The sequence below is a fragment of the Streptomyces sp. NPDC050504 genome, assembly GCF_044458065.1.
Taxonomy (GTDB): Bacteria; Actinomycetota; Actinomycetes; order Streptomycetales; family Streptomycetaceae; genus Streptomyces.
In genome coordinates this window covers 1-115343 of the sequence record NZ_JBITHO010000004.1, presented here as the reverse complement: position 1 = coordinate 115343, position 115343 = coordinate 1, and the positions used below count along the sequence as shown (strand labels likewise).

The 115343-nt window shown below is 72.9% G+C and carries 97 protein-coding genes and 5 tRNA genes (1 of these 102 running past the window's edge); 66 read left to right on the top strand and 36 right to left on the bottom strand.

Features of this window, described 5'->3' with window-relative positions:
- On the top strand, positions 1 to 250 hold the final stretch of the coding sequence (locus ACIBNE_RS15865; protein WP_399271776.1) for a S1 family peptidase. Its footprint begins 815 nt before the window's first position; 250 of the gene's 1065 nt are visible here — the last part of the coding sequence; its start codon lies beyond the left edge, outside the window; the stop codon is at positions 248 to 250.
- Between the two features lie 16 nt (positions 251 to 266).
- Here ACIBNE_RS15865 and ACIBNE_RS15860 read toward each other — a convergent pair whose 3' ends face one another.
- The 6 genes from ACIBNE_RS15860 to ACIBNE_RS15835 form a co-directional block, all read right to left on the bottom strand.
- Entirely contained in the window at positions 267 to 1082 is an 816-nt protein-coding gene (locus ACIBNE_RS15860; RefSeq protein WP_399271774.1) for a DUF1206 domain-containing protein, read from the bottom strand.
- Between the two features lie 139 nt (positions 1083 to 1221).
- Entirely contained in the window at positions 1222 to 1926 is a 705-nt protein-coding gene (locus tag ACIBNE_RS15855) for a nitroreductase family protein (RefSeq protein ID WP_399271773.1), read from the bottom strand.
- A 69-nt stretch (positions 1927 to 1995) separates the two neighbouring features.
- A complete protein-coding gene (locus ACIBNE_RS15850) occupies positions 1996 to 3261 on the bottom strand; it encodes a lysophospholipid acyltransferase family protein (RefSeq protein ID WP_399271771.1) in 1266 nt (421 codons plus the stop codon).
- Positions 3258 to 4037 carry a phosphatidate cytidylyltransferase gene (locus ACIBNE_RS15845; RefSeq protein WP_399272923.1) on the bottom strand — a complete coding sequence of 260 codons (780 nt, stop codon included), beginning with the start codon at positions 4035 to 4037 and terminating at the stop codon, positions 3258 to 3260. Before ACIBNE_RS15845 ends, ACIBNE_RS15850 begins: the two co-directional genes overlap by 4 nt.
- 59 nt (positions 4038 to 4096) lie before the next feature.
- A complete protein-coding gene (locus ACIBNE_RS15840) occupies positions 4097 to 4771 on the bottom strand; it encodes a CDP-alcohol phosphatidyltransferase family protein (RefSeq protein ID WP_399271769.1) in 675 nt (224 codons plus the stop codon).
- Between the two features lie 161 nt (positions 4772 to 4932).
- Positions 4933 to 5943, bottom strand: coding sequence for a zinc-binding dehydrogenase (locus tag ACIBNE_RS15835; protein WP_399271767.1), 1011 nt, complete (start codon positions 5941 to 5943; stop codon positions 4933 to 4935).
- 121 nt (positions 5944 to 6064) lie between these two features.
- On the opposite strand from ACIBNE_RS15835, the gene ACIBNE_RS15830 reads away from it, so the two are divergent.
- Both ACIBNE_RS15830 and ACIBNE_RS15825 read left to right on the top strand, forming a co-directional pair.
- Positions 6065 to 6988, top strand: coding sequence for a LysR family transcriptional regulator (locus ACIBNE_RS15830; RefSeq protein ID WP_399271765.1), 924 nt, complete (start codon positions 6065 to 6067; stop codon positions 6986 to 6988).
- A 176-nt stretch (positions 6989 to 7164) separates the two neighbouring features.
- Entirely contained in the window at positions 7165 to 7299 is a 135-nt protein-coding gene (locus ACIBNE_RS15825) for a hypothetical protein (RefSeq protein WP_399271763.1), read from the top strand.
- Between the two features lie 49 nt (positions 7300 to 7348).
- Here the strand turns inward: ACIBNE_RS15825 and ACIBNE_RS15820 are convergent, their stop codons facing one another.
- Positions 7349 to 8935 (bottom strand): purple acid phosphatase family protein, encoded by a 1587-nt coding sequence (locus tag ACIBNE_RS15820; protein WP_399271761.1) that lies wholly within the window; start codon positions 8933 to 8935, stop codon positions 7349 to 7351.
- Positions 8936 to 9064: 129 nt separating this feature from the next.
- Here ACIBNE_RS15820 and ACIBNE_RS15815 point away from each other — a divergent pair, with 129 nt between their 5' ends.
- The 5 genes from ACIBNE_RS15815 (at position 9065) to ACIBNE_RS15795 (ending at position 15252) form a co-directional block, all read left to right on the top strand.
- Positions 9065 to 10105, top strand: a complete 1041-nt coding sequence (locus ACIBNE_RS15815; RefSeq protein WP_399271759.1) for a 3-isopropylmalate dehydrogenase — start codon at positions 9065 to 9067, stop codon at positions 10103 to 10105.
- A gap of 247 nt (positions 10106 to 10352) precedes the next feature.
- A complete protein-coding gene (locus ACIBNE_RS15810) occupies positions 10353 to 11441 on the top strand; it encodes a branched-chain amino acid aminotransferase (protein ID WP_399271757.1) in 1089 nt (362 codons plus the stop codon).
- Between the two features lie 382 nt (positions 11442 to 11823).
- Complete coding sequence (ureA, locus tag ACIBNE_RS15805; protein WP_399271756.1) at positions 11824 to 12519, top strand: urease subunit gamma; 696 nt, start codon at positions 11824 to 11826, stop codon at positions 12517 to 12519.
- Positions 12519 to 14198: an urease subunit alpha gene (locus ACIBNE_RS15800; protein ID WP_399271754.1), complete on the top strand. Its 1680-nt coding sequence runs from the start codon at positions 12519 to 12521 to the stop codon at positions 14196 to 14198. The genes ureA and ACIBNE_RS15800 overlap by 1 nt, the downstream gene beginning before the upstream one ends.
- Before the next feature lie 19 nt (positions 14199 to 14217).
- Positions 14218 to 15252 carry an agmatine/peptidylarginine deiminase gene (locus tag ACIBNE_RS15795; RefSeq protein WP_399271753.1) on the top strand — a complete coding sequence of 345 codons (1035 nt, stop codon included), beginning with the start codon at positions 14218 to 14220 and terminating at the stop codon, positions 15250 to 15252.
- A 63-nt stretch (positions 15253 to 15315) separates the two neighbouring features.
- Here ACIBNE_RS15795 and ACIBNE_RS15790 read toward each other — a convergent pair whose 3' ends face one another.
- On the bottom strand, positions 15316 to 15477 hold the full coding sequence (locus ACIBNE_RS15790) for an FXSXX-COOH protein (RefSeq protein WP_399271751.1): 162 nt from the start codon (positions 15475 to 15477) through the stop codon (positions 15316 to 15318).
- A gap of 339 nt (positions 15478 to 15816) precedes the next feature.
- Here ACIBNE_RS15790 and ACIBNE_RS15785 point away from each other — a divergent pair, with 339 nt between their 5' ends.
- Both ACIBNE_RS15785 and ACIBNE_RS15780 read left to right on the top strand, forming a co-directional pair.
- The gene (locus ACIBNE_RS15785; RefSeq protein WP_399271750.1) at positions 15817 to 16464 is read left to right on the top strand and encodes a TetR/AcrR family transcriptional regulator; all 648 of its coding nucleotides are present in this window, start codon (positions 15817 to 15819) and stop codon (positions 16462 to 16464) included.
- Between the two features lie 120 nt (positions 16465 to 16584).
- On the top strand, positions 16585 to 17898 hold the full coding sequence (locus ACIBNE_RS15780; protein WP_399271748.1) for an MFS transporter: 1314 nt from the start codon (positions 16585 to 16587) through the stop codon (positions 17896 to 17898).
- Positions 17899 to 17949: 51 nt separating this feature from the next.
- On the opposite strand, the gene cimA is transcribed toward ACIBNE_RS15780, so the two are convergent.
- Positions 17950 to 19560, bottom strand: coding sequence for a citramalate synthase (cimA, locus tag ACIBNE_RS15775; protein ID WP_399271746.1), 1611 nt, complete (start codon positions 19558 to 19560; stop codon positions 17950 to 17952).
- Between the two features lie 364 nt (positions 19561 to 19924).
- On the bottom strand, positions 19925 to 21112 hold the full coding sequence (argJ, locus tag ACIBNE_RS15770; protein ID WP_399271744.1) for a bifunctional glutamate N-acetyltransferase/amino-acid acetyltransferase ArgJ: 1188 nt from the start codon (positions 21110 to 21112) through the stop codon (positions 19925 to 19927).
- 157 nt (positions 21113 to 21269) lie between these two features.
- On the opposite strand from argJ, the gene ACIBNE_RS15765 reads away from it, so the two are divergent.
- The 9 genes from ACIBNE_RS15765 (at position 21270) to ACIBNE_RS15725 (ending at position 33026) form a co-directional block, all read left to right on the top strand.
- Positions 21270 to 23324 carry a hypothetical protein gene (locus tag ACIBNE_RS15765; RefSeq protein WP_399271742.1) on the top strand — a complete coding sequence of 685 codons (2055 nt, stop codon included), beginning with the start codon at positions 21270 to 21272 and terminating at the stop codon, positions 23322 to 23324.
- A gap of 243 nt (positions 23325 to 23567) precedes the next feature.
- Positions 23568 to 24542, top strand: coding sequence for a LacI family DNA-binding transcriptional regulator (locus ACIBNE_RS15760; RefSeq protein ID WP_399271740.1), 975 nt, complete (start codon positions 23568 to 23570; stop codon positions 24540 to 24542).
- Between the two features lie 227 nt (positions 24543 to 24769).
- A complete protein-coding gene (locus tag ACIBNE_RS15755; RefSeq protein WP_399271739.1) occupies positions 24770 to 26479 on the top strand; it encodes an ABC transporter substrate-binding protein in 1710 nt (569 codons plus the stop codon).
- 6 nt (positions 26480 to 26485) lie between these two features.
- Entirely contained in the window at positions 26486 to 27502 is a 1017-nt protein-coding gene (locus tag ACIBNE_RS15750) for an ABC transporter ATP-binding protein (RefSeq protein WP_399271738.1), read from the top strand.
- The gene (locus ACIBNE_RS15745; RefSeq protein WP_399271737.1) at positions 27499 to 28479 is read left to right on the top strand and encodes an ABC transporter permease; all 981 of its coding nucleotides are present in this window, start codon (positions 27499 to 27501) and stop codon (positions 28477 to 28479) included. Before ACIBNE_RS15750 ends, ACIBNE_RS15745 begins: the two co-directional genes overlap by 4 nt.
- A 5-nt stretch (positions 28480 to 28484) precedes the next feature.
- On the top strand, positions 28485 to 29447 hold the full coding sequence (locus ACIBNE_RS15740; RefSeq protein ID WP_399271736.1) for an ABC transporter permease: 963 nt from the start codon (positions 28485 to 28487) through the stop codon (positions 29445 to 29447).
- Positions 29444 to 30442, top strand: a complete 999-nt coding sequence (locus ACIBNE_RS15735; protein WP_399271735.1) for an ABC transporter ATP-binding protein — start codon at positions 29444 to 29446, stop codon at positions 30440 to 30442. The genes ACIBNE_RS15740 and ACIBNE_RS15735 overlap by 4 nt, the downstream gene beginning before the upstream one ends.
- 169 nt (positions 30443 to 30611) lie before the next feature.
- Complete coding sequence (locus tag ACIBNE_RS15730) at positions 30612 to 32003, top strand: GH1 family beta-glucosidase (protein WP_399271734.1); 1392 nt, start codon at positions 30612 to 30614, stop codon at positions 32001 to 32003.
- Between the two features lie 273 nt (positions 32004 to 32276).
- The gene (locus ACIBNE_RS15725; RefSeq protein ID WP_399271733.1) at positions 32277 to 33026 is read left to right on the top strand and encodes an alpha/beta fold hydrolase; all 750 of its coding nucleotides are present in this window, start codon (positions 32277 to 32279) and stop codon (positions 33024 to 33026) included.
- Positions 33027 to 33058: 32 nt separating this feature from the next.
- Here ACIBNE_RS15725 and ACIBNE_RS15720 read toward each other — a convergent pair whose 3' ends face one another.
- Together ACIBNE_RS15720 and ACIBNE_RS15715 are read right to left on the bottom strand one after the other, a co-directional pair.
- Positions 33059 to 33829, bottom strand: coding sequence for a hypothetical protein (locus ACIBNE_RS15720; protein ID WP_399271732.1), 771 nt, complete (start codon positions 33827 to 33829; stop codon positions 33059 to 33061).
- Positions 33813 to 35093 carry a hypothetical protein gene (locus tag ACIBNE_RS15715; protein ID WP_399271731.1) on the bottom strand — a complete coding sequence of 427 codons (1281 nt, stop codon included), beginning with the start codon at positions 35091 to 35093 and terminating at the stop codon, positions 33813 to 33815. The genes ACIBNE_RS15720 and ACIBNE_RS15715 overlap by 17 nt, the downstream gene beginning before the upstream one ends.
- 170 nt (positions 35094 to 35263) lie before the next feature.
- Here ACIBNE_RS15715 and ACIBNE_RS15710 point away from each other — a divergent pair, with 170 nt between their 5' ends.
- Positions 35264 to 35773, top strand: a complete 510-nt coding sequence (locus ACIBNE_RS15710) for a hypothetical protein (RefSeq protein WP_399271730.1) — start codon at positions 35264 to 35266, stop codon at positions 35771 to 35773.
- Between the two features lie 8 nt (positions 35774 to 35781).
- On the opposite strand, the gene eno is transcribed toward ACIBNE_RS15710, so the two are convergent.
- On the bottom strand, positions 35782 to 37080 hold the full coding sequence (gene eno / locus ACIBNE_RS15705) for a phosphopyruvate hydratase (protein WP_399271729.1): 1299 nt from the start codon (positions 37078 to 37080) through the stop codon (positions 35782 to 35784).
- Between the two features lie 229 nt (positions 37081 to 37309).
- On the opposite strand from eno, the gene ACIBNE_RS15700 reads away from it, so the two are divergent.
- Both ACIBNE_RS15700 and ACIBNE_RS15695 read left to right on the top strand, forming a co-directional pair.
- Positions 37310 to 37732: a MarR family winged helix-turn-helix transcriptional regulator gene (locus ACIBNE_RS15700; RefSeq protein ID WP_399271728.1), complete on the top strand. Its 423-nt coding sequence runs from the start codon at positions 37310 to 37312 to the stop codon at positions 37730 to 37732.
- An 81-nt stretch (positions 37733 to 37813) separates the two neighbouring features.
- Positions 37814 to 38599 carry a sporulation protein gene (locus ACIBNE_RS15695; RefSeq protein ID WP_399271727.1) on the top strand — a complete coding sequence of 262 codons (786 nt, stop codon included), beginning with the start codon at positions 37814 to 37816 and terminating at the stop codon, positions 38597 to 38599.
- 103 nt (positions 38600 to 38702) lie between these two features.
- On the opposite strand, the gene ACIBNE_RS15690 is transcribed toward ACIBNE_RS15695, so the two are convergent.
- From ACIBNE_RS15690 to ACIBNE_RS15680, 3 genes are all read right to left on the bottom strand, one after another.
- Complete coding sequence (locus tag ACIBNE_RS15690; RefSeq protein WP_399271726.1) at positions 38703 to 39929, bottom strand: glycoside hydrolase family 64 protein; 1227 nt, start codon at positions 39927 to 39929, stop codon at positions 38703 to 38705.
- Positions 39930 to 40162: 233 nt separating this feature from the next.
- The gene (locus tag ACIBNE_RS15685) at positions 40163 to 40780 is read right to left on the bottom strand and encodes a YceI family protein (protein WP_399271725.1); all 618 of its coding nucleotides are present in this window, start codon (positions 40778 to 40780) and stop codon (positions 40163 to 40165) included.
- A 91-nt stretch (positions 40781 to 40871) separates the two neighbouring features.
- A complete protein-coding gene (locus ACIBNE_RS15680) occupies positions 40872 to 43751 on the bottom strand; it encodes a hypothetical protein (RefSeq protein ID WP_399271724.1) in 2880 nt (959 codons plus the stop codon).
- Between the two features lie 295 nt (positions 43752 to 44046).
- On the opposite strand from ACIBNE_RS15680, the gene ACIBNE_RS15675 reads away from it, so the two are divergent.
- The 7 genes from ACIBNE_RS15675 to ACIBNE_RS15645 all read left to right on the top strand — a co-directional run bounded on the left by ACIBNE_RS15675 (position 44047) and on the right by ACIBNE_RS15645 (position 53633).
- Positions 44047 to 45312, top strand: a complete 1266-nt coding sequence (locus tag ACIBNE_RS15675) for a serine protease (protein WP_399271723.1) — start codon at positions 44047 to 44049, stop codon at positions 45310 to 45312.
- Positions 45313 to 45501: 189 nt separating this feature from the next.
- Positions 45502 to 47940: a tetratricopeptide repeat protein gene (locus ACIBNE_RS15670; RefSeq protein WP_399271722.1), complete on the top strand. Its 2439-nt coding sequence runs from the start codon at positions 45502 to 45504 to the stop codon at positions 47938 to 47940.
- A 49-nt stretch (positions 47941 to 47989) separates the two neighbouring features.
- On the top strand, positions 47990 to 49420 hold the full coding sequence (locus tag ACIBNE_RS15665) for a hypothetical protein (RefSeq protein ID WP_399271721.1): 1431 nt from the start codon (positions 47990 to 47992) through the stop codon (positions 49418 to 49420).
- Positions 49417 to 50388 (top strand): hypothetical protein, encoded by a 972-nt coding sequence (locus tag ACIBNE_RS15660; RefSeq protein WP_399271720.1) that lies wholly within the window; start codon positions 49417 to 49419, stop codon positions 50386 to 50388. Before ACIBNE_RS15665 ends, ACIBNE_RS15660 begins: the two co-directional genes overlap by 4 nt.
- On the top strand, positions 50385 to 51629 hold the full coding sequence (locus ACIBNE_RS15655) for an extracellular solute-binding protein (protein WP_399271719.1): 1245 nt from the start codon (positions 50385 to 50387) through the stop codon (positions 51627 to 51629). Before ACIBNE_RS15660 ends, ACIBNE_RS15655 begins: the two co-directional genes overlap by 4 nt.
- 165 nt (positions 51630 to 51794) lie before the next feature.
- Positions 51795 to 53393, top strand: a complete 1599-nt coding sequence (locus tag ACIBNE_RS15650) for an acyl-CoA carboxylase subunit beta (protein ID WP_399271718.1) — start codon at positions 51795 to 51797, stop codon at positions 53391 to 53393.
- A gap of 33 nt (positions 53394 to 53426) precedes the next feature.
- The gene (locus ACIBNE_RS15645; protein WP_399271717.1) at positions 53427 to 53633 is read left to right on the top strand and encodes an acyl-CoA carboxylase epsilon subunit; all 207 of its coding nucleotides are present in this window, start codon (positions 53427 to 53429) and stop codon (positions 53631 to 53633) included.
- A gap of 132 nt (positions 53634 to 53765) precedes the next feature.
- Here ACIBNE_RS15645 and ACIBNE_RS15640 read toward each other — a convergent pair whose 3' ends face one another.
- From ACIBNE_RS15640 to ACIBNE_RS15605, 8 genes are all read right to left on the bottom strand, one after another.
- Positions 53766 to 54347: an ATP/GTP-binding protein gene (locus tag ACIBNE_RS15640; RefSeq protein ID WP_103516628.1), complete on the bottom strand. Its 582-nt coding sequence runs from the start codon at positions 54345 to 54347 to the stop codon at positions 53766 to 53768.
- Positions 54328 to 54906, bottom strand: a complete 579-nt coding sequence (locus ACIBNE_RS15635) for a DUF742 domain-containing protein (protein ID WP_399271716.1) — start codon at positions 54904 to 54906, stop codon at positions 54328 to 54330. Before ACIBNE_RS15635 ends, ACIBNE_RS15640 begins: the two co-directional genes overlap by 20 nt.
- A 111-nt stretch (positions 54907 to 55017) precedes the next feature.
- Positions 55018 to 55431, bottom strand: coding sequence for a roadblock/LC7 domain-containing protein (locus ACIBNE_RS15630; RefSeq protein WP_067239279.1), 414 nt, complete (start codon positions 55429 to 55431; stop codon positions 55018 to 55020).
- 10 nt (positions 55432 to 55441) lie between these two features.
- On the bottom strand, positions 55442 to 58708 hold the full coding sequence (locus tag ACIBNE_RS15625; protein ID WP_399271715.1) for a nitrate- and nitrite sensing domain-containing protein: 3267 nt from the start codon (positions 58706 to 58708) through the stop codon (positions 55442 to 55444).
- Between the two features lie 340 nt (positions 58709 to 59048).
- The gene (locus ACIBNE_RS15620; protein ID WP_386886225.1) at positions 59049 to 59630 is read right to left on the bottom strand and encodes an ATP/GTP-binding protein; all 582 of its coding nucleotides are present in this window, start codon (positions 59628 to 59630) and stop codon (positions 59049 to 59051) included.
- A complete protein-coding gene (locus ACIBNE_RS15615) occupies positions 59611 to 60018 on the bottom strand; it encodes a DUF742 domain-containing protein (RefSeq protein WP_399271714.1) in 408 nt (135 codons plus the stop codon). The genes ACIBNE_RS15620 and ACIBNE_RS15615 overlap by 20 nt, the downstream gene beginning before the upstream one ends.
- Positions 60019 to 60149: 131 nt before the next feature.
- Positions 60150 to 60563 carry a roadblock/LC7 domain-containing protein gene (locus ACIBNE_RS15610; RefSeq protein WP_399272921.1) on the bottom strand — a complete coding sequence of 138 codons (414 nt, stop codon included), beginning with the start codon at positions 60561 to 60563 and terminating at the stop codon, positions 60150 to 60152.
- A gap of 9 nt (positions 60564 to 60572) precedes the next feature.
- A complete protein-coding gene (locus ACIBNE_RS15605) occupies positions 60573 to 64253 on the bottom strand; it encodes a nitrate- and nitrite sensing domain-containing protein (protein WP_399271713.1) in 3681 nt (1226 codons plus the stop codon).
- Positions 64254 to 64838: 585 nt separating this feature from the next.
- On the opposite strand from ACIBNE_RS15605, the gene ACIBNE_RS15600 reads away from it, so the two are divergent.
- The 9 genes from ACIBNE_RS15600 to ACIBNE_RS15560 all read left to right on the top strand — a co-directional run bounded on the left by ACIBNE_RS15600 (position 64839) and on the right by ACIBNE_RS15560 (position 68805).
- Entirely contained in the window at positions 64839 to 65024 is a 186-nt protein-coding gene (locus ACIBNE_RS15600) for a hypothetical protein (protein ID WP_399271712.1), read from the top strand.
- Between the two features lie 96 nt (positions 65025 to 65120).
- Complete coding sequence (locus tag ACIBNE_RS15595; RefSeq protein WP_399271711.1) at positions 65121 to 65906, top strand: fumarylacetoacetate hydrolase family protein; 786 nt, start codon at positions 65121 to 65123, stop codon at positions 65904 to 65906.
- Positions 65899 to 67377: a glutamate--tRNA ligase gene (gltX, locus tag ACIBNE_RS15590; protein WP_399271710.1), complete on the top strand. Its 1479-nt coding sequence runs from the start codon at positions 65899 to 65901 to the stop codon at positions 67375 to 67377. Before ACIBNE_RS15595 ends, gltX begins: the two co-directional genes overlap by 8 nt.
- Before the next feature lie 105 nt (positions 67378 to 67482).
- On the top strand, positions 67483 to 68211 hold the full coding sequence (locus tag ACIBNE_RS15585) for an HAD family hydrolase (RefSeq protein ID WP_399271709.1): 729 nt from the start codon (positions 67483 to 67485) through the stop codon (positions 68209 to 68211).
- A 93-nt stretch (positions 68212 to 68304) separates the two neighbouring features.
- Positions 68305 to 68376, top strand: a tRNA-Gln gene (locus ACIBNE_RS15580).
- 21 nt (positions 68377 to 68397) lie between these two features.
- Positions 68398 to 68470 (top strand) — tRNA-Glu (locus tag ACIBNE_RS15575).
- Positions 68471 to 68531: 61 nt separating this feature from the next.
- Positions 68532 to 68604, top strand: a tRNA-Glu gene (locus tag ACIBNE_RS15570).
- Positions 68605 to 68620: 16 nt separating this feature from the next.
- A tRNA-Gln gene (locus ACIBNE_RS15565) sits at positions 68621 to 68692 on the top strand.
- Positions 68693 to 68732: 40 nt separating this feature from the next.
- Positions 68733 to 68805: transfer RNA gene (locus tag ACIBNE_RS15560), tRNA-Glu, on the top strand.
- 169 nt (positions 68806 to 68974) lie between these two features.
- Here ACIBNE_RS15560 and ndgR read toward each other — a convergent pair.
- Positions 68975 to 69691 carry an IclR family transcriptional regulator NdgR gene (ndgR, locus tag ACIBNE_RS15555; RefSeq protein WP_399271708.1) on the bottom strand — a complete coding sequence of 239 codons (717 nt, stop codon included), beginning with the start codon at positions 69689 to 69691 and terminating at the stop codon, positions 68975 to 68977.
- 173 nt (positions 69692 to 69864) lie between these two features.
- Here ndgR and leuC point away from each other — a divergent pair, with 173 nt between their 5' ends.
- The 4 genes from leuC to ACIBNE_RS15535 all read left to right on the top strand — a co-directional run bounded on the left by leuC (position 69865) and on the right by ACIBNE_RS15535 (position 73056).
- Entirely contained in the window at positions 69865 to 71298 is a 1434-nt protein-coding gene (gene leuC, locus ACIBNE_RS15550) for a 3-isopropylmalate dehydratase large subunit (RefSeq protein WP_399271707.1), read from the top strand.
- Positions 71299 to 71304: 6 nt separating this feature from the next.
- The gene (gene leuD, locus ACIBNE_RS15545) at positions 71305 to 71898 is read left to right on the top strand and encodes a 3-isopropylmalate dehydratase small subunit (RefSeq protein WP_399271706.1); all 594 of its coding nucleotides are present in this window, start codon (positions 71305 to 71307) and stop codon (positions 71896 to 71898) included.
- Between the two features lie 104 nt (positions 71899 to 72002).
- Positions 72003 to 72230, top strand: coding sequence for a hypothetical protein (locus tag ACIBNE_RS15540; RefSeq protein WP_399271705.1), 228 nt, complete (start codon positions 72003 to 72005; stop codon positions 72228 to 72230).
- A gap of 142 nt (positions 72231 to 72372) precedes the next feature.
- Positions 72373 to 73056, top strand: coding sequence for an HU family DNA-binding protein (locus tag ACIBNE_RS15535; protein WP_399271704.1), 684 nt, complete (start codon positions 72373 to 72375; stop codon positions 73054 to 73056).
- Positions 73057 to 73138: 82 nt separating this feature from the next.
- Here ACIBNE_RS15535 and ACIBNE_RS15530 read toward each other — a convergent pair whose 3' ends face one another.
- Together ACIBNE_RS15530 and cofC are read right to left on the bottom strand one after the other, a co-directional pair.
- Positions 73139 to 73330, bottom strand: coding sequence for a hypothetical protein (locus ACIBNE_RS15530; protein ID WP_399271703.1), 192 nt, complete (start codon positions 73328 to 73330; stop codon positions 73139 to 73141).
- Positions 73331 to 73339: 9 nt separating this feature from the next.
- On the bottom strand, positions 73340 to 74002 hold the full coding sequence (gene cofC / locus ACIBNE_RS15525; protein ID WP_399271702.1) for a 2-phospho-L-lactate guanylyltransferase: 663 nt from the start codon (positions 74000 to 74002) through the stop codon (positions 73340 to 73342).
- 149 nt (positions 74003 to 74151) lie between these two features.
- On the opposite strand from cofC, the gene ACIBNE_RS15520 reads away from it, so the two are divergent.
- The 3 genes from ACIBNE_RS15520 to ACIBNE_RS15510 all read left to right on the top strand — a co-directional run bounded on the left by ACIBNE_RS15520 (position 74152) and on the right by ACIBNE_RS15510 (position 77147).
- Positions 74152 to 74904: a lysophospholipid acyltransferase family protein gene (locus tag ACIBNE_RS15520; protein WP_399271701.1), complete on the top strand. Its 753-nt coding sequence runs from the start codon at positions 74152 to 74154 to the stop codon at positions 74902 to 74904.
- Complete coding sequence (locus tag ACIBNE_RS15515) at positions 74901 to 75911, top strand: NAD(P)H-dependent glycerol-3-phosphate dehydrogenase (protein WP_399271700.1); 1011 nt, start codon at positions 74901 to 74903, stop codon at positions 75909 to 75911. The genes ACIBNE_RS15520 and ACIBNE_RS15515 overlap by 4 nt, the downstream gene beginning before the upstream one ends.
- Positions 75912 to 75992: 81 nt before the next feature.
- Entirely contained in the window at positions 75993 to 77147 is a 1155-nt protein-coding gene (locus ACIBNE_RS15510; protein ID WP_399271699.1) for a D-alanine--D-alanine ligase family protein, read from the top strand.
- Positions 77148 to 77177: 30 nt separating this feature from the next.
- On the opposite strand, the gene ACIBNE_RS15505 is transcribed toward ACIBNE_RS15510, so the two are convergent.
- Positions 77178 to 77663, bottom strand: coding sequence for a DUF3515 domain-containing protein (locus ACIBNE_RS15505; RefSeq protein WP_399271697.1), 486 nt, complete (start codon positions 77661 to 77663; stop codon positions 77178 to 77180).
- A gap of 19 nt (positions 77664 to 77682) precedes the next feature.
- Positions 77683 to 77916, bottom strand: coding sequence for an Lrp/AsnC family transcriptional regulator (locus ACIBNE_RS15500; protein WP_399271696.1), 234 nt, complete (start codon positions 77914 to 77916; stop codon positions 77683 to 77685).
- 206 nt (positions 77917 to 78122) lie between these two features.
- Here ACIBNE_RS15500 and ACIBNE_RS15495 point away from each other — a divergent pair, with 206 nt between their 5' ends.
- Positions 78123 to 79088: a thiamine-phosphate kinase gene (locus ACIBNE_RS15495; protein ID WP_399271695.1), complete on the top strand. Its 966-nt coding sequence runs from the start codon at positions 78123 to 78125 to the stop codon at positions 79086 to 79088.
- Between the two features lie 63 nt (positions 79089 to 79151).
- Positions 79152 to 79970 (top strand): bifunctional hydroxymethylpyrimidine kinase/phosphomethylpyrimidine kinase, encoded by an 819-nt coding sequence (gene thiD / locus ACIBNE_RS15490; RefSeq protein ID WP_399271694.1) that lies wholly within the window; start codon positions 79152 to 79154, stop codon positions 79968 to 79970.
- 106 nt (positions 79971 to 80076) lie between these two features.
- Here thiD and rpmB read toward each other — a convergent pair whose 3' ends face one another.
- Entirely contained in the window at positions 80077 to 80262 is a 186-nt protein-coding gene (rpmB, locus tag ACIBNE_RS15485) for a 50S ribosomal protein L28 (protein WP_003957616.1), read from the bottom strand.
- A 353-nt stretch (positions 80263 to 80615) separates the two neighbouring features.
- Between rpmB and ACIBNE_RS15480 the strand changes: the two genes are divergently transcribed.
- Positions 80616 to 82340 carry a DAK2 domain-containing protein gene (locus tag ACIBNE_RS15480; RefSeq protein WP_399271693.1) on the top strand — a complete coding sequence of 575 codons (1725 nt, stop codon included), beginning with the start codon at positions 80616 to 80618 and terminating at the stop codon, positions 82338 to 82340.
- A 71-nt stretch (positions 82341 to 82411) separates the two neighbouring features.
- On the opposite strand, the gene ACIBNE_RS15475 is transcribed toward ACIBNE_RS15480, so the two are convergent.
- Positions 82412 to 85330, bottom strand: a complete 2919-nt coding sequence (locus tag ACIBNE_RS15475; protein WP_399271692.1) for a tetratricopeptide repeat protein — start codon at positions 85328 to 85330, stop codon at positions 82412 to 82414.
- Positions 85327 to 87204 carry an HSP90 family protein gene (locus ACIBNE_RS15470; protein WP_399271691.1) on the bottom strand — a complete coding sequence of 626 codons (1878 nt, stop codon included), beginning with the start codon at positions 87202 to 87204 and terminating at the stop codon, positions 85327 to 85329. Before ACIBNE_RS15470 ends, ACIBNE_RS15475 begins: the two co-directional genes overlap by 4 nt.
- Positions 87205 to 87378: 174 nt before the next feature.
- Between ACIBNE_RS15470 and recG the strand changes: the two genes are divergently transcribed.
- The 8 genes from recG to mutM all read left to right on the top strand — a co-directional run bounded on the left by recG (position 87379) and on the right by mutM (position 95011).
- The gene (gene recG / locus ACIBNE_RS15465; RefSeq protein ID WP_399271690.1) at positions 87379 to 89580 is read left to right on the top strand and encodes an ATP-dependent DNA helicase RecG; all 2202 of its coding nucleotides are present in this window, start codon (positions 87379 to 87381) and stop codon (positions 89578 to 89580) included.
- Between the two features lie 138 nt (positions 89581 to 89718).
- Positions 89719 to 90303 carry a 16S rRNA (guanine(966)-N(2))-methyltransferase RsmD gene (gene rsmD / locus ACIBNE_RS15460; RefSeq protein ID WP_399271689.1) on the top strand — a complete coding sequence of 195 codons (585 nt, stop codon included), beginning with the start codon at positions 89719 to 89721 and terminating at the stop codon, positions 90301 to 90303.
- Between the two features lie 26 nt (positions 90304 to 90329).
- Positions 90330 to 90809 (top strand): pantetheine-phosphate adenylyltransferase, encoded by a 480-nt coding sequence (gene coaD / locus ACIBNE_RS15455; protein ID WP_399272919.1) that lies wholly within the window; start codon positions 90330 to 90332, stop codon positions 90807 to 90809.
- Between the two features lie 110 nt (positions 90810 to 90919).
- On the top strand, positions 90920 to 92092 hold the full coding sequence (locus ACIBNE_RS15450) for a cell division initiation protein (RefSeq protein ID WP_399271688.1): 1173 nt from the start codon (positions 90920 to 90922) through the stop codon (positions 92090 to 92092).
- 141 nt (positions 92093 to 92233) lie between these two features.
- The gene (locus ACIBNE_RS15445) at positions 92234 to 92878 is read left to right on the top strand and encodes a YceD family protein (RefSeq protein ID WP_399272917.1); all 645 of its coding nucleotides are present in this window, start codon (positions 92234 to 92236) and stop codon (positions 92876 to 92878) included.
- Positions 92879 to 92880: 2 nt separating this feature from the next.
- Positions 92881 to 93054: a 50S ribosomal protein L32 gene (gene rpmF, locus ACIBNE_RS15440; RefSeq protein ID WP_015036448.1), complete on the top strand. Its 174-nt coding sequence runs from the start codon at positions 92881 to 92883 to the stop codon at positions 93052 to 93054.
- A gap of 20 nt (positions 93055 to 93074) precedes the next feature.
- Positions 93075 to 93881 carry a ribonuclease III gene (gene rnc / locus ACIBNE_RS15435; RefSeq protein ID WP_399271687.1) on the top strand — a complete coding sequence of 269 codons (807 nt, stop codon included), beginning with the start codon at positions 93075 to 93077 and terminating at the stop codon, positions 93879 to 93881.
- 269 nt (positions 93882 to 94150) lie between these two features.
- Positions 94151 to 95011 (top strand): bifunctional DNA-formamidopyrimidine glycosylase/DNA-(apurinic or apyrimidinic site) lyase, encoded by an 861-nt coding sequence (gene mutM, locus ACIBNE_RS15430; protein WP_399271686.1) that lies wholly within the window; start codon positions 94151 to 94153, stop codon positions 95009 to 95011.
- A 23-nt stretch (positions 95012 to 95034) separates the two neighbouring features.
- Here mutM and ACIBNE_RS15425 read toward each other — a convergent pair whose 3' ends face one another.
- Positions 95035 to 95976: a CAP domain-containing protein gene (locus ACIBNE_RS15425; protein WP_399271685.1), complete on the bottom strand. Its 942-nt coding sequence runs from the start codon at positions 95974 to 95976 to the stop codon at positions 95035 to 95037.
- A gap of 135 nt (positions 95977 to 96111) precedes the next feature.
- Here ACIBNE_RS15425 and ACIBNE_RS15420 point away from each other — a divergent pair, with 135 nt between their 5' ends.
- The 4 genes from ACIBNE_RS15420 to ACIBNE_RS15405 all read left to right on the top strand — a co-directional run bounded on the left by ACIBNE_RS15420 (position 96112) and on the right by ACIBNE_RS15405 (position 102325).
- Positions 96112 to 96393 (top strand): acylphosphatase, encoded by a 282-nt coding sequence (locus ACIBNE_RS15420; protein ID WP_399271684.1) that lies wholly within the window; start codon positions 96112 to 96114, stop codon positions 96391 to 96393.
- A 413-nt stretch (positions 96394 to 96806) separates the two neighbouring features.
- Positions 96807 to 97022 (top strand): hypothetical protein, encoded by a 216-nt coding sequence (locus ACIBNE_RS15415; RefSeq protein ID WP_399271683.1) that lies wholly within the window; start codon positions 96807 to 96809, stop codon positions 97020 to 97022.
- A gap of 189 nt (positions 97023 to 97211) precedes the next feature.
- Positions 97212 to 100772: a chromosome segregation protein SMC gene (smc, locus tag ACIBNE_RS15410; protein ID WP_399271682.1), complete on the top strand. Its 3561-nt coding sequence runs from the start codon at positions 97212 to 97214 to the stop codon at positions 100770 to 100772.
- A gap of 128 nt (positions 100773 to 100900) precedes the next feature.
- Complete coding sequence (locus tag ACIBNE_RS15405) at positions 100901 to 102325, top strand: sugar porter family MFS transporter (protein ID WP_399271681.1); 1425 nt, start codon at positions 100901 to 100903, stop codon at positions 102323 to 102325.
- Between the two features lie 40 nt (positions 102326 to 102365).
- Here the strand turns inward: ACIBNE_RS15405 and ACIBNE_RS15400 are convergent, their stop codons facing one another.
- Together ACIBNE_RS15400 and ACIBNE_RS15395 are read right to left on the bottom strand one after the other, a co-directional pair.
- Positions 102366 to 103337 carry an LLM class flavin-dependent oxidoreductase gene (locus tag ACIBNE_RS15400; RefSeq protein ID WP_399271680.1) on the bottom strand — a complete coding sequence of 324 codons (972 nt, stop codon included), beginning with the start codon at positions 103335 to 103337 and terminating at the stop codon, positions 102366 to 102368.
- A gap of 80 nt (positions 103338 to 103417) precedes the next feature.
- On the bottom strand, positions 103418 to 104866 hold the full coding sequence (locus ACIBNE_RS15395; protein WP_399271679.1) for a cytosine permease: 1449 nt from the start codon (positions 104864 to 104866) through the stop codon (positions 103418 to 103420).
- Positions 104867 to 105088: 222 nt separating this feature from the next.
- On the opposite strand from ACIBNE_RS15395, the gene ftsY reads away from it, so the two are divergent.
- On the top strand, positions 105089 to 106315 hold the full coding sequence (ftsY, locus tag ACIBNE_RS15390) for a signal recognition particle-docking protein FtsY (protein ID WP_399271678.1): 1227 nt from the start codon (positions 105089 to 105091) through the stop codon (positions 106313 to 106315).
- A gap of 204 nt (positions 106316 to 106519) precedes the next feature.
- Here the strand turns inward: ftsY and ACIBNE_RS15385 are convergent, their stop codons facing one another.
- Positions 106520 to 107209, bottom strand: a complete 690-nt coding sequence (locus tag ACIBNE_RS15385) for a bifunctional DNA primase/polymerase (RefSeq protein ID WP_399271677.1) — start codon at positions 107207 to 107209, stop codon at positions 106520 to 106522.
- Positions 107210 to 107591: 382 nt separating this feature from the next.
- Here ACIBNE_RS15385 and ACIBNE_RS15380 point away from each other — a divergent pair, with 382 nt between their 5' ends.
- From ACIBNE_RS15380 to ffh, 5 genes are all read left to right on the top strand, one after another.
- Complete coding sequence (locus ACIBNE_RS15380) at positions 107592 to 109064, top strand: hypothetical protein (RefSeq protein WP_399271676.1); 1473 nt, start codon at positions 107592 to 107594, stop codon at positions 109062 to 109064.
- A gap of 237 nt (positions 109065 to 109301) precedes the next feature.
- Positions 109302 to 110642, top strand: coding sequence for an ammonium transporter (locus ACIBNE_RS15375; protein ID WP_399271675.1), 1341 nt, complete (start codon positions 109302 to 109304; stop codon positions 110640 to 110642).
- Positions 110639 to 110977, top strand: coding sequence for a P-II family nitrogen regulator (locus tag ACIBNE_RS15370; protein ID WP_399271674.1), 339 nt, complete (start codon positions 110639 to 110641; stop codon positions 110975 to 110977). The genes ACIBNE_RS15375 and ACIBNE_RS15370 overlap by 4 nt, the downstream gene beginning before the upstream one ends.
- Positions 110978 to 111006: 29 nt before the next feature.
- Positions 111007 to 113439, top strand: a complete 2433-nt coding sequence (locus tag ACIBNE_RS15365) for a [protein-PII] uridylyltransferase (RefSeq protein ID WP_399272916.1) — start codon at positions 111007 to 111009, stop codon at positions 113437 to 113439.
- A gap of 209 nt (positions 113440 to 113648) precedes the next feature.
- The gene (ffh, locus tag ACIBNE_RS15360; RefSeq protein WP_399271673.1) at positions 113649 to 115202 is read left to right on the top strand and encodes a signal recognition particle protein; all 1554 of its coding nucleotides are present in this window, start codon (positions 113649 to 113651) and stop codon (positions 115200 to 115202) included.
- Positions 115203 to 115343 lie beyond the last annotated feature (141 nt).

The window sequence follows — 115343 nt, the reverse complement described above, 5'->3', positions numbered from 1 at the left end:
GACCACCAAGGTCACCAGCGGCACGGTCTCCGCGGTCAACGTCACCGTGAACTACTCCGACGGCCCGGTCTACAACATGGTCCGCACGACCGCCTGTTCGGCCGGCGGCGACAGCGGCGGCGCGCACTTCGCCGGCACCGTCGCCCTCGGCATCCACTCCGGCTCGTCCGGCTGCTCGGGCACCAGCGGCTCGGCGATCCACCAGCCGGTGAAGGAGGCGCTGACGGCGTACGGGGTCACGGTCTACTAGCCCCGCCGGCGGCCCCTCACACCCGGCGCCAGCGCGCCATCACGAAGGAGAACAGCCCGAACAGGACGAGGCCCAGGGCCATGAGCGCGAGCAGCCAGGGCCCTGCGGGGGTGTCGGCGAACGCGCGCAGCGTGTCGTCGACGCCCTTGGCCTCGTCCGGCTCGTAGCGCACCGCGGCCCGCACGGCGAAGGTCCCGGCCGCCGCGAACAGCAGGCCGCGCGCGACACCGCCGCCGACGCCCGTCACGTCGGCCGCCCGCCGCACGCGCCGCGACATCTCGCCCAGCTTCAGGTGCTTGTGGTACTTGCGCAGCGCGGCCCGCCCGGCCGAGACCAGGCCGAAGCCGATCAGGGCGGCGCCCGCGGCGCCCACGATCCACTGCCCGCCGGGGAGTTCGAGCGCGCGGGCCGTGACGTCCCGCGACTTCTCGTCGCTGGAGCCACCGGCGGCGCCGCCCCCGCCCCCGCCCCCGCCCCGGTCCCCGGCCGCGAAGGCGAGGACCGAGTACGCGACGAAGCCGTAGAACACGGCCCGCCCCGCCTGGAGCAGCCGCTTGCCGGTCTCCGAGCCGAACACCGCCTCCGACAGCCGCCACAGGGCCATGCCGACCAGCCCGATGCCGAGCACCCAGAGCATCGCCGTGCCCAGCGGCTTCTCCGCGAGCTCGGCCAGCGCGCCGCTCCTGTCGGCCTCCTTGCCGTCGTCGCCGCCGAACGCGACGCGCAGGGCCAGCGCGCCGACGAGCACGTAGAGCACGCCCCGCGCCGCGAAGCCCCAGCGGGCTCCCGCTTCCAGTGTGGTGTTGCCCGCCTGGGCGGTGGTTGTCGTCACCCGACGGCGGGTGCCCGGCGCGGCGGCGCGGAAACCTCGGCGGGATCTCCGGAGGATTCCGCCGAGGCCCCTGAGGCCCCTGAGGCTCCGGGAGGCCCCTGAGGCGCCGGGGAAGTCCCTGCGCCGGGCGGCCCGTCCGTCAGACCTCGGTGAGGACCTGGTCCAGCGACTTGCGTACGAGGTCGGGGACCTCGCAGTCGTCGGCCGGATAGCCCACCGGGATCACCGCGAACGCCTTCTCGTTCTCCGGGCGGCCCAGCACCTCGCCCAGGAACCGCATCGGACTCGGCGTGTGCGTCAGCGCGTACAGGCCCGACAGGTGCAGCGCGCTCAGCAGCATGCCGACCGCGATGCCCACCGACTCGTCCACGTAGTAGTGCTTGCGCTTGGTGCCGTCCTCGCCCAGCCAGTACCGCTGCTGGAAGACCACGATCAGCGCGGGCGCGTCGGTCAGGTGCGTCTTGACGGCGTCCGTGCCCAGCGGGCGCAGCGCCGCCAGCCACTCCTCGCCGAGGCGCCCGTCGTAGCTGATCCGCTCCTCCTGTTCGGCGGCCTCGCGGATCGCGCGGCGCACGTCCGGGTCCTTGACCAGCACGAACGACCAGGGCTGCTGGTGGGCCCCGGAGGGTGCGGTGGCCGCGCAGGCGATCGCGTCGCGTATCGCCTCGTCCGGCACGGGGTCGGTCGAGAACTGCCGTACCGTACGCCGCTGCTCCAGCTGTGCGCGCAGCCGCGCCGCGCGCTCGACGGACTCCGCGGCGGGCATGCGCTCCGGGCGGTACGGGACGGGCTGGTAGGCGGCGCCGTGGGTGGGCGTCCACCGGTGTTCGACTGTGGATGACATGGTCAGAGTGTGCTGCCTCGCGCCCCGCCCGGTGGGCGATTCGCGGTCACGGGCCGAAAAAACCGGAACCTACGCCCAGCCCGCCACGATCAAGGAGAGGCCGATCGTGAAACCGCCGCCGAGCAGCGCCAAGTACAGCGGGTAGCGCCTGCGGTGACGGCGCATCAGCAGACCGAACGCGGCGAAGCCGAGCCCCACCGACAGGGTCCTGGCGCCGCGTGCCTTCGCCGCCTCGGCCAGCCACTCGCCCGTGCCGATCCCGGCGCGCCCCGCTTCGGAGCCGTACACCTTGAAGGGGATGCCGTTCCACGGCTGGTGGCGCACGGCCGCAGCCGACTCCACGGCCAGTTCGTGCCGCACCTCGGCGCGCATCCGGTCCGTGGTGAGCGGCGCGGGCAACCGCACCCCGGCAGAGGCGAGTTGGAGCGCGAACAGGCCCCCGACGAGGCTGCCGGCGAGCGCCGCGACGGAGAGCTTCGGCGCCGCCCTCGGCGCCGCGACGCACACGACCGCCAGCAGCAGCTCCGGCATCAGCGGCCAGCTCAGCGCCTCCGCGCAGGCCCACAGGAACGCCAGCGGCACGCCCAGGCGCGCGGTCGCGACGGCCGCCACGCGCCGCCTGACCCCGGAGTCGGGCAGCGTCTGCGCGGCCGTACGGGTGTGCAGCGCGGCCACCGCGTCGCGGGCCTCGTCCGGGCTCACCGACGGGGGCAGCGGGTCCCCGATCCGCACCCGTACCAGCGCCGAGCGGAGCTTGCCGTGCTTGGGCAGCAGCCGTTCGGTGCCCGCGATGCCCACCGGGACCACCGGCACCCCGGCCGACTGCGCCAGCAGCAGCGCGCCCCGGTGGAAGGAGCCCACCTCGCCGTCCTTGGCGCGCGTGCCCTCGGGGAACAGCACCACCGCGCGGCCCGCCCGCAGGTCGTCCGTCATGGCGAGCAGATCGGCCGTGCCGCCGCCCGTGCGGCGCACCGGGAAGCCCGCCGCGAGCCTGCGGCAGATCCGCTGCCGCCACGGCGAGGCGAACCAGTAGTCGGCCGCCGCCCCGATCGCGGGCCTGTGCCGGGCGTCGAGCGCGGCGAGCAGGGCCGCGGTGTCGGCGTGCGAGGAGTGGTTGGCGACCACCACGCAGCCGCCGCGCGGCAGCCTGCCGCGCCGCTCCATGCCGCCGGTCACGGTCAGCGTCGTCCACCACAGCGCGCGGCGCAGCGCGGCGGCGACCCGGGAGGGGCGGCGGCCGGAGGCGGTGCGGCGGGGCGCGGGGGAAGGACAAGGGGGAGAGGTAGGGGAAGGAGGGGGGACGGCAGGGGGGTTCGCGGGATCCACGGCGTTCACGGGGCCACCACCATCGCGAGCAGGAGGGCGATCAACAGGGAGTCGACGCGGTCAAGCAGACCGCCGAAGCCGGGCAGCCAACTGCCCGCGTCCTTCACGCCCGACTCCCGCTTCACCATCGATTCGAGCAGGTCGCCGAGGACGCAGCCGAGCAGTACGGCCGCCCACAGCGGAGCCGTCCAGGCACCGGCGGCGGCCAGTGCCGCGCCCGTCGCGAGCGCCGCGCCCAGCACGCCCGCCCAGGTCTTGTTCGGGGACAGCGGCGACAGCGGCCGGGCCAGCGGGCCGCGCCTGCCCAGCGCCGTACCGCCGCACCACGCGCCCACGTCGCCCAGCGCCACGGCCAGGCCGACCGCGACGGCGGTGTCGCCGAGCACCACCAGACCGGTCAGCGACACCGGGATCCACAGCAGTGCGAAGACCGTGCGCGCGGCGCGCGTCCAGCCGTCCTGGGCCGCGCCCGAGAGCAGCGCGGGCAGCGCGGCCAGCAGGAGCAGCAGCCCCGCCGCGCGCAGGTCGAGCCGGTCGGGGGCCTGCCAGGCGAGGAAGGGGAGCGCGAGGGCCGCGGCGCCCAGGACCGCGAGGTCGGCGCGCGGCAGCCGGGCCATCCTGGCGTACTCGCCCACCGCGACGGCGCCGAGCGCGGCGGCCAGCACGGCGGGGCCCGCGCCGCCCAGCCAGTAGGCGCCCAGGAAGAGCGGGGCCGACAGGGCCCAGGTGCGCCAGCGCTTGCGCAGCTCGGCGCGCATCGCGAGGCGGGCGGGGAGGGCGGCCATGACGACGCCGGTGACGCCGAGGGTGCCGCCGACGACGAGCGCGGCGCGCGCGACGGGGGTCACGGCCGGGTCCTCGCGGGGGAGGCGGTGGCCATGACGCGGGTCGCGTCCGCCCTGCCGCTGTCGTACGCGCCCAGCTCGCGCCACAGCCGTGCGCAGCGCAGCGCCGCCGTCAGCAGCGAGCCCGCCGCGACCACCCAGAGCAGCGGGACGAACCAGCCCGTGCCCGCGGCGACCACCGCCAGCAGGCAGCGCTCGGTCTTGCCGACCGGGCCGCCGTTGAGGCGCCGCGCGCCCGCCGCCGCGCCCGCCAGCGACACCCACGAGGGCAGCGTCGCCGCGAAGGCGGCGGTCGCCACCAGCCACAGCGGCGCCCACGGCAGGAAGCCCGCCAGCACCACCAAGTCGGCTCCCCTGTCCCCGAGTTCGTTGAGCAGCGAGCCGCGCCGGGTGGTGCGTCCGGTGTCCCGGGCGAGGGCGCCGTCGAGGTTGGCGAACGCGAGGCGCGCGGCCAGGAGGACGGCGACCGGGAGCGCGGTGAGGGCCGTCAGGCCCTCGGGGAGCGCACCCGGCAGCCAGGCGAGCGTCGCGGCCGCGGCCGCCGCGCAGAGCACGCCCGCGGCGGTGAGGGCGTCGGGGGACACCCGGTGGCGTACGAGGGCGGCGCGCAGGCCCGAGAGGCGCTCGGCGTACCAGGGCTTGAGGGCGTACAGGCCGCTCATGGGTGTGGGCATGGGCACCACTCTCGTTGTGGCGCCCGCCACAGGGATCGGGGCGGGTACTCAAATGGGGGCTGAGTACGTGTCACGGGGGAGGGGCGCGGGACGGGGGTGCGGTGCGGGACGGGGGTGTGGCGCGGGGGTGCGGTGCGGGACGGGGGTGTGGTGCGGGCTCGTCACCGCCCCTTCAGTTCCACCAGCATCTTCCCCACGTTCTCCCCCCGCAGCATCCCCAGGAACGCCGGCACCACCCCGTCCATCCCCTTCACCACCGTCGCGTCCGCGAAGACCGCCCCGCTCCTGAGGTGCGGCACCAGGAAGTCCTCGAACTCGCCCTGGAGCGCGGTGTGGTTGCGCACCATCACACCCTCCAGGCGCAGGCTCTTCTCCACCACGTCGAAGAGGTTCCGCGGCGCCGCCGGAGGGTTCGCGAGGTCGTTGTACTGGGCCACCGCGCCCACCCACGCGATCCGCCCGTGCTCGCGCAGCGCGGCGATCGCGCCCTCCAGGTGGTCGCCGCCCACGTTGTCGACGTACGCGTCGATGCCGTCGGGGGCGAGCGCCGCCAACTGCTCGGCGACCGGACCCGCGTGGTAGTCGAACGCCGCGTCGTAGCCCACGCTCTGCGTGAGGTGCTCGGCCTTCGCCGCGGAGCCCGTGCTCCCGATCAGCCGCCCCGCGCCCAGCAGCCGCGCGATCCGCGCCGCCGCCGTGCCGACCCCGCCCGCCGCCGCCGAGACGAACAGGTCGTCGCCGGGCTGGAGCCGCAGCGTCCTGGTGAGCGCCACGTACGCGGTCAGGCCCGTGCCGCCGAGGATCGAGAGGTACGCGGAGAGCGGCACGCCCTCGTGCCCGGGAAGCGGGCGGGTGCCGTGCTCGCCCGGGGTGACCAGGGCGTGGCTGCGCCAGCCGTGCCGGTGGTGCACGAGGTCGCCCTCCGCGAGGCCCGCCGCGCGGGACGCGACGACCCGGCCCACCGCCCGGCCCTCCAGCGGGGCGTGCAGCTCGTTGTCGGAGTCCATCAGCTCGCGGTGGTACGGGTCCACGGAGAGGTAGAGGTTCTCCACCAGGGCCTGGCCCGGGGCGGGGGAGGGGAGCGGGGCCTCGACGAGGGCGAAGTCGGACGGGACGGGGAAGCCGTCGGGACGGGCGGCCTGCTGGACGGTGATCATGCGCTGGTCGGTCATGGCAGGGACCGTACGGAGGAATGCGCGGGCCGGGCAGGGGGTTGGGCTCATGCGACCGCCCTTTCCATGAGCGGTCCTCATAGAGCCAGGTGAACGGGGTGGGGGAGAGATGAGCGGGGCGATGTCCGACGATCTGGGGCCGCACGAACTGCGCGTGCTCGTCGCGGTCGAGCGCGAGCGGAGCTTCTCGGCCGCGGGCGGGGCGCTCGGGATGACGCAGTCCGCGGTGTCCCACTCCGTACGCACCAGTGAGCGCAAGATCGGCGCGGTGCTCTTCGAGCGCGGGCGGCGGGGCGCGCGGCCCACTCCCGCGGGCGAGCGGGCCGTGGTGCACGCGCGCCGGGTGCTGCGGCTCCTCGACACCCTGCGCGCCGAGGCCCGCGCGGCGGCCGCGCCCGGCGGGACGGACGCCGTGCTCACCGGGCCGCTGCGCATCGCCGCCTTCCGCAGTGCCGCGCTCCATCTGCTGCCGCCCGTCCTGGAGCGGCTGGCCGCGCTGCACCCCGGCATCGAGCCCGAGGTGCGGATGGTGCGCGAGGTCGGCAGGGGCACGGCGGGCGAGGTCGCGGACGGGCGGGCGGACCTGGGGATCGCGACCGTCGGGACGGGCTCGCCCGTGCCGAAGGGGCTGGTCGGGGGCGTGCTGCTGCGCGAGGGGTACGCGCTGGTGCACCCGGCGGACCGGACGGACGCGCCGCGCTCGCTGCCGCTGGTGGACTGGGCGGAGAACTGCACCTCGTACACCAGGGACTGGTGGGCCGAGCAGGAGTGGATCCCGCGGGCGACCGTCACGGCCGAGGACGACGGAGCGGTGCTCTCGATGGTGAGCAGTGGTTTCGGCATGGCGATCATGCCCGAGCTGTCGCTGGTCGGAGCGCCGCTCTCGGTCCGGATCACCGATCTCGGACCGGCGCGGCCGACCCGGGACGTCGGCTACGTCACCACCCCCGAGCTGGCCGGGAGCCGCGCCGTGCGCGCCCTGATCAGGGAGCTGAGGGCGCAGGCGGGGAAGGTGGTTGTCTCAGATAGTAGGAAGTCCGACTAACTGTGGAGACAGACAGGCTTCCCTCACTTAGCTTTGTAGGAGCCGAACGTCTCGCTCGATCCAGCGAATGGCGGCCGCGCGCCGACGCCCTCCGTGCAGGTAACCCCCTGCGGCGTCTGCCCCCGCCACCTTCCGGCGCCTTCATGAGACACCGATCTCCAAGGAGTCGTACCCCCATGTCCGAGACGACTGTCGCCCCCCGCCGCGTCCGCCACACCGCCCGCGGCACCGAAGCCGACCGCAAGAACGCCGCCGCCGCGCTCCAGCGCGCGCTCGACCGCAGGGACAACGGCGGCGAGACCGGTCACTGACCGGCCCCGCCCCCGTCCCCCTGCTCCCTGTGGTTGTCCCCTAGGCTCGCTAGCCCCGCCGCACCTCGAAGTGGTCGATGCGCTCGCCGGTCTCGGCGAGCGCGGAGACCCGCAGCACCGGCCGCGCTCCGGCCTCCGCCTCCACGGCGAGGAAGGAGAAGCCGGTGTAGCGGACCCGGGACCACTCCACGGTGTCCGGGTCGGGCAGCCGCAGCTTCGTCCAGTGGAACGTCACGATGTGGTCGTGGTCGTGGACGTTGCCCTCGTAGCTGTCCTTGACGCCGAGCCCGAAGCCGTACAGGTCCTTGCCCGCGCCGCCCGCCGTGACGTAGACGATCCCGTCGCGCCGCGGATCGGTGGACGCGCCGACGGGCACGGGCCTGCCGACGGCGCCGTTCAGGATCGCGTCGGTCCGCTCGTACACGTGGTTGTGGCCGTTGATCACCAGGTCCACCTGGTGCTTGGCGAACAGCGGCACCCACGCGTCGCGCACGCCGCCGTCCGAGGCGTGCGTGGAGGTGGAGTAGGCGCAGTGGTGGAAGAAGACCACCACGAAGTCGATTTCCGGGCGGGCCCGCAGCTCGCCCAGGCGCCGGTCCAGCCACGCGGTCTGCGCGCCGCCCGTGTAGCCCTTGTTGGCGGGGATCTCGTAGCTGACGTCGTTGGCGTCCAGTGCCACGACGCCGACGTTGCCGTACGTGAAGGAGTAGACGCCCGGCGCGTTCACCGGGTCGGGGCCGTTGTCGGGGAGCGAGAAGCGCGCCGACTGGCCGCCGTAGCCGTTCGGCGAGTACCACGCCTCCATGTCGTGGTTGCCCGTCGTCACCATCCACGGCACCCGCGCCGCCACCGACTCGGTCTGGGCCAGGAACTGGTCCCAGACGCGCGCGTCGTAGGTGTCCGACTCCTTGCCCTGGCCGCTGGAGTCCGCGTAGCAGATGTCGCCCGCGTGCAGGTGGAAGGAGGGGTTCTGGCCCAGGATCAGCTGGTCGTTGGCGAGCGCGTGGTAGCTCACGCCCTGGTCGCCGAAGGCCGTGAAGACGAACTTCTCGGGCACGGCAGGCGCCGTGCGGAACGAGCCGACCGTCGCCAGGCGCTCGGGCGACGCCGGGTCGAAGCCGTCGTGGCCCACCCCGTAGTAGTACGTCGTGCCGGGCCGCAGCCCGTCGAGCCCGGCGTGCAGGTAGTACTGGTCGACGGCGGGCAGCTTGCGCGACAGCGGGGGCGTGTGCAGCGCGCGCACCTCGGCGGGGACCTTCCGGCCCAGCTCCCACGGCTTGAGGCCGACGCGCAGGTACGGCCGCTTGACCGCGAACGGCACCTGCCAGGAGATCCGCATCTGGGTCTTCGGATCGGCGCCGAACGCCAGGTGCCGCCCGAACGGCGCCACCAGCGAGCCGTCCACCTTCGCGGTGACGGAGGAGGCGAGCAGCGCGGGGGACGTGGGCGGCGCGGGGGACGCCTGGGCGGCGGCCGGGGCGGCGACCGCCAGGGCGGAGGCGCCCGCGGCGGCGGCACCGCCGCTCAGCACGCGGCGGCGCGACAGCCGGGACCGCAGGTACTCGTGCTGCTCGGGCATGCTCATGCGGCGGGCGAGGCGCTCGGGGATGCCGACCCGTGGGGTGTCGTCAGTCATGGAACGCAACTTGCCAGTAACTTACGACTTTCGGCCGTACGTGCGGTGAACGGGGCGCGACGCCTGGTCGCAGGTCCACATGGTGGACGTCATGTGTCATGAATTGGGACGCGGAGTTAGGGTGCCGACATGTCTCGCAGCATCAATCTCGCAGTCATTCCCGGTGACGGCATCGGCCCGGAGGTCGTCGCCCAGGGCCTCAAGGTTCTCTCCGCCGTCCTCCCGCAGGATGTGAAGCTGGAGACCAGGGAGTACGACTTCGGCGCCAAGCGCTACCACGCGACCGGTGACACCCTCACCGACGCCGACGCCGAAGAGCTCAAGGAGCACGACGCGATCCTGCTCGGCGCCATCGGCGACCCCACGGTCCCCTCCGGCGTCCTGGAGCGCGGCTTCCTGCTCAAGCTCCGCTTCCTCTTCGACCACCACGTCAACCTGCGTCCCTCGAAGCTGCTCCCCGGCGTCGCGACGCCGCTCGCGGGCCAGCCCGAGATCGACTTCGTGGTCGTCCGCGAGGGCACCGAGGGCCCGTACACCGGCAACGGCGGCACCATCCGCAAGGGCACCCCGCACGAGGTCGCCACCGAGGTCTCCGTGAACACCGCCTTCGGCGTGGAGCGCGTGGTCCGCGACGCGTTCGCCCGCGCCCAGGCCCGCCCGCGCAAGAAGCTCACCCTGGTCCACAAGAACAACGTCCTGGCCTACGCGGGACACCTGTGGACCGAGGTCTTCAACCGGGTGGCCGGCGAGTTCCCCGAGGTCACCACCGACTACGTGCACGTCGACGCGGCCACCATCTACCTGGTCACCGACCCGGCCAGGTTCGACGTCATCGTCACCGACAACCTCTTCGGCGACATCATCACCGACCTCGCCGCCGCCGTCTCCGGCGGAATCGGCGTCGCGGCATCGGGCAACATCAACCCGAGCCGCGACTTCCCCTCGATGTTCGAGCCGGTCCACGGCTCCGCGCCGGACATCGCGGGCCAGGGCAAGGCCGACCCCTCGGCCACCGTCCTCTCCGTCGCCCTGCTGCTGCGCCACCTCGGCTACGAGGCCGAGGCCGTGCGCATCGAGGACGCCGTCTCCGCGGACCTCGCGGAGCGCGGCGCGGCTCCCCGTAGCACCGAGGAGATCGGCGACGCGCTCGCCGTACGAGTAGCGAGCTGACCCGGCGGTCGCATCGCACGCACGAAGCCGCCGGGTCGCATCCGCACCCGGCGGCTTCACCTTTGCGGTCTCCGGGTGCCACCATCGAGCCCAGGACCGCAATCACGCCCGTTTCGTACAGTGTCTCCCACGCGCGATAATCGAACGTGGGACCGCACCCACGCCATGCGGGAAAGCTCGGACGTCCAAGCAAGTGACTGGGCGTGAGCGCGGTCCGTCACACACAACCGGTGAAGGACACGCAGACATGACGACGCCCACGATCGAGCTCAAGCCCACTTCCACGCCGCTGTCCGACGCGGAGCGCGAGGTGATGATGGTCAACCCCGGGTTCGGCCGCCGCTTCACCGACCACATGGTGACGATCAAGTGGACCGAGGGGCTCGGCTGGCACGACGCCGAGCTCGTGCCGTACGGCCCGCTGACCCTCGACCCGGCGAACATGACGCTGCACTACGCGCAGGAGATCTTCGAGGGCCTCAAGGCGTACCGCCGCCCCGACGGCTCGGTCGCGACCTTCCGCCCCGAGGCGAACGCGCTGCGCTTCCAGAAGTCCGCGCACCGCCTCGCCATGCCCGAGATGCCCGTCGAGCTCTTCATCGCCGCGTGCGACGCGCTGGTCCAGCAGGACAAGGCGTGGGTTCCGGCGCACGGCGGCGAGGAGTCGCTCTACCTGCGCCCCTTCATGATCGCCACGGAGAACGGGCTGGGCGTGCGGCCCGCGAACGAGTACCTCTTCGTGGTCATCGCCTCGCCCGCGGGCGCGTACTTCTCCGGTGGCGTCAAGCCCGTCTCCGTCTGGCTCTCCGAGAACTACGTCCGCGCCGTGCCCGGCGGCATGGGCTACGCCAAGACCGGCGGCAACTACGCGGCCTCGCTCCTCGCGCAGGCCGAGGCGGCCGAGAAGGGCTGCGACCAGGTGGTCTGGCTCGACGCGCTGGAGCACAAGTGGGTCGAGGAGATGGGCGGGATGAACCTGTACTTCGTGTACGGGGACCGCATCGTCACCCCCGAGCTGACCGGGTCGCTGCTGGCCGGCGTCACCCGTGACTCGCTGCTGACCGTCGCGCGGGACCTCGGGTACAGCTCCGAGGAGGGGCGCGTCTCCACCGAGCAGTGGCGCCGCGACACCGAGAGCGGCGAGCTGACCGAGGTCTTCGCGTGCGGCACGGCCGCGGTGATCACGCCGGTCGGGTTCGTGAAGTCCGCGGGCGGGGAGTGGACGCAGGGCGGCGGGGAGCCGGGCGAGGTCACGATGAAGCTGCGCCGGGCGCTGCTCGACATCCAGACCGGGGCCGCGGAGGACGTCCACGGCTGGATGCACGAGCTGGGCTAGGCCCGGGGCCGGTCTCCGCTTCTGCGAGAGCCCGCTTCCGGTGCGCACGCGCACCGGAAGCGGGCTCTTCGCGTACGGGGGACGGGGTGACGGCCCCCCGGGCGCCGTTTTTCGCCTGCGGCGGGCCGGTCCCCTACCCCCGCCCCTTCCCGAAACCCTGCCGGTGGCTGGGTGGTGCCTTGTGGCGAGCCCGCTCGGGGTGGGTGGGTTTGTTGCTCGTGTGCCCCACTCTCGCGCAGTTCCCCGCGCCCCTGAAGGGGCGCGGGGAACCGGCGTCGCTGCTTGAGCAGCGATCTAATTTGATGACCTTACTAGGCCGCACCACCTTGCATTCCTACGCACTCCATTTAGAGTAGCGTTCAAACAAGGAGGTACGTACCCCGTGCGACTCACCCCCACCGAGCGCGACCGCCTGCTCCTCTTCGGCGCAGCCGAACTCGCGCGGGCCCGCAAGCGCCGCGGCCTGCGGCTCAACGTCCCCGAGGCGACCGCCCTCGTCGCGGACGCCGTCTGCGAGGCCGCCAGGGACGGGCTGCGGCTCGCCGAGGCGATCGAGGCGGGCCGCTCCGTGCTCGGCCCGGACGACGTCCTCCCCGGCGTCGCCGACCTCGTCCGCGAGGTCCACGTGGAGGCCGTCTTCGACGACGGCTCCCGCCTCGCGGTCGTGAGCGACCCGATCGGCGGCACCGAGGGGCCGGACGCCCCCGGCGCGCTGCTGCCGGGCCCGGGGTACCCGGAGACCGAACCGGCCGTGACGGTCGCCGTCCACAACACGGCCACCGTCCCCGTCTCCGTCACCTCCCACTTCCACTTCTTCGAGGCCAACCCCCGCCTGGACTTCGACCGCTCCGCCGCGTACGGCATGCGCCTCGCGATCCCCGCGGGCGCCTCCCTGCGCTTCGGCCCAGGCGAGCGCGGCGACGCCCCGCTCGTCCCCATCGGCGGCGACCGCGTCGCCATCGGGTTCGCCGGGCTCGTCGACGGGCCCCTCGACGCGCCGGGCCAGAAGGGCCGCGCCCTGGAGCGCGCCGCCGCCTGCGGCTACCTCGGGGCCGTGCGCGGGAAGGAGGGCGCGTGATGGATCCGTACCAGTACGCCGCCTCCTACGGCCCCCGCGCGGGCGACCGCGTCCGCCTCGGCGACTCAGGCCTGACCGTGCGCGTCGAGTCCGACGCGCAGCTCCCCGGCGACGAGTTCCTCGCGGGCTTCGGCAAGACCGCCCGCGACGGCCTGCACCTGAAGGCCGCCGCCGTCCGCGAGACCTGCGACGTCGTCATCAGCAACGTACTGGTGATCGACGCCGTGCAAGGGATCAGGAAGGTGTCCGTCGGGATCAGGGAAGGGCGCATCGCGGGCATCGGCCGCGCGGGCAACCCCGACACCCTCGACGGCGTGGACGTTGTCGTCGGTACGGGCACCTCGATCGTCTCCGGCGAGGGGCTCATCGCCACCGCGGGCGCCGTCGACACCCACGTGCACCTGCTCTCGCCGCGCATCATGGAAGCGTCCCTCGCCTCCGGCGTCACCACCATCATCGGGCAGGAGTTCGGGCCCGTCTGGGGCGTCGGGGTCAACTCGCCCTGGGCGCTGCGCCACGCCTTCAACGCCTTCGACGCGTGGCCGGTCAACATCGGCTTCCTGGCGCGCGGCTCGTCCTCCGATCCGGCCCCGCTGGTGGAGGCGCTGGCCGAGGGCGGGGCCTGCGGGTTCAAGGTGCACGAGGACATGGGCGCGCACACCCGCGCCCTGGACACCGCGCTGCGCGTCGCCGACGAGCACGACGTGCAAGTCGCCCTGCACAGCGACGGGTTGAACGAGTGCCTGTCGGTGGAGGACACCCTGCGCGTCCTGGAGGGGCGTACCATCCACGCCTTCCACATCGAGGGCTGCGGCGGCGGGCACGTGCCCAACGTGCTGAAGATGGCGGGCGTGCCGAACGTCATCGGCTCCTCCACCAACCCCACCCTGCCCTTCGGCCGGGACGCGCTCGCCGAGCACTACGGGATGATCGTCTCCGTCCACGACCTGAAGACCGACCTGCCGGGCGACGCCGCCATGGCCCGCGACCGCATCCGCGCCGGGACGATGGGCGCCGAGGACGTGCTGCACGACCTGGGCGCGATCGGGATCACCTCGTCCGACGCGCAGGGCATGGGCCGGGCCGGGGAGACCGTGCGCCGGACCTTCCAGCTCGCGGGCAAGATGAAGGCGGAGCGCGGCGAGGCGGGGTACGAGGGCGAGGACGACAACGCGCGCGTCCTGCGCTACATCGCCAAGCTGACCATCAACCCCGCCATCGCACACGGCCTCGCCCACGAGGTCGGCTCCATCGAGAGCGGCAAGCTCGCCGACATCGTGCTCTGGCGGCCCGACTCCTTCGGCGCGAAGCCGCAGCTCGTCCTGAAGGCGGGCTTCCCCGCGTACGGGGTGACCGGCGACCCCAACGCCGCGACCGACACCTGCCAGCCCCTCGTGCTCGGGCCGCTGTTCGGCGCGCACGGCGCGGCCGCCGCCGACCTGTCCGTGGCGTTCGTCGCGGCGGCGGCGCTCGGCGGGGGCGACGACACGATGCCGACCCGCCGCCGCAGGGTCGCCGTACGGCACACCCGCGGCATCGGCCCCGCCGACCTGCACTTCAACTCCCGTACGGGACAGGTCGACGTGGACGGTCGCACCGGCCTGGTCACCCTCGACGGGGAGCCGCTGCGCTCGGAGCCCGTCGACTCCGTCCCCCTCAACCGCCTCTACTTCCTCTAGGACTCCGGGAACCCCCACGATGAGCACCTTCCGCATGCCCCCCGAGTGGGCCCCGCACGCACGCACCTGGATGGCCTGGCCGGGCCTCAACCCCACCTTCGCCGACGCCGCCGAACTGGCGCGGGCCCGCGAGGCGTGGGCCGCCGTGGCGCACGCCGTGCGCCGCCACGAGCCGGTCACGATGGTCGTCGCCCCCGGCGACGCCGCGTCCGCGCGCGCCCTGCTCGGCCCGGACGTCGACCTGGTCGAGCAGCCGCTGGACGACGCGTGGATGCGGGACATCGGCCCCACCTTCGTGACCGACGAGCGCGGCCGGCTCGCCGCCGTGGACTGGGTGTTCAACGGCTGGGGCGCCCGCAGCTGGGCCCGCTGGGAGCGCGACGCGCTCGTCGCCCGGAAGGTCGCGGCGCTCGCCGACGTCCCCGTGCACCCCTCGCCGCTGGTCAACGAGGGCGGCGGCATCCACGTCGACGGCGAGGGCACCGTCCTGCTCACCGAGACCGTCCAGCTCGGCCCCGAGCGCAACCCCGGCTGGACCCGCGCGCAGGCCGAGGCGGAGATCCACGCGAAGCTCGGCACCACCAAGGCGGTCTGGCTGCCGCGCGGCCTCACCGGCGACCACGCGCCCGACGGCTACGGCACCCTCGGCCACGTCGACATCGTCGCCTCCTTCGCCGCGCCCGGCGTGGTCCTCGCCCACAGCCAGCCCGACCCCGACCACCCCGACCACGCCGTGTGCCGGGAGCTGATCGCCCTGCTCCGCGCCCAGACCGACGCCAAGGGCCGCCCCCTGGAGGTCATCGAGGTCAAGGCCCCCACGGTGACCCGCGACGAGCACGGCGCCTGGGTCGACTACTCGTACATCAACCACTACCTCTGCAACGGCGGCGTGGTCCTCTGCGCCTTCGACGACCCCAGGGACGAGGAGGCGGCGGCCCTGTTCCGCGAGGTCTTCCCGGACCGCGAGGTCACCCTGGTCGACGCGCGCGAGATCTTCGCGGGCGGGGGCGGCATCCACTGCATCACCCAGCAGCAGCCGGCGGCGGGCGCCTAGGGGCGCCGACGTGCGGGTGAAGAGCCGCTCCGCGCGGCAGGATCGCAGCGCGTTCGCGTGGGGCTACAGGGCGGAGTTGAAGGTCGACGCGCGCGTGCGCGCGACGGAATCCGTGGGCAGTACCCGGGCGAGGCGTCGCTTCGCCTCCGGGCTGGTCGTGTCCAGGGCGGCCAGCGGCGTACGGCCCTGGCGGGGAGTGGCGGCCGACGCCGCAGTCGTGGTCATGCCGCCAGTATGGGGGCGGGACCCGCGATGCACCGGGGCGATCGGAGTTCCTGATCGGGGCCCCGCCCGCCGGGCGCTGTCCCCGCGAGGGGGTCCGGCAGACGGGCCCGAGTGCGCCGCAGCCAGCGAGCACGGATGGGACACGGGCAGTGTGGCAGGAGGGTCTGACAGCGGGCCCGACGCGACGAAGGGCCCCCCGCCCGAGGCCGGGAATCCGGCCGACCTCCACGCCTCGCGGTACGCACCCGTCGTGCACCTGGGCCGCGCTTCCCCGCAGCCCGCAGCCCGCGGCGTGTGCCCGGGGGCGCCCCGCCCCCGGGGCTGTCGTACCGTCCCGGTATGAGTTCCGCAGCCCCCGGCACCCCGTCACCCGGCCCGCCCGGTCCTTCCCGCGCGCCCCGCCGCCGCAACAACGCGGCGCCGCCCCGTGAGGTCGTGCTCGGGGCCGCCATGGACGCCATCGCCGAGCACGGCCTGGAGAAGCTGACGATGGCCGGGCTCGGGCGGCAGGTCGGGATGTCCAGCGGGCACCTCCTCTACTACTTCCGTTCCAAGGACGAACTGCTGCTCCAGACCCTGGAGTGGAGCGAGGAGCGCATCGGTGTCGCGCGCCGCACCGCGCTCGCGCGCCGGGCCCCCGTGCGGCGACGGCTCGACGCCTACGTCGAGCTGTACGTCCCCCGGGGCCCCCGCGACCCGCAGTGGACGCTCTGGCTCGAACTGTGGAACAGGGCGCACGGCTTCGACGACGGCGCCCGCGACCGGCTGCTGGCGATCGAGCTCGCCTGGCACCGCGACCTGGTCGCGCTGCTGGTGGAGGGCGGTGTCGGCGGGGCCGACCCGGACCGGCTCGCGACGCGCGTGCGGGCGCTGCTCGACGGCTTCAGCACGCACGTGGCGATCGGGCTGCCGGGCGCGGAGCGGGACGAAGTGCTGCGCAGGGTGGGGGAGTTCCTCGACGAGACGTTCGAGGGCGCGGGGGGCTGAGGGCCTGCGGGCGCCAGCACGTTCCGCAGCCGCGCGGGAACGCAACGTACGCAAGTAGGCCCGATCGTTGCCCCGCGCGGTCTTGTCGCCCCACCGCCCCTTCCGGCACGGTTCGACTCCATGGGACGAGAGCACTGGAAGAAAATCTGGGTCGGTTCGGCCGGCAACATGGTCGAGTGGTTCGACTGGTTCGTGTACGCCACGTTCGCGGTGTACTTCGCGGACTCCTTCTTCCCCAAGGGCAACGACACCGCCAACCTCATGAACACCATGGGGATCTTCGCGGTCGGTTTCTTCATGCGGCCCGTCGGCGGCTGGCTGCTCGGCCGCATCGGCGACCGCAAGGGCCGCAAGGCGGCGCTCACCACGACCGTCACCCTGATGTCCGCGTCGGCCGTGCTGATCGCCGTCGCCCCCACCTACGAGGTCGCCGGGTACGGCGGCGTCGCCGTCCTCATGGTCGCCCGCCTCCTCCAGGGCCTGTCCGTCGGCGGCGAGTACGCGGCCAGCGCGACCTACCTCACCGAGGCGTCCGCCCCCGGCAAGCGCGGCTTCGCCTCCTCCTTCCAGTACGTGTCGATGACGGCGGGCCAGCTCTGCGGCCTCGGCCTGCTGATCCTGCTCCAGCGCACGATGTCGGAGTCCGCGCTGCACGACTGGGGCTGGCGCATCCCCTTCGTCATCGGCGCGCTCGGCGCCGCCATCGTCTTCTACCTGCGCCGCAACATGCTGGAGACGGAGGTGTACGACGAGTCGGGCGCCGCCCAGGACGAGGACCGGGGCACCCTCAAGGCGCTGTGGGGCCACAGGCGCGAGGCGTTCCTCGTCATCGCGCTCACCATGGGCGGCACGGTCGCCTACTACACGTACACCACCTATCTGACGAAGTTCCTCTCCAAGAGCGCGGGCATGGAGAAGCAGACCGCGACGCTCGTCTCGTTCTGCGCGCTCTTCGTCTTCATGTGCCTCCAGCCGCTGGCCGGAGCGCTCTCCGACCGGATCGGGCGGCGGCCGCTGCTGATCACCTTCGCGGTGGGGTCGACCTTCCTCACCGTGCCGATCATGACGATGCTCAAGGGGGCGGACACCTTCTGGAAGGCGTTCGGCCTCGCGCTGCTCGCGCTGGTCGTCGTCACCGGCTACACCTCGATCAACGCCTGCGTGAAGGCGGAGCTGTTCCCGACGGGCGTGCGCGCGCTGGGCGTCGCCTTCCCGTACGCCATCGCCAACGCGCTGTTCGGCGGCACGGCGGAGTACGTGGCGCTGTGGTTCAAGAAGGCGGGCCACGAGTCGGGGTTCTACTGGTACGTCGCGGGGTGCGCGGCGGTGTCGCTGATCGTCTACCTCACGATGCGCGAGACGCGCGACATCGACCTGGGGCGGGTCGGGAAGAAGGCGGCGGCGTCGCCGGAGAAGGCCGCCAGCACGGTGTGACGGCGGCACGAAGGGGGGCGGGCCCGGTCGAGGGCCCGCCCCCGTGCCCCGCTACTCCGTGGGCTCGACGCCCGCGCGCAGCAGCCCGTACGTGTAGGCGTCCTCCAGGGCCTGCCAGGACGCGGCGATCACGTTCTCGCCCACCCCCACGGTCGACCACTCCCGCTCCCCGTCCCCGGTGGTGATCAGCACCCGGGTCGTCGACTCCGTGCCGTGCCGCCCCTCCAGGATCCGGACCTTGTAGTCGACCAGCTCCAACTTCGCGAGCTGCGGATACATCTGCTCCAGGGCCACCCTGATCGCCCGGTCCAGCGCGTTCACCGGGCCGTTGCCCTCCGCCGTGGCGACGATCCGCTCGCCCTTGGCCCAGAGCTTCACGGTCGCCTCGTTCGCGTGGATGCCGTCGGGCCGGTCCTCGACGATCGCCCGCCAGGACTCCGTACGGAAGTACTTCCGCGCCCGACCCGCCGCCTCCGCGCGCAGCAGCAGCTCGAAGGAGGCGTCGGCGGCCTCGTACGTGTAGCCGCGCAGCTCCCGCTCCTTGACGCGCTCCACGACCCGCCCGACCAGTTCGCGGTCGCCGCCGAGGTCGACGCCCAGCTCCTGGCTCTTGAGCTCGATGGAGGCGCGCCCGGCCATGTCGGAGACCAGCATCCGGATGCGGTTGCCGACCAGACCGGGGTCGATGTGCTGGTACAGGTCCGGGTCGACCTTGATCGCGGAGGCGTGCAGCCCCGCCTTGTGGGCGAACGCGGACACGCCGACGTACGGCTGGTGGGTGGAGGGCGTCAGGTTGACGACCTCCGCGACGGCGTGCGAGATCCGGGTCATCTCGGCGAGCGCGCCCGGCGGCAGCACCCGGCGGTCGTACTTGAGCTCCAGCGCGGCGACGACCGGGAAGAGGTTGGCGTTGCCGACGCGCTCGCCGTAGCCGTTGGCGGTGCACTGCACGTGCGTGGCGCCCGCGTCGACGGCGGCCAGCGTGTTGGCGACCGCGCAGCCGGTGTCGTCCTGGGCGTGGATGCCGAGCCGCGCCCCGGTGTCGGCGAGCACCGTGGCGACCACGGCCTGGACCTGCGCGGGGAGCATGCCGCCGTTGGTGTCGCAGAGGACGACCACGTCCGCGCCCGCCTCGGACGCGGCGCGCACGACGGCCTTGGCGTACTCGGGGTTGGCCTTGTAGCCGTCGAAGAAGTGCTCGCAGTCGACGAAGACGCGGCGGCCCCGGGAGACGAGGTACGAGACGGTGTCGCGGACCATCTCGACGTTCTCGTCGAGGGTGGTGCGCAGGGCCAGCTCGACGTGCCGGTCGTGGGACTTGGCGACGAGCGTGATCACCGGGGCGCCGGACTCCAGCAGGGCGTTGACCTGCGGGTCCTCGGAGGCCTTGCCGCCCGCGCGGCGGGTCGCGCCGAACGCGACGAGCTGGGCGTGCTTGAAGTCGATCTCGGCCTTGGCGCGGGCGAAGAACTCGGTGTCGCGGGGGTTGGCGCCCGGCCAGCCGCCCTCGATGAAGCCCACGCCGAAGTCGTCCAGGTGCCGGGCGATGGTCAGCTTGTCGGCGACCGTCAGGTTGATGCCCTCGCGCTGCGCGCCGTCGCGCAGCGTGGTGTCGAAGACGTGGAAGCCGTCATCGACGCGGAAACTGTCGTCTGTGGTCATCCTGCTGAACTCCTGTCGGGTTCGTGGCTCCGGAAGGACTGGCTCCACTTGCCCCCATCTTCGCGTGCGCTCCGGTTTCCGCCGGGGTGGGGCCGGAAAACGAAAAAACCCCTCGCGGGTGCGAGAGGTCTGCGCGCGGGTCTGGGGCACGGTGGTCGACTCCGTACGTGGTGGTACGGGCGATCACTGCGGACCGGCGCGCCTGCTGCCGATAATCATGGCGAACGTAAGCACGGCAGAAGTCTGGCACAGCCCGGCGCGGACGCCGGGGGGCGTCTCAGGATGCGGTCGGCGGGGGTGCGGGGGCGGGCTGCGGGACTGCGGGGGCACGGGGCGGGGGTGCGGCCCCGCACCCCCGCCCGGTTCACGTGGTGTACTCCGCGTTCACCTTCACGTACCCCGCCGACAGGTCGCAGCCGTACACCGTCGCGCTCGCGCCGCCCGTGCCCAGCGTCACTCCGATGTGGACCTCGGGGCGGCGCATCGTCGCCGTGAGGCGGTCGAGGACGTCGTGGTCCGCCTCGCGCGGGTACACCTCGATGTCCCCGAACCGCACCGTGACGTCCTCCGGTCTGATCTCCAGGTCCTCGGGGCGCTCGGTGTTCTTGCCGATCGCCATCACCACCCGCCCCCAGTTCGGGTCGGCGCCGTGCACCGCCGTCTTGACCAGCGGCGAGTTCAGGACGCTCTTCGCGATGCGCTTGGCCTGGCCGTGGTCGCGGGCCCCGGACGCCGTGACGCGCAGCAGCTTCGTCGCGCCCTCGCCGTCCCGCGCGAGCTGGAGGGTCAGGTCCAGGCAGAGGTCCGCGAGCGCCGCCGCGAACTCCGCGCGGTCGACCGGGCCCGCCGCGCCGTTGGCGAGCAGCGCGACCGAGTCGGACGTGGAGGTGTCCGTGTCGACGCTCAGGCAGTTGAACGTGCGGTCGACGGCCGAGCGCAGCGCGGCGTCCGCGTCGGAAGGGGCGAGGGCCGCGTCGGTCACCACGTACGCGAGCATCGTCGCCATGTTGGGCTCCAGCATGCCGACGCCCTTGGCGACGCCCACGATCCGGGCCGGTCCGACCTTGCGCACGGCGGTCTTGGGGCGGGTGTCGGTGGTCATCATCGCGCGGGCCGCGTCCAGCGGGCCGGCGGTGAACGCGGCGGCCGTGACGCCGTCGAGGTGGGCACGTACGGTGTCCATGGGGAGCGGGCGCCCGATGACGCCGGTCGAGCCGATCATCACCTCCTCCCGCGGGACGCCGAGGACCGCGGCGACCTTCGCGACGACCTCGGCGGCGTTCTCCTCGCCCGTGCGTCCGGTGGCGACGTTGGCGTTCTGGGCGAGGGTGACGACCGCGCGCAGCGAGCGCCCCGCCGCGTGGGCGCGGCTCAGCACGACGGCGGGCCCGGCGAACAGGCTCCGGGTGAACATCGCGGCGCTGACGGCGGGCCGGTCGGACGCGATGACGGAGATGTCGTCACCGCCGGGCTCGCGCAGACCGCCGTGACCGGTGTAGGCGCGGAAGCCGGTGGGCCAGGCGAGATCAGCGGCTGCATGAGTATGCTTCATATCGCATATGTTTACGGTTCATTGGGTGCGGTGTCCAGGAAATTCTCGGGCTCGCGACGCGTGTCGGCCGCACAATGGGCGCTTCCGTCGAGTCGGGGGAGGGGTGGGGAGCGCCGTGCCGTCGTTGTCGCTGTCGCTGTCACGGAGGATCGACGCCGTGCCCTGGAGCACGCTGACGCACGCGTACGGGAACGCGGCCGACGTGCCGGGCGCGCTGCGCGCCCTCGCGCACCCCGAAGGCGCGACCGACGAGGAACTGGCCGAGATCCTCGGCGAGTTGGACATGGCGATCTACCACCAGGGCGGCTGCGTCTACTCGGCGGGCGCCGCCGCTGTGCCCTTCCTGATCGAACTGGCCGCCGCGCCCGGCACCGCGCACCGCGCCGACCTCGCCGAGATCATCGGCCAATTCGCCTGCCTCCACAACGAGATGGCCGAGCCCTGGCGCTCCGACGGGAACGCCCGCGCCTGCCGGGCCGCCCTCGTCGCGGGGCACGACACGCTGCTCGCGCTCGTCGCGGACGAGGACCCCGCCGTACGGGCCCAGGCGGGCGGATTCCTCTGGGACTACGCCCGCTGGGCGCCGCGCGCCGACGAGGCGGTCGCCGCGCTCGTCGCCCGCGACGCCGACGAGGACGACCTCGCCCTGCGCACGGCGCTGCGCGCGCAAGGCGCCCGGACGGCGGTCGAGGCCCGGGACGCGGGCGCGGCTTCGGCGCCCGTGCTGCTCGCCGGGGTGCGCGCGCTCCTGGACGCCACCGGGCCCGCCCTGGAGTTCGCCCGGCTCGGCGCGCTGCGGCTGATCGACCCGGAGGCCGCGCCCTGGTGCGCGCTGCTCGGCGTCGCGCTCGCCCCCGTCACGCCGCGCGCCGCGTACCGCGCGTGGCGCGAGGACGGGGCCCGGCTCGGCACGGAGCTGGCCGCGCTGTGCGGCGACGACGACCCCGAGGCGCAGTACGGCATCGTCCGCGTGCTCCTCGCCGACCACCGGGCGCCCCTGCGCACCGGCGCGCTGCGCGCGGCGGGCGACGTACTGCTGCACAGGCGCTCGGCGGCGCACGTGCTTGGCCCGCTGCTCGTGGCGGCCCTCGACGATCCCGAGCCGGTGCACCGCGCCATGGCGGCCGACCTGCTGGCAGCCGTGAACTGGACCGGTCCGGACGGGGATTCGGCCTTCGCGGACCGGCTCGCCGTCCTGCTCGGCGAGGGCGGTGACCGCGCCGCACAGGCCGCCTGGGCGCTCGCCCGCCGGGGTGATTCCAGAGCCGTACCTCTCCTGCTCCGCGCCCTCGGAGAGGGGGAGTGCGCCACCGGGTTCGGGCCGTCCTCGTACTACGGCGGATCGTTCTACTGGTTCCAGCCGCCACCGCTGCGCGAAGCGCTGGTCGCCTGCGCCGCGCACCACCCGGCGCCGCTCGTGCCCGCCCTGCGCGCCGCGCTCGCCACGGCGGCCGACCTGCCGCGCGTCCACCTCCTGTGCGAAGCCCTCGCCGCCTGCGGCCCGGCCGCCGCCGACGCGCTGCCCGAACTGACGCCGCTGCTCGCCACCGCCCACCGCCGCCCCGCGCTCGACGTGATCGAGGCCCTGGGGCCGGCCGCCGCGTCCTGCGCGCCCGCGCTCGACGCCGCGTACGACGCGCTCGTCGCGGAAGGCGACCGGCTCGGCGCGCTCGCCGCCGCACGGGCGAGGTGCGCCGTGACGGGCGAGGCCGCGCCGCTGCTCGCGGCGGTGGACGCCGTGCCGCTGCCGGAGCCCGGCGCCCGCCCGGCCGGGTCCGCGCCCGCTCGGCCCGGCGCGTCCACGGTCTTCGGAGCCGTCGCCGCCGCGCTCGCCCCGCTCGGCCCCGAGGCGGCGGACCGCGTCGCGGCTTGCGCCGACTGGCTGCGCGCCCACGAGGAGTGGTGGCCCACCCACGAGGCGATAGCCGTCGCGGCGGCGCACCGGCGCGTCACGGGCGACGCCGACCTGGCCCGCCGCGTCGTCGCCCGGGTGCTGGAGCGCGGCGCCGCACACTCCTACAGCCCGGTCCAACTCGCCGCGCTCCGCCTCGCCGTGGCGTTGGGCGAGGACGCCCGCCCGCTGGCGCCGCTGCTGCGGGCGTGCGCGGAGGCGGACGTGCGCCTCACGGGCGGCGGCGGGTGGCGCGGCATCGCCGAGGACGAGGAGGCGCGACGGCTGGCCGCCGCCGCGCTCGCCGCGCTCGCCGGGTGACCGGACTCCGAGGCGAGAGTGAACTGCGGATGGGAAGTCCCGTCAAGACTTGACGCGTTCAAAGACTGAACGCACAACCGTGGGAGCGTGCCCACCCGTTGGGATCGTTCGAATCTCGACGTGAACTCTTGACGGCAAACAAGCGCGGCGGTTAACTCACCGCCCAACGCCGGTACCGGTTCCGGAACCGGTACCGAGAGCGCTCTCAAGATCTTCGCACCCGGCCGGCCGAGAGGTCCCACCATGCGCGTCACCATTGCCGACGTCGCCCGCGAGGCGGGCGTGAGCAAGACCACCGTCTCCAGGGTGCTGAACACCAAGGGCGAGGTGGACGGCAGCACGGCCGCCCGCGTTCGTGAAGTGATCGCAAGCCTCGGCTACGTACCCAGTTCGGGCGCGGTCGGTCTGGCCCGCGGCTCCAGCCGCACCATCGGCATGCTGGTGCCCTCGCTGACCTGGCCGTGGATGGGCGAGGTGCTCCAGGGCGTCGTGGACACCGTGGAGGCCGCGGGCTACGGCCTGCTGCTCTTCACCTGCAACCGGGGCGCCGAGTCCGTGGAGCGCTTCACCGGCCAGGTCTCGGCCCGCGCCTTCGACGGACTGCTCGTCGTCGAACCCGAGAACACCCTGGAGACCATCACCGCGCTGCACCGCAAGGGCCTGCCGGTCGTCCTGATCGACGACCGGGGCCACCACCCCGAGTTCCCCTCCGTCGTGACCACCAACCGCGAGGGAGGCGCGTCCGCGGCCCGCCACCTGCTGGCCGCGGGGCGCACCAGGCCCCTGATCGTCACCGGGATCCGCCACTTCGGCTGCGTGCGCGAGCGGCTGGAGGGGTTCCGGGAGGTGTTCCCCACGGACCTCGTGCACGACGGGGACTTCACCGAGCGGGCGGGGCGCGAGGCCGTCGAGCGGTCGATCGCGGCCGGCACCCCGTTCGACTCGGTCTTCGCGCACAACGACCTCAGCGCGGCGGGCGCGGTGCGCGCGCTGCGCGCGGCGGGGCGGCGGGTGCCGGAGGACGTCGCGGTCGTCGGCTTCGACGACATCCCGCTGGCCCGGCACACCGAGCCGCCGCTCACCACCGTGCGGCAGCCGATGCGCGCGATGGGGGAGGCGGCGGCGGGGATGCTGCTCGGGCACCTGGGGGGCGGGCCGGTTCCGGCCGCGCCCGTGGTGCTTCCCACGGAGCTGGTCGTACGGGAGTCCGCGCCGTAGTTCCTCCCGGGGCGGGACGGGGCGGGGCGGGTCCCGTCGCCTGTGCGGGCCCTCCCTCCCCGGTCGTTCGTCGCCTGCGGCGCGCGCCCCGCTCCCGCGCAGTTCCCCGCGCCACCGAAGGGGCGCCCCGCTGAACGGGCCCGTTCGGCACGGGCCGCCCGGGGGCGCGGGCGGCCCACCGCTCAGCCGCAGTTCACATCCGCCACCACCCGACTCCTGGAGCCCTCATGCCCACGCACCCGCAGTCACCGCGGCCGGTCGCCGCGAAACCGTACTCCCCAAAGCTCCGGGTCCTCGCCGCCGCGCTCGCGGTGGGCGCCCTCGCCGTCGGGTGCTCCGACGCCAATTCCGACGCCAACCGCTCCAAGGGCCGCGCCGCCGGCGTCCTGACCCTCGGCAAGCCGGACGGGCCGCAGACCAACAACAGCAACCCGTTCCTGAACACCTCCGCGGGCGCGGTCCACGGCTACCGCTACATGATCTACGAGCCGCTGGCCATGACGAACATGATCAGGCCGACCGACAAGGCCGACCCCTGGCTCGCCACCGACTGGAAGTGGGAGGCCAACTTCACCAGGGTGACCTTCACGCTCGACGCCCGCGCCAAGTGGCAGGACGGCAAGCCGCTGACCGCGGACGACGTCGCGTACACCTTCGAGCTGCTGAAGAAGCACCCCGCGCTCAACGGCAACGGCATCCCCTTCGACGGGATAGCCGTCCGGGGCGAGCGGGTGGTGCTCACCTTCAAGGAGTCCCAGTTCGTCAACCAGAACAAGATCATCCAGACGTTCGTCGTGCCCAAGCACATCTGGCAGGGCGTCAAGGATCCCGCGACCTGGCCCAACCGCAACCCGGTCGGCTCGGGCCCGTACAAGATCAAGACCTTCACCCCGGCGACCGTCACCCTCACCGCCACGCCCGCCTACTGGAAGGGCGAGACGCAGGTCAAGGAGCTGCGCTACACCAGCTACAACGACAACAGCGCCCAGACCACCGCGCTGGCGAGCGGCAGGACCGAGTGGTCGTTCGTGTTCATGCCCAACTACAAGCAGCTCTTCATCGCGAAGGACCCCGAGAACCACAAGCTGTGGTTCCCCTCCGGACTCGGCATCCACGGCCTGTGGTTCAACACCACCCGCGGCCCCCTCGGCAACCCCGCCCTGCGCAGGGCCATCGCGATGGTCGTCGACCGCAAGGCCATCCACGTCCAGGCCGAGGCCACCCTCTATCCGGAGATCACCAACCCGACCGGCATCCCGCTGCCCGCCGGAGAGCCCTTCCTCGCGCCCGAGTTCAAGAACGCCACCACGGCGCCCGACGTCGAGGGCGCCAAGAAGGTGCTCAAGGACGCCGGGTTCACGCTGGAGGGCGGCACGCTCAAGGACCCCGGAGGCAAGCCGGTCAAGCTCACCTTCACCGACCCGGCGGGCTGGAACGACTACATCACCACGCTGTCGATCATCAAGGACAACATCAAGCCCCTCGGCATCGAGGCGCGGGTCAAGACGCAGACCGCCGAAGCCTGGGGCGCCGACCTGGCCAACGGCGACTTCGACGCCACGCTGCGCTGGACCAACAGCGGCGCCACCCCCTACGACCTCTACCAGAACGTCATGGACGGCGCGCTCCTCCAGCCGATCGGCACGAACGCCCCGCTCGGCAACTTCGGCCGCTTCGACAGCCCCGAGGCGACGAAGCTGCTGAAGCGGTACGCGAACGCCACCGACGACGCGACCCGTACGGCCGCCATGAACGGCCTCCAGAAGATCATGGTCGAGCAGGCGCCGATGGTGCCCACCGCCGCCGCCCCCATTGGCGCCGAGTACTCCACCAAGAACTGGACCGGCTGGCCCACCGAGGCCGACCCGTACGCCCCGCCGCAGCACACCCAGCCGACCTCGCTGGAGATCGTGCTCCGCCTGAAGCCCGCGAAGTGACCGGCCATGACTGAACCGGTCACCACCGAAACCGTCCTCGAAGCGCGCGGCGTCACCAAGCACTTCCCCGTCCGCCGCACCGGCCGCGACCTCGCCACCCGCACCCGCCGCACCGTCCACGCCGTCGACGACGTCTCCCTGGAGCTGCGGCGCGGCACCGTCACCGCGCTGGTCGGCGAGTCCGGCTCCGGCAAGTCGACCGTCGCCCGCCTCCTCGCCCAGCTCCACCCCCTCACCTCCGGCGAGATACGGCTCCACGGGGCACCGGCCGAGGCGGGCCGGGGCCGCGCCTTCCGGGCGTACGTCAAACAGGTCCAACTGATCCTCCAGGACCCCTTCGCGTCCCTGAACCCCGTCCACACCGTCCGCTACCACCTCACCCGCTCCCTGAAGATCCACGGCAGGGGCGCCACCGAGGAGAACCTGCACGCACTGCTCGAACGGGTCCAGCTCACCCCGCCGGAGAGCTACGCCGACAAGTTCCCGCACGAGCTCTCCGGCGGCCAGCGCCAGCGCGTCGCCATCGCCCGCGCGCTCGGCGCCGACCCGCAGGTCCTCCTCGCCGACGAGCCGGTCTCGATGCTCGACGTGTCGATCCGCCTCGGCGTGCTCAACCTGCTCAAGGACCTCAAGGAGCGGCTGCGCCTGGCGGTCCTCTACATCACCCACGACATCGCCTCCGCCCGCTACTTCGCGGACACCACGCTGGTGATGTACGCGGGCCGGATCGTCGAGGGCGGCGACAGCGAGACCGTCACCCAGCGCCCCGCCCACCCCTACACCCAGCTCCTCATCGCCTCGGCCCCCGACCCCGACCGGGTCGCGGACCCGGGCGCGGCGGACGAGGCGGACGGCGGCGAACCGCCCTCGCTGATCTCCCCGCCACCCGGCTGCCGCTTCCACCCCCGCTGCCCCAGGGCCATGGAGCGCTGCCGCACCGAACTCCCGCCGCGCTTCGACCTCGCGGCCGGACAGTGGGCGGCCTGCTGGCTGTACGCGGAGGAAGGGACGGGCCCGCGGTGAAGTACGTGCTCCAGCGCCTCCTCTTCTACGCCTTCACCGCCTGGGCGGCCGTCACCATCAACTTCCTCATCCCGAGGATGATGCCGGGCGACCCGGTCCAGGCCCTGATCGCCCGCTTCCAGGGACAGTTGGACACCACAGCCGTCGACTCGCTCAAGGCCCTCTTCGGCCTCGACGAGAACCGCTCGCTCTGGCAGCAGTACACCGACTACTGGTCCCACCTCATCGACGGCGACCTCGGCCTGTCCTTCACCTTCTTCCCGACCCCGGTCGGCGAGGTGATCGCGCAGTCCCTGCCGTGGACCCTGGCCCTCGTCGGCATCACCACCCTGATCAGCTTCCTGCTCGGCACCGGCATCGGCGTGTACAGCGGCTGGCGGCGCGGCTCCTGGCTCGACGGGCTGCTGCCCGTGACCACGTTCATCTCCGCCATCCCGTACTTCTGGCTCGGCCTCATCGCCATCGCGCTCTTCGCGGTGAAGTGGCCGCTGTTCCCGGCGGCCGGGGGCTACGACAGCTCGCTCGTCCCCGCCTTCGACGTGCCGTTCGTCTCCAGCGCGCTCTACCACGGGGTGCTGCCCGGCGTGACGATCGTGCTCAGCGCGATCGCCGGCTGGATCCTCGGCATGCGCAACATGATGGTGACGGTCTCGTCCGAGGACTACGTGACCGTCGCGCACGCCAAGGGACTCTCCGAGCGGCGCGTGATGTTCTCCTACGCCGCGCGCAACGCCGTGCTCCCCAACATCTCGGGATTCGCGCTCTCGCTCGGCTTCATCGTCGGCGGCACGCTGCTGGTCGAGATGGTCTTCTCCTACCCCGGCATCGGCTACCAGCTGTTCCAGGCGGTCGGCGCCAAGGACTACCCGCTCATGCAGGGCGTCTTCCTGATCATCACGCTCTCCGTGCTCGCCGCGAACCTGCTCGCCGACATGGTGTACGTCCTGCTTGACCCCCGTACCAGGAAGGAGGGCTGAGCGCGATGCGGCTGAGATTCCTGCGCGGCGGCAAGACCCTCACGGGACTGGCGATCCTCGCGTTCTTCGTCCTGCTGGCCGTGATCGGGCCGTGGATCGCCCCGTACGACCCGGACGGGATGAGCGACGAGATCCTCCGGCCGCCGTCCGCCGACCACTGGTTCGGCACCACGCAGACCGGCCAGGACGTGCTCTCGCAGATCCTCGTGGGGACGCGGGGCGTGCTGGTGGTCGGCTTCGTCGCGGGCTTCTTCGCGACGGTGCTCTCCGTGCTGGTCGGGGTGAGCGCCGGGTACCTCGGCGGGCTCGCCGACGAGGTGCTGTCCGCGCTGTCCAACGTCTTCCTGGTCATCCCGGGACTCCCGCTGATCATCATCATCGCGAGCTTCGTCTCCGACACGGGGGACCTGCTGATCGCGGCGGTGATCGCGCTGACGTCCTGGGCGTGGGGAGCGCGGGTGCTGCGCGCCCAGACGCTGTCGCTGCGCCGCCGCGACTACGTGGAGGCGGCGCGCGCGACGGGCGAGCCGACCTGGCGGATCGTCGTCTGCGAGATCCTGCCCAACCTGACGGCGGTCATCGCGTCCGGCTTCGTCGGCACGGTCGTCTTCGCGGTGCTCTCCGAGATCACCCTCGCCTTCATCGGCGTCGCCGACATCTCCGACTGGAACTGGGGCACCGTCCTGTTCTGGGCCCAGTCCAACCAGGCGCTCGCCCAGGGCGCGTGGTGGTGGTTCGTCCCGGCCGGCCTGTGCATCGCGCTGCTCGGCACCGCCCTCGCGCTGATCAACTTCGGCATCGACGAGTTCGTGAACCCCCGGCTGCGGACCTCGCGGGGCGGGGCGGCGGGGAAGGGGAGAGGGAAGGGGAAGGGGAAGGAGAAGGAGAAGGTGCGGATGAAGGTCGGTTTCACGCCCGTGGTGCGTACGGAAACCGTGGTGCGTACGGAGAAGGAGCCCGCCCCGTGACCGGACCGGTCCTCACCATCGAGTCCCTGAACGTCCACTACGGTACGGGCGCGGGCGCCGCGCACGCGCTGCGCGACGTCGACCTGACCCTGCGCCGGGGCGAAGTCCTCGGCCTCGCGGGGGAGTCGGGGTCGGGCAAGTCCACGCTCGCGTACGCCGTGACGCGCCTGCTGGCCCCGCCGGGGGTGATCACGGGCGGGGAGGTCCACTACCACCCGCGCGGCGGCGCGCCCGCGCTGGACCTGCTGGCCATGACCCCGGCCGAGCTGCGGGCCTTCCGCTGGCAGGAGCTGTCGATCGTGTTCCAGGGGGCGATGAACTCGCTCAACCCGGTGCACACCGTGCACAGCCAGCTCGACGACGTGCTCAAGGCGCACCGCCCCGGCACGGCGCGCGCGGCGCGGCGGGCGCGGGCGGCGGAACTGCTGACCCTGGTCGGCATCTCGGCCGACCGGCTCGGCAGCCATCCGCACCAGCTGTCCGGCGGGATGCGGCAGCGCGTGATGATCGCGATGGCGCTCGCGCTGGAGCCCGAGGTCGTCATCATGGACGAGCCGACGACGGCGCTCGACGTGGTCATGCAGCGCCAGATCCTCCGTCAACTGGTGCGGCTGCGGCGGGAGTTGTCGTTCTCCGTCATCTTCATCACGCATGACGTCTCGCTGCTCGTGGAGTTCTCCGACCGGATCGCGATCATGTACGGCGGGCGGATCGTGGAGGAGGCCGGGGCGGCGGAGATCTACCGGGATCCGAAGCACCCCTACAGCGAGGGGCTGCTGCGCTCGTTCCCCGCGCTGCGCGGCGAGCGCCGCGAGTTGGCGGGGATCCCGGGGGCGCCTCCGCACCTGGCCGCGATGCCGCCGGGGTGCGCGTTCCACGTGCGGTGCGGGAAGGCGCTGGCCCCCTGCGGGGAGCGGGTGCCGGAGCTGGGTTCCCCGGTGGGGGAGGGGGCCCGGCGGGTCGCCTGCTGGCTGCACGCGGAGGCGGCGGTGTAGCGCGGGTGCGGGGTGCCCGTGGCGGGCCCGCCGGGGGCGGGCGGGTGCGCGCGGCATCCGCCCCGCCACCGGGCCGCATCCGCCCACCCGCACCCGCCGCCCCACCCACCCCCTCGCCCTCGCCCGCGCCCTCGTCCCGACCGTCCGAACAAGAAGGAGCCCCGCCCCCGTGAACCTCGTCCCTCGTCCCGTCCCCCACCTGCCCCGCTCCTTCCGCTGGGGCGTCGCCACCGCCGCGTACCAGATCGAGGGCGCGGCCGCCGAAGACGGCCGCACCCCCTCGATCTGGGACACGTACTCCCACACCCCCGGCAACACCGCGGGCGGTGACACCGGAGACACCGCCTGCGACCACTACCACCGCATGCCGGAGGACGTCGCCCTCATCAAGGGCCTCGGCGTCGACACGTACCGCTTCTCCCTCTCCTGGTCCCGCCTCCAGCCCCACGGACGGGGCCCGGCCAACCCCAAGGGCGTCGCCTTCTACGACCGCCTCGTCGACGAACTCCTCGCGAGCGGCGTCACGCCCTGGGTGACCCTCTACCACTGGGACCTCCCGCAGGAGCTGGAGGACGCGGGCGGCTGGCCCGCCCGCGACACCGCGTACCGCTTCGCGGACTACGCGGCCCTCGCCCACGACGCCCTCGGCGACCGCGTCGCCCACTGGACCACCCTCAACGAGCCCTGGTGCTCGGCGATGCTCGGCTACGCGTACGGCGACCAGGCCCCCGGCCGCCGCGACTTCCCCGCCGCGGTCCGCGCCGTGCACCACCTCCTCCTCGGCCACGGCCTCGCGGCCGAGCGCGTCAGGGAGGCCGCCCACACCCGGGACCACCCCCTCGAACTCGGCATCACCCTCAACCTGGGCACCGCCACCCCCGAGCACGACACCCCCGAGGACCGCGACGCCTGCCGCCGCGCCGACGGGCTCGGCCGCCGCGTCTACCTCGACCCGCTGGTCAAGGGCGTCTACCCGCAGGACGTCGTCGCCGACCTCGCCGCCCATCACGGCGCCGAACTCCCCGTCCGGGACGGCGACCTGGAGACCATCTCCGCCCCGCTCGACGTCCTGGGCGTCAACTTCTACCGGGGCACCCTCTTCTCCGGCCGCACCGAGGACGGCGCCCTCCAGGACGAGCGGGGGCGCCCCGTCACCCGCGCCGTCGAGCGCGACCTGCCCCGTACCGCCATGGACTGGGAGATCACTCCCACCGCGCTCACCGACCTGCTCCTCTCCCTCCAGAAGGAGTACGGGGTTCCGACCGTCATCACCGAGAACGGCGCCGCGTTCGAGGACACCGTCGGGGCCGACGGCGAGGTGCACGACGCCGACCGCACCGCCTACCTCGCCGACCACATCGACGCCGTCGCCGAGGCCCGCGCCCAAGGGGCCGACGTCCGGGGGTACTTCGCCTGGTCGCTGCTGGACAACTTCGAGTGGTCCTACGGTTACGCCAAGCGCTTCGGCATCGTCCGCGTCGACTACGACACCCAGCTGCGCACCCTCAAGGACAGCGCCAAGTGGTACCGCGACACCATCCGGCTCACCCGGGAGGCGTGACACCAGGGAGGCACGATCCCGCCGTGCGCCCCCGCCCTCGCCTCCGCCCCCGCCCCCGCCCCCGCCTCCGCGCAGGGCATCCCCGACGTCGCCGCTGCGTTCGAGCGGGGGCCCGTCCACGTCGGCCCCCGCGCCGCGGCCCAGCTCCCCGCCGTCTATCCGGCCGACAGGGCGGCTTCTGACCTCCGGCCGCTGTGGAAAATACCCGGCGCCCCCTGCCCCCGCCGGGTACCCTCGTGCCTCCGTCGAGCTTGATCAACAGGGGGACAGACCGTGCGCAGTGCCGTGGTGACGCCCGAGGGCGATGCGATGCGTTGGGTGGAACTGCCGGGGGACGGGCCCGCCAGGGTGTACGTGCACGGGCTCGGCGCGACCGCCCCCGCGTACTACGCCGCGAGCGCGGTGCACCCGCTGCTGGCCGGGCGGCGCTCCCTCCTGGTCGACCTGCTCGGGCACGGCCACAGCGACCGGCCGACGCACTTCGACTACACGATGGAGTCCCACGCGGACGCGCTCGCCGAGGTGCTGCGGGCGGCAGGGGTGACGGGCGCGGAGCTGGTCGCGCACAGCATGGGCGGGGCGGTGGCGATCCTTCTGGCCGTGCGCCACCCGGAGCTGGTCTCGCGTCTGGTGCTGGTCGACGCCACCCTCGACCCGGTCGAGCCCGCGCCCGGCGGAAGCGCCGCGGGGATCGCGTGGTACTCGGAGGAGGAGTTCCTGGCCGGGGGCTGGGAGCGGGTGCGCGAAGCGGTGGGGGCGCACTGGTGGGCGACGATGCGACTGGCGGGCCGCGAGGCGCTGCACCGCAGCGCGGTGCACCGGGTGCGCGGGACCGAGCCCGCGCTGCGGGAACAGCTGGCCCGCCTCGACGTCCCGAGGACGTTCCTCTTCCCGGAGGAGGACGGGCCGCTCCCCGGCGCGGCGGAGCTCGAAGCGGCGGGCGTGCGGGTCGTGGCGGTGCCCGACTGCGGGCACAACATCATGCTCGACAACCCGGACGCCTTCGCGGCGGCGGTGGCCTGAGGACCCGCGCCCGGGGGGCCGGGAGCGGGCCCTCAGACGGGCGGCAGCAGATCGCTCCCGCTGACGGTGTACGTCAGCGGGGGATAGCCGAAGTCCGTCTCGTGGTTCTCGCGGCGCCGCAGCCGGTAGAACTCCCGCCGCTGCTCCTCGTCGGCCGTCACGAGCCGCGCCCCCTGCGGGAGGTGCGGCTGCCCGTCGCGGAACCGGACGAGGGTCTTCGACGTACGGAAGGTCACGCCCAGCCATTCGTCGTCGGCCGCCCGCCCCGCCGCGTCCAGCACGATCTTGTGCCTGAGCAGCCGGTTCGACGCGACGGAGAACACGACGAAGCCGTGGTGGGCGAGCGGGACCTCGTACGTCCCGCCGTCCGCCCCCTTCGATTCGACGACCAGCTTCCGCGGCGCACCCGCCCCGGCGTTCCGGTAGCAGGAGAAGACCGCGATGTACGAGTCGGCGGCCAGGTCGAGGGCCTGGTCGCTGTGGCCGCCCATGGTGGCGTAGGCGTTCGTGTAGCGCTCGGCGAGGGCGTTGTTGAAGCCGACCGGGAGCGCCGCGCGTTCCCTGACCTGCCGCGCGAGGCGCTCGTGCACCGCCCCGAAACGCTGCGCCGGGCAGCCGTACTGGGTGGTGGTGCGCACGAGGGGCACGCCGCCCGCCTCGTCGACCCTGGTGAGCACGGCGCCCCTGCGGCCCTTGCCCACGTCCTCCCAGCGGATCGACGCGGACAGTTCCGCGAAGACGTTCTCCTCGGCGGGCAGGTCGTACGGGAGGACCAGGTCCGCGATCCTAGGCGCGGGGAGCAACGTAGTCCCCCTGGTTCATGCTGAAGGGGAACGCGTCGCCGTAGTCGACGAAGGACGAGGTCCTGTTCTCCTCGGCGTACAGCCTGCGCAGCTCGTCCATCCCGGCCGGGGTGGGCGGTTCCAGCTCCACCAGGCCTTCGGCCCGCTTGAGGAACGTGCTGCCGTTCTTGTGGACGGCTTCGGCGCTCGAACAGCGCACCACGTATCCCAGCCGGGTCGGGAGCAGCCCGGCGTCCAGCCCCGAGGGCCGGATCTCGTGCGTGTACAGGCGGTTGGTGGACAGCGGCACGAAGAGCACGGAGCCGGGGTGGAGGGTCAGGGTGAACTGCGCGGGCAGCGCGGTCCCGTCGGTCTCCGCGGCCGGATCCTTGAGGCGGAAGCGGAGCGAGGTCAGCGCGCTGACCCCGTTCACGCCGTGGTCGAAGCCGTCGTCGGCCAGGGGACGCAGCCGGTCGAGCCCGTCGTAGAAGGTGCAGAAGGCCATGATGCCGTCCGCGGGCATGTCCTTGGTCTTGTCGGCGTGGGACGAGATCCTGGCCTTGGACTGCTTGCGCTCCGCCGTGGCGAGGGTGTTGTGGTAGATCTGCGCGAGCACGTGGTTCAGCGGCGCGTGGTCCCGGAACACGGCGGCGGCCTCGCGGTTCAGGGCGTCGACGACGTGCGTGTCGGTCGGGCGGAAGCCCTCGGTCGGCCCCGAGAGGTTCGTGGAGCAGCGGAGCAGGCGGAAGTGCAGCTCGTCGCCGTCGCGCGTGACGGGCGTCAGGTAGATGCCGCTGCGGTGGGCCGTGCCCGGCTTGGTGGACTCCGTCAGGGACTGGAACTCGTGCTCCGCGCGGATCCGCCCGAAGTGGTCGGCGCCGGGCTCGAAGAAGCGGGGGTAGTAGACCCCGACGCCGTGCGCGCGGAGGGGGACCCGGCCGATGCCTACGGTGGTCCAGGGCCCGTCGCCGTCCTCGCGGTGGCCGTGCGACAGCTCGCGCACGACGAACACCCGCTCCGCCGTGCGCAGTCGGCCTCCGTCGACCGCGGACGCGTCGCCGCACAGGTAGACGGTCTTGCCCGCGAGGCCGGACGGGTCCGGGGCGAGGTCGTCCGGGGTGACCACGGACCCGAAGAAGTCCCTGACCAGGCCGGCGCCCCGCGCGGTGTCGCGCACCGAAGAAGGCGCGACCAGGACGTTGTCCGCGTCCTCGATGCGGGCCTCCTTGTCCTCGATGCGGGCCTCCTTCGGCTCCGCCGCGTGCTTCGGCTCTGTCGTGTGCATCGGAAGACGCCCGTCGTTCGTGGATCTCGGTGGACTGCCCGCAGTGGACCGCCCGAAACCGTGGACATGCTATCCACGCCCCCCTGGTGGCTCCCGGTTCCCTGGGGCACCATCGTGCGTGCACCGCCTGCCACCCCCCACGTGTGCCCCACACCCCGCAGGAGGCCACCATGAGAATCCGTTCCGCACTCGGCACCCTCACCCTGCTCGCCGCCACCCTCCTTGCCCCCGGCTTCGGCGTCCTCACCGCCGCGTCCGACGCGCAGGCCGCCACCAGGATCAGCCATGCGACCGCGACCTCGATGTTCCGCTCCTCCGGCATCACCTGGTCCTCGTCCGGTGGCTGTTCGGACCGCAACCGGCCGACCTGCACGTCGTTCGAGCAGCTGAACCTCGACACGGCGAAGGGCGCGCAGACCCTCAAGAGCGCCACCGGCTGCGCGCTCAACATCACGGGCGGCACCGAGACCGGCCACGCCGGCGGCACGTACTCCCACTGGAACGGCTACAAGCTCGACTTCGGCAAGAGCACCTGCGTCACCAACTACGTCAAGAACACCTTCACCTACATCGGCCCGCGCGGGGACGGCGCGCCCCAGTGGCGCTCCGGCTCCGGGAACGTGTACGCGGACGAGGGCAACCACTGGGACGTCACCTACTACAACTGCGGCGGCTGCTAGGGCCCGCCCTACGCCCGGCGCAGCGCCGAGCGGCCCGCGTAGCGCGCGTGGTCGCCCAACTCCTCCTCGATGCGGATCAGTTGGTTGTACTTCGCCGTGCGGTCGGAGCGGGAGAGCGAGCCGGTCTTGATCTGGCCGCAGCCGGTCGCCACCGCGAGGTCCGCGATCGTGGTGTCCTCCGTCTCGCCCGAGCGGTGCGAGACGACGGCGGTCCAGCCCGCCCGGTGGGCGGTGGCCACCGTGGCCAGCGCCTCGGTCAGGGTCCCGATCTGGTTGACCTTGACCAGGACCGAGTTGCCGATGCCGGTGCGGATCCCCTCGCGCAGCCGCGCCTCGTCGGTGCAGAACACGTCGTCGCCGGTGAGCTGGCAGCGGTCCCCGACCCGGGCGGTGAGCTCCCGCCAGCCGTCCGGGTCGTCCTCCGCCATGGGGTCCTCGACGGAGACGATCGGGTAGGCGTCGATGAGCCCGGCCAGGTAGTCGGCGTGCTCGGACGGGGTGCGGCGCACCCCCTCGCCCGCGTAGTCGTACACCCCGTCGCGGAAGAACTCCGACGACGCCGGGTCCATGACCAGGCCGATGTCCGGGCCGGGGCGGTAGCCGGCCCGCTCGACGGCGGCCGTCACGAAGTCGAGCGCCTCCTCGGCGGTGCGCAGCGCGGGCGCGAAGCCGCCCTCGTCGCCGACGCCGGTGGAGTGCCCGGCGGCCAGCAGGTCGCGGCGCAGGGTGTGGAAGACCTCGCTGCCCATGCGTACGGCCTCGGCGAAGGTGTCCGCGCCCACCGGCGCGATCATGAACTCCTGGAAGTCCAGCGGATTGTCGGCGTGGGCGCCGCCGTTGACGATGTTCATCATCGGCAGCGGCAGGAGGCGGGCGCCCGCGCCGCCGAGGTAGCGGTAGAGGGGCTGGCGGTGGGCCGCCGCGGCGGCCTTCGCGGCGGCGAGGGAGACGCCGAGCACCGCGTTGGCGCCGAGCCGGGACTTGGCCGCCGTGCCGTCGAGCGCGATCAGCGCGGCGTCGAGCCCCGCCTGGTCCGTCGCGTCCCGGCCGCGCACGGCCGCCGCGATCTCCCCGTTGACGTGCGCCACCGCGCGGTCCACGCCCCTGCCGTGCCAGCGCGCGGGGTCGCCGTCGCGCAGCTCCACGGCTTCCCCGGCGCCCGTGGAGGCGCCGGAGGGGACGGCCGCGCGGCCCGCGGACCCGTCCGTCAGGACGACGTCGACCTCCACCGTGGGGTTGCCCCGGCTGTCGATGATCCGGCGGGCGGTCACGGTCTCGATGGCGGGTGCGGCCACCTGTACGGACATGGGAGTTCCTTCCCGTGGTCGGGTGCCGGGCCCCGGCTGCGACAGCGCTGGCGCTGAGCCCGACGCGATGGAACAGTACAGCAATGCTGCTTAGTTTTGCTGTTCAGTTTCGCTGAACAGCATTGCTGTGCGAACCGTCGCGACCGGGGCGCGCGCCGCCCGCGGCCATCGCGCACGTCGCCCGCACGTCGCCCGCACGACCCCGCTGACCAGCGGGGTAAAGTGCCCTATGCCCACCCCGGAAGCCGCCGCCATCGCCGTCGAACTGCGCACCGCGATGGGCAAGCTCACCCGACGCGTCAAGCACGAGGACCGCATCCCGCTGGGCCAGGCCGCCGTCCTCGGCACGCTCGACCGCAACGGCGCCATGACCACCAGCGACCTCGCCGCCGACCAGCGGGTGCGTCCCCAGTCGATGGCCAGGTCGGTGGGGCTGCTCATGGAGCAGGACCTGGTCACCCGCAGGGCGCACCCCACGGACGGCCGCAAGTCGCTGGTCGAGCTGTCGGAGGCGGGCCGGGTCGCGCTCGAAGCGGAGCGCGGCCGCAGGGCCGGTTGGCTCGCGCGGGCCATCGAGGTCGAACTCACCGACGAGGAAAGGGCGTTGCTGGCGCGGAGCGCCGCCCTGCTGGAGCGGCTGGCCGCGCACTAGCCCCTCCGGGGACGCCTCCGGAACCGCCCCGCTGACCAGTGGCTATGCTGCGCCCCAGATGTTTCGGGGAGGGGACACGCCATGGTTTTCCGCAAGCTGTTCGGGTGGGGGAAGAACGACGCCGCCGATCAGGATCCGCCGGAGATCGACACGCAGATCTCCACGGTGACCCTGCTGCCCGGCCGTGAGGTCGAGGGGGAGATCCTCCTCAAGGGCGGCGGCGCGGGCCTCAAGGTGAACCACCTCAAGCTGGAGGTCGTCGCCAAGGCGCTCACCTACGACGGCGGCTCCAGGGAGCGCTACGTGGACCGGCTGAGCGCCCGCCGCAGCAGCCTGGAGGTCGCGGCGGGCGCCGAGGAGCGGATCGCGTTCAGCGGGAGCCTGCCCTGGGAGTGCCCGGTCACGGAGCTCGCCGGCCGGGCGCTCGGCGTCGACGTGTCGCTGACCACCAAGCTCGACTGGGAGTCGGACTCCCCGGTCAGGGACCTGGACTTCCTGCACATCGCGGCCCCGCCGCTGTACGAGGCGGTGCTGGACGAGTTCGCGCAGGAGGGGTACTTCGTCGACGGGTCGCAGATCGTCGACTCGTACATTCCCGACGCAGAGGCCCGCAGGAGCCTGCACCAGATCTTCTTCCTCGGCGACCCCGCGCGCGGCCCGGAACAGTTCGGGGAGCTCGAAGTGGTCTTCCACCAGAACGTGCTCGGCGCGACGGTCCACGTCCGCCGCGCCGCCCGCGCCGAGCACTCGTGGTCGAACAAGCCCCCGACCCGGGTCTTCCAGGCCGCGCACCACGAGGTGGGCGAGGCCGACTTCGGCGAGCGGGTCCGCGCGACGCTCACCGCGATCACGCTCATGGGGCGCTGAGGCACGGGCCCCGGGAGGCGAAGGGTCCCGGGAAGGCGCGGGGGCGAAGGGCCCAGGGAAGGCCCGGGGCGCAGGCCCCCGGGGAGGGGCCGGGCGCAGGCCCTTACGCCCCGACGGTGACCGTGAAGCGCCGCGGGTTGCCGTCGTGGGCGGCGCCCGAGACGTCGGGCTGGCCGTCGGGGCGCACGTCGTCGTACGGGAAGGCGTACCCGATGGGCGAGTTGGCGTGCACCACGCGCGACCAGTGGTTGGTGACCGCGTCCCGGTAGTAGTCGGCGGTCGTGGTGCCGTTCGGCTGCGAGGGGTGGCTCAGCAGGATCGAGCGGTTGAACCCGGCCGCGAGCCGCGCCAGGATCGCCTTCTTGTCGTCGCTGTCCCCGGGGTTGTTGGCGAAGGGCCCGTGGTTGCAGGTGAAGACGTCCTTCGAGGCCGGTTTGGTGAAGGCGTGGCCCCCGGTGAACGTCAGGACGTCGCCCGAGACCCGTCCCGTGCGCACGCCCCGGCCGCCCTGGAGGTCGATCCGCAGGTCCGTCGTCCGGTACTTGGCCCACACCGCGTCGACGTACGGGGCGAAGTAGGAGCGGAACGGCATCTGGTCGGGGCGGTCGAAGTACGGGGCCATGAGCTGCGTCGGGGAGACGACGCGCAGCACCCTGCCGTCGCCGCCCCGGGTGACCAGCCGGTCCCAGGGCTGGCCGTCGCGCGCGGCCTGCGCGGTGAGGTCGCCGGCGATCCGGTCCACGGCGCCGTTCGGCAGCGGCGCCACGGTGTGCGTGCCGTCGCCGGTCAGGGTCAGGCCGATGGGGAGCGCGGTCACCAGGTCGACGTAACTGATGTTGGCGTACAGCTGCTGCGGGTTGAAGGTGAACTCGCAGAACGACCAGGTGCGGTGGTAGTTGGGGTCGGTCGGGGTGGCGAAGGCGGGCTCGACCAGGGCGGGGCCCGGGTTCAGGAAGAAGTCCAGGCGTCCGTCGCGCACGAAGTAGACCCGGGCGCCGAACATCTGGGGCAGCGTCAGCACGCGGGGCGCCGATCCCGGGCCGCCCAGGGGTATCGCGCAGTCCACCGGGAGCGGGGTCATCGGGGCCGCGGGGGAGTCGGGGCGGTAGACGCCGCCGTCGGGGCGCAGCAGGAGCCAGCGGCCCGTGCCCTGCTCGTGCCCGGTGACGTAGGCGTGCACGGTGCCGGGCAACGACCTGTTGGCCAGGGCCAGTTCACAGGTCGCGGGGGCGGCGGACGCGGTACGGGCGGTGGCGGGCGGGGCGGCCAGCGCGGCGGCGGCCGCGGCCGTGCCCGAGAGGAAGAGGCGTCGCGGGATCGAGGGAGTCACGGGAAGCTCCTGGGGTGTGTGGGGGTTCACCTCACCTTCCCGGGGGCCGTGAACACCGTCAAGACGTGTGGCTGAGAGCGCTCTCAAGAGGCTCACATCTTCACAACTCGAAGACGGGCGGGCGAAGTCGGGCCGTGCCGGGTGCCCCACGGCAAGCGCCCGCCCCGCGCCGCGGGGGACGGCGGGGACGGGCGCGTTCTTGGCGCCCCGGTGTCCGGGGCGGGCGCGGGCGGTCAGCCCTGCTTGATCGCCGAGATGTCGAAGGTGAGCTTGATCTTGTCGCTGACCAGCACGCCGCCGGTCTCCAGCGCCGCGTTCCAGGTCAGGCCCCAGTCGGAGCGCAGGATCTCGGTGCGGCCCTCGAAGCCGACGCGGTCGTTGCCGAACGGGTCCTGCGCGGAGCCGGTGAACTCCAGGTCGATGGCGACCTCGCGGGTGACGTCCTTGATCGTGAGGTCTCCCGTGATGCGGAAGTCCTCGCCGCCCAGGAACTCCGCGCCCGTGGTGCGGAACGTCATCAGCGGGAACTGCTCGGCGTCGAAGAAGTCGCCGCTCTTCAGGTGGCCGTCGCGGTCGGCGCTGCCGGTGTCGACGCTGTCCATCCTGATGTCGAGCGTGGCGGTCGAGCGCGAGACGTCCTCGCCGTCGAGGTGGAGCGCGCCCTCGTAGGAGGTGAAGGCGCCGCGCACGTTCGTGACCATCGCGTGGCGGGCGGTGAAGCCGAGCCGGGAGTGGGCCGCGTCGATCGCGTAGTCGCCGGTCAGGGCGGCCAGCGCGGGGGCCAGTGCGGGGGTGGTGGTCGTGGCGGCGGCGGCCTGCGGCTGCTGCGACTTGCGGGTGAACAGAGCCATGGCTCCTCCTCGGTGCGGTGTGCGTTGAAGTCGGGGTTGTTTAACCTTCAACGAGATTTACTGTAGACCTATCTCGTTCAAAGTTCAACCTTTACGGTCCCGGCGTGGCCGGCCCCTCGACCGCGGGCGGCGTCGGAGCCGGTTCCTGGCCCGTCGGCGTGCGCAGCAGCCCCGACGTGGCCGCCCCCGCGAGGATCGTCGCCGCGGCCGTCGCCACCGCGACGGCCACCGCCGTCGCGGGCGCGCCCAGCGCCGCGACGCTGCGCAGGTTGCGCACGGCGGCCCACGGCAGCCGCGCGGCCACCGCGGTGCGCCGCTCCCACCACAGCCCGAGCAGCAGCCCGAACGCCGTCACCTCGCCGACCCGCAGCAGCAGCGCCACCGCGATCCGCCCGTCGCCCGCCGCCTGCGGGAAGAACACCAGCAGCACCTCGGGCAGCACGACCGCGCCCATCAGCGCGGCCGCCTTGCCGAGCGGCGCCCGGCCCGGCAGCAGCGGATAGAAGTACCCGTAGACGAATCCGTACGCCGCCCAGCGCAGCGCGTGCCGCACCAGGTCCAGGATCTGCACGGTGGCCAGCGACGGCAGCCAGGACCGCAGCACCGACACGTCGTACAGCACCATCGGCAGCGACAGCACCAGCGCGGCGTACGTCCCCGACAGCCCGTTGTGCCACGGCCGGTAGCCGCAGTCCGTGCCGAGCGCCCGCTGCTCGTCGGTGCACGCCCCGTCCGGCCCGCGCGGCGTCCGGTACCCGCCGAGGGCGCGCCACCGCTCGTCGAACCCGGCCACCGTCAGGTCGCCCGCCGCGATCTGCCCCGCGGCCGTCCGGCTCACCGCCTCCTTCGCGCGGTGCAGCAACTGCCGGCGCGCGAAGCGGCCGAGCCGCCTGGCGTGGGTGCGCCGGTCCACCGTCAGCTCGGCCAGGTTCCCGGTGCGCCGCGCGGGCAGCAGCAGCGCCCCGAACGTCACCGTCGTCAGCGCGGCCAGCAGTACGAAGTACCAGGTCGGAGCCGTGAACACGACGACGATCGGCTCCACGAGGAAGACCAGCGCGGCCAGTGCGACGGGCGGCATCCGCCGGTCGCCCAGCGCGGCGGCCCGCTGCCCGCGCCGGTGCAGCAGCACGCCCGCCGCGCCCAGGGCCGCGGTCGCCGCGATCGTCGCGCCGATCACCCCGTACGCGAGGAGGGAGCGCGGGGTCCCGCCCTCCTCGTGGAACGCGGCCCCGGGGAACAGGTCCCAGGTCGGCCAGGCGTCCCCGGACGCCCCGAGCCGCACCTCCGCCCACCGGGGGTAGCCGGAGGCCAGCCACGGCACCGGCAGGTACAGCAGCGCGGCCGCCACCGCCCCGACGCAGGCCCAGCACCAGCGCAGGGGCTCCGACCGGAAGAGCCCCACCCCCGTGAGCACCAGCGGCGCCAGCCACAGCAGCCCGGCGGGCAGCGCGGCGAAGGCCGCGCGCGGCGCGTCGTAGGGGGCGTACGACTCCAGCAGGAGCGTGCCGAGCACGGCCGACAGGTAGAGCAGCCCGCCCAGCAGCCAGGCCGGGGCCAGGTCGCGGCGGCCGAGCAGCCACGGCACCGCGCAGGCCGCCGCCGAGCCGATCAGCAGCGCGCAGGGCACCCGCCAGACGCCGTCGAGCGTCGGCGCGCTGTTCGCCCGGTGCAGCGAGAGCCACAACAGCGGTACCGCGGCGACCGTCAGCAGCACCACGGTGAGCAGCACCACGGCGGCCCGCTCGCGCCAGACCCGGGGCAGCGAGGTGTTCCTGCCCAGCGTCGTGGCCAGCGCGAAGGGCAGCACGAAGGCGACCAGCGGGCCGAGCAGCGCGCGGTACGGGGAGTCGCCCACGCCCGACGGCAGCGCCCCGATCGGCGGGCTGAACGCCACGGCCGCCGCCACCAGCACCGCGATGCCCAGGCCCACCCTGGTCCCGACGGACGGCAGGGGCGCGGCGGCCAGCCGCTCGGCCGCGTACCTGCGGGCCGCCACGACCGTGCCCGCCATGCCCAGGGCGACGGCGGCCAGGACGAGCACGGTGGTGTGCAGCGTGGCGTCGCCGGGGATCGTACGGGGCTCGGCCGCGGCCGACCTGTTCGCGGCCGAGGCCGTCCCGCGCGCGGCGGCCCCGGTCGCCGCGCAGGTCAGGGCGGCCTCGGGCACCCGGTAGTCGAAGGCGAGCGCGGCGGTCCTGGTGCCCACCGAGCGCAGGGAGCCCCCGGCCTCGGCGCGGGCGGCGAACCCGGGACCGCAGGACAGGGCCAGGCTCCAGGAGGTGCCGCGCCACAGCGCGGCGGGTGCCCGTCCCGGGGACGCGGGCCGCAGGTCGAACGTGACGAAGGGGGCGCACAGCCGCAGCCCGCAGGAGGACTCGGTCACGAACCGCAGGGTGACCGCGCCGCCCTTCGGGGCGCCGAAGAACGGCCCCGACGTGCTCGTCTCCAGGCCGGGGCGGAACGTCTCCCAGGGCCGCGACGGCATCCCGGACGCGATGAACAGCGCCTCGTTCGCCGTGAGCCGCTCCGCGCTCCCGGAGCCGCCGCGCACGCGCCGCCACAGCCGGTCGGTGGTCCGCAGCGTGACCGTGTGGGTGATCCGGGTGCGCAGCGTCCTGTCGCGCAGGGTCACCGAGAACGCCGACGACGTGCGGCGGGGCGGGTGCGCGGAGGTGAGGAGGGCGGCGTCCGGCCCCAGGGAGCCGGGGTCCACCTCGTGCGCCCAGGGCGGGGTGCCCCCGACCCCGGTGGCGGCGGTGTCCGTCGGCGCGACGGACTCGTGGAGCGTCACCGCCGACGCCCCCACCAGCAGGAGCAGGAGCGCGACGAGGCAGGCGCGGATCCACCCGCGGGCACGGCCGGTCCCACCGGCCCCGGGCGTTCCCCCGGGAGTCCCACCGGCCCCGGGCGTCCCGCCCGCCCCGCCGTCACCCGTGGCCCCGGCACCGTCTCCGTACGCGAAGTCCCCCATGACGCCCCCGACCGTCACCGTAGCGCCGGGCCTGGACTTCCGGAACGGCGTTGCGGGACTGCCGAATCCCAACCCCGGTACGGGTGTTGACCGTGGTGCGCGCGGGGCCGCCGAACGCACGGGAGCGTGCGGTTCCGGGCGTCCGTGGGGGCGTGCGGGGCGCGCGCGGGAAGCATCAGGCGCCCCATGACGCACTGACGGTGCGACAGGGGGCGGCGTATGCTGGAGAGTTATGTGGGACGGCTTGGGGGAGTCCGTCAACTCACCTGTTGACAGGGTGAGTTGGAGACTGAGGGTGCGCCGCGACGGGCCGCTCGGCGACATCGAGGGGGCGGGCATCCTCCTCTCGCCGGAGTTCGCGCTCACCGCGGCCCACGTCGTCGGCGACCCGGACCACGCGGTCTGGCTGGACTTCCCCGAGGTCCGCGCCCCCGACGGCGCCCCCGCGGTCCCCGGCGTCGCGGCCACCGTCGCCCCCGGCGGCTGGTTCCCGGCCGCCCACGACCCCGCCGACGGCGACGTCGCCGTGCTGCGCCTCGCGGGCCCGCGCCACCAGGGCACCCCCGCCCCGCTCAGCCGCCGCGTGCCCGAGCCCGAGGACGCCCTGCGCATCGGCGGCTACCCGGTCGAGCAGGACGACGGCATGTGGGTGCGGGCCACCCAGAGCGGCCCGCACGGCCAGCTCTACCAGCTCGACCCACGGGCCCAACGCGAGGTCGTCCGCCCCGGCTTCAGCGGCGGCGCCGTCCTCAACCTCGCGACCGAGCGGGTCGTCGGCATGGTGCTGCGCCGCTACGCCGACGACGAGCACGACCGGCCCGCAGAGGAGCGCGCCTACCTCTCGTACATGATCCCGGTCCGCAGGATCGTGCAGATCTCGCCGACCGTACGGCGGCTGTACGCGCTGACCCAGGGCGAGCTGGGGGAGTACGGGCGGAGCCTCGACCACTGGTTCGACCGCGTCCACGAGCACGGCGGCGAGCCCGCCGTGCGCATCACGCCCGTCGTGCGGGACGGCGGTCACGCCGCCGTGCTCGGCCAGCGGCTGCACCGCGCCGACCTCGTCCTCGACGCGGCGGGCGCCGCGACCCGCGACCTCGCCGACCGCATCGCCCGCGCGGGGCCGTGCCGCGACCCGGACGCGCCCGTCGTGGTGGTCATCGGCGTCGACGAGGCCGCCGACCCGCCCTCGCTGATCCGGCTGCTCGGACAGTGCGCGCTGCGCGGGGCGCGGCTGCTGCTGGTGATCCGCGAGCGGGTGGGGCCCGTGTGGGAGCGGCTGGTGGTGGAGCTGCGGCTGCCGTCGGTGGTCGCGCACTGCGGGGACCTGCTGGTACGGCTCCGGAGGGCGGAGGCCGAGCACGACCGGCGGTGGAAGGGCGGCTCGCTCGCGGGCAAGCCGCACATCGAGCCGGTGGCGGTGGCGCGCTACACGGAGTACGCGAGGCTCGCGTCGCTCCCCGACCCGTTCCGCCAGTTGCGCGCGGCGGACTCGCTGGCGGCGCGGCTGCGCGAGGACCTCACGCACGTGGAGGCCCGCTGTGGGCAGTCGTCCCGCTAGGGGCGGAACGGGCGGGCGCGGCGGAGCCCGCACCCGCGGCGGCCGTTCCCCACGGGCGCGCCAGGCGCCGCGCCCCGGCGACCGTTCCCCACGGCCGCGCCAGGCGCCGCGCCCCGCACGGGAGAGGTGGCGCGCCCGCCGCCGACCGCTTCAGGAGAAGACGACCGCTTCGGGGCGAGGGGAGGCGCCATGACCGACCCGCCACCCGGCGCGCGCCGCGCCTGCCCGCACCTCCGGTTCTCCGGCGCGCCCTGCCGCGGCGTCCTCACCGCCACCGGGCACTGCGACGCCTGCGGGCGCGCCGCCACCGACCGCACCGCGTCCACCGCCCTCTCGCCCGGCCCCGAGCAGCTCCTCCAACTCCCCGAACTGCCGGGCACGGAGCCCACGTTGCTGCCACCGGGCCACCCCCTCCCGTTCGGCAAGCGGTGCGGCGCCCCCGGCTGCGGGCGGCGCATCGGGCCGCCGCTCGTGCTCGGCCCCGTACCCCTGGAAGGGCACTGCCCCTCCTGCGGCGCCCGCTACTCCTTCGTGCCGCCGCTGCGCGAACACCTCGTGCTGGGCGGCCAGTACCGGGTGCGCGGCACCCTCGCGCACGGCGGACAGGGCTGGGTGCACCTCGCGGACGACACCCACCTCGACAACACCCCCGTCGCCGTCAAGGGCCTCCTCAACCGCCACGACGCCGGGCTCCAGCGCCTCGCCCGCGAGGAGCGCCGCTACCTCATCGCCATCAACCACCCCGGCACCGTCCGGATCCTCGACTACATCCACCACCAGCACCCCAAGGACCCGCCCGACCGCCCCACCGCGTACATCGTCATGGAGTACGTCAGCGGCTCCACGCTCGACGAGATCGTCACCAGGACCCGGGCGGGCGAGCGGCCGCTGGGGGTGCCGCTCGACATCGAGCACGTCCTCACGTACGGCTGCCTCGTCCTCGAAGCCCTCGCACACCTGCACTCCATGGGCCTGGTCCACGGCGACATGAAGCCGTCCAACGTCATCCACCACCGCGACCGCATCAAGATCATCGACCTGGGCGGGGTCCGCAGGGACGGCGAGCGCGAGCCCGGCATGGTCACCACCCCCGGCTACGCCGCCCCCGAGTCCGCCGCCACGGGCCCCACCGTCGCCCACGACCTGCACGCGGTCGGCCGCACCCTCCAGCAGCTCGCGCGCTACGCCCGCACCAACGGCGTCCCGCCCCAGGGCCTCGACTCGCTGCGCCGCGCGCTGGAACGGGCCACCCACCGCTGGCCCGGCCGCCGCTTCGGCACCGCCGACGAGATGGCCGGCCAACTGCGCGGCGTGCTCCGCGAGATCAGGGCCCTGCGCGGCAAGCACGACCAGCCCGAACCCTCCGCCCACTTCACCCGGTCCACCGTGCTCACCGGCGGCAACGCCGGGGCCGTGCCCGACTTCCGGCACTGGCTGCGCCGCCCGGTCCCCTCTCGCCGCGAGCCCCGCGAGTCCCCGCCGCTGGACCTCGGCGCCCCCACGGCCCGCGCCGTCGCCCTCGGCCTGCCCGTCCCCGTCCCGCACCCCGCCGACCCCGAGGCGTCCCGCTTCGGCCTCACCAGCTACGACCCCGACCTGCCGCTGCGCCAACCGGACGGCGAGCCGTCCGCCGAGGTCGGCCTGCACAACCTCCGCCGCCTGCTGCGCCAGTCCTCCCCGCTCGCCCGCGCCGACGCCGCTGCCGAACTGGCCGGGGCCGCCCGCATCCTGGGCGTCCCGGTCGACCTGCGCTGGCGCCTCTCCTGGCACCAGGGGCTGCTGCGCCTGGTCCGCGCCGACGACGCCCGCAGGGCGCGCGGCCCGGACGGGCCCGAGGAGCGCGGCCACCTCGCGGCGGCCCGGCGCAGCTTCGCCGCCGTGCACCACGCGCTGCCGGGCGACTACGCCGCCAAACTCGCCCTCGGCTACTGCCAGGAGCGCCTGGGCGCCGCGCGCCCCACCGCCGACGAGCTGTACGAGGCGGTCCGCGCCCGCAACCCCTCGCACGGCACCGCCGCCTTCGCGCTGGCCCGCACCGCCCTCGCGCGCGGCGACCGCGAGCGCGCCCTGCGCGTGCTCGAAGAGGTCCCCGAGGAATCCCGCGACCACCGCGCCGCCCGCATCGCCGCCATCCGCATCCAGGCCGCGCGGCTCGCGCCGGGACCCGGAGGGCTGCCGGGCCCCGACGGGCTCCTCGCCGCGCTGCGCACCTTCGTCAGGGCGGTCGGCGACCCCCGGCTGCACCTCGCGGGCGAGACCGGCGAACGCCTCCGCACCGAACTGTGCGAATGGGCCCTGGACATCGTGTGCCGCGCGCCCGACCACCCCGCGACCGAACAGTCCCTCACGCTCCTCGCCCACACCCGCGCCCTCGTCTACGACCGGGGCCACACCCGGCCCGCGGGGGAGCCGACGGCCGACCGCAGGGCCCGCCGCCCGGGGCGCCCTGCCACGGGCGCGCGGTCCCTGCTGCGCCGCCTGGTCCCCGACGAACCCCTCACCCCCGAGCGCAGGGCCCGCTTCCTGCTGGAGGAGGCATACCGAGACCTGGCCGCCTTCTGCGCGCCCGAGGGCCGCGAGCGGCTGGCCGACCTGGCGCAGTCCGTCCGCCCAGGGACCCGCTTCTGACGCGCCGCGGCCCGTACCGCCGCACCGCCCGACCCGCTGGAGCCGCCCCATGCAGTTCACGCTCTCCGTCGACGCCGACGCGACCCGCGTCCCCGCCCAGGGCAAGCAGCGCGTCGACGCGGTCGTACGGGTCGACGCGCGGCCGCTGCCCGGCGAGCCGCCGCCCGACCCCGCGGGCATCGGCATCCTCATCGCCGTCGACTTCGCCCCCGGCCGCCGGGACATCACCCGCGAGACCGCGACGGCCGCGGTCTCCGCCGTCCCCGACGGCGCCTCCTTCGCGCTGCTCGGCGGCGGCGAACGCCCCGTCACCGGCTACCCGTTCAGCGGCGGCTGGGCGGTCGCCGACCGCTCCACGCGCGGCCTCGCCGCCTTCGAGGCGGGCAGGCTGATGCCGCTGAACGCCCCTGCGGGCGCGACCAGTTACGCCACCTGGCTCGCGCTGGCCCGGCGGATGTTCGCCCGGCTCGGCCCGGCCGTCCCGGTGCGCCACCTCCTGATGATCACCGACGGCGTGGGCTCGGGGGCCGACCGCGTCGACCGCGAACTCGCCGCCTGCCACGGCAGGTTCGGCTGCGACGTGCTGGGCGTCGGCGACCGCTGGGACCCCCGCGCCCTGCTGCGCATCGCCGCCCGGCTGCACGGCAGGGCCGCCGCGCTCCCGCTCGACCACGACGGCCCGGCGGCCGCCGCCACCCGCGCGCTCGCCCCCGTCCTGGCCCGGCTGACCGCCGCCCGCAGCCCCGCCCTCGAACTGGGGCTGACCCTGCGCAGGGGCGTGCGGTTCGAGAGCCTCGCGGAGGTGTCGCCCGCCCGCCGCACCCTCCACCCCCGCCGCACCGCCCCCCGGCAGCTCCGCTTCCACACCCAGATGTGGGCCGCCGAGACCCGCTCCTACCTCCTCTCCCTGACCGCCGACCCCGAGGGCGACCCCCTGGAGACCCCGCTCCAGCTCGCCGCCGTGACCGCGACCGCCCCCGCCGCCCCCGAGGCGGCCCCCGCCCCCGGCACCACCCCCGGCACCGCGCCCGCCGCCGTCACCGCCCGCTGGAGCTGGAGCGCGCCGCCCGCGACCGGCGCCGCCGAAGCGGGCCGGAGCGTGGTCTTCCACCTCTCGTACAACGGCATGCTCGACGCGTACGGCGAAGGCTGCATCGCGCTCGTCGCCGACCGCCGCGACCTGGCGACGCGCCGCTTCGCCGTCGCCACCCGCCTCGCCCACCAGCTCGGCGACCTGGAGACCCTCGCCAAGCTCCGCGAGATCGTCGAGATCGAGGACGCCCCGCGCGGCCTCGTCCGCATCCGCGCCTCGGTCAACCACGCCGTCGTCCACGCGGGCCGCCTCAGCTCCGGCACCGGACCCGCCCCGCTGCCGGGACCCGAGCCGCCGCCCGGCGGCTCTGCCGCGCGCTGCCCCGACTGCGGGGCCGACCTTGCGGCCAAGGCCCGCTTCTGCGTCCGCTGCGGGCGGCGGCGATGAGGCGCGCCGCACCGCTCTCGACGCGCCGCAGGATCATCCGGCACCTCGTGGCGGCCGGCGTCTCCTCGCTGGTGGCGCTGAGCGCGCTGGTCCTCTCGTACGCCGGGATCCACCAGCAGGCCGAACGCATGCGCACGACGCTCGCGCCCAGCGTCCAGGGCGTCGCGTCCACCCGGGTCTCGCTCTACCAGAGCTGGAACGAGGCGCGCAGGGGCGAGCTCGACGGGGTGGGGTACCGCAGCCCGCTGCTGGTGGCCGAGCAGACGCTCGCCGACGTGCGCGGACGCCAGATCGCGGGCGCCCAGGGCCGCAGCGGCCTGGAGAGCGTCAACGGCATCCGCAACACCTACAAGAGCGCCCTGGACGACGCGCACGGCCGCTTCGCCGACAACCCCGGCATGCGGACGGTCGCCATGGACGACGCCGAGGACTCGCTCTTCCGCCGGGGCGAAGGGGTCTTCCCGCGCCTGGACGAGGTCCAGCGCGAACAGCTGGAGACCGTGGACCGCGAGGTCGACGGCGGCCCGTCGCGCAGGGCGGGCTGGCTGCTCGCCGAACTGTCCCTGCTCTTCCTGGCCGCCGTGCTGCTCTCGGCGCACCTGATGCTGCGCCGCCGCTGCGGGCGCCGCCACAACGTCCCGCTGTCCGCGGCGCTCCTGCTGACCGCCCTGCTCGCGGCCTTCCCGCTGTACTGGGACCGCGAGACGTACGACGCGCTCGACGCGGCCCGCGACCGGCTGCACGCCATGGACGCCGAGGTCACGAAGGCCAGGACGGACATCGGCCTGGCCACGGCCCGCGTCACCGTCGTGAACACCTCGCGGGACGTCCTCACCGAGATCGACTCCACCGGCGGCAGGGCGGCGCTCGCGGGCTGGATCGCCCTGGCCGCCGCGCTCACCGTGGCGCTCCCCGCGGGAGCGCTCGGCTTCCGCCTCTGGCGCGACTACGAAGGAGGCGTACGGTGACGGGCCGACCGCTGCGGGCCGTGGCCCGGCTGCTCCTGCCGCTCCTGCTGCTCCCCGCGGCGGCCTGCACGGCCGTGCCCTTCGCCGACGAGCCGCGCCCGGTGACCGTGCTGGGCCCGTGGACCGACGCGCAGGCCGACGCGTTCGAGGACCTGCTCGCCGAGTCCGGCGTCCGCTTCGACTACCAGGGCACGGCCGCCCAGCGCGAGGTGCTGCTCTCCCAGGTCGACGCGGGCGCCGCACCCGACCTGGTGGTGCTCCCCAGCCCCGGCGAGCTCTCGGAGTACGCGGGCCAGGGCAGGCTGGAACGGCTGACCGGGCTGTACGACCCCGAGGCGTACGGCGCCCCCTGGACGGCCGGGCAGGACCACCCGTACTGGCTCCCGGTCAAGGTGGACGTCAAGAGCCTGGTCTGGCGCCGCGAGCGGACCCCGGAGCCGCACGCGCCCGTCGACGCCGGGCAGTGGTGCGTCGGGATGCGCGACCCGGGGGCGTCCGGCTGGCCGGGCAGCGACTGGATCGAGGACATCCTGCTCCAGCAGTCGGGCCCCGAGGCGTACGCGAAGTGGGCCGCGGGCGACATCCCGTGGACGAGGGGGCCCGCCGCACGGGCCTGGCGCACCTGGCGCGCGTACCTGCGGGGCGAGGCGGCGGCCGAGGCCCTGCGCCAGGACTACCGGGGCGCTCCGGGGGAGAACGGACTGCTCTTCGCGGGGCGCGGCGAGCCGTCCTGCACGCTGGAGCACCAGGGCTCCTTCGCCCGCGCCCTGTACGACGAGCGCGCGGACGAGGCGGTGCCGGGCGACTCGGCGCCCGTGCTGCCCGGCGGCCCCTACGCGCTGCGGGGCCGCGAGGTCTCCGGGGACTTCGCCGCGCTCTTCCGGCGCACCCCGCAGTCCGAACGGCTGCTGGCCTTCCTGCTGTCGAAGAAGGGCCAGGAGAGCTGGCCCGACCGGGTGCCGGTGCTCTCCGCCCGGAAGGACGTGAGCGGCGGCCACGAGCCGGGCACGGTCTCGGCCGGGCTGCTCGGCCGGCTGCGCGACACCGGCGTGCCGCTCTGCCTGGACGCGTCGGACGTGATGCTGCCCACGATGCGGGACGCCTTCCACGAGAAGGTGCTGCTCCAGCTCTCGCTGCCGGACCGGGACCCCGACGAGGTGCTGGGGAGACTGGAGGAACTCCGGCTGAGCCTGGGCCGCCAGGGGCAGCGGACCGTGCGCCACGAGCAGGTGTGCAGCTAGTCGGCTCCACGGCGACCTGTTGGAACTCTACAAAGGGAGCCCGAGTGTCGCTGGCACTTGGGCTGCACGGGCGGAACGATCTGTCCGGGGCTACCAGGAAAACCGCCCAGAGACTGTACGGAACCAACGGCCGGTTTTCCTTGGTCGGTTTCGTAGGGTCGACATATGACCGTTGTGGACGAGACCCAGGGTGACGAGACTCAGGGCGGGCCGAGTGACACGCGTGGCCGCGTGGCCGAGCTGCACGCGCTGCGAGAGCAGGCGCGACGCGGGCCGAGCGAGCGCGCGACCGAGGCCCAGCACGCCAAGGGCAAGCTGACGGCCCGCGAGCGCATCGAGCTGCTTCTGGACCCGGGTTCGTTCAAGGAGGTCGAGCAGCTGCGGCGGCACCGGGCGACCGGGTTCGGCCTGGAGGCGAAGAAGCCGTACACCGACGGTGTCATCACCGGTTGGGGCACGGTCGAGGGCCGTACGGTCTTCGTCTACGCGCACGACTTCCGGATCTTCGGCGGTGCGCTGGGCGAGGCCCACGCCACGAAGATCCACAAGATCATGGACATGGCGATCGCGGCGGGTGCGCCGCTGGTGTCGTTGAACGACGGCGCGGGGGCCCGTATCCAGGAGGGCGTCTCGGCGCTGGCCGGGTACGGCGGGATCTTCCAGCGCAACACCAGGGCTTCCGGTGTGATCCCGCAGATCAGCGTGATGCTCGGCCCGTGCGCGGGCGGCGCGGCCTACAGCCCCGCGCTGACGGACTTCGTGTTCATGGTCCGCGAGACCTCGCAGATGTTCATCACGGGCCCGGACGTCGTCAAGGCCGTGACCGGCGAGGAGATCACCCAGAACGGGCTGGGCGGCGCGGACGTGCACGCCGAGACCTCGGGCGTCGCGCACTTCGCGTACGACGACGAGGAGACCTGCATCGCCGAGGTCCGCTACCTCATCGCGATGCTGCCCTCCAACAACCGCGAGAACCCCCCGGTCGTCCACTCCGACGACCCGGCCGACCGCCGCTCGGAGGTGCTGCTCGACCTGGTCCCGGCCGACGGCAACCGCCCGTACGACATGCGCAAGGTCATCGAGGAGCTCGTCGACGACGGCGACCACCTGGAGGTCCACGAGCGCTGGGCCACCAACATCATCTGCGCCCTGGCCAGGCTCGACGGCCAGGTCGTCGGCATCGTGGCCAACCAGCCGCAGTCGCTCGCGGGCGTCCTGGACATCGAGGCGTCCGAGAAGGCTGCCCGTTTCGTCCAAATGTGCGATGCTTTCAATATCCCGATCGTGACGCTCCTCGACGTCCCCGGCTTCCTGCCGGGCGTCGACCAGGAGCACGGCGGGATCATCAGGCACGGCGCGAAGCTGCTGTACGCGTACTGCAACGCGACGGTGCCGCGGATCTCGCTGATCCTGCGCAAGGCGTACGGCGGCGCGTACATCGTCATGGACTCGCAGTCCATCGGCGCCGACCTCACCTACGCCTGGCCGACCAACGAGATCGCGGTCATGGGCGCCGAGGGCGCCGCCAACGTGATCTTCCGCAAGCAGATCGCGGAGGCCGAGGACCCCGAGGCGATGCGCGCGCGCATGGTCAAGGAGTACAAGGCCGAGCTGATGCACCCGTACTACGCGGCCGAGCGCGGCCTGGTCGACGACGTGATCGACCCCGCGGAGACCCGCGAGGTGCTGATCTCCTCGCTGGCGATGCTCCGCAACAAGCACGCGGACCTGCCCGCCCGCAAGCACGGCAACCCCCCGCAGTAACCCTGCGACGAGACGTTCGGAGACGACACACAGATGAGCATTCCCGCCGATACCGCTTCCCTGCTGCGCGTCGAGAAGGGCCACGCCGAGCCCGAGGAGGTCGCGGCGATCGCCGCGATCCTGCTGGCGCGTGCGGCGGCCCGCCCCGAGGTCCCCGGCCACCGCGGCCGCACGGCGGCCGGCTGGCGCCGCCTGGAGCGCCAGTCGGGCTTCCGCCCGTCGCACAGCTGGCAGGGCTGAGGAATTCCGTAGCAGTACGCCGAAGGGCCCGCACACCGAAGTGTGCGGGCCCTTCCGCGTACCGGACGGAGAGTCCCGCGCCCCAAGAAGGGGCGCGGGGCCGCGCGAGAGTGGGGCACAGGCCGGGGCCGACTACCTCAGTCGGGCCATCAGGGCGTGCTCGACGAGCGTGATGAGCGCGCTCTTGGCGTCCGCGCGGTGGCGCGCGTCCGTCGTCAGGATCGGCGTGTCGGGTCCGATCTGGAGCGCCTCGCGCACCTCGTCGGGGGTGTAGGGCTGGTGTCCGTCGAAGCCGTTGAGGGCGATGACGAACGGCAGCCCGCTGTTCTCGAAGTAGTCCACAGCCGGGAAGCAGTCGGCGAGCCTCCGGGTGTCGACGAGCACCACGGCGCCGATGGCGCCGCGTACGAGGTCGTCCCACATGAACCAGAAGCGGTCCTGTCCGGGTGTACCGAAGAGGTACAGGATCAGGTCCTGGTCCAGGGTGATGCGACCGAAGTCCATGGCGACGGTGGTGGTGGTCTTGTCGCCGGTGTGGGTGAGGTCGTCGATGCCGGCGGACGCCGACGTCATGACGGCCTCGGTGCGCAGCGGGTTGATCTCCGAGACGGCTCCGACGAACGTGGTCTTGCCCACGCCGAAGCCACCCGCCACCACGATCTTCGCGCTGGTGGTGGAGCGGGCGGTTCCGCCGCTAGAGCTTGCGAAGTCCACTGAGCACCCTTTCGAGCAGTGTCACGTCTGGCTGGCCGCCGGCGGCTTCGTCGCCGCCGGGCTGGTGGATGGCGACTAGTCCGGCCTCGGCCAGGTCGGCTACGAGGATCCGGGCGACGCCGAGGGGGATGGAGAGCAGGGCCGAGATCTCGGCGATCGACTTGATCTCGAAGCACAGCCGGCAGATCCGCTGGTGCTCGGGCAACTGCCCTTGCAGCTGGGACGGATCGGCCGTCGTGCTGACCAGTGCCTCGATGGCGAGCTGGTAGCGCGGCCGGGTACGACCGCCGGTCATGGCGTAGGGCCGCACCAGCGGGTTGTGGTTCCCCATCGGGGGCTGCGCCTGCGCCGACGCGGGCGGCGGCACCCGGTGGGGCTGCTGCTGACGGGGCTGCTGGTACGGCTGGTGCGGTTGCTGGTACGGCTGTTGGGGCTGGTACGGGGGATTCGTACCGTGTCTGCTGGGTGTGGAGGGGAAGTTGTAGCGATTCTGCCCGTGCTGTTCACCCGGATATTGCCGCGGACTCTCGTATGGGTGTCCGCCTGGGGGTGTTGTCACGTTTCCTCCTCCGACTGCCGGTCGCCCGTCCCGTTGGGGCCGCGCCACCGCACCTTATGGTGCGGTGGCGAGAAACGCACTGTCTCTCTGTTGGTTGAGCGTGGTTAACGGCTAGTTGAGGAGACTGCCCTGGAGTTCCGCGCGCAGGTCCGGGGTGAGGACCGTGCCCGCGCGGTCGACCAGGAGGGCCATCTCGTAGCCGATGAGGCCGATGTCCGCCTCCGGGTGGGCCAGTACGGCCAGCGACGATCCGTCGGAGATGGACATGATGAAGAGGAAGCCGCGCTCCATCTCCACCACCGTCTGGTTGACGGCGCCGCCTTCGAAGATCCGGGACGCCCCCGCGGTCAGCGAGGTCAGTCCCGAGGCCACGGCCGCGAGCTGGTCGGCCCGGTCCCGCGGGAACCCTTCGGACATCGCCAGCAGGAGTCCGTCGGCGGAGACCACCACCGTGTGGGACACCCCGGGGGTGTTGTCCACGAAGTTGGTGATCAACCAGTTCAGATTCTGCGCCGCCTGGCTCATCGGGCTCACACTAACGCTCCTGGTCGTAGGTATTACTGGGGTCTGAACCCGCGCTGCGTCCCTGCTGGATGCCGCGGCGGAGGTTGCTCAGCCGGCCGCGCACGTCCTCGGGGGCACGGGAGACCTGGGGGCCGCCCTGCGGGGTCTGCTCGGCGGAACCCTCGACCAGATTGGCCTTGGGCACCCGTCGGGGAAGACCGGACGAGGTCACCCCGCCCGCCTTCGGCTCCTTGAGTCGTTCGGCCCGCTGCCAGCGCTCGTCGTTCTGTGAGCGCCAGTCGTCGGAACCCGCCCCGTCCGCCGACCCGCCCTGTTCGGGCTGAGGCTCTGGCTCCGGCTGCTGCCAGGGCTGCTGACTCCCGCGCCGCGGGAGACCCGCGTCGGTGAGGTCGTGGCCGTTGTTCGGGGTGGAATCCGGACGGTCGAAGCCTACGCGGTCTCCGGCGTTCGCGGGAGCGCCCTGGGCCGATTCCGGTTCCTGCTCGCTCGGTTGTTCGTACGTCGTCGGGTAGCCGGTCCGATCGGTCCACTCGGCCTGCTGGGCGAGGGGATCGAACGGGGCGTCGAAACCGGCCGCGGCCTGTTCGGGAGTCTGATGGGCAGGTTCCGGATAGCCGTTGTTCGGCTGATATTCGCCGTACTGGCCGTAACCCTGCCCGTAACCGTCCTGACCCGGACCGTAACCGTCCTGAGCGGGCTCGTAGCCGCCCTGACCGGGCTCGTAGCCCGTCTGGGGGGCGTACTGCTGCTCGTACTCCGGCTGTACGTACCCCTGGTCGAGCTGCGGGTCGTACTGCGGCGGCTGCTGGGCCTGCTGCTGTACGTCCTGCGCCTGCATCTGCTGGGGCTCGTGCGCCTGCTGGGGGAGGGCCTGCTGCTGCTCGTCGCGGAACAGCGGCCGCTCGTCCTGCGCGTGCTGGGCCTCCAGCGCCTCGATCGCGGCCCGCTGGTTCTCCCGCAGCCTGGCGCGGCCCATCGGGTCCATGCGGCTCGACGCGGGCGAATCGACGTCGGCGGCGCCGGCGCCCGCCGCGGCGTAGCGCGAGTCGTCGAAGCCCAGCTCGGCCGCGGTGCGCAGCGGGGCGGCACCGAAGTCCTGCTCCTGCTGCTCCGGGATGATCGAGGAGACCGTGAAGGAGTCGTCGACGGGGGCCTCGCCACCGCCGCCGTGGGTGATCGCGTCGGGGAGCATGACCAGCGACGTGGTGCCCGCCTGCTCGCCCGAGGGGCGGAGCTGGACGCGGATGCCGTGCCGGTCGGAGAGGCGGCCGACCACGAAGAGGCCCATGCGCTGGGACACCGCGGCGTCCACGGTCGGCGGGTTGGCCAGCTTGTGGTTGATGTCCGCGAAGTCCTCGGCGGTGAGGCCGATGCCCTTGTCGTGGATCTCGACCATCACGCGGCCGTCCGGAAGCCGGGTCGCGGTGACCCGGACCTTGGTCTGCGGGGAGGAGAACGTGGTGGCGTTCTCCAGCAGCTCGGCGAGCAGGTGCACGAGGTCGGTCACGGCCTGGCCGTGGATCTCGGTCTCGGGGACCCCGCTCAGTTCGATGCGCTCGTAGCTCTCCACCTCGGACGAGGCGGCGCGCAGCACGTCCACCAGCGGCACCGGCTGGTTCCAGCGGCGGCCGGGCTCCTCGCCCGCGAGGACCAGGAGGTTCTCGCCGTTGCGGCGCATGCGGGTCGCGAGGTGGTCCAGCCGGAAGAGGTTCTCCAGCTGGTCCGGGTCGGCCTCGTTGTTCTCCAGGTCGGTGATGAGGGTCAGCTGGCCCTCGATCAGCGACTGGTTGCGGCGCGAGAGGTTGGTGAAGATCGCGTTGACGTTGCCCCGCAGCATGGCCTGCTCGGCGGCGAGCCGGACGGCCTCGCGGTGCACCTGGTCGAAGGCGCGGGCGATCTCGCCGATCTCGTCCCTGGAGGAGATGGCGATCGGCTCGACGTGGGTGTCGACGCGGCCCGGCTCCGTGCGCGAGAGCTGGTCGACCAGCATCGGCAGGCGCTGCTCGGCGATGCCGAAGGCGGCGGTGCGCAGGCGGCGCATCGAGCGGCTCATGTGGCGGGCCATGAGACCGGCGAGGATCAGCGAGGCGAGCACGGCGCCGACGACGACGGCACCGGTGAGGATCGCGTCGTTCTTGGCGTCGGAGGAGATCTGGGAGGCCTCCTTCACCGCCCGGTCCACGAGGTCGTCCTCGATCTCGCTGTAGCCCTCGAACTGGAGGGTCGAGGTGGCCAGCCAGGTGCCGGCGGTGACGCCCGACGACTTCAGCCCGCGCAGTTCCTCCGGGGACTTGGCGTTGCTGATCGCCGTCGTCATCATCGAGACGACGTTCTGCTCCGCGCCCTTGGTCGCGTCGATCTTCCCGGCGTCGGTGTCGCCGCTCCGCTTGGCCTCCTCCAGCGTCTTGGCGCCCTCGGCGGCCTTGCGCTTCATGACCTCCTGGAACATGCGGGCGTCCTCCTCGGTGCCCGCGGCGGCGTACTCGCTGAAGGCGATGCCCTCCAGGTAGTTGTACGCGGCGAACGCCCGCACCTGCGCGGAGAACGTCTTCTCGTCCTCGCTCGGGCGCACCAGCAGGTGCGTGCCGATGGAGCGCTGGAGGGAGTGGGCGGCCTTGGCCAGCTCGACGGCGTAGACCATGCGGCCGTAACTGGTGATGTTGCCGGTGCCGAGGCCGAGCTCGTTGGAGAACGCCATCAGCGCGTGCTGGACGGCGACGTACTCCTGCTCCGTCTGTACGGGGTCCTTGGCGGCGGTGTAGGCGGTGGTGCGGGTGGCTTCGAGCTTCGGCTCGGCCTCGCGGACGAGGGCGAGGCGGCGCAGCATGCCCTTCTCCTGGGGCATGTCCCGCACGGCCGCGTCGAACTTGTCGGCCGCCGCGTCGGTGGTGTCGCGGGCCTTCTGTACGGCGGGGTCCTTGCGCTGGTTCGACAGCAGGGGCCTGGCCGTGAGGTCGCGCTCGTTGAGCAGCGCCTGGCCGTACTCGGACGCGGCGCGCACGATCCGCGCGGTCTTCTCGGCGTCCTGGGCCTCGCGCCAGGTGTCGATGGAGCCCTTGACCTGGAAGCCGCCCATGACGAGGGCGACCCCCACGGGTATGAGGAGGATCGCGTTGAGCTTGACGGGCACGCGCCAGTTGCGCGGCGACAGCTTGCTGGAGCTGCCGCCCGCGGGCCGGGGGCCCGGCGGGTTCGCAGGCGATGCCGCTGTCCGCGACGGCGGGGTGAAGTTACCCCGTGACTGCTGCGCCGCGGAGCTCGTCTTGCTTCGCCTCACTCGACCAACAACCTCTCGGCGTCGGCACCTACGTTGTGCCGGTGTTTCGTTCAGGGCCGTACTACTCGGAAGTTCAGGGAATTCCAGCATGCAGGGCGGCCCGGCTCCAAACACTGGAGAGAAGCCGGTGGGAGTGGCGAACACCTCGGATAAACCGGGCATAAAGAGCGAGCCCCGTCAAAAGGCGGGGCTCATGTGAGCGTAGCGGCACCAGTTGTATGCGTCGTGTGTCCGAGACGGGGCAATTCTCTGTCGAAACGTTATGAACCCCGGGGCGGGCCGTGTCCAACGACACAGCCCGCTCCCGTGAGTGCCTATGACAACTTCCGTACGGCCCCGATTACTTGAGTCGGGCCATCAGGGCGTGCTCGACGAGCGTGATGAGCGCGCTCTTGGCGTCCGCGCGGTGGCGGGCGTCGGTGGTGAGGATCGGGGTGTCGGGTCCGATCTGGAGCGCCTCGCGCACCTCGTCGGGGGTGTAGGGCTGGTGTCCGTCGAAGCCGTTGAGGGCGATGACGAACGGCAGTCCGCTGTTCTCGAAGTAGTCGACCGCGGGGAAGCAGTCGGCGAGCCTCCGGGTGTCGACGAGCACCACGGCGCCGATGGCGCCGCGTACGAGGTCGTCCCACATGAACCAGAAGCGGTCCTGTCCGGGTGTACCGAAGAGGTACAGGATCAGGTCCTGGTCCAGGGTGATGCGACCGAAGTCCATGGCGACGGTGGTGGTGGTCTTGTCGCCGGTGTGGGTGAGGTCGTCGATGCCGGCGGACGCCGACGTCATGACGGCCTCGGTGCGCAGCGGGTTGATCTCCGAGACGGCTCCGACGAACGTGGTCTTGCCCACGCCGAAGCCACCCGCCACCACGATCTTCGCGCTGGTGGTGGAGCGGGCGGTTCCGCCGCTAGAGCTTGCGAAGTCCACTGAGCACCCTTTCGAGCAGTGTCACGTCCGGCGCGCCGCCGGTCTCTCCGTTGCCCGGCTGGTGGATCGCCACCATGCCGGCCTCCGCCAGGTCGGCGACCAGAATGCGGGCCACCCCGAGCGGCATCGACAGCAGGGCCGAGACCTCCGCGACCGACTTCACCTCGCGGCACAGGTGGCAGATCCGCTGGTGCTCGGGGAGCAGGCTCGACAGGTGCGCGGGGTCTGCCGTCGTGCTGACCAGCGCCTCGATGGCGAGCTGGTAGCGCGGCCGGGTCCGGCCACCGGTCATGGCGTACGGGCGGACCAGCGGCTGGTCGCCTTCGCCGTCGTACGACGCGTCGTGCAACGCGCCGTAATGATCGGGCGAGGCGGGCGGCGGGGTCATAAATCCTCCGGGCGTGACAGCAGGTTCTCGGCTTGCCGTCTGAGGTGGCCGGTGGGGGGGATCTGAGGGCGGCCGGACGGGGCGGTGGGCTGAGGGCGGATGTGCGGGGTACGGCAGTACGGCACAGCCCGCTAGTGCAGCAGGCTGCCCTGGAGTTCCGCGCGCAGGTCCGGGGTGAGGACCGTGCCCGCGCGGTCGACCAGGAGGGCCATCTCGTACCCGACGAGGCCGATGTCCGCCTCCGGGTGCGCGAGTACGGCCAGCGACGATCCGTCGGAGATGGACATGATGAAGAGGAAGCCGCGCTCCATCTCCACCACCGTCTGGTTGACGGCGCCGCCTTCGAAGATCCGGGACGCCCCCGCGGTCAGCGAGGTCAGTCCCGAGGCCACGGCCGCGAGCTGGTCGGCCCGGTCCCGCGGAAAGCCTTCCGACATGGCGAGGAGCAGCCCGTCGGCGGAGACCACCACCGTGTGGGACACCCCGGGGGTGTTGTCCACGAAGTTGGTGATCAACCAGTTCAGATTCTGCGCCGCCTGGCTCATCGGACTCAACTAACGCTCCTGCTGGTGAGTGGGGCCGGGACCGAAGCTTCCGGTCTCGGAGTTCGCCGGGCCGTTGTTGGCCTGACGGCCCTGCTGGATGCCCCGACGGAGGTTGGTCAGCCGGCCGCGCACGTCGTCGGGCGCACGCGAGACCTGAGGACCGCTCTGATGGGACTGCTGCTGTGCCGTACCCGCCACCAGGTTGGCGCGCGGCACGCGGCGCGGCAGACCTGAGGTGGTCACACCGCCTGCCGCGGGCTTCTTGGCACGCTCGGCCTGGCGGACGAGTTCGTCGTTGGGCGAGGTCCGCCAGCTGCCGGTGGTGGCCGCGGGGGTGGCGCCGGTGTTGCCGAGCGCGTCCTGCTGACCGCGCTGGGGGAGCGGCGGCGCGGAGCGCTCGGGCTGCTGGGGCTGGTGCGGCACGCCGGGAGCCTGCTGCTCCTGCGCACCGTGGAACCAGTTGGTCTCCAGGGTGTCGTACAGCGGCGTGCGGCCGTCGCCGGGGCTCTGCGCGGGCGGCAGTGCCTCCGGCTGGTGCGGCTGGCCGAGCTGGTGCTGCGGCTGCTGGTGCTGCGGCGGCTGCGGGAACGGCTGCTGCTGTACGTGCTGGCGCGGCGCGGCGGCCGGTCCGAGCCCCTGGGCCTGGGCCGGGGTCTGCGGCTGCTGCTGGTGGGCCTGCGGCTGCTGGTGCTGCGGCGGCAGCGGCGCGTCGAAGTCCGGGCGCGGGAACTCGGCGGTGGCGGTGGGCTCCTGCGGGCCGGGCACCTCCGGGCGCTGGAACTGGCCGGTCTGCTGCGGCAGCTGCGCCGGGTCCACGGGACCGCGCACGTCGGCGCGCTCGAACTGGCCGGTCTGCGTCACGGGCGACGGCGGCACGGGGCCGCGCACGTCCGGGCGCTCGAACCGGCCCGAGGTCTCTGCCTCTTCGTGGCCGCGCGGCTGGTCCGCGCCCCAGCTCGTCCCCGGGCGCTGGGCCAGGGGCTGCTGGTTCTGCGGGTCCTGCGGGTCCTGCGGGTTCTGGCCGAACTGCGGGTTCTGGCCCGGCTGCGGGATCTGCGGCTGGGGAAGCTGCGGGTTGCCCTGGCGCTGCGGGTGCTGCGGTGCGGGGTTGCCGCCGGGCAGCTGGGCGCGCGGTCCGCCGGGCGGGGGCAGCTGGCCGCCGCCCTGGCCGGGCCTGCCGCCCTGCAGGGAGCCGGGGAAGCCCTCCTGCTGGGCACGCGCGGCCTGGTGCTGGTTGCGCGTGCTCATGCCGCTGAGGCCGCTGGTGCGCGGCTGGGCCTGGCGCGGGCCGGTGTTGCCGAAGGCGTCGGCGCCCTGTCCCGTGCGCTGCCCCGCGTTCCGCGCGGGCAGCGCGCCGCGGTTGCCGGACCCCGTGGGGAGCTGTCCGCCCTGGCCCGCGGGACCGCCCGCGCCCCCAGGGCGCTGGCCGTCCGCGCCGCCGGGAGCACCGGGCAGGCGCCCGGCGGGCGCCCCGCCGGGCTGGCCGGCACCGGGCTTGCCCTGCGGCTGCTTGCCGCCCTGGGCGACGTCGACGGGCAGCATGACGAGCGCGGTCGTGCCGCCGGAGTCGGACGGGCGCAGCTGGATGCGGATGCCGTGTCGCAGGGACAGGCGGCCGACCACGAACAGGCCCATGCGGCGGGAGACGGAGACGTCCACGGTGGGCGGCGCGGCCAGCCGCTCGTTGATCGCGGCCAGGTCCTCGGGGGAGAGGCCGATGCCGGTGTCGTGGATCTCGACGAGCACGCGGCCGTCGGGCAGCGCGTGACCGGTGACGCGGACCTTGGTCTGCGGCGAGGAGAACGAGGTGGCGTTCTCCAGCAGCTCGGCGAGGAGGTGCACGAGGTCGTTGACGACGCGGCCGGCGACCTCGGTCGCGGGCACGGCGGCCAGTTCGATGCGCTCGTACTGCTCCACCTCGGACGCGGCGGCGCGGAGCACGTCGACCAGCGGGACCGGGCGGGTCCAGCGGCGGCCGGGCTCTTCACCGGCGAGGACGAGGAGGTTCTCGCCGTTCCGGCGCATGCGGGTCGCGAGGTGGTCGAGCTTGAAGAGCGAGGAGAGCTGGTCCGGGTCGGCCTCGCGGGACTCCAGCTCGGAGATGAGCGAGAGCTGGCGCTGGATGAGGCCCTGGGAGCGGCGCGAGAGGTTGGTGAACATCGCGTTGACGTTGCCCCGGAGGAGGGCCTGCTCGGCGGCGAGGCGGACGGCCTCGCGGTGCACGTCGTCGAAGGCCGCGGCCACCTTGCCGATCTCGTCGCGGGAGTGCACGCCGACCGACTCCACGGAGGTGTCGACGTCCTGCGGGTCGGTCTCGGAGAGCTGCTTGACGAGCTCGGGGAGGCGGTCCTGGGCGACCCGGGTCGCGGTGTCCTGGAGGCGGCGCAGCGAGCGGATCATGGACCGGGCCACGACGAAGGCGCCGACGAGCGAGACGCCGAGGACGAGGAGGATGAGCGCACCGTTGAGCAGTGCGGTCTGCTCGGACTCGTTGCGCAGCTTGCGAGCGGTCTCCTCCATGTCGCTGAGGAGGTCCGACTCGATGGTCTTCATCGTCTTGATCTTGGTGGAGGACTGGTCGTCCCAGTCCTTCCAGGTGCGCAGCTCCAGCTTGGAGATCCCGTCGGCGCTGTAGAGCGCCGCCCGGATGTAGTTGTCCGCGCTCTTGGCCTCGGGGTTGCCGTGCTCCAGCGGGAGCAGCAGCTCGTTGGGGTCCTTCCCGGAGCCCGCGTAGATGCTCTGGAAGGAGGTGAGGTCGGCCTTCTCCTTGCGGAGCGCCGAGACGGCGTAGAGGCGGTCGTTCTCGCTGAGCTGGGCCTTGCGGCCGGCCTTCTTGTCCGGAGGCAGGGCGCCGGCGATGATCGCGCGCTGGATCGACGCGTACTCCTTGGCCCTGGAGAAGGTCGCCAGGGCGCGGGTGCGCTGGATCATCTGGGGGTTGCTGGTGGCCTGCGCCATGTCCTGGGACAGGCTGAGCAGCGAGCTGATCAGGCGGTTGTACTGCTCGACCGTCTGCGAGGTGCTCTGCTTGTCGGCGTAGGCGGTCTTGCGGATCTCGGTGAGGTCGCGCAGCTGGGCCGCGATCTGGCTCACGTTGGCGCGGATGCCGTCCAGCGAATGGCGGTCGTCCTCGTCGTCGACGGTCTTGGTCGCGTTGAGGAAGGCGATGACGCTCGCGTTGGTGTCGTTGCGCGGCGTCGCGACCTTGTAGTCGGTGTCATGCACGTTGTTGGAGAGCGGACCCGCCGTGGAGTCGCGCTCGTTCTGCAGCGCCTCGGCCAGCAGGGTCGCCTGCTGGGTCATCCTGGTCAGCAGCTGCATGTTGTCCAGCTGCTCCATGTCCTTCAAGGACTCGTTGATCCGCAGGCCGCCGAGGGTGGTCGCGGCGACCACGGGCAGGGCCAGCAGGGAGACCAGCCTGGTGCTGATGCGCCAGTTGCGCAGGGCTATTCGCGAGCCCACGTTGACGGGGTCCTTCGACCGGGGGGCGGTCTTGGACTCGGCGGCGGGGGCCTCGGCGGTCTGGGGGCCGGGAGCCTGGGGACTGGGGGTCGTCCCGCGGTCCCGGGACTCTCCGGCGGAGGCCGGGCCCTGGTTCTGGGTGTGCTGGGGCGAGGAGCCGCGGTCGGTCCCGCCGTGCGGCTCCTGTTCCGCCGCAGCGCTGCCATCCCTCTTGAAACGTCCCTGCACTAGCGTCGCAACCTCTGGACCAGGCGCCCCTCCCGCGCGTGCGGTCGAGGCGGTGTCGGCGTTGTCGGGACGCCGGAGGCGCCCCTTGGTGGTCGTCAGTGACGGGCGCTCTTCCCCCTCGGTTGCGCCGCCACTCGGCGCGGTGATGCGCCCCTGCGCGCCGGTCCTTCCGAACCTGCGGCGGTGCGTGGAATTCCAGCACAGTGCTGGATCTCCAACAAGGCCCGTCGGGCGCGTCGCAACAGGTGTGACCTGGTGTGATCGTGGAGTTACGGGATGTGGAGCGCGCTGTGGTGCAAATCCGGCATTCCGGTGCGGCGCACCCGGGTGCGGGGGGTGTCCCAGTCGACATGATCAGGGGCGGAATGGTGGGTTCAATAGCGCAATGTCCGTTTCAGTGACAGGTGTTCACTGTCTCGAATGCACCCTTTGTCCACTCGCTCGTGAGCAAACTCACATGATGATCGCCGTCTCCATCGGACTTTCCCCGGGAATCGGATGTTTAGCCTGGCGCTTTACAGGGATGGCGAATCCGACAACCGGCGGCCGCACCGCGGCGCCCACACGACAGGGGCCCAAGGGCACATGAAGACCTCCACGATCACCAACACGGCCAACCCCCGCCGCACCACGCTGGCCCACCTCGGCAGCGCCGCCGAGCTGGCCGCCCCCGAGCTCCCGCAGCACCGCGCGGAGCTGCCCAACGTGACCGCGAACCCGCGCCGCACCATCCTCATGGAAGCCCCGGTCCAGCCGCAGCCCGCCGCCTGAGAGCCGCCGCCCGAGCCGCCGGGCGCCCCTCACCCGCGTTAGCCTGGAGCGATCAGTCTCCAGCCAGCAAGCAGCAGTGAGGGGCGGCAGCATCCCGTGCGCATCGCCAGGTTCTCCATCGACGGCAATGTCGCCTTCGGAGCGGTCGAGGGCGACAGCCCCGACAGCCTCGTCCTCGACATCATCAAGGGCATTCCCTACACGGACTACGAACTCTCCGGCACCAAGGTCCCGCTGAGCAAGGTCCGCCTCCTGCCGCCGGTGCTCCCCAACAAGGTCGTGGCCATCGGCCGCAACTACGCGGAGCACGCGGCCGAGCTGGGCAACGAGGTCCCGGAGTTCCCGGTCGCCTTCTTCAAGCCCACCACTTCCGTGATCGGCTCGGGCGACGCCATCGAGTACCCCTCCTTCTCCGCCGAGGTGCACCACGAGGCCGAGCTGGCCGTGGTCATCGGCCGCATGTGCCGCGACGTCCCGCGCGAGCGCGTCAAGGACGTGGTCTTCGGCTTCACCTGCGCCAACGACGTCACCGCGCGCGACGCGCAGAAGCGCGAGAAGCAGTGGGCCCGCGCCAAGGGCTTCGACACCTCCTGCCCGCTCGGCCCCTGGGTGGAGACCGGCATCGACCTGGCGACGGCACAGGACCTCACGGTCCAGTGCACGGTCAACGGCGAACAGCGCCAGCTGGGTCGTACGAGCGACATGATCCGCTCCATCGAGGACCTGGTCGTCCACATCACCGAGGCCATGACGCTGCTCCCGGGCGACGTCATCCTCACCGGCACCCCCGCCGGGGTCGGCCCCCTCAACGTCGGCGACGAGGTCGCCGTCACCATCGAAGGCATCGGCACTCTCACCAACAAGGTGATCAAGCGTGGCTAACGCGACTCCCGTACGCGTCCGTTTCTGTCCCTCCCCGACCGGCAACCCCCACGTGGGCCTGGTCCGCACCGCCCTCTTCAACTGGGCGTACGCCCGCCACAACGGCGGCACGTTCGTCTTCCGCATCGAGGACACCGACGCGGCCCGCGACTCCGAGGAGTCGTACGAGCAGCTGCTCGACGCGATGCGCTGGCTCGGCTTCACCTGGGACGAGGGCCCCGAGGTCGGCGGCCCGCACGCCCCGTACCGCCAGTCCCAGCGGATGGACGTCTACCGGGACGTCGCGGACAAGCTCCTCGCGGGCGGCTACGCGTACCCCTGCTACTGCACCGCCGAAGAGCTCGACGTCCGCCGCGAGGCCGCCCGCGCCGCCGGGAAGCCCTCGGGCTACGACGGCCAGTGCCGCGACCTGAGCGACGAGCGGAAGGCGGCGTACGAGGCCGAGGGCCGCGCCTCCATCGTCCGCTTCCGGATGCCCGACGAGGCCACCACCTTCAACGACCTGGTGCGCGGCGAGATCACCGTCCAGGCGGAGAACGTCACCGACTACGGCATCGTGCGCGCCAACGGCGCCCCGCTGTACACGCTGGTCAACCCGGTCGACGACGCCCTGATGGAGATCACCCACGTCCTGCGCGGCGAGGACCTGCTCTCCTCCACCCCCCGCCAGATCGCGCTCTACAAGGCGCTGATCGAGCTGGGCGTGGCCAAGGCGGTCCCGGAGTTCGGCCACCTGCCGTACGTGATGGGCGAGGGCAACAAGAAGCTCTCCAAGCGCGACCCGCAGGCGTCCCTCAACCTGTACCGCGAGCGCGGCTTCCTCCCCGAGGGCCTGCTGAACTACCTCTCGCTCCTGGGCTGGTCCTTCTCGGCCGACCAGGACATCTTCTCGATCGAGCAGATGGTGGAGAAGTTCGACCTCGCGGACGTCAACGCCAACCCGGCGCGCTTCGACCTCAAGAAGGCCGAGTCCATCAACGCGGACCACATCCGCATGCTGGACGTGAAGGCGTTCGCCGCGGCCTGCGAGCCCTGGCTGAAGGCCCCGCACGCCAACTGGGCGCCCGAGGACTTCGACGCCGCCGCGTGGGAGGCCATCGCCCCGCACGCCCAGACGCGCCTGACCGTCCTCTCGGACATCACGGCCAACGTCGACTTCCTGTTCCTCAAGGAGCCGGTCGAGGACGAGGCGTCCTGGACCAAGGCGATGAAGGGCGAGCCCGTCGCCCTGCTCACCACCGCCCGCGCCAAGCTCGACGCCGCCGACTGGAACGACCCCGAGTCGCTCAAGAACGCGGTGCTCGCGGCGGGCGAGGAGCACGGCCTCAAGCTCGGCAAGGCCCAGGCCCCGGTCCGCGTCGCGGTCACCGGCCGCACGGTCGGCCTGCCGCTCTTCGAGTCGCTCCAGATCCTGGGCAAGGACAAGTCCCTGGCCCGCATCGACGCGGCGCTCGCGAAGCTCGCCGCGTAGGCGTTGCCCGTACGTCCCCGGAGGGGCGGCCGCCACCCGGCGACCGCCCCTCCGGCGTCCGGCCCTCCGGAGTCCGGCCCCGGTGGCGCGGGTACGTTCGCTGTCATGGCGACCGATGAGATCCACGCCGTCCTCTGGGACATCGACGACACCCTCTTCGACTACACGAGCGCCGACCGCGCCGGGATGCGCGAACACCTGAAGACCGAGGGCCTGCCCGACGGGATCGACACCGTCGAGCAGGCCCTCGTCCGTTGGCGGGAGATCACCGAGCACCACTGGGCCCGGCACTCCGCGGGCGAGGCCGACTTCCAGGGGCAGCGGCGCGACCGCGTCAGGGACTTCACGGGGCGGCTCCTGAGCGACGCGGAGGCCGACGAGTGGTTCGACCGCCACGTCGTCCACTACGAGGCCGCCTGGAAGCTCTTCGCGGACACCGTGCCCGTCCTGGACGCCCTCGCCGCCGACTACCGCCACGCGGTCCTCTCCAACTCCGCCCTGAGCGTCCAGGACCGCAAGCTGCGCGCGCTGGGCGTGCGCGACCGCTTCGAGGCCGTCCTGTGCGCCGTCGACCTGGGCGTCTCCAAGCCCCACGCCGCCGCGTTCCACGCCGCCTGCGACGCCCTGGGGCTGCCCCCCGAGCGGGTCGCGTACGTCGGTGACCACCCGGACATCGACACGGTCGGCGCCGTCGCGGCGGGGCTCAAGGGCATCTGGCTGGACCGCCGCGGTCGCGGCGGCCGGCCCGAGCTGCTGCGCATCACGGAGCTCTCCCAGCTCCCCGGGTTGCTGCGCGGGCATACCCGTTTTGGAGCCCAGGACACCTTCGGGTAATGTTCTTCCTGCGCCGAGGGGAGCGGGAAGAAAAGCCCGAAACCAAAAGCGCAAAACCGAACAAGATCCTTCTGGCGGAGGGTCGAGTTTTGGTGGCCTATGGTGTAATTGGCAGCACGACTGATTCTGGTTCAGTTAGTCTAGGTTCGAGTCCTGGTAGGCCAGCTCGCAGAGCTCATCTGCAACGCCCCCGTTGTGTAGCGGCCTAGCACGCCGCCCTCTCAAGGCGGTAGCGCCGGTTCGAATCCGGTCGGGGGTACAGATCCTTCCCGCGGGATCACCTGGGTCGCACCCGGTGAACTCGATGCAGGATCGCTAGGGCCCCCGTTGTGTAGCGGCCTAGCACGCCGCCCTCTCAAGGCGGTAGCGCCGGTTCGAATCCGGTCGGGGGTACTGGTCTAAACCACCATGGCCTATGGTGTAATTGGCAACACTACGGTTTCTGGTACCGTCATTCTAGGTTCGAGTCCTGGTAGGCCAGCTCGCAGAGCTCATCTGCAACCGCGGATCTGATCCGCAAGGCCCCCGTTGTGTAGCGGCCTAGCACGCCGCCCTCTCAAGGCGGTAGCGCCGGTTCGAATCCGGTCGGGGGTACGTGAAGAAGAAGGCCCCTCGCGAAAGCGAGGGGCCTTCTCGCGTGTCCGGCGGACGGTCCAACGGCCGTACCGCTCAAGGGAGTTCCGCATACACCACGGGCCGGTCGCTGCGGCGTTGGAGCGACCGGCCCGGGGCGGTGGAAGGGGAGTGGGGTGGGGGAGGAGCGTCAGCTCGCGCGGCGCAGCGCCTCGCTGAGGCGGCCCGCGGCGTCGATGACCGCCTGGGCGTGCATCCGGCCCGGGTGGCGCGTCAGGCGCTCGATCGGTCCGGAGACCGAGACGGCGGCGACCACCCGGTTGGACGGGCCGCGCACCGGCGCCGAGACGGACGCGACGCCCGGCTCGCGCTCGCCGATCGACTGGGCCCAGCCCCGGCGCCGTACGCCCGACAGGGCCGTCGCCGTGAAACGGGCGCCCTGGAGGCCCCGGTGCAGCCGCTCCGGCTCCTCCCAGGCCATGAGGATCTGCGCGGACGAACCTGCCTTCATCGTGAGCGTCGAGCCGACCGGTACCGTGTCCCGAAGTCCGGACAGCCGTTCCGCCGCGGCGACGCAGATGCGCATGTCACCCTGGCGGCGGTAGAGCTGGGCGCTCTCGCCCGTCACGTCGCGCAGGTGCGTCAGGACCGGGCCCGCCGTCGCCAGCAGGCGGTCCTCGCCGGCCGCGGCCGACAGTTCGGAGAGCCGGGGGCCGAGAATGAACCGGCCCTGCATGTCCCGCGCCACCATGCGGTGGTGTTCGAGGGCCACGGCGAGACGATGTGCCGTGGGTCGTGCGAGCCCGGTGGCCGCGACCAACCCGGCGAGGGTGGCCGGACCGGACTCCAGGGCGCCCAGGACAAGGGCTGCCTTGTCGAGAACGCCTACGCCGCTAGAGTTGTCCATGCAACGATACTCCCGTCTCACTCTGTGAAACGCAAGTTCAATTTCCCCGGGAAGTTGTCAACCTGTACGGACGGTCGCCCGGCGGCCGGACGCCACCGCCCGGTACGGGGGTCTGACGGAGGCGCACCGAATCTCTAGATGGGTCGGCGACGCCGCCGACCGGAGGGACAGCGATGGGTAGGACACTCGCGGAGAAAGTCTGGGACGACCATGTCGTCAGGCGCGCCGAGGGCGAGCCGGACCTTCTCTTCATCGATCTGCACCTGCTGCACGAGGTCACCAGCCCGCAGGCCTTCGACGGACTGCGCCAGAACGGCCGCACGGTCCGGCGGCTCGACCTCACCATCGCCACCGAGGACCACAACACCCCGACCCTCGACATCGACAAGCCCATCGCCGACCCGGTGTCCCGCGCCCAGTTGGAGACCCTGCGCAAGAACTGCGCGGAGTTCGGCGTACGGCTCCACCCGCTCGGCGACGTCGAGCAGGGCGTCGTCCACGTGGTGGGACCGCAGCTGGGACTGACCCAGCCCGGCACCACGGTCGTCTGCGGCGACAGCCACACCTCCACCCACGGCGCCTTCGGCGCGCTGGCGTTCGGCATCGGCACCTCCCAGGTCGAGCACGTGCTGGCCACCCAGACGCTGCCGATGGCCCGCCCCAGGACCATGGCCATCACGATCGAGGGCGAACTGCCCGACGGCGTCACCGCCAAGGACCTGATCCTCGCCATCATCGCGAAGATCGGCACCGGCGGCGGCCAGGGCTACGTCCTGGAGTACCGCGGCTCCGCCATCGAGAAGCTCTCGATGGAGGCCCGGATGACCATCTGCAACATGTCCATCGAGGCGGGCGCGAGGGCCGGGATGATCGCCCCCGACCGGACCACCTTCGACTACCTGAAGGGCCGCGCCCACGCCCCCGAGGGCGCCGACTGGGACGCCGCCGTCGCGTACTGGGAGACCCTGCGCACCGACGACGACGCGGTCTTCGACGCCGAGGTCGTCATCGAGGCCGCCGAGCTGGCGCCGTTCGTGACCTGGGGCACCAACCCCGGCCAGGGAGCGCCGCTTTCCGCGAGCGTCCCCGACCCCGCTTCGTACGAAGACGCTTCGGAGCGCCTCGCCGCCGAAAAGGCGCTGGAGTACATGGGGTTGACCGCGGGCCAGCCGCTGCGCGACATCCGGGTCGACACGGTCTTCGTGGGCTCCTGCACCAACGGCCGCATCGAGGACCTGCGGGGCGCCGCCGACCTGCTGCGGGGCCGCAAGGTCGCCGACGGCGTGCGCATGCTGGTCGTCCCCGGCTCCGTCCGGGTCGCCCTCCAGGCCGTCGAGGAGGGCCTGGACAAGGTCTTCACCGAGGCCGGCGCCGAATGGCGGCACGCGGGCTGCTCCATGTGCCTGGGCATGAACCCCGACCAGCTGGCGCCCGGCGAGCGCTCGGCCTCCACCTCCAACCGGAACTTCGAGGGCCGGCAGGGCAAGGGGGGCCGCACCCACCTGGTGTCGCCCCAGGTCGCCGCCGCCACCGCGGTACTGGGCCACCTGGCGTCCCCGGCCGACCTGTCCGACGCCCCCGACGTCCGTACGCCCGCTGGAGTCTGATCAGCCATGGAAGCATTCACCGCGCACACCGGCCGGGCCGTCCCGCTGCGCCGCAGCAACGTCGACACCGACCAGATCATCCCCGCCCACTGGCTCAAGAAGGTGACCAGGGACGGCTTCGAGGACGGGCTCTTCGAGGCCTGGCGCAAGGACCCGGAGTTCGTGCTGAACCGCCCCGAGCGCCAGGGCGCGTCGGTGCTGGTCGCGGGCCCCGACTTCGGTACGGGCTCCTCCCGCGAGCACGCCGTCTGGGCGCTCCAGAACTACGGCTTCAAGACCGTGCTCTCCGCCAGGTTCGCCGACATCTTCCGTGGAAACTCACTGAAGAACGGTCTGTTGACCGTCGTGCTCGACCAGAAGGTGATCGACGCCCTCTGGGAGCTGACGGAAGCCGACCCGACGGCCGAAATCACCGTTGACTTGGAGCGCCGCCAGGTGCTCGCGGAGGGCATCACCGCGGACTTCGAGCTGGACGAGAACGCCCGCTGGAGGCTGTTGAACGGCCTCGACGACATCAGTCTCACCCTTCAGAACGAAGCGGAGATCGCTTCTTACGAGGCGTCGAGGCCCACTTTCAAGCCACGTACAATTGACGCCTGAGCAGCGCTTTTCCGTGACTGCGCCCCCTGCCGTGAGGTAGGGGGCGCAGTGGCTTGTTGGGGCCCCGTTGGGCGACAACTCGCCCCAGATGGCACAATCGGTGCATGGAAGGCGACAACCAACTGGGTCTCTACGAGGAACTCGCCGACCGACTGAAGGAAGCGCACGCCGTGGTGCGTGAACTGCAAGTCCCGGAAGGCGTACGGATGGCGCTGTCCCGGAAGCTGTTGGTCGTCACGGCCGCGGCGAAGCACGATCTATCGGATGCGGCAAGGCGTCTGAACCGGTTGATGAAGGACCTCGATGAGGGTCGATTCCCCGAAGGAGACTGACGCCCGGAACTCCGCAATGCCCCACTTCGTTGCGGCAGTAGGGTGATTAGCCCGTTTCGTGTTTGATTTGCGGTATATATCTGCCTAACGTGCGAAAAAGCTTGAACACTTTCGTTCTGGCAATGTCTCCGAAGGGGAAGACGTGAACAAGGCGCAGCTCGTAGAAACCATCGCCGACAAGCTCGGTGGCCGTCAGCAGGCGGCCGACGCCGTCGACGCCGTCCTGGACGCCATCGTCCGCGCGGTCGTCGCGGGGGACCGGGTCTCGGTCACCGGCTTCGGTTCGTTCGAGAAGGTCGACCGCCCCGCGCGGTACGCCCGCAACCCCCAGACGGGAGAGCGCGTCCGGGTCAAGAAGACCTCGGTGCCCCGCTTCCGTGCCGGTCAGGGCTTCAAGGACCTGGTCAGCGGCTCGAAGAAGCTCCCGAAGAACGACGTGGCCGTCAAGAAGGCCCCGAAGGGCAGCCTCACCGGTGGCGCCTCCGCGACCGTGAAGAAGGCCGCCGCCAAGAAGGCGACGACCGCGAAGAAGGCGGCCGCCAAGAAGACCACCGCGGCAGCGAAGAAGACCACCGCCGCGAAGAAGACCACGACGGCCAAGAAGGCCACGACGGCGGCGAAGAAGACCACCACCGCCGCTGCCGCCAAGAAGGCGACGACCGCGAAGAAGGCGGCGCCGGCCAAGAAGGCGACGACCACCGCCGCGAAGAAGGTGACGGCCAAGAAGACCGCGCCCGCGAAGAAGGCGACGGCCAAGAAGGCGCCCGCCAAGAAGACGACGGCGCGCAAGACCACCGCGAAGAAGACGACCGCCAGGAAGAAGTAACGGCGCCGTTCAGCGGTACGGCAAGGCCACGCACCGGGCCGGGCCTCCCCCCAGGGGGATGCCCGGCCCGCGGCGCGTGGTCTCAGAACGTCTGGAGCGTCACCAGGGTGATGCGGGCGTCGTCCCGCTCGATGCGGACCCGTTGCCCCGGACGCAGCAGCCGCAGGCCGCCGGCGTCGAACGCCGCGGCGTCGAAGTCCACCGGGGTGCCGTCGTCGAGCAGCACGCTGCCGCTGCGGGTCTCGGAGTCGTAGGTGTACGCGGTCGCCTGCATGGCCGAAGCCTAACCGCCCGGTCTCGCCACCTGCCGCAGCGCCGCGGTGTGCGGGCCCACTCCCAGGGCCAGGGCCACCCGCAGGTCCTCCCAGGTGTCCACGTCCTGGCGCACGGACAGCGCCTCCCGCGGCCCGTCGGGGAGGATTTCCACCGCCCCCGACGCCAGGTGCCGATCCCGCGAACGGCCGCCGAATGCCGGAGCCAATTCCACGCCAGGCGCCGCCGACAGGAATGTAGTACCGATTTCGGCCGCGTCCCGGAGAAAAGCCCGACGGAATTGGGCGGCGATATCAAACACCCGCGCCAATTCCCCCGGACGCAGCGCGGGCAGATCCGCGTTCAGCGCCGCTACCGCCGCGTCCGGCCGCACCGCCCGCACCGCCCGCGCCCCGTGCGCCAGCGCCGCGTTGAGTCCCGCGCCCGGCGCGTCCGGCACGACGCGGGCGCCCGCCGCCGTCAACGCCGCCCCCGCCGCGGGGTCGTCGGTGACGACGACCACATCGCGCACCGCCGCACAGCGCACCGCCGCGGCCACCGTGTCCTGCGCGAACGCCAGGGCCAGGCGGGGGCGCAGCGGGTCGTCGGGGGCGGCCAGCCTGCTCTTGGCCAGTGCGAGCGGCTTCAGGGGGACGATCAGGGACCAGAGGTCGGCGCTCGGGGCGGTGTTCATCGAGGGATATTCTCGCTCGCCCGTACGAGAGTCCGTACGAGAGCCCGGAGGGCCGGGCTCCAGAGCGGGGCGTACGGTGTTCTCGACAGAGCAGGGGCCTGGGGCGACACTTGACCGTCAGTAGCCAGGCCGCAGAGGAAGGTGTCCGAGTGTCCCGCCGCAGAATCGGCTTCTGGTACCGCCTGGCGGCGGTCATCGCAAAACCGCCACTGGTGGTGCTGTTCAAGCGGGACTGGCGAGGAATGGAACACATTCCGGCCGAGGGCGGATTCATCACCGCGGTCAACCACAACTCGTACCTGGACCCGCTCTCCTACGGGCACTTCCAGTACAACACCGGCCGGGTGCCCCGCTTCCTGGCCAAGGCGGGGGTCTTCAGGACGCCCGGCGTCGGGGCGATCCTGCGCGGCACGGGCCAGATCCCGGTCTACCGCGAGTCCACCAACGCGCTGGACGCGTTCCGCGCCGCCGTCGAGGCCGTCGAACGCGGCGAGTGCGTCGCCTTCTACCCCGAGGGGACCCTCACCCGCGACCCCGACGTCTGGCCGATGGCGGGCAAGACGGGCGCCGCGCGCGTCGCGCTCATGACCAGGGCACCGGTCGTCCCGGTCGCCCAGTGGGGCGCCCACGAGGCCATGCCGCCCTACGCCAAGGAGAAGAAGGTCCGCCTCTTCCCCCGCAAGACCCTGCGGGTCCAGGCCGGTCCGCCGGTCGACCTCAGTCGGTTCTACGACAAGGAACCCACCCCCGAACTGCTCCGGGAGGCGACCGAGGTCATCATGGCCGGGATCACCGAGCAGCTGGCCCTGTTGCGCGGCGAGACGCCGCCCTCCGAGCCGTACGACCACCGCAAGGCCCGTGCAGAACAGCGGCGCAAGGCCGCAGGAGAGGGACCCAAGTGAGCCGTGCCGTCAAAGCAGCAGTGTTCGGCACCGGCTCCTGGGGCACCGCCTTCGGCACGGTGCTCGCGGACGCGGGCTGCGAGGTGACCCTCTGGGGCCGCAGGCCCGAGCTGGCCGAGGCCGTCAACACCACCCGGACGAACCCCGACTACCTCCCGGGCATCGAGCTGCCCGCGGGGCTGCGCGCCACCACCGACCCCGCCGAGGCCGCGGACGGCGCCGACTTCACCGTCCTGGCCGTGCCCTCCCAGACCCTGCGCGGCAACCTCGCCGCCTGGACCCCGCTGCTCGCCCCCGGCACCGTCCTCGTCTCCCTGATGAAGGGCGTCGAACTGGGCACGGCCAAGCGGATGAGCGAGGTCGTCGCGGAGGTCGCCGGAGTCGGGGACGAGCGGGTCGCCGTCGTCACCGGGCCCAACCTCGCCAAGGAGATCGCCCAGCGCAGGCCGGCCGCGGCCGTGGTGGCGTGTGCCGACGAGACGGTCGCCCAGCGGCTCCAGGCCGCCTGCCACACCCCGTACTTCCGCCCGTACACCAACACCGACGTCGTCGGCTGCGAGCTGGGCGGCGCCGTCAAGAACGTCATCGGCCTCGCCGTCGGCATCGCGGACGGCATGGGCCTGGGCGACAACGCCAAGGGCTCGCTCATCACCCGCGGCCTCGCCGAGACCACCCGCCTCGGCCTCGCCATGGGCGCCGACCCGCTGACGTTCTCCGGACTCGCGGGCCTGGGCGACCTGGTGGCGACCTGTTCGTCGCCGCTCTCGCGCAACCACACCTTCGGCACCAACCTCGGCAGGGGCATGACCCTCCAGGAGACCATCGCGGTCACCAAGCAGACCGCCGAGGGCGTCAAGTCCTGTGAATCCGTACTGGACCTGGCGCGCAGGCACGGCGTCGACATGCCCATCACGGAGACCGTCGTGGGCATCGTCCACGAGGGCAAGCCGCCGATGGTCGCGCTCAAGGAGCTGATGTCGCGCAGCGCCAAGCCGGAACGGCGCTGAGGCGGCGCCGCCGGGGGAACGGGGCGCACGGGGCCGGCGGGCACTGAATGTTCGAGTGGCAGCGGGTAGTCTCGACGCGATATGAGCACCGAGAACCTCCTCCAGAGCCCTGAGCAGCCGCGCAAGCCGCGCGTCGCCGTCGTCTTCGGCGGACGCAGCTCCGAGCACGGCATCTCCGTCGTCACCGCGGGTGCCGTGCTGTCCGCCATCGACCGTTCCACGTACGACGTGCTGCCGATCGGCATCACAGCGGACGGCCGTTGGGCGCTGACCGCCGACGACCCGGCCCGGATGGCCATCACGGACCGGAAGATGCCGGAAGTGGCGCAGCTCGCCGAGTCCACCGAGGGCGGCGTCGTCCTCTCGGTCGAGCCGGGCAACCGCGAGGTCGTCTACACCGAGCCGGGCTCGGTGCCCAAGGCGCTGGGCGAGGTCGACGTCGTCTTCCCGATGCTGCACGGCCCGTACGGCGAGGACGGCACCCTCCAGGGCCTGCTGGACCTCGCGGGCGTCCCGTACGTCGGCTCCGGCGTCCTGGCCTCGGCGGTCGGCCAGGACAAGGAGTACATGAAGCGCGTCTTCATCTCCTACGGCCTGCCCGTCGGCCCGTACGAGGTGATCCGCCCGCGCGAGTGGGACAACGACCCGGCGGCCGCCCGCAAGAAGATCGTGGACTTCGCGGGCGAGCACGGCTGGCCGCTCTTCGTGAAGCCCGCGCGCGGCGGCTCCTCGATGGGCATCACCAAGGTCAACGACCTCTCCGGGCTGGACGGGGCGATCGAGGAGGCCAGGCGCCACGACCCGAAGATCCTCGTCGAGTCGCTGCTGCGCGGCCGCGAGATCGAGTGCGGGGTCCTGGAGTTCGAGGACGGGCCGCGCGCGAGCGTGCCCGCCGAGATCCCGCCCGTCACGGCCCACGAGTTCTACGACTTCGAGGCGAAGTACATCGACTCGGCGTCCGGGATCGTGCCCGCCCCGCTGACGGCCGAGGAGACCGCCGAGGTCCAGCGCCTCGCGGTCCAGGCGTTCGACGCGGTCTCCTGCGAGGGCCTGGTCCGCGCGGACTTCTTCCTCACCGACGACGGCGAGTTCGTCATCAACGAGATCAACACGATGCCCGGGTTCACGCCCATCTCCATGTACCCGCGCATGTGGCAGGAGAGCGGCGTCTCCTACCCGGAGCTGGTGGACCGGCTCATCCAGGCGGCCCTGCGCCGCTCCACGGGCCTGCGCTAGCCGTCCCGAACGGCCCGGGGGCGCCGCGGTTCAGTCCGCGACGCCCTCGGGGACCGTCTTCTTCACCGGCGCGGCGAACTCCGTCAGCAGCCCCGCGCCGTGCTCCCGCGCGTGCTCCGCGTCCAGCGTGACCTCGACGTACGCGAGCCGCAGCCCGGTCGTGAACCGGTAGCCGCCGTCCTCCAGCTCCTCCACCAGCCAGGCCACCCCGTCGACGGACATCCCGTCCTCGCCGGGATCGGTCATCTTGGCGGGCCTGGGCACCCCGCAGCGCAGTACGATCGCGGAGTCCCCCCATGCGGCGGTCAGCGTCGACTCCGGTTCGGGGTCGCGCCGTTCGCCGCCCGCCACGTCCTTCGGCAACTCCCGGTCCAGGGAGTCGCAGAGCGCGGCGGTCTTCTTCGACGGGGTGGGAACCGTGATCGTCGCGGCTGCGTCCGTGGAGGAGCAGCCTGCCGCGAAGAGCAGCAGGAGCGCGGCGGACGGGCCGAGAAGCCGGTGGCGGAAGGAAGGCACCGGCCCAGCGTAGACGGGGCTACAGATGGACCACGGGGCAGGTAAGGGTGCGGGTGATCCCGTCCACCTGCTGCACGCGGGCGACCACCATGCGGCCCAGCTCGTCGACGGTGTCCGCCTGCGCGCGGACGATCACGTCATAGGGTCCTGTCACGTCCTCGGCCTGAATGACCCCCGGGATCTTGGAGATGAGCTCGGCGACGGTCGACGCCTTTCCCACTTCGGTCTGGATGAGGATGTACGCCTGTACCACGGAACCTCCAGGGCGGCCACGAGGATCTTGTGGGGGGAAGAAGGGACGCCACCGTATCGCGTCGCCACGGGCCGCGGGGAGAGTTGCGCGACCCGGGGCGCCCGCGGCGACGCGCCCGGCAAACAGAAGTTGACGTACGTACTGACGGTACCTAGAGCAGTGATGGCTCGCGACCGCAAGCGCACTGGGGCAGAAGGGGCACACCGATGAAGGGCACTGTGGGCGAGTTGGGGGAGTTCGGGCTCATCAGGGAGCTCACCTCCCGGCTCACCTCCACTCCGGCCGTACGCCTGGGACCCGGCGACGACGCCGCGGTCGTGGCCGCCCCCGACCGCCGGGTCGTGGCGAGCACCGACATCCTCCTGGAGGGCCGCCACTTCCGCCGCGACTGGTCCACCGCCTACGACGTCGGGCGCAAGGCCGCCGCGCAGAACCTCGCGGACATCGCCGCGATGGGGGCCGTGCCGACCGCGCTGCTGCTCGGCCTGGTCGTGCCCGGCGACCTGCCGGTGACCTGGCCCACCGAGCTGATGGACGGCATCCGCGACGAGTGCCAGGTCGCGGGCGCCGCCGTGGTCGGCGGGGACGTGGTCCGCGGCGACACCATCACCGTCTCCATCACCGCGCTCGGCGACCTGCGCAACCACGACCCGGTGACCCGCTCGGGCGCGCAGCCGGGCGACGTCGTCGCGTACACCGGCTGGCTCGGCTGGTCCGCCGCCGGGTACGCGGTCCTCTCGCGCGGCTTCCGCTCCCCGCGCGCCTTCGTCGAGGCGCACCGCCGCCCCGAGCCGCCGTACCACGCGGGCCCCGCGGCCGCCGGGCTCGGCGCGACCGCCATGTGCGACGTCAGCGACGGGCTCGTGGCCGACCTCGGGCACATCGCGGAGGCCAGCAAGGTCCGCATCGACCTGCGCTCCGGGCTGATCGACATCCCGTCCCAGATGAGCGACATCGGGCAGGCGGTCGGCGTCGACCCGATCCAGTGGGTGCTGACGGGCGGCGAGGACCACGCGATCGTCGCGACCTTCCCGCAGGACGTGAAGCTGCCCGCCCGCTGGAAGGTGATCGGCGAGGTGCTCAACCCGTCCGCGCTGCCGCAGGTGACGGTGGACGGGGCGCCGTGGACGAAGAAGAGCGGCTGGGACCACTTCGGCGAGATCGAGGACTGAGCCGGTCCGCGGGGGACGGGGGACGGGGGCGGGGTCCGCACGGCGTACGGCTAGATTCGCCGCATGCACATACCACCGCGCGTGCTCACCGTCGCCGGGTCCGACTCCGGCGGCGGCGCGGGCATCCAGGCCGACCTCAAGACCATGCTGGCGCTCGGCGCGCACGGCATGAGCGTGCTCACCGCCGTGACCGCGCAGAACTCGCTGGGCGTCCAGGGCGCCTGGGAACTGCCGGTGGAGGCCGTCAGGGCCCAGTACCGCAGCGTCGTCGACGACATCGGAGTCCAGGCGGTGAAGACCGGCATGCTGGCGTCGGCGCCGCTCGTGGAGGCCGTCGCCGAACTGCTCGCGGGCACGGACGCCCCGGTCGTCGTCGACCCGGTCGGGGTCTCCAAGCACGGCGACGCGCTGCTCGCCGCGGAGGCACTGGATTCCGTACGGCAGCGGCTGCTGCCCGTCGCGACCGTCGCGACCCCGAACCTGGACGAGGTGGCGCAGCTCACAGGCGTACGGGTGGAGAGCGAGGCCGACATGCGGCGCGCGGCGGCCGCCGTGCTGGCGTTCGGGCCGCGCTGGGTGGTGATCAAGGGCGGTCATCTGGCGGGGTCGGGCTCGGCCGAGGCCGTTGACCTGCTCACCGACGGGGACCGCGAGCAGTGGCTGCGCGCCCCGCGCCTCGACAACCGGCACACCCACGGCACGGGCTGCACCCTGGCGTCCGCCATCGCGTCGGGCCTCGCCAAGGGGCTCGACGTGCCGGAGGCCGTGGCGGCGGCGAAGGAGTACGTGACCGGGGCGATCGCCGCGGGGTTCCCGCTGGGATCCGGGATCGGCCCGGTGGACCACGCCTGGCGGGTGCGCGACCGGAGTGACCGGCCCTGAGGGCCTGATTCCGACCGCGCGCGGGCATGGCGAAAGGCCGGTCCACCGAGGTGGACCGGCCTTCAAGGCAACCGCAGGGGCTGCGCTACGACGAACCTCGTCGGCGTTAGCGCGAGACCTTGCCGGCCTTGATGCACGAGGTGCAGACGTTGAGCCGCTTCGGCGTCCGACCGACCACGGCACGCACGCGCTGGATGTTCGGGTTCCAGCGACGGGACGTACGGCGGTGCGAGTGCGAAATGTTGTTGCCGAAGCCCGGCCCCTTGCCGCAGACGTCGCAGTTGGCAGCCACGGGTCACTCCAAAGACTTCAGATTTACAGTGAATTCCGGCGCGCCGGAATCAGGAGACTGAAGGTGGCTTGCCGGGGGAATGGCCCGACTTTCGCCGGGCAACCGAAGCAGCATACAACGCCTGCTCCGATAGAACGAAACTACCATGGCTCGCCGGTCCTCCGCCCCGGCCCCCCAGGTCGGCGGCCCTCCCTCGTGCTGCCGCTGGGCTGGGACTACCCTGCGGATCCGGTCGGCGGACCGCGCCGGCTTCCCGCTCCGTACCCGTCCGGTACCCGTCCCGTATCCGCTCCGTTCACGCCCCGAGTCACGTCCCGAATCACGCCCCGAGTCACGTCCCGAGGAGGACCCAGGTGACGCAGCCCTCCGCTGCCGAGACAGCCGCCGTAGCGGTACGGAACTGGTGCGCGCTGGCCCTGGAGGCACTGGGCCGCGAGCGGGCGGAGATCGACGCGATCAACGTCTATCCGGTGGCGGACGGGGACACGGGGACGAACCTCTACCTGACCGTGGAGTCGGCCGCACAGGCGGTCGAGGCGGTCTTCACCGCGTACGAGACGGGTTCCACGGCGCCCGATCCGGCGGACGCGGTGCGGGCGATGGCGCACGGCGCGCTGATCGGCGCGCGCGGGAACTCCGGGACGATCCTGGCGCAGTTCCTGCGCGGGGCGGCGGGGGTGCTGGCGGAACGCGGTCCGGGTGCCGAGGGGTGGCGGGCGGGCGGGGTGCTCGGGGCCGCGTTGCGCAGGGGCGCGGACCTGGCGCGCGAGGCCGTCGCGCACCCCGTCGAGGGGACGGTGCTGACGGTCGCCGAGGCGGCGGCGGTCGCGGCGGTCGCGGTCTCGGACGGTGCTTCGAGCGGCTCTCCCGACGGTTCTTCGGACGGTTCGACGGACGGTGCTTCGAGCGGCGGGAACGTGACGGAGGTCGCACGGGCGGCGTACGAGGGGGCGCGCAGGGCCCTGGAGGAGACCCCGGGCCAGCTGGACGTGCTGGGGCGCGCGGGGGTCGTGGACGCGGGCGGGCGGGGCCTGGTGGTGGTGCTGGGCGCGCTCGTGGAGGCGGTGGGCGGCGAGGCGGTGGCCGTGCGGCGGTACGGGAGGCCGGGGAGCACGGCGGAGCACGCGGCCGAGGGGTGCGGCGACGGGCACGGCCCCGGGCCCGAGGACGGGTACGAAGGGCCGGCCTTCGAGGTGATCTACCTCCTGGAGGCGGACGACGCGGCGGTGGCCCGGCTGCGCGCCCGGCTGGACGCGCTCGGGGACTCCCTGGTGGTGGTCGGCGGCGACGGGCTGTGGAACGTCCACGTGCACGTCGACGACGCGGGGGCGGCGGTCGAGGCGGGCGTTGAGGCGGGCCGCCCGTACCGCATCCGCATCACGCACTTCGCCTCGTCGGGCCAGGCCGTCCCGGAGCGGGTCCAGCGGGCGGTCGTCGCGGTCGTCCCGGGGGAGGGGCTCGCCGGGCTGTGCGCGGACGCGGGCGCGACGACGGTGCTCGCGCGGCCGGGGGAGCCGCACGCGAGCGGCGAACTGGTGGACGCGATCCGGCGGGCGCACGCGCGCGAGGTGGTCCTCCTGCCGAACTCCGCCGACCTGCGGCACACCGCGGCCGCGGCGGCCGAACAGGCGCGCACGGAGGGCGTACGGGTCGCCCTGATCCCGACCCGGGCGGCCGTCCAGGGCATCGCGGCGCTGGCCGTCCACGAGCCGGAGCGGCGGTTCGACGAGGACGTGGTCGCGATGACGGCCGCTGCGGGCGCCACGCGCTACGCCGAACTGGCGGTCGCCGAGCGGCAGTCGTGGACGACCGCGGGAATCTGCCAGGCGGGCGACGTGCTGGGGCTGATCGACGGGGACGTGGCGGTGATCGGCGAGGACCTGGCGGCGACGGCGAGGACGGTCCTGGACCGGATGCTCTCGGCGGGCGGCGAGCTGGTGACGCTGGTGCTGGGGGAGGGGGCGCCCGAGGGGCTGGGGGAGACCCTGGAAGGCCACGTGCGGGAGGCGTACCTGGCGGTCGACACGGTGAGCTACGCGGGCGGGGGACGGGTCCCCCTCTCGGTGGGCGTCGAGTAGGCCCCTGCCGTAGGGTGCGCGCCGCCCACCGGCCCGCCCCCGCCCCCTGCCGCCCCGCCTGCCCCCGCCCCCTACTCCTGCCCCTCCGCGTGCTCCAGGATCGACTCCGCCTCCGCGACCCGCTCCCGCGCCCCCTCGTCCGTACGGCCCGAGTACACCTCCCTGACCCTCCGCGCCCGAGCGGCCGCCGCCGCGCCCCGGCCCAGCTCCGCCTCCAGCCACGCGGCCATGAGCTCCGCGCCCGTGCGCGGGTCGAGGAAGTCGGCGCCCGCCGCGCCGTACCCGGCGACCGCCCTCTCCGCGTACCCGAGGGCCGTCTCGCGGTCACCGCTCTCGGCGACCAGCTCCGCGCTCTGGCGGTGGGTGTCCGCCAGCTCGGCGAGCCACTCGGCGGCCGCCCCGCCCGCCCCGCCGTCCGACGGGGCGAGCATCACCTCGCACTCCCGCGCCGCCGAGGCCATGAACGCGACCGCGTCCGCCGCACGCTCCTCGCGCAGGGCGATCCACGCCCGCACGCGCAGCGTCCGCACCACCGCGCGCACGTCGCCGAGCGAGCGCCACAGCTCGCCGGCCCGCTCGTACGCCCGCTCCGCCTGCGCGTGCAGCTCCGCGCGGAACAGCGCCTCGCCCGCGAGGTTCGCGAGCACCGCGTGGTCCCGCTGCTCGGGCCACGCGCTCGCCAGCTCCGCGCCCCGCAGCCAGTGCTCCGCCGCCGCCCTCGGCTCGCCCAGGGCGGTCAGGGCGTCGCCCAGCCACCACAGCGTCTGCACGACCGTGCCGTCGCCGTGCCCCTCGACCGTGAGGTCGGGCAGCACCGCCTCCAGCACGGCCGCCGCCTCCGCGCTCCGGCCCAGCCGCAGCAGGTGGCCGCCCAGCTGGTGCCTGGCGTACGCCCCGAGGCCCGCGCTCTCGCCCGCCTCGTCGGCCCAGTGCGCGCCCTCCAGCGCGTGCTCGGACGCCTCGGCGAACTCGCCCGCGCCCGCGAGCAGCTCCGCCACCTGGAGGTGCAGCCGGGCCCGACCGCGCGCGCCCGCGCGCCCCGCGCCGTGCTCCAGGGCCGAGCGCGCGGCCCGCAGCGCCGTGTCGAGGTCGCCGAGGTGCCGCGCGGCCCCGGCGAGCCGCATCCACGGCTCCACCGCGAACCACGGCAGCCCCGCCGCCTCGTAGACCTCGGCCGACCGCGCGTACAGCTCCACCGCGCCGGTCACGTCCTCGCCGTACGCGGCGACGTCGCCCAGCGCCGTGTACGCCTCCGCGACGCGCGCCGCCACCCGTTCCTCGTCGCGGCGCGGTTCGGCCAGGGCAAGCACCTCGCGCGCCGCGCGCCCGACCTCGGCCACCGCCTCGTCGGACTCGCCGAACCGCTCGGCGAGGATGCGCACCCGGCACAGCAGCGCGCCCGAGGCCTGCCGGGTCGTCGCCCCGCCCGCCGCGTGCAGGGCGAGCGCGCGGGCGCACGGCTCCTCGACGGCCGCGAGCGCCTCCTCGTACCGCCCGTCGAGCGCCAGCGCGTACGCGCCGCGCGCGCGTGCCGCCGCAGCCTCGCCGAGGTCGCCCGCCTCCTCGTACAGCGCGGCGGCCGACGCGAACAGGGCGACCGAGCGGGCCGGTTCGGTGGCGCCCGCCATCGCCCGGTGGTCCTCGATCTCCGCGCGGTCCCGCACCGACAGTTCGGTCCCCGAGCGCTCCGCCTCGTCGGCGGCGGCGGCCCAGGTCCGGCCCGCGTCCGGGTGCTGGGCAGCCGAGAGCCGCCTGGCTTCGGCGAGCAGCCCGGCGAGGTCGGGGGCCCCGGCGCCAGGGGTTTCGGGCACCGGCACGGCGCTGTCGCGGGGCGCCGCGTCCTCCCGTACGGGCGTGCCGGAAGCCGTCGCGGGGGCGAGCCGCGCCGCCCGTACCCCCAGCGGCAGCCGCTCGGCCAGCGGCCGCCGGTCCAACTGCGTCCGCACCGCCGTGCTCACCGCGTCCGTGCCGTTGCGCGCGTCGAAGCGGCCCGCGAGCGCCAGCGCCCGCTCGCGCGCGTGCCCGGCCAGCGCGCGGGCCGTCCAGCGGCCGTCGGCGGGGCCCGGCACGTCCTGTTCGCCGTGGCCGATGGCGGTCAGCCGGTCCATCAGGAGCGCGGTGACCGCGAGGAAGTCCAGCAGGCTGTCCGGGTCGCCGCTGTCGGTGAAGTACGAGGGACGGTCGGCCAGGATCTCAAGGGCGCGCGGTTCGTTGCCGGTCAGCGCGCAGAACTCCACGTGCCGCGCGACGGAGGACCGCATGCTCTCCATCTCGCGGACCATGCGGTACCCGCGCAGGTGGTTGGCGCGGGCCTCGCCCGTCCTGCCGAGCCGCACCAGCGGCAGCAGTGACGACGCCAGCACGGCGTGCGGCTCGTGGGCGCAGGTGTGCTCGCCCGCGAGGACCGGCTGCCAGGTCTCCAGGGCGCGCTCGTCGTCCCCCAGCTCCCGGTGCCAGCTGCCCTGTCCGTGCAGCTCGCAGGCGTGGCAGTCGCTCATCCTGTCCCGGTCGGCGGCCAGCCACGCGGCGAACGCGCGTTCGGCCCGCGTCCGGTCGCCGACGTGCCGGGCGACCCGGAACTCGCTCTGCCGCACGGCCCGTTCGGAGTGGCCCGCGATGCGGTACCTGTGCTCCATCTCGCCCAGCCACTTCTCGATCGAGGCGAGCGGGATGTGCGGCTGGTCGAGCATGCCGCTGGAGACCCACTTGAAGATCCAGTGCAGGGAGTGCGCCTCGTGGGCGTCGAAGTCCCCGGGCCGCTCGTCCCAGATGCGCAGCAGCCGCGCGAAGGGGACGAGCATCTTGTCCTTCTCGGAGCTGTAGTTGTAGACCTGCACCTGGTGGCCCAGTGCCTCGACGAGGGCCAGCGGCTCCCGGATCCGTTCGGCCTCGGCGAGCAGCAGCTCGGCGCGGGCGTTGCGCGCGGGGCCCTCGGGCCGGGCGTGGTTCTCCCGCAGCGCCTCGCGGAGCGCGTCGAAGGTCATCGTCATGCCCGGTCGTCCCCCTGCTGGTCGTTCTCGTCGTTCCGGTCGTTCTCGTCGCGCCTGCCGGCGGGGTGTTCCCGGTCGTGCGTGGCCCACTCCAGGAGGCCGCCGAACGCCCGGTTGAGCAGCGCCGTGTCGGCGGGCCGCAGCGGCCGCTGGGCCATCAGCAGCGCCTGCCCGTACAGCGACTCGACCGCCGTGCCCGCCAGCTCCCGGTCGGCGATGCCGCTGATCCGGCGGACCAGCGGATTGAGGTGGTTGAGCACCAGCCGGGCGCGCGGCGCGGTGCCGCGCAGCGACCCGAGGATGCCCGCCCACAGGTCGTCCGCCTGCTCCTCGGCCTCCGCACGGGCCCGTTCGTGGCGGGCCGAGCGGTCGTCGAGGTGCAGCGCGGGCACGGTCAGCGGGTGGAAGGAGCGCAGGGACACGTCGCAGTCGAGCGGATCCAGCGTGGCACGCGCCACTGACAGGAAGCCCGCCAGCACAAGCTCGTCCGCCGGGTCCACCGCGTCCAGGTGCGCGGTCACCGTGTCGGCGTCCAGCTCCGCGACGGACGCCCCGGGCCGCACCAGCGGCAGCCGCTCGACCAGCTCGGCGTCGTACGTGTAGCCGCCGTTGACGACCCCGATGCCCTGCGCGGACGCGATCGGCGCGACCTGCCGGAACTCCTCGACGGTACGGGTGAAGTGCACGACCGGGTGGCGGCGGGCGAACTCGTCCAGGGACAGCCGCCCGTCCGTCGTCTCGAACGGCAGCCACGGCAGCATCGTGCGCAGCATCTCCGCGTCGTGCCGCGCCAGCGACTTCACCCCCAGGTGGTGCACGGAGAGGAACTGCCCCAGCCGCTCCGGATCGCCGGTCGCGAGCCCCGTGAGCCAGTCCCTGATCCGCTCGCCCAGCGCCTCCCGCACGGCGGCCAGGGTCTCGTCCGCGTACAGCGCCTCGCGCGAAGCGGTGGGCCGCAGGCTGTCCGTGTCGATCACGCAGCGCACGAAGAACGCCCATTCGGGCAGCAGGTCGTCCGCCCGGTCCGTCAGCAGCATCCCCTTCAGGTGCACCCGGTGTCCGGCGCGCTGCGCGGGGGAGACCGCCGACGGCAGCACGTGCGCGACCCCGCGGACGCCCGCCGCGGGCAGGTCCAGCTCGATCGAGTCGAGCGGCGAGAACCCGAACTGCTCGTGACAGTGCCCCGCGAGCGCCACCCGCCGGGCGGCCGGGCTCGGATGCGGCCGGTCCCAGGGCGCGGGCAGATCGGTGACCGGCTGTTCGCCGACCCGCACGTCGTACGGCAGCAGCGAGCCGAAGTCCCTGGCCAGCGCCAGCACCCGGTCCTGCGCCAGCCACTCGGCGCTGCCCGGCCGCGCCACCAGGTGGACGGTCGTACCGGGCTCCACGCGCGCGTCGCCAGGCAGCGTACGGACGGTGTACGAGCCGTCGTCGCGCGCCGCCCACTCCACGGGCGGTGCCTCCGGCCGCCGCGCCGACCTGCTGACGACCCGGATCTCCTCGGCGACGACGAAACAGGCGAGCAGTCCGATGCCGAACTGCCCCAGGAACTCGGCCCGCGCGCTCTCCAGGCCCTCGCTGCCCCCGCGCTTGGAGCTGCGCCCGATGGTGGCCAGCAGGTGGTGCACGTCGTGCTCGGTCAGCCCGATGCCGCTGTCCTCGACGCGCAGCCGCCCGTCCTCGGCGTACAGCCGCACGCGCGCGGGCGCGTCGGGCTGTTCGGCGCGGCGCGCGGTGACGGCGTCGACGGCGTTCTGCAGCAGCTCGCGGAGGTAGACCCGCGGCGAGGAGTAGAGGTGGTGGGAGAGGAGGTCCACCAGGCCGCGCAGGTCGACCTGGAAGGTGTGCGGAGTCTGGGTCTGATCAGGAGTCATCGTCGCAGCGCCGGTGGGGGGACGGGCGAAGGCGCGGGTCTGGCGGCCCCGGATGAGAGGTGACCGCGAAGGGGCGGATGGGGTGGGGAGGAGCGCAATCCTAGGGTTCAGCCCGCCGTACTGACCAGGGCGTTCCGGCGGTCGCGGCGACGATTGTCAGCGCTGTGGTGTGCAATGGAGGGCGTGCCTGCGCTCGATGAACCACTGAAGAAGTCGCTCGGCGGAACCACCGCGAAGGTGATGGCCGAGCACCTCGGCCTGAACACGGTCGGGGACCTGCTGCACCACTACCCGCGCAGATACGCCGAGCGGGGCCAGCTCACCCGCCTCGCCGACCTCCCGCTCGACGAGCACGTCACGGTGGTCGCCCAGGTCGCCGACGCCCGGGTGCTGACCTTCAACGGCGGCCGGGGCAAACGCCTGGAGGTCACCATCACGGACGGCAGCGGCAGGCTCCAGCTCGTCTTCTTCGGGCACGGCGTGCACAAGCCCCACAAGGAGCTGCCGCCCGGCACGCGCGCGATGTTCGCGGGCAAGGTCGGCACCTTCAACCGCAAGCTCCAGCTGGCCCACCCCACCTACCAGCGGCTGGACGCCGACGGCGACGACAGCGCGGCGGTCGGCGCCTTCGCGGGCCGGCTGCTCCCGCTCTACCCGGCCTGCAAGCAGATCGACTCCTGGAAGATCGAGAAGGCCGTCGACACGCTCCTGGCCCTCTTCGAGGCGGAGCGGTGGCAGGGCGTCGTCGACCCGCTGCCGCCCGCCCTGCGCGACGGCCGCGGCCTGCTCCCGCTCCCCGAGGCCCTGCTCAAGATCCACCGCCCGCGCGACAACGCGGAGATCGCCGCGGCCAAGGACCGCCTCAAGTGGGACGAGGCCTTCGTCCTCCAGGTCGCCCTGGCCCGCCGCCGCCACGCCGACGACCAGCTCCCCGCGGTCGCCCGCAGACCGGTGGCGGACGGCCTCCTCGACGCCTTCGACGCCAAACTCCCCTTCACGCTCACCGAGGGCCAGCAGAAGGTCTCGGCGGAGATCTTCGGCGACCTCGCCACGGAACACCCGATGCACCGCCTCCTCCAGGGAGAGGTCGGCAGCGGAAAGACGATGGTGGCGCTGCGGGCCATGCTCGCCGTCGTGGACGCGGGCGGGCAGGCCGCGATGCTCGCGCCCACCGAAGTGCTGGCCCAGCAGCACCACAGGTCGGTCACCGAGATGATGGGCGAGCTGGCCGAGGGCGGTCTGCTCGGCGGCTCCGAGCTGGGCACCAAGGTCGTGCTGCTCACCGGCTCCATGGGCGCGGCCGCCCGCCGCCGGGCGCTGCTCGACCTGGTCACGGGCGAGGCGGGCATCGTGATCGGCACGCACGCGCTGATCGAGGACAAGGTGCAGTTCCACGACCTCGGCCTGGTCGTCGTCGACGAGCAGCACAGGTTCGGCGTGGAGCAGCGCGACGCCCTGCGCTCCAAGGGCAAGCAGCCGCCGCACCTGCTGGTCATGACCGCGACGCCCATTCCGCGCACGGTCGCGATGACGGTCTTCGGGGACCTGGAGACCTCCGTCCTCGACCAGCTCCCCGCCGGGCGCTCCCCGATCGCCAGCCACGTCGTCCCCGCCCAGGACAAGCCGCACTTCCTGGCCCGCGCCTGGGAGCGGGTGCGCGAAGAGGTGGAGAACGGCCACCAGGCGTACGTGGTCTGCCCCCGCATCGGCGACGGCGAGGACGAGCCCAAGAAGAAGCAGGCCGCGGAGGAGGCCGACAAGCGCCCGCCGCTCGCGGTCGTGGAGACCGCGGAGAAGCTCGCCGGCGGCCCGCTCGCCGGGCTGCGCGTCGAGGTGCTGCACGGGCGCATGGCCCCCGAGGACAAGGACGACGTGATGCGCCGCTTCGCCGCGGGCGAGGTCGACGTCCTGGTCGCGACGACGGTCATCGAGGTCGGCGTGAACGTCCCCAACGCCACCGCGATGGTGATCATGGACGCGGACCGGTTCGGCGTCTCCCAGCTCCACCAGCTGCGCGGCCGCGTGGGCCGGGGCTCGGCCCCCGGGCTCTGCCTGCTGGTCACCGAGGCCCACGAGGCGAGCCCGGCCCGCGCCAGGCTCGGCGCCGTCGCCGCCACCCTGGACGGCTTCGAACTGTCCCGCATCGACCTCGAACAGCGCCGCGAGGGCGACGTGCTCGGCCAGGCCCAGTCGGGCGTCCGCTCCTCGCTGCGGGTCCTCGCGGTCATCGACGACGAGGAGGTCATCGTCGCCGCCAGGGAGGAGGCGACGGCCGTCGTCGCCGAGGACCCGGAGCTGACCGCGTACCCGGAGCTGCGCACGGCGCTGGACGCGCTGCTGGACAAGGAGCGGGAGGAGTACCTGGACAAGGGGTGAGGAGGGACGGGGAGGGAGGCACTCCCTCCCTCCCCGCCCCTCCCCGCCCCGTACGGCGGTCCCCGCGCGGGCCCCGTGCCGTCGGGCCCCATATCGTGGAGAGCCCCGACCCCTCTCCCCGCGAAGGACCCCACAGAGATGACCCGCGTGATCGCCGGTACGGCCGGCGGACGCCGCCTGGCCGTACCGCCGGGCAACGGCACCCGCCCCACTTCCGACCGCGCTCGCGAAGGGCTCTTCTCCACGTGGGAGTCGCTCCTCGGCTCGTTCCGCGGGACGCGCATCGCCGACCTGTACGCGGGCTCCGGCGCCGTCGGTCTGGAGGCGCTGTCCCGGGGCGCCGTGCACGCCCTGCTGGTCGAGGCGGACGCCCGTGCCGCCCGCACGGTGCGCGAGAACGTGAAGGCGCTGGGCCTGCCGGGCGCCGACGTCCGCGCGGGCAGGGCGGAGCAGGTCGTGACGGGACCGGCGCCGCAGGACCCGTACGACATCGTCTTCCTCGACCCGCCGTACGCCGTCGAGGACGACGATCTCCGGGAGATCCTGATCACACTCCGCGCGGGGGGCTGGCTCGCGGAGGACGCCGTCGTCACCGTGGAGCGCAGCACGAGGGGCGGGGAGTTCGGCTGGCCCGACGGCTTCGAACCGGTGCGGGCCCGTCGCTACGGCGAAGGCACGCTTTGGTACGGTCGCGCCGCCTCTACGTGCGAAGACGCACGATGACCGGACCTGGGAGCGAGGGACTTCAGTTGCGCCGCGCCGTCTGTCCGGGGTCGTTCGACCCCATCACCAACGGACATCTCGACATCATCGCCCGAGCCTCGAAGCTGTACGACGTCGTGCACGTCGCGGTGATGATCAACCAGTCCAAGAAGGGCCTGTTCACCGTCGACGAGCGGATCGAGCTGATCCGCGAGGTCACCGGTGACTTCGGCAACGTCCAGGTGGAGTCCCACCACGGCCTGCTCGTCGACTTCTGCAAGGAGCGCGACATCCCGGCCATCGTGAAGGGGCTGCGGGCGGTCAGCGACTTCGACTACGAACTCCAGATGGCGCAGATGAACAACGGCCTGACGGGCGTCGAAACCCTGTTCGTGCCGACCAACCCCACGTACAGCTTCCTCTCCTCCTCGCTGGTGAAGGAGGTCGCGGCCTGGGGCGGCGACGTCTCCCACCTGCTGCCGCCCACCGTGCACACGGCCCTCGTGGAGCGCCTGAAGCAGCGGTGACCCGGCGGCCGCCGGGTGACGGGCCGTCATCGGGTGTCCGGCGGGCGCCGACTGGCCGTACAGTCGTGCCGTCCGTCTCCCAACCAGCTGTAGAGAGTGGCGAGCACACGGTGGACGTGCAGAAGAAGCTCGACGAGATCGTCGAAGCGGTCGGTAACGCCCGCTCCATGCCCATGTCGGCGTCGTGCGTGGTCAACCGCGCCGAGCTGCTCGCGATGCTCGAAGAGGTGCGCCACGCGCTGCCGGGCTCCCTGGCCCACGCCCAGGAGCTCATCGGCGGGCGCGAACAGCTGGTCGAGGAGGCCCGCCAGGAGGCGGAGCGGATCATCGAGGCCGCGCACGCCCAGCGGGGCACGCTGATCTCCGACACCGCCGTGGCCCGCCAGTCCCAGGACGAGGCGGACCGCATCCTCTCCGAGGCCCGCCGCGAGGCCGAGGAGATCCGCGCGGAGGCCGACGACTACGTCGACTCCAAGCTCGCCAACTTCGAGGTCGTCCTCACCAAGACCATCGGCTCCGTCGACCGGGGCCGCGAGAAGCTGCTGGGCCGGGGTCCCGGCCTCGACCCGCAGGGGTACGGGGACGAGGACGCCCCCGAGTACACCAGCGACCCGGCCGCGCTGATCCAGCGCGCCGACGAGTACGTGGACACCAAGCTCGGCGCGTTCGAGGCGGTGCTGGCCAAGACCCTGGAGGCGGTCGGCAGGGGCCGCGAGAAGCTGCTGGGGCGCGTCGCGACGGACGACCTGGGCGCGCACATGGCGGCGCAGGACGCGGCGGACCCGCAGACCCGCACCAGCGACGCGGACTACCTGGCGGGCCTCGCGGAGCTGGCCGACCCGGTCCCGGCGACGCCCGCGGCCCCGCCCGCGCCCCCGGCCCACCAGCCGCAGATCCCGGCCCAGCAGCCCTACGCGGACCCCTCGTACGCCGAATCCGCCTACGCGGACTACCAGGACGTCCCGCAGCCCGCAGGCCAGGACGCCTACGCGGGCTACCCGGCGGCGGCGCAGCACCAGGATCCGTACGCCTACCAGCAGCCGCAGCAGGGCTACGACCAGACCTACGGCGGCGGCACCTACGGCGGCGGCTGGCCCCAGCCCCCGCAGCACCAGCCGGACGTGCACCAGCAGCCCCACCAGCTGGACGCACACCAGCAGCACCAGCAGCACGACCAGCACCAGCCCCAGCACCAGCAGGGCGGCGCGCTGGACGAGACCAGCTTCTTCGACACGAGCATGATCGACCTGGAGCAGCTGCGCAGGTACGAGCAGGGGCGCTGACCGACCGGATTGGGCCTATGGCGAACGGTCCAGTATCCTGGCTCTTCGGTCGCGTGCATGTCCGCGATCCAGGCTGCCCGGATCCAGTGTCCGCAGGCGGCCCACCCCACGAACCGAACGAATCCGAAAGCGGGAGAAGCCCTGAACGGCCGCCTTGACCACCGAAACCCCCTCGTGTTCGACACGCACGAGCTGGGTCGGCGTCCCGGTGCGCTCCAGCGGCTGACCCGCTCGGTCGACGCCCCGGCCGACTTCGGCGTCGCGGGTGTCATCGGAGTGCCCGAGGGCGCTCCCGTGGAAATCGAGCTCCGCCTCGAATCCGTCATGGAAGGGGTGCTTGTCACAGGCACCTCCCGTGCAACGGCCGAGGGTGAGTGCGTAAGGTGTCTGGAGCCGCTGCGCCAAGAGGCCGTGGCGGACTTCCAGGAGATGTTCTCGTACCCTGACGCCGACGACCGGGGCCGCCCCAAGGCGGAGCCGGGCGACGACGCCGAGGACGACGAGGACACGCTCTTCCTCGAGGACGGCTTGTTCGACCTCGAACCCGTGCTGCGTGATGCGGTGGTGCTCGCACTGCCGATGCAGCCGGTGTGCCGGGAGGACTGCGCTGGGCTGTGTTCCGAATGCGGAACCGGGCTCAACGACGACCCGGACCACCACCATGACGCCGTCGACATTCGTTGGGCGGCACTGCAGGGACTCGCCGAGACCATCCAGGACGGCGAGAAGGACAACATGAGCGGCGCCGAAGCGAATGCGGGCGTCGACGAGAAGCAGGAGAAGTAGCCGTGGCTGTTCCGAAGCGGAAGATGTCGCGCAGCAACACGCGCCACCGCCGGTCGCAGTGGAAGGCTGCGGTCCCCACCCTGGTTTCGTGTGAGCGTTGCCAGGAGCCGAAGCTGCAGCACATCGCGTGCCCGAGCTGCGGCACCTACAACAAGCGCCAGGTCCTGTCGGTCTGATCGGGCTGGTGAGAGGCGCGATGTCTGGTTCGTCCAACAAGGCAGACAACACCAACGCGGCCTCGTCCCACACGCTTCTGGAAGGGCGGCTCGGCTATCCGGTCGAGTCCGCCCTTCTGGTGCGTGCGCTCACCCACCGTTCGTACGCGTACGAGAACGGCGGCCTGCCGACGAACGAGCGTCTGGAGTTCCTCGGGGACTCTGTGCTCGGCCTCGTCGTCACGGACACGCTGTACCGCACCCACCCGGACCTCCCGGAGGGCCAGCTGGCCAAGCTCCGGGCCGCGGTGGTCAACTCGCGCGCGCTCGCGGAGGTGGGCCGAGGGCTCGAACTCGGCTCCTTCATCCGGCTCGGCCGGGGCGAAGAGGGCACGGGCGGCAGGGACAAGGCCTCCATCCTCGCCGACACCCTTGAAGCGGTGATCGGCGCGGTCTATCTCGACCAGGGCCTCGACGCGGCGTCCGAGCTGGTGCACCGGCTCTTCGACCCGCTGATCGAGAAGTCCTCCAACCTCGGAGCCGGCCTGGACTGGAAGACCAGTCTCCAGGAGCTCACCGCGGCGGAAGGGCTCGGCGTCCCCGAGTACCTCGTCTCGGAGACCGGCCCCGACCACGAGAAGACCTTCACTGCTGCTGCCCGCGTCGGTGGTGTCTCGTACGGCACCGGCACCGGCCGCAGCAAGAAGGAAGCGGAACAGCAGGCGGCCGAGTCCGCCTGGCGGGCGATCCGCTCGGCAGCCGACGAACGGGAAGCGGCCGCCAAGGCCGCAGCCGAAGAGGCCGCGGCCTCCCCGGTCCCGTCCGAGGGCACCGCAGCCGCCTCCTGACTCCACTTCTGAACCCCGTCGCACTCCGGTGCGGCGGGGTTCTTCTGTTGGACACGGTCCCTTACGGGCCGGAAGAAGGGCGAGGAGCAGAGGAGCGGCGGTGCGCGCGAGCAACGAGAACCGGTCGGAGCACTCCACCGTGGTCGCCTCCGTCGCCACGGGCTGGCCGCCGACGGAAGTCCCGCGCGGGCGGACTGGGGAGAAGCCGCGCGAGGGCCGGAGGTACGCTGCCGTCGACCCCGTACAACCAGTGCCTTGAGGAGCCGTCCGTGCCCGAGCTGCCCGAAGTCGAAGTCGTACGGCGCGGACTCGAACGCTGGGTCAGCGGGCGCGTCGTCGCCGGGGCCGAGGTGCTGCACCCGCGCGCGGTGCGCCGCCACCTCGCGGGCGGGGCGGACTTCGCCGCGCGCCTGAAGGGGCACCGCATCGGCGTCGCCCGGCGGCGCGGCAAGTACCTGTGGCTGCCGCTCGCCGACCAGGACGCCTCGGTCCTCGGCCACCTCGGGATGAGCGGCCAGCTCCTCGTACAGCCGCTGGACGCCCCCGACGAGAAGCACCTGCGCATCCGGATCCGCTTCGACGACGCCCAGGGCACCGAGCTGCGCTTCGTCGACCAGCGGACGTTCGGCGGGCTCTCGCTGCACGAGAACACCCCCGACGGGCTGCCCGACGTCATCGCGCACATCGCGCGCGACCCGCTGGACCCGGCCTTCGACGAGGCGGCGTTCTTCGCGGCGCTGCGCCTGCGCCGCACGACGGTCAAGCGCGCGCTGCTCGACCAGTCGCTGATCAGCGGCGTCGGCAACATCTACGCGGACGAGGCGCTGTGGCGCGCGAAGCTGCACTACGAGCGGCCCACCGCCACCCTCGCCCGCCCCCGCGCCGCCGAACTGCTCGGGCACGCACGGGACGTGATGACGGCCGCGCTCGACGTCGGCGGCACCAGCTTCGACAGCCTGTACGTCAACGTGAACGGCGAGTCGGGCTACTTCGACCGCTCGCTCGACGCGTACGGGCGCGAGGGCGAGCCCTGCGGGCGGTGCGGCACCGCGATCCGCAGGCGGCCGTGGATGAACCGCTCCAGCTACTTCTGCCCGCGCTGCCAGCGCCCGCCGCGCGTCAGCGCCTGAAGCTCCTGGAGTCCCCCGAAGCTTCAGAAACCGAAGTCCTGGGTCCACCAGGGGCCGCCCGCACCGAAGTGCACGCCGACGCCCAGCGTCTTGTAATCGCAATTGAGAATGTTTGCTCGGTGGCCTTCGCTGTTCATCCAGGCGTCCATCACGGCCTGGGCGTCCGCCTGGCCGCGGGCGATGTTCTCCCCGCCGAGCCCCTTCACGCCCGCCTTCTCGGCGCGGTCCCACGGGGTCGCGCCGTCCGGGTCGGTGTGGTCGAAGAAGTCCCGCTCCGCCATGTCCTTGCTGAACGCGGCGGCCAGCGCGGCCAGCTCGGCGCTGGGCCGCACGGCCTGGCAGCCGACCTTGGCCCGCTCCTGGTTGACCAGCGCGAGCACGGCCGCCTCGGCGGACTCGGAAGCCGGGGTGCGGTCGCGGGAAACGGCCGGGGCCTCGGTGCGCCCGGCCCGCTCCTTCGCGCGCTCGGCGCTCTCCGACTCCCCGGTCGCCTCGGGGGACGCGCTCTTTCCGGCCTTCTCCTCGACCTTCTCCCCGGCCTTCGGCTCCGCCTTCTCCGAGGGCTTCGCGCTCGGCTTTCCGGCCGTGGGAGTGGGGGAGGCCGAGGGGGTGTGCACCCGCTTCGTGCCTTGTCCTGGCAGGGCTACGGCGCCGTCGGCGGGCGCGCTCGACCTGCCGCCCTGGGTCTGCGGATCGGAGGTGGCGGCGTCGGCGCGCACCTGTCCGCCGGCGCCGGGCCCGCCGCTCACCTGGAGGGTGTCGCCGCCGGGCAGCAGCCCCGAGGCGACGGCGACCGCGCCGACCGCCATGGCGGCAGAGACGCCGAGCAGACCGGTGCGCACGGGCACGATCGCCCGCTTCTTCCGGCGCGCACCGCCCCGGAGCCTGCCTGCCGCACCGGTCGAGCGGTCCGTCGAGCGGTCCTCTGGGGCGGGTGCGGCGGCCGAGCGACGGTGGCGTCCCATCTGCTGTGCCTTCCTCGTGCTTACTACGGTCCATGCGACTAGCCCGTACGGGTGAGCCTCATTGCGTCCGGACTGTACGCGATGGCGGAAGGGGGCGAAGTGCTCCGTGAGCTATTGGCCGGTTAGCGTGCACCCATGAACGAAGATGCACGGCTCACCGCCTGGGTACGCGGCCGAGTACAGGGAGTGGGCTTCCGCTGGTTCACCAGGGCAAACGCTTTGGAGATCGGCGGCCTCACCGGCTTCGCCCTCAACCTCGACGACGGCAGGGTGCAGGTCGTGGCCGAGGGTCCGCGTGAGAATTGCCACCGTCTGCTCGACTGGCTGCGCTCCGACGACACGCCGGGACGGGTCGACGGTGTGACTGAGATCTGGGACACCCCACGAGGCGGCTACGACACCTTCGCGATTCGCTGAGCGGACCCGATCGGACCCCGAACGGACCCCGAACGGCCCCCGAGCGCCCCCGACGCCCCCCTTCCGCGCCGGTGCTCCGGTGCGTGCGCGTGGTGGAAACGGCCTGGTAGTTGCCAACATGGGGTTGTCGTGCCAGGCTGCGGGGGCAGATAATGATCACCACGCCCCCCGGGCCCCGTACGAGACAGCCGCCGCCGCGCATCCGCGGCCGCGCGCCGGGGACGCCCTTGGATACGGGGCGTGATCGTGTTGACCGTCAAACTTTTTGGTGAGACGCTGGAAGCCCCGCGCACCTTGGCTGTTTGGCGGTAAGAACGGCAGCAGGATCAGCACACTGCCAGGCACCGCGGGTGCGAATCCCTCACGACCCACCACCGCTTCGGTCGGTCACTCAGTGTGGAGGACCATCCATCATGGCAAAGGCGCTTCTCGGTTACGTCGGCGGTTCCGACCCGCGACTCCTCGCCGAGATGCGACGGCTCCAGCAGCGCGTCCAGGACCTTGAGTCCGAGCTCACTCGGATTCACGCCGAGAACGACGCGTTGACGGCCGCCGCTCAGCACCAGGGAGAGTCGCTGCTCGACAGCATCGACATCGACGTACCCCAGGCGGAGCCTGCGCTCACCTGATCACGGATCGCAGTCTCGTCACCGCGTAAGGATATGCAAGGGACGCTTCGGCGTCCCTTCTTTCTGCCGCGGTGCCCCCTCTTCTTCTGCCGCACTCCCGCAGGGCTCTCCCGGCACCCTTTTCTTAACGTCTGATGTGCCCTGCACCTTCAGAGGTGAAACAGAAGCCGACCGGTAGAGTCGGGCCGCGTGCATCTCAAGGCAATGACCCTCCGCGGCTTCAAGTCGTTCGCATCGGCGACGACGCTGCGCTTCGAACCCGGCATCACCTGTGTCGTGGGGCCCAACGGCTCGGGCAAGTCCAACGTCGTGGACGCACTCTCCTGGGTCATGGGCGAGCAGGGCGCCAAGTCGCTGCGCGGCGGCAAGATGGAAGACGTCATCTTCGCCGGGACGACGGGCAGGCCGCCGCTGGGCCGTGCCGAGGTGTCCCTCACCATCGACAACTCCGACGGCGCCCTGCCCATCGAGTACGCCGAGGTCACCATCACGCGGATCATGTTCCGCAACGGCGGCAGCGAGTACCAGATCAACGGCGACACCTGCCGCCTCCTCGACATCCAGGAACTGCTCTCCGACTCCGGCATCGGCCGCGAGATGCACGTCATCGTCGGCCAGGGCCAGCTCGACTCCGTCCTGCACGCCGACCCGACGGGCCGCCGCGCCTTCATCGAGGAGGCGGCCGGCGTGCTCAAGCACCGCAAGCGCAAGGAGAAGGCGCTGCGGAAGCTGGACGCGATGAAGGCCAACCTGGCGCGCGTCCAGGACCTCACCGACGAACTGCGCCGCCAGCTCAAGCCGCTCGGACGGCAGGCGGCGGTGGCGCGGCGGGCCGCCGTCATCCAGGCCGACCTGCGCGACGCGCGACTGCGGCTGCTCGCCGACGACCTCGTGCGCCTCAGGGAGGCGCTGGGCGCGGAGATCGCCGACGAGGCCGCCCTCAAGGAGCGCAAGGAGGCGGCGGAGACCCGGCTGAAGACCGCGCTGGCGCGCGAGGCCGAGCTGGAGGGCGAGGCGCGCGGGCTCGCGCCGCGCCTGGAGCGGGCACAGACCACCTGGTACGAGCTGTCGCAGCTGGCCGAACGGGTGCGCGGCACGATCTCGCTGGCCGACGCGCGCGTCAAGAGCGCCACCGCCCAGCCCCCGGAGGAACGGCGCGGCCGGGACCCGGAGGACATGGAGCGCGAGGCGGCCAGGATCCGGGAGCAGGAGGCCGAGCTGACGGCCGCGCTCGAAGCCGCCGAGCACGCCCTGGAGGACACCGCAGGGCACCGCGCCGAGCTGGAGCGGGCCCTCGCCCTGGAGGAGCGGCGGCTCAAGGACGCGGCGCGGGCCGTCGCCGACCGCCGCGAGCACCTGGCGCGCCTCGGCGGCCAGGTGGGCGCCGCGCGCTCGCGGGCCGCGTCGGCGCAGGCCGAGATCGACCGGCTGGCCGAGGCGCGCGACGGCGCCCGGGAGCGCGCGACGGCGGCCCAGGAGGAGTACGAGGCGCTGAAGGCCGAGGTCGAGGGGCTGGACGCGGGCGACGCGGAGCTGGCCGCGCTGCACGAGGCGGCGAAGGACGAACTGGCCGGGGCCGAGGCCGCGTCGGCGGCCGCGCGCGAGGCCGCGACGGCCGCCGACCGCAAGCGGGCCGCGGTCTCGGCCCGGCACGACGCGCTGGCGCTCGGCCTGCGCCGCAAGGACGGCACGGGCGCGCTGCTCTCGGCGGGCGAACAGCTGGCCGGGCTGCTGGGGCCCGCGGCGGAACTGCTGACGGTGACGCCCGGCTACGAGGTGCCGGTGGCAGCGGCGCTGGGCGCGGCGGCGGACGCCGTGGCCGTACGGGACCCGGGGGCGGCGGCCGAGGCCATCCGGCTGCTGCGCAAACAGGACGCGGGACGGGCGACGCTGCTGCTGGCCGGGGCGCCCGAGGAGCGGGACGGGGCCGACCCGGCGGACGGCGAAGGGCCGCCGCGCGCGGCCGACCTGGTGCGCGGCCCCGACGCGTTGCTGCCCGCCGTGCGGCGGCTGCTGCGCGGCACGGTGGTCGTGGGCACGCTGGAGGACGCCGAGGACCTGGTGTACGCGCGGCCGGGGCTGACGGCGGTGACCGCGGAGGGCGACGTGCTCGGCGCGCACTTCGCGCACGGCGGTTCGGCGGGGGCGCCGAGCCTCCTTGAGGTGCGGGCCTCGGTGGACGAGGCGGCGGCCGAGCTGGCGGGGCTCGACGTGCGGTGCGAGGAGCTGGCGCGGGAGCAGCGCGCGGCCCAGGAGCGGCGCGCCGGGATCGCCGCGCGCGTGGACGAGCTGGGGGAGCGGCGGCGCGCGGCCGAGCGGGAGAAGTCCGGAGTGGCCCAGCAGCTCGGGCGGCTCGCCGGGCAGGCGCGGGGCGCGGCGGGGGAGGCGGAGCGTTCGGCGGCGGCCGCCGCGAAGGCCGATGAGGCGCTGGAGCGGGCGCTGGCGGAGGCGGAGGAGCTGGCCGAGCGGCTGCTGGTGGCCGAAGAGGCGCCCGTACAGGAGGACCCCGACACCTCCGTGCGGGACCGGCTGGCGGCCGACGGGGCCAACGCGCGGCAGACCGAGATGGAGGCGCGGCTCCAGGCCCGTACGCACGAGGAGCGGGTCAAGGGGCTCGCGGGGCGGGCCGACTCGCTGGACCGGGCGGCGCGCGTCGAGCGCGAGGCACGCGCGCGTGCGGAGCGGCGCAGGGCCAGGCTGCGGTACGAGGCCCAGGTCGCGTCCGCCGTCGCGGCGGGCGCCCGCCGGCTGCTGGCGCACGTCGAGCTGTCGCTGGTCAGGGCGGGCGAGGAGCGCACGGCGGCCGACGCGGCGAAGGCGGAGCGGGAGCGCGAGCTGGCCGCCGAGCGTGCCCGGGGGCGGGAGGTGAAGGCGGAGCTCGACAAGCTGACGGATTCGGTTCACCGGGGCGAGGTACTCGGTGCCGAGAAGCGGATGAGGATCGAGCAGCTGGAGGTGAAGGCCCTTGAGGAACTGGGGGTGGAGCCCGCCGGGCTCGTGGCTGAGTACGGCCCCGACCAGCTCGTGCCCCCTTCGCTGCCCGCCGAGGGGGAGGAGCTGCCGGAGGACCCGGAGCACCCGCGCAACCTGCCGAAGCCCTTCGCCAGGGCCGAGCAGGAGAAGCGGCTGAAGGCGGCCGAACGGGCGTACCAGCAGCTCGGGAAGGTGAACCCGCTCGCCCTTGAGGAGTTCGCCGCGCTGGAGGAGCGCCACAAGTTCCTCTCCGAGCAGCTGGAGGACCTGAAGAAGACCCGGGCTGACCTCCTCCAGGTGGTGAAGGAGGTGGACGAGCGGGTCGAGCAGGTCTTCACGGAGGCGTACCGGGACACGGCCCGGGAGTTCGAGGGCGTGTTCTCGCGGCTCTTCCCCGGCGGCGAGGGGCGGCTGGTCCTGACCGATCCGGACAACATGCTGACCACGGGCGTGGACGTCGAGGCCAGGCCGCCGGGCAAGAAGGTCAAGCGGCTCTCGCTGCTGTCGGGCGGGGAGCGGTCGCTGACGGCCGTGGCGCTGCTGGTCGCCATCTTCAAGGCGCGGCCCAGCCCGTTCTACGTGATGGACGAGGTCGAGGCCGCGCTGGACGACACCAACCTCCAGCGGCTGATCAGGATCATGCGGGAGCTCCAGGAGTCCTCGCAGCTGATCGTGATCACGCACCAGAAGCGCACGATGGAGGTCGCGGACGCGCTCTACGGCGTCTCGATGCAGGGCGACGGCGTCTCGAAGGTCATCAGCCAGCGCCTTCGGTAGCTCACCTCGCTTCGGTGTCCAAGTGGTGGGTGACGGCAAGTTATGCGCCACTTGAGAGAGGTTTCAGACACAGGCTCTGAGAGATCGCCCCCCACGTCCGGCGCCGCAGCCGGATTCCAGGAGTCCACGTGACCAGCACTGCGCAGGCACCTTCGCCCGGAGGCCGGGAGACCGCGCCGGACCATCTCGGCCATGTCGTCTTCATCACGGCGGCTGCCGCCATGGGCGGTTTCCTCTTCGGCTACGACAGCTCCGTGATCAACGGTGCGACCGTCGCCATCCAGCACCGCTTCGACGTCGACGCCAACATGCTCGGCTGGATCATCGCCACCGCGCTGCTGGGCTGTGCGCTCGGTGCGGCCATCGCGGGCCGGATCGCCGACCGCATCGGCCGCATCCGCTGCATGCAGATCGCCGCCGTGCTCTTCGCCGCGAGCGCCATCGGCTCCGCGCTGCCCTTCGCCGCCTGGGACCTGACGGTCTGGCGCCTCATCGGCGGCGTCGGCATCGGCATGGCGTCGGTGATCGGCCCCGCGTACATCGCGGAGGTCGCGCCGCCCGCCTACCGGGGCCGGCTCGCCTCCTTCCAGCAGGCGGCCATCGTCATCGGCATCGCCGTCTCCCAGCTGGTCAACTGGGGCATCCTGAACATGGCGGACGGCGATCAGCGCGGCAAGATCGGGGGCCTGGAAGCCTGGCAGTGGATGCTCGGCGTCATGGTCGTCCCGGCCCTCCTCTACGGCCTGCTGTCCTTCGTCATCCCCGAGTCGCCGCGCTTCCTGATCTCCGTCGGCCGCGACGTCGAGGCCAAGAAGGTGCTCGGCGAGGTCGAGGGCACGGGCGTCGACCTGGACGCGCGCGTCGCCGAGATCGAGGCGGGCATGCGCAGCGAGCACCAGCCGTCCTTCAGGGACCTGCTGGGCAAGGTCGGCTTCCTGCCGATCGTCTGGATCGGCATCGGGCTCTCGGTCTTCCAGCAGCTCGTCGGCATCAACGTGATCTTCTACTACTCGAACCAGCTGTGGCAGTCGATCGGCAAGGACCCGTCCAGCTCGTTCCTGTACTCGTTCGAGACCTCGATCGTGAACATCGTCGGTACGGTCATCGCGATGATCTTCGTGGACCGCATCGGCCGCAAGCCGCTCGCGATCATCGGCTCGGTGGGCATGGCGGTCGCGCTGTTCACCATGGCCTGGGCGTTCTCCTACAAGACCGGCTCGGGCGACACCGTCTCGCTGCCCAACGCGCAGGGCATGACCGCGATCATCGCCGCCAACGCGTTCGTGCTCTTCTTCGCCCTGTCCTGGGGCGTGGTGGTCTGGGTGCTGCTCGGCGAGATCTTCCCGAACCGGATCCGCGCCGCCGCGCTCGGCGTGGCCGCGTCCGCCCAGTGGCTCGCCAACTTCGCGATCACCAAGACCTTCCCGAGCATGTCCGAGTGGTCGCTGACCGGCTCGTACATCATCTACGGCGCCTTCGCCGCGCTGTCGATCCCCTTCGTCATGAAGTTCGTCAAGGAGACGAAGGGCAAGTCTCTGGAAGAGATGGGTTGACCCCTCCGCCGCGCTCTCCTCCGATGAGCGCCGCCCCGGCTCAGCCCTTGAGCCGGGGCAGCGCGCTTTCCGCGAACAGCCGCAGCGAGCGCCACCCTTCGTCGACCGGCATGCCGCCGCACAGCGGATGCAGCACCAGGCTCTCGGTGTCCAGCGAGGCGCACTCCTCGGGCGTCAGCACCCGGTAGACGCCCTCGGCGCGCAGCTCCTCCACGGTCGTCGCCTTCGAGCGCACGGCCGACTTGATGTCCGTGGACTGCCAGGAGGCGTAGGTCCGCGCCTCGTGCAGGAAGTGCTCGCCGTACAGGGCCCAGGTGCGGTCCGGGTCGTCCGAGAGGTGCAGCAGCGTCGTCCGTGCCGGGGGCATCATCGTCCAGCCCTCGGTTCCGAACGCGGCGCACTGCTGCCGGTAGTACGCCTCCAGCTCGGGCAGGTGGGCGCTGGGGAAGAACGGCAGCCCGAACCGGGCCGCCCGGCGCGCCGCCGCCTTCGACGAGCCGCCCACCAGCAGCGTCGGATGCGGTCTGCTGTACGGGCGCGGAGTCACGCGCACTGTTCTGCCTCGGTACGCGAAGGGCTCGCCGGTCCAGGCCAGGAGCAGCGTTTCGACCAGCTCGTCCTGGAGGGCGCCGCGTCTGCTCCAGTCGACGCCCAGCTGGGCGTACTCCTCGGGGCGGTAGCCGATGCCCGCGACGGTCACCAGCCGGCCGCCGCCGATCAGGTCGAGCACGGCGACGTCCTCGGCGAGGCGCAGGGGTTCGTACAGCGGCCCGATGATCGCCGAGACCGTGCAGGCGATGCGTCCCGTGGCGCCGAGGACCGCGCCGGCGAAGGTGAAGGGAGAGGGTAGCCAGCCGTTGGCGGCGCCGTGGTGCTCCTCGGTCTGGACGGTGTCGACGCCGTGCTCGTCGGCGTAGCGGGCCATCTCGATCGCGGCGCGGTAGCGGGCCGCGAGGGAGCCGGGCGAGGCCGCCGGATCGACGAGGTTGAACCGTACGACTGTGAAGGCCATGACGCGAACGTCCCCCTCCGCCGGGTGTCGAACGTGGCAGAGGGGGACGTTAGCTGACGTCGCGTCAGATGGACATGGCCTTACGCGGCCTGCTTGGCGCGCGGCAGCACCGCGTACAGCGCGGCGGCGACCAGGATCGTGACCGCCCAGCCCAGGCCGTTCTCGCCGATCCAGGACGAGGCGAGCGGGCCCGAGAACCAGTCGACCTTGGTGAAGAGCAGTCCGACGACCAGCGCGACGCCCCAGGCGGCCATCGCCGACCAGGCGAAACCGCCGCTGTACCAGTAGGCGCTCGTGCGGCCGGTGTCCATCAGCGCCTCGCCGTCGTACGTCGTGCGGCGCAGCATGTCCACGCCGAAGACGCCGATCCACGCGGAGAACGCCACGGCCAGCAGCGTCAGGAAGGAGATGAACGAGCCGATGAAGCTGGTCGCCACGACCATCAGCAGGAAGCCGAAGACCAGGCTGATGACCGCGTTCACGCTGACGGCCCAGGCGCGCGGGACCTTGATGCCGAGGGTCTGCGCGGTGAAACCGGCGGAGTACATCGACATGGAGTTGATCAGCAGCATGCCGATGAGCGCGATGAGCAGGTACGGGACGGCGATCCAGGTCGGCAGGATCTCGCCGAGGAAGGAGACCGGGTCGCCGGCCGACGCCAGGTCCGGCGTCGAGACGGCCATGACCGCGCCCATCAGCACCATCGGCAGCACGACGATCCCGGCGCCGCCGATCGAGGCGCCGACCATGCCCTTGGACGATGCGGTGCGGGGCAGGTAGCGGGTGAAGTCGGGGGCGGAGGGCACCCAGCTGATGCCGCCCGCCGCGATGGTGCCGATGCCCGCGATCATCATGGCGGTGGAGCCCGCGGGCTTGTCGAAGACGGCGCCCCAGTCGGTGTCGGCGACCAGGTAGATCAGTACGAGGACCGAGAACGCGCCGAAGAGGTACGTGGACCACTTGCTCGCCACGCGCAGCGCGTTGATGCCCAGGCCCGACACGACGAACGTGCAGGTCACGAAGAGCAGCAGGGTGACGACGATCAGCGGGGTGTTGGACTTCACGCCGAACAGCAGGTCCAGCACGGTCAGCAGGGCGTACGCGCCGGTGACCGCGTTGATCGTCTCCCAGCCCCAGCGGGCGACCCAGATCAGGGAGCCGGGGAAGAGGTTGCCGCGCTGGCCGAAGACGGCGCGCGACAGGGCCATGCCGGGGGAGCCGCCGCGCTTGCCCGCGATGGAGATCAGGCCCACGATGCCGTACGAGAGGACGGGCGCGACCGCCGCGACGACCAGCACCTGCCAGATGTTCAGGCCGTTGAAGACGATCAGGCCCGCGCCCATGGTGAGCAGCAGCACGCTGATGTTGGCGGCCACCCAGGTCGGGAAGAGCTCCCGCACGCGTCCGGTGCGCTCGCTGTCGGGGACCGGTTCGAGGCCCCTGGTCTCTACGGCGCCCTCCGCGGGGCCTTCCGGTATCGGGCTCGGGCCCTCGGGCGCGTCGGTCGACGGGGTGGCGGTGGTGCTCATGGGTGGGGGTCCATGCCTCTCGCTCGGCTCGGCGTTGAACCGTCGTGGGGAGTGGGGTCGGTCCACGGGTGACCGGGGTGTGATCCACGAGGACTCTACGCGCGTTGATGGCGCCTCTTCCATCGTATTTTAGTCCGACTTGCAGCCTCCAGGGGCCTTTGTCCTTGGTGTGAAGCTACAGACGGGGCTTCCCGGGGGCCCATGGCCGATACTGGGTGGGTTATGGAAATCCTCATCCTTGCCGTAGTCATCGCTCTGGTCGCGGTCGGCGCGATCAGCGGCCTCGTGGTCAGCAGCCGCAAGAAGAAGCAGCTGCCGCCATCGGCGCCGTCGAGCACGCCGACCATCACCGCTCCGCCCGCCGAACCGCGTGTCGGCGAGGACGCGGAGACGCCTCGGGACGAACCCCGTCGCACCGTCGAGGAGGTCGACCTCCCCGGCGCGCCCGCCGAGCCCGAGGCCCAGGACGCCGCCCCGGCGCCCGCCGGGCCCGAGGCTCCCGCCGCCCCCGAGGTGGAGGTCCCCGAGCCGACCGCCGGCCGTCTCGTACGGCTCAGGGCGCGGCTCGCCCGCTCGCAGAACTCGCTGGGCAAGGGGCTGCTCACGCTGCTCTCCCGCGAGCACCTCGACGAGGACACCTGGGAGGAGATCGAGGACACCCTGCTCACCGCCGACGTCGGCGTCGCGCCCACGCAGGAGCTCGTCGAGCGGCTGCGCGAGCGCGTGAAGGTGCTCGGCACGCGCACCCCCGAGCAGCTGCGCGAGCTGCTGCGCGAGGAGCTGGTCGCGCTCCTCGGCCCCGACTTCGACCGCGCGGTCAAGACCGAGGGCGGCGAGGGCACGCCCGGCGTCGTGATGGTCGTCGGCGTCAACGGCACCGGCAAGACCACCACCACGGGCAAGCTGGCGCGGGTGCTCGTCGCGGACGGGCGCAGCGTGGTGCTCGGCGCCGCCGACACCTTCCGGGCCGCCGCCGCCGACCAGCTCCAGACCTGGGGCGACCGGGTGGGCGCGCGCACCGTGCGCGGGCCCGAGGGCGGCGACCCCGCGTCTATCGCCTTCGACGCGGTCAAGGAGGGCATCGCCGAGGGCGCGGACGTCGTGCTCATCGACACGGCGGGCCGCCTGCACACCAAGACCGGGCTCATGGACGAGCTGGGCAAGGTCAAGCGCGTCGTGGAGAAGCACGGGCCGCTGGACGAGGTGCTGCTCGTGCTCGACGCCACGACCGGCCAGAACGGGCTCGTGCAGGCGCGGGTCTTCGCGGAGGTCGTGGACATCACGGGCATCGTGCTGACGAAGCTCGACGGCACGGCGAAGGGCGGCATCGTGGTGGCCGTCCAGCGGGAGCTGGGGGTGCCGGTGAAGCTGGTCGGGCTCGGGGAGGGCGCGGACGACCTGGCGCCGTTCGAGCCGGGGGCGTTCGTGGACGCGCTGATCGGCGAGTAACGCTGCGCTGTGCTTGAGCGGGGCCCCGGGGGTGAACGTCGCCCTCGGGGCCCCGTCGCGTTTCGGGGGCGTCAAAAGACCGCGCAGTTCCCCGCGCCCCTTTTCAGGGGCGCGGGGAACTGCGCGAAAACGGGGGCTGGGGCAGCGCCCGCCGCGGGCGAAACGGCCGCCCCGGGGCGCTGGGTCCTGAAAGGGGTGCCGCCCCTAGTGGCAGGCCCGGTGGGCCAGGTAGGCGAGCGTGCCGAGCAGCAGCCGCGCCGGGGGCGGCGTCGCCGTGTCCAGCGTCGGGGGCCGAAGCCAGGTGACGGGGCCGAGCCCCGCGTGGTCCGACGGGGGCGCCGTGATGTGCGCGCCGGGCCCCAGCGCGTGCAGGTCCAGGTCCGCGCCCTCCCAGCCCATGCGGTAGAGGAGGGAGGGGAGTTCGGCCGCGGCCCCCGGGGCGACGAAGAAGTGCACGCGGCTCGTGGGCGTCGCCGCCACGGGCCCCAGCGGCAGCCCCATCCGCTCCATCCGCACCAGCGCCCGGTGCCCCGCGGGCGCCACGACGTCCAGTACGTCGAACGCGCGCCCCACCGGCAGTAGGATCGCCGCCCCCGGCACCTCGCCCCACGCCTTCGTCGCGTCGTCCAGCGTCGAGCCCGCCGGGACCTCGGGGGCGAACGACAGGGGGTGCGCCCCCGGCGCCGTACACGAGGATTCGCCGCAGGAGCAGGCGCCCGCCGCGGCGCGCGCGCCCGGGACCACGTCCCAGCCCCACAGGCCGGTGTACTCGGCGACCGCGGTGCATTCCAGCGACATCGCCGCGGCCGCGCGCCCGCGGCGCCGCCCGCCGGGACGCCGTGTGCCGGGGAGGTTCTCCCGGATGCTCCGGCTGCCGCCGATCGTGAAGCCCATGCCCCCTCCAACGGGTCGAACTCGCCGGTGGTTACGAGCAGCGCCCGGTGGCCTCTGGGGTTGTGCGGAGCTTTCTGCGCGCCCCGGCGTGCACCGCTCCACCCACCGCTGATCGTCGTATGTCAAGTGAAGCGCGCCTCGCCGCAAGGGAGTTCATTCGAAGGGGTGGCGAATGGTGGCGTTTATGGAATCGCCATGGCCGGAGGGGTGATCGTAGGATTACTTTCGGTGCACGAACCCTGGGAGGGACTGCCGTCGCGGGTATGCCGGAGGCAACTCGGTTTCCTGTTCGATGGCGTGCAACCTCCCTGCGGACTGCCTCGACTCGCGGCATTCTGTTAAGAGTTCGCGCGACAAGGTTTCGGTGGGATGGGGGCATCCAGTGGGCGGCAACGGCGCAGGCAGCGAGAATGCCGGCAAGCGCCCGAACGAGCAGCTGAGTTCGTGGTTCGTACGCAGCGGCTGGTCGAAGGGCGAGTTGGCGCGGCAGGTGAACCGCCGGGCCCGGCAGCTGGGCGCGCATCACATCTCCACGGACACTTCCAGAGTGCGCCGCTGGCTCGACGGCGAACAGCCGCGCGAGCCCATTCCGCGCATCCTTTCCGAACTGTTCTCCGAGCGCTTCGGCAGCGTCGTCGCCATCGAGGACCTCGGGCTGCGCACGGCGCACCAGTCGCCGTCCGTCTCCGGCGTCGACCTGCCCTGGGCGGGTCCGCAGACGGTCGCCCTGCTCAGTGAGTTCTCCCGCAGCGACCTGATGCTCGCCAGGCGGGGCTTCCTCGGCAGCTCCCTCGCGCTCGCCGCCGGCCCCTCCCTCATCGAGCCGATGCAGCGCTGGCTGGTGCCCACCGCGGCGGCCGACCCCGGGCAGCGCGCGACCGCCGTCTCCCGCCGCCCCTCCCGGCTCTCCAAACCGGAGCTGGAGCTGCTGGAGTCCACCACCGCGATGTTCCGCCAGTGGGACGCCCAGTGCGGCGGCGGCCTGCGCCGCAAGGCCGTCGTCGGCCAGCTCCACGAGGTCACCGACCTCCTCCAGGAGCCGCAGACCGACGAGACCTCGCGCCGCCTCTTCCGCTGCGCCGCCGAACTCGCCGAGCTGGCGGGCTGGATGAGCTACGACGTGGGCCTCCAGCCCACCGCCCAGAAGTACTTCGTGCTCGCGCTGCACGCCGCCAAGGAAGCAGGCGACAAGCCGCTCGGCTCGTACGTCCTGTCCAACATGAGCCGCCAGATGATCCACCTCGGACGGCCCGACGACGCCCTCGAACTGATCCACCTCGCCCAGTACGGCAGCCGCGACTGCGCCACGCCGCGCACCCAGGCCATGCTGTATGCGATGGAGGCCAGGGCGTACGCCAACATGGGACAGCCCAGCAAGTGCAAGCGCGCCGTGCGCATGGCCGAGGAGACCTTCGCCGACGCGGGCCTCGACGGCGAGCCCGAGCCCGACTGGATCCGCTTCTTCTCCGCGGCCGAGCTCAACGGGGAGAACGCCCACTCCTTCCGCGACCTCGCCTACGTCGCGGGCCGCAGCCCCACGTACGCCTCGCTCGCCGAGCCCGTCATGGCCCGCGCCGTCGACCTCTTCAGCGAGGACGAGGAGCACCAGCGCTCGTACGCGCTCAACCTGATCGGCATGGCCACCGTCCACCTGCTGAAGAAGGAGCCCGAGCAGTCGACCGTGCTGGCGGGCCAGGCACTGCGGATCGCCAAGCGCGTCCGCTCCGAGCGGGTCAACACCCGCCTGCGCAAGACCGTCTCCACGGCCGCCAGGGACTTCGGCGACGTCCAGGAGGTCGCCGAGCTGACCGACCTGCTCACCGCCCAACTGCCGGAGACCGCGGAAGCGGTCTGAGCGCCCCCGGTCGGCTGCCCGCCGACCGGGTCCGGCCGTGCCCCGACCCGCGCGCAGGGTACGCCCGCGGGCCCCGCCCGCACCCGTGCTTCATGTCCGCGTAACACCGCGGACCCCTTCGTCACTGCCGCGAAACATCGGGCGGCATCGACGGAAACCGCGCTGCGCCAATCTCCTGTCGCATCAACCGGCCCGCACCGCCCGCACGCGGCCCGCACCGACGACGAGGAGACGCCGATGCCCCCAGGCATCACGACGCTCGCCGCAGAGACCCCGAGCCTCTCTGCCGCCAACACCGGCTTCATGCTGATCTGCTCGGCCCTGGTCATGCTGATGACGCCCGCCCTCGCCTTCTTCTACGGCGGCATGGTCCGCGTCAAGTCCACCCTCAACATGCTGATGATGAGCTTCATCAGCCTCGGCATCGTGACCGTGCTGTGGGTGCTGTACGGCTTCAGCCTCGCCTTCGGCACCGACGCCGGATCGGTCGTCGGCTGGTCCGCCGACTACGTGGGCCTCAGCGGCATCGGCGTCACCGAACTGTGGGACGGCTACACCATCCCCGTCTACGTCTTCGCCGTCTTCCAGCTGATGTTCGCGGTCATCACCCCCGCCCTGATCAGCGGCGCCCTCGCCGACCGCGTCAAGTTCACCGCCTGGGCCCTGTTCATCACGCTCTGGGCGACCGTCGTGTACTTCCCCGTCGCGCACTGGGTGTGGGGCACCGGCGGCTGGCTCTTCGAGATGGGCGTCATCGACTTCGCGGGCGGCACCGCCGTCCACATCAACGCGGGCGCCGCCGCACTCGGCGTCATCCTCGTCATCGGCAGGCGCGTCGGCTTCAAGAAGGACCCGATGCGCCCGCACAGCCTCCCCCTCGTGATGCTCGGCGCCGGGCTCCTGTGGTTCGGCTGGTTCGGCTTCAACGCCGGGTCCTGGCTCGGCAACGACGACGGCGTCGGCGCCGTGATGTTCGTCAACACCCAGGTCGCCACCGGCGCCGCGATGCTCGCCTGGCTCGGCTACGAGAAGCTGCGCCACGGCTCCTTCACCACCCTCGGCGCCGCCTCGGGCGCAGTCTCGGGCCTCGTCGCCATCACCCCCGCGGGCGGCTCCTGCTCCCCGCTCGGCGCCATCGCCATCGGCGCGATCGCCGGACTCCTCTGCGCCATGTCGGTGGGCCTCAAGTACCGCTTCGGGTACGACGACTCGCTCGACGTCATCGGCGTCCACCTCGTCGGCGGCATCACCGGCTCGCTCCTCGTCGGCCTCTTCGCCACCGGCGGCGTCCAGTCCGACGCCAAGGGCCTCTTCTACGGCGGCGGACTCGAACAGCTCGGCAAGCAGGCCGTGGGAGTCTTCTCCGTGCTCGCCTACTCCCTCGTCGTCTCCGCGCTGCTCGCCCTCGCCGTCGACCGGCTGATGGGCATGCGGGTCGACGAGGACGACGAGGTCGCCGGCATCGACCAGGTCGAACACGCCGAGACCGCGTACGACTTCAGCGGTGCGGGCGGCGGCGCCGCGCCCCGCAAGGCGGTCCCCGCCCCCGTGACGATCAACAAGAAGGTGGACGCATGAGGCTCATCACCGCGGTCGTGAAGCCGCACAGGCTCGACGAGATCAAGGAGGCCCTCCAGGCGTTCGGCGTCCAGGGGCTCACCGTCACCGAAGCCAGCGGCTACGGACGCCAGCGCGGCCACACCGAGGTCTACCGGGGCGCCGAGTACACCGTCGACCTGGTGCCCAAGATCCGCATCGAGGTCCTGGTCGAGGACGAGGACTCCGAACAGCTCATCGAGGTGGTCGTGAAGGCCGCCCGCACCGGAAAGATCGGCGACGGCAAGGTCTGGAGCGTGCCCGTCGAAACGGCCGTACGGGTCAGGACCGGCGAACGCGGCCCCGACGCACTCTAAGGAGCAGCTGGGTGACGAGCCTCAACGACGTGAGCGGTACGGAAACGGAAGACTCGGGGCCCAGCGGCTACGCGGCGGCCCGGCTGCGCCTCCTCGGCGGGGAGGCGCGGTCCGGGCCGCCGCGCCGTGCGTCCCTCGCCGAGATCACCGACGACTGGCTGGCCGCCCTCTTCGCCGCGGCCTGCCGGGTGCGCGGCGCCGCCCTCGTCGCCGTCGGCGGCTACGGGCGCGGCGAACTCTCCCCGCGCAGCGACCTCGACCTGCTGCTCCTGCACGACGGCAGCGCCGCGGCGGACGAGATCGCCGCGCTCGCCGACCGCATCTGGTACCCGGTCTGGGACCTCGGCATCGCCCTCGACCACTCCGTGCGCACCCCCGCCGAGGTCAGGCGCGCCGCCGCCGACGACCTCAAGGTCCAGCTCGGGCTGCTCGACGCCCGGCACCTCGCGGGCGACCTCGGACTCGTCACCGGAGTCCGGTCCGCGGTCCTCGCGGACTGGCGCAACCAGGCGCCCAAACGCCTGCCCGAACTGGCCGAGCTGTGCCGCGAACGGGCCGAGCGCCACGGCGAACTCCAGTACCTCCTGGAACCCGACCTCAAGGAGGCGCGCGGCGGACTGCGCGACGCGGGCGTCCTGCGCGCCGTCGCCGCCTCCTGGGTCGCCGACGCCCCGCGCGAAGGGCTCGGCGAAGCGCGCCGCACCCTGCTCGACGTCCGCGACGCACTGCACCTCGCCACCGGCCGGGCCACCGACCGCCTCGCCCTCCAGGAACAGGACGCGGTCGCGAAGGAGCTGGGACTGCTCGACGCGGACGCGCTGCTGCGCAAGGTGTACGAGGCCGCGCGCACGATCTCCTACGCGGGCGACGTCACCTGGCGCGAGGTCGGCCGGGTCCTGCGGGCGCGGGCCGCGCGGCCCCGGCTGCGCGCGCTGCTCGGCGGCAAGCCCGCGACGCCCGACAGGACCCCGCTCGCCGACGGCGTCGTCGAACAGGACGGCGAGGCCGTCCTCGCCCGCACCGCCCGCGTCGAACGCGACCCGGTGCTGCCGCTGCGCGCCGCCGCGGCCGCCGCCCAGGCGGGCCTGCCGCTCTCGCCGCACGTCGTCCGCAGGCTCGCCGCCGCGGGTCCCCTGCCCGTGCCCTGGCCCGCCGAGGCGCGCGACGAACTGGTCCGGCTGCTCGGCGCGGGCGAGTCGGCCGTCCCGGTGTGGGAGGCGCTGGAGGCCGAGGGCCTGGTCACCCGGCTGCTGCCGGACTGGGAGCGGGTGCGGTGCCGTCCGCAGCGCAACCCCGTGCACACCTGGACCGTCGACCGGCACCTGGTGGAGACGGCGGTACGGGCCGCCGCGCTCACCCGCCGCGTCGGCCGCCCCGACCTGCTGCTGGTCGCGGCCCTGCTGCACGACATCGGCAAGGGCTGGCCGGGCGACCACTCCGTGGCCGGGGAGACCATCGCGCGGGACGTGGCGGCGCGGATGGGCTTCGACGCGCACGACGTGGCCGCCGTCGCCGTGCTCGTACGCCACCACCTCCTCCTCGTGGAGACGGCGACCCGGCGGGACCTGGACGACCCCGCGACGGTCCGCTCGGTGGCCGAAGCGGTCGGCTCGCCCGGCACGCTGGAGCTGCTGCACGCCCTCACGGAGGCCGACGCGCTGGCGACCGGGCCCGCGGCGTGGAGCTCCTGGCGCGCGTCGCTCGTCGCCGACCTGGTGAAACGGGTGGGCGCCGTACTGGCGGGCGGGGTGCCCGATGAGCCCGCGGCGGAGCCGGGCCTCACGGCGGCGGAGGAACGGCTCGCCTTCGAGGCGCTGCGGATCGGGGGACCGGTGCTCGCGCTGCACACCCAGATGGGGACCGCGGGCGCCGACGCGGCCCCGGGCGCCGAGCCGATAGGAGTGGAGCTGCTGATCGCGCTGCCCGAGCGGCCCGGTGCGCTGCCCGCCGCCGCGGGGGTGCTCGCGCTGCACCGGCTGACCGTGCGCGCGGCCGAACTGCGGGTCGTCGAGCTGCCGGACGGTCCCCGGGGCGCGGTGCTCCTGCTGAACTGGCGGGTCGCGGCGGAGTACGGCTCCCTGCCGCAGGCCGCGCGGCTGCGCGCGGACCTGGTGCGGGCGCTGGACGGCTCCCTGGACATCACGGCGCGGCTCGCGGAGCGCGAGGCGGCGTACCCGAGGCGGCGCGGGGCTCCGGCCCCGCCGCCCCGGGTGACGCTCGCCCCCGCGGCCTCGCACCTGGCCACGGTCATCGAGGTCAGGGCGCAGGACGCGCCGGGGCTGCTGCACCGGATCGGGCGGGCACTGGAGGGGACGGGGGTACGGGTGCGGAGCGCGCACGCCTCCACGCTGGGGGCGAACGCGGTGGACGCGTTCTACGTGACGGGCCCCGAGGGGACGCCGCTGGCGCCGGGGGCGGCGGGCGAGGTGGCCCACGCGGTGGAGGCGGCGCTGCGGGGGTAGGGGGGCGGGGGTTGGGGGCGGGGGCCGGGTGGGTACGCCCGGCGTGCGCCCCACCCTTCCCGCACCGCCCCACCACCGTCCTCCCGCCCCCGCGGCACCGCCCCCGCGAGCCCCCCGCCCCATGGGGGCAGACTGCATCGGGGCGGGCCGGATACCCTGGAGGGCGTTCGTGCCAGCCCGCCCCCGAGACCCGAGGACCCGCGACCACCGTGTTCGACACCCTCTCCGACCGCCTTGCCGCGACATTCAAGAACCTCCGGGGCAAGGGCCGCCTGTCCGAGGCGGACATCGACGCCACGGCACGCGAGATCCGTATCGCGCTGCTCGAAGCGGACGTCGCGCTCCCCGTAGTCCGCGCCTTCATCAAGCAGGTCAAGGAGCGCGCGGCGGGCGCCGAGGTCTCCCAGGCCCTCAACCCCGCCCAGCAGGTCATCAAGATCGTCAACGAGGAGCTCATCGGCATCCTCGGCGGCGAGACCCGCCGCCTGCGCTTCGCCAAGAGCGGGCCCACGGTCATCATGCTGGCCGGTCTCCAGGGTGCCGGTAAGACGACGCTCGCCGGAAAGCTGGGCTTCTGGCTCAAGGGGCAGGGCCACACCCCGCTCCTGGTGGCCTGTGACCTCCAGCGCCCGAACGCCGTCAACCAGCTGAGCGTCGTCGCCGAGCGCGCGGGCGTCGGCGTCTACGCCCCGCAGCCGGGCAACGGCGTGGGCGACCCGGTCCAGGTCGCCAAGGACTCCATCGAGTACGCGAAGACCAAGCAGTACGACGTGGTCGTGGTCGACACCGCAGGCCGCCTCGGCATCGACCAGGAGCTGATGCAGCAGGCCGCGGACATCCGCGACGCCGTCAGCCCCGACGAGGTCCTCTTCGTCGTCGACGCGATGATCGGTCAGGACGCGGTCAACACCGCCGAGGCGTTCCGCGACGGCGTCGGCTTCGACGGCGTCGTGCTCTCCAAGCTCGACGGCGACGCCCGGGGCGGTGCCGCGCTCTCCATCGCGCACGTCACGGGCAAGCAGATCATGTTCGCCTCCAACGGCGAGAAGCTGGACGAGTTCGACGCGTTCCACCCGGACCGCATGGCGTCCCGCATCCTCGACATGGGCGACCTGCTCTCCCTGATCGAGAAGGCCGAGCAGACCTTCAGCCAGGAAGAGGCCGCCAAGATGGCCTCCAAGCTGGCGTCCAAGAAGGGCCAGGACTTCACGCTCGACGACTTCCTGGCCCAGATGGAGCAGGTCAGGAAGATGGGCTCCATCTCCAAGCTGCTCGGCATGCTGCCCGGCATGGGGCAGATCAAGGACCAGATCAACAACATCGACGAGCGGGACGTGGACCGTACCGCCGCGATCATCAAGTCGATGACCCCGGCCGAGCGCCAGGAACCGACGATCATCAACGGCTCGCGCCGCGCCCGCATCGCCAAGGGCTCCGGCGTCGAGGTCAGCGCGGTGAAGAACCTCGTCGAGCGGTTCTTCGAGGCCCGCAAGATGATGTCGAAGATGGCCCAGGGCGGCGGCATGCCCGGCATGCCCGGGATCCCCGGCATGGGCGGCGGCCCCGGCCGTCAGAAGAAGCAGCAGAAGCAGGCCAAGGGCAAGCGCAAGAGCGGCAACCCGATGAAGCGCAAGGCCGACGAGGCCGCCGAGGCCGCGCGGCGCGAGCAGGCGGCGCAGGGCGGCGGCGCGTTCGGCCTCCCGGCGGGCCAGCAGGGCCAGGACTTCGAGCTGCCGGACGAGTTCAAGAAGTTCATGGGCTGACGCCGCGAGGCACCGGTCGTACGGCGCCGGGGGGGGGGCCCCCCCCGGGGGGGGCCCCGCCCCGGCCGGGGGGGGGGGGGCGCCCCCCAACACCCCCACCACCCCCCCCCCCCCCCCCCCCCCCCCCCCCCCCCGGCGGGG

Coding starts and splice junctions, on each gene's coding strand:
- ACIBNE_RS15695 (WP_399271727.1), top strand. CDS start 37,814: ATGGTTTTCCGCAAGCTGTTCGGGTGGGGGAAGAACGACGCCGCCGAT.
- ACIBNE_RS15715 (WP_399271731.1), bottom strand. CDS start 35,093: ATGCACACGACAGAGCCGAAGCACGCGGCGGAGCCGAAGGAGGCCCGC.
- ACIBNE_RS15585 (WP_399271709.1), top strand. CDS start 67,483: ATGGCGACCGATGAGATCCACGCCGTCCTCTGGGACATCGACGACACC.
- ACIBNE_RS15645 (WP_399271717.1), top strand. CDS start 53,427: ATGAGCATTCCCGCCGATACCGCTTCCCTGCTGCGCGTCGAGAAGGGC.
- ACIBNE_RS15685 (WP_399271725.1), bottom strand. CDS start 40,780: ATGGCTCTGTTCACCCGCAAGTCGCAGCAGCCGCAGGCCGCCGCCGCC.
- ACIBNE_RS15530 (WP_399271703.1), bottom strand. CDS start 73,330: ATGCAGGCGACCGCGTACACCTACGACTCCGAGACCCGCAGCGGCAGC.
- ACIBNE_RS15755 (WP_399271739.1), top strand. CDS start 24,770: ATGCCCACGCACCCGCAGTCACCGCGGCCGGTCGCCGCGAAACCGTAC.
- ACIBNE_RS15470 (WP_399271691.1), bottom strand. CDS start 87,204: ATGACTCCTGATCAGACCCAGACTCCGCACACCTTCCAGGTCGACCTG.
- ACIBNE_RS15830 (WP_399271765.1), top strand. CDS start 6,065: ATGTCCGACGATCTGGGGCCGCACGAACTGCGCGTGCTCGTCGCGGTC.
- ndgR (WP_399271708.1), bottom strand. CDS start 69,691: ATGGACAACTCTAGCGGCGTAGGCGTTCTCGACAAGGCAGCCCTTGTC.
- ACIBNE_RS15400 (WP_399271680.1), bottom strand. CDS start 103,337: ATGGCCTTCACAGTCGTACGGTTCAACCTCGTCGATCCGGCGGCCTCG.
- ACIBNE_RS15710 (WP_399271730.1), top strand. CDS start 35,264: ATGAGAATCCGTTCCGCACTCGGCACCCTCACCCTGCTCGCCGCCACC.
- ACIBNE_RS15820 (WP_399271761.1), bottom strand. CDS start 8,935: ATGACTGACGACACCCCACGGGTCGGCATCCCCGAGCGCCTCGCCCGC.
- ACIBNE_RS15370 (WP_399271674.1), top strand. CDS start 110,639: ATGAGGCTCATCACCGCGGTCGTGAAGCCGCACAGGCTCGACGAGATC.
- ACIBNE_RS15630 (WP_067239279.1), bottom strand. CDS start 55,431: ATGAGCCAGGCGGCGCAGAATCTGAACTGGTTGATCACCAACTTCGTG.
- leuD (WP_399271706.1), top strand. CDS start 71,305: ATGGAAGCATTCACCGCGCACACCGGCCGGGCCGTCCCGCTGCGCCGC.
- ACIBNE_RS15760 (WP_399271740.1), top strand. CDS start 23,568: ATGCGCGTCACCATTGCCGACGTCGCCCGCGAGGCGGGCGTGAGCAAG.
- ACIBNE_RS15650 (WP_399271718.1), top strand. CDS start 51,795: ATGACCGTTGTGGACGAGACCCAGGGTGACGAGACTCAGGGCGGGCCG.
- ACIBNE_RS15700 (WP_399271728.1), top strand. CDS start 37,310: ATGCCCACCCCGGAAGCCGCCGCCATCGCCGTCGAACTGCGCACCGCG.
- ACIBNE_RS15660 (WP_399271720.1), top strand. CDS start 49,417: ATGAGGCGCGCCGCACCGCTCTCGACGCGCCGCAGGATCATCCGGCAC.
- ACIBNE_RS15800 (WP_399271754.1), top strand. CDS start 12,519: ATGGATCCGTACCAGTACGCCGCCTCCTACGGCCCCCGCGCGGGCGAC.
- ACIBNE_RS15415 (WP_399271683.1), top strand. CDS start 96,807: ATGGCAAAGGCGCTTCTCGGTTACGTCGGCGGTTCCGACCCGCGACTC.
- ACIBNE_RS15385 (WP_399271677.1), bottom strand. CDS start 107,209: ATGGGCTTCACGATCGGCGGCAGCCGGAGCATCCGGGAGAACCTCCCC.
- cimA (WP_399271746.1), bottom strand. CDS start 19,560: ATGACCACAGACGACAGTTTCCGCGTCGATGACGGCTTCCACGTCTTC.
- ACIBNE_RS15840 (WP_399271769.1), bottom strand. CDS start 4,771: ATGCCCACACCCATGAGCGGCCTGTACGCCCTCAAGCCCTGGTACGCC.
- rsmD (WP_399271689.1), top strand. CDS start 89,719: ATGACCCGCGTGATCGCCGGTACGGCCGGCGGACGCCGCCTGGCCGTA.
- leuC (WP_399271707.1), top strand. CDS start 69,865: ATGGGTAGGACACTCGCGGAGAAAGTCTGGGACGACCATGTCGTCAGG.
- argJ (WP_399271744.1), bottom strand. CDS start 21,112: ATGAAGCATACTCATGCAGCCGCTGATCTCGCCTGGCCCACCGGCTTC.
- ACIBNE_RS15825 (WP_399271763.1), top strand. CDS start 7,165: ATGTCCGAGACGACTGTCGCCCCCCGCCGCGTCCGCCACACCGCCCGC.
- ACIBNE_RS15615 (WP_399271714.1), bottom strand. CDS start 60,018: ATGACCCCGCCGCCCGCCTCGCCCGATCATTACGGCGCGTTGCACGAC.
- recG (WP_399271690.1), top strand. CDS start 87,379: ATGGAGGGCGTGCCTGCGCTCGATGAACCACTGAAGAAGTCGCTCGGC.
- ACIBNE_RS15680 (WP_399271724.1), bottom strand. CDS start 43,751: ATGGGGGACTTCGCGTACGGAGACGGTGCCGGGGCCACGGGTGACGGC.
- ACIBNE_RS15510 (WP_399271699.1), top strand. CDS start 75,993: ATGAGCACCGAGAACCTCCTCCAGAGCCCTGAGCAGCCGCGCAAGCCG.
- ACIBNE_RS15835 (WP_399271767.1), bottom strand. CDS start 5,943: ATGACCGACCAGCGCATGATCACCGTCCAGCAGGCCGCCCGTCCCGAC.
- ACIBNE_RS15750 (WP_399271738.1), top strand. CDS start 26,486: ATGACTGAACCGGTCACCACCGAAACCGTCCTCGAAGCGCGCGGCGTC.
- ACIBNE_RS15670 (WP_399271722.1), top strand. CDS start 45,502: ATGACCGACCCGCCACCCGGCGCGCGCCGCGCCTGCCCGCACCTCCGG.
- ACIBNE_RS15375 (WP_399271675.1), top strand. CDS start 109,302: ATGCCCCCAGGCATCACGACGCTCGCCGCAGAGACCCCGAGCCTCTCT.
- cofC (WP_399271702.1), bottom strand. CDS start 74,002: ATGAACACCGCCCCGAGCGCCGACCTCTGGTCCCTGATCGTCCCCCTG.
- ACIBNE_RS15795 (WP_399271753.1), top strand. CDS start 14,218: ATGAGCACCTTCCGCATGCCCCCCGAGTGGGCCCCGCACGCACGCACC.
- ACIBNE_RS15855 (WP_399271773.1), bottom strand. CDS start 1,926: ATGTCATCCACAGTCGAACACCGGTGGACGCCCACCCACGGCGCCGCC.
- ACIBNE_RS15810 (WP_399271757.1), top strand. CDS start 10,353: ATGACGACGCCCACGATCGAGCTCAAGCCCACTTCCACGCCGCTGTCC.
- thiD (WP_399271694.1), top strand. CDS start 79,152: ATGCACATACCACCGCGCGTGCTCACCGTCGCCGGGTCCGACTCCGGC.
- ACIBNE_RS15665 (WP_399271721.1), top strand. CDS start 47,990: ATGCAGTTCACGCTCTCCGTCGACGCCGACGCGACCCGCGTCCCCGCC.
- ACIBNE_RS15540 (WP_399271705.1), top strand. CDS start 72,003: ATGGAAGGCGACAACCAACTGGGTCTCTACGAGGAACTCGCCGACCGA.
- ACIBNE_RS15395 (WP_399271679.1), bottom strand. CDS start 104,866: ATGAGCACCACCGCCACCCCGTCGACCGACGCGCCCGAGGGCCCGAGC.
- ACIBNE_RS15425 (WP_399271685.1), bottom strand. CDS start 95,976: ATGGGACGCCACCGTCGCTCGGCCGCCGCACCCGCCCCAGAGGACCGC.
- ACIBNE_RS15780 (WP_399271748.1), top strand. CDS start 16,585: ATGGGACGAGAGCACTGGAAGAAAATCTGGGTCGGTTCGGCCGGCAAC.
- ACIBNE_RS15420 (WP_399271684.1), top strand. CDS start 96,112: ATGAACGAAGATGCACGGCTCACCGCCTGGGTACGCGGCCGAGTACAG.
- ACIBNE_RS15740 (WP_399271736.1), top strand. CDS start 28,485: ATGCGGCTGAGATTCCTGCGCGGCGGCAAGACCCTCACGGGACTGGCG.
- ACIBNE_RS15785 (WP_399271750.1), top strand. CDS start 15,817: ATGAGTTCCGCAGCCCCCGGCACCCCGTCACCCGGCCCGCCCGGTCCT.
- ACIBNE_RS15495 (WP_399271695.1), top strand. CDS start 78,123: ATGAAGGGCACTGTGGGCGAGTTGGGGGAGTTCGGGCTCATCAGGGAG.
- rnc (WP_399271687.1), top strand. CDS start 93,075: ATGTCTGGTTCGTCCAACAAGGCAGACAACACCAACGCGGCCTCGTCC.
- ACIBNE_RS15475 (WP_399271692.1), bottom strand. CDS start 85,330: ATGACGATGACCTTCGACGCGCTCCGCGAGGCGCTGCGGGAGAACCAC.
- ftsY (WP_399271678.1), top strand. CDS start 105,089: ATGGAAATCCTCATCCTTGCCGTAGTCATCGCTCTGGTCGCGGTCGGC.
- ACIBNE_RS15845 (WP_399272923.1), bottom strand. CDS start 4,037: ATGGCCGCCCTCCCCGCCCGCCTCGCGATGCGCGCCGAGCTGCGCAAG.
- ACIBNE_RS15600 (WP_399271712.1), top strand. CDS start 64,839: ATGAAGACCTCCACGATCACCAACACGGCCAACCCCCGCCGCACCACG.
- ACIBNE_RS15790 (WP_399271751.1), bottom strand. CDS start 15,477: ATGACCACGACTGCGGCGTCGGCCGCCACTCCCCGCCAGGGCCGTACG.
- ACIBNE_RS15610 (WP_399272921.1), bottom strand. CDS start 60,563: ATGAGCCAGGCGGCGCAGAATCTGAACTGGTTGATCACCAACTTCGTG.
- eno (WP_399271729.1), bottom strand. CDS start 37,080: ATGTCCGTACAGGTGGCCGCACCCGCCATCGAGACCGTGACCGCCCGC.
- ACIBNE_RS15815 (WP_399271759.1), top strand. CDS start 9,065: ATGTCTCGCAGCATCAATCTCGCAGTCATTCCCGGTGACGGCATCGGC.